Source organism: Streptomyces sp. CNT360 (assembly GCF_000424785.1).
Genome location: NZ_AUKO01000013.1, coordinates 1 through 115,343 on the forward strand (window position 1 = coordinate 1; position 115,343 = coordinate 115,343).

General features: G+C 71.9%; 93 protein-coding genes (1 of these 93 running past the window's edge). 51 read left to right on the forward strand and 42 right to left on the reverse strand.

The annotated features are described in order from the left end of the window. Together H297_RS0114505 and H297_RS44240 are read left to right on the forward strand one after the other, a co-directional pair. Positions 1-270: IS5 family transposase (locus H297_RS0114505; protein WP_027737646.1), on the forward strand; the 270-nt coding region annotated here is incomplete at its 5' end. 220 nt (positions 271-490) lie between these two features. Next, entirely contained in the window at positions 491-706 is a 216-nt protein-coding gene (locus H297_RS44240; RefSeq protein WP_486589520.1) for a tyrosine-type recombinase/integrase, read from the forward strand. 63 nt (positions 707-769) lie between these two features. On the opposite strand, the gene H297_RS0114520 is transcribed toward H297_RS44240, so the two are convergent. Continuing rightward, positions 770-1,147 (reverse strand): hypothetical protein, encoded by a 378-nt coding sequence (locus H297_RS0114520; RefSeq protein ID WP_027737648.1) that lies wholly within the window; start codon positions 1,145-1,147, stop codon positions 770-772. A 79-nt stretch (positions 1,148-1,226) separates the two neighbouring features. Here H297_RS0114520 and H297_RS0114525 point away from each other — a divergent pair, with 79 nt between their 5' ends. The 3 genes from H297_RS0114525 (at position 1,227) to H297_RS44245 (ending at position 2,685) form a co-directional block, all read left to right on the forward strand. Continuing rightward, positions 1,227-1,421, forward strand: a complete 195-nt coding sequence (locus tag H297_RS0114525; protein WP_027737649.1) for a ribbon-helix-helix protein, CopG family — start codon at positions 1,227-1,229, stop codon at positions 1,419-1,421. Further along, a complete protein-coding gene (locus H297_RS0114530; RefSeq protein ID WP_027737650.1) occupies positions 1,418-1,810 on the forward strand; it encodes a Fic family protein in 393 nt (130 codons plus the stop codon). Before H297_RS0114525 ends, H297_RS0114530 begins: the two co-directional genes overlap by 4 nt. Positions 1,811-2,334: 524 nt before the next feature. Further along, positions 2,335-2,685 (forward strand): hypothetical protein, encoded by a 351-nt coding sequence (locus tag H297_RS44245; RefSeq protein WP_027737651.1) that lies wholly within the window; start codon positions 2,335-2,337, stop codon positions 2,683-2,685. A 414-nt stretch (positions 2,686-3,099) separates the two neighbouring features. Here the strand turns inward: H297_RS44245 and H297_RS0114550 are convergent, their stop codons facing one another. The 3 genes from H297_RS0114550 to H297_RS43245 all read right to left on the reverse strand — a co-directional run bounded on the left by H297_RS0114550 (position 3,100) and on the right by H297_RS43245 (position 4,601). Continuing rightward, complete coding sequence (locus H297_RS0114550) at positions 3,100-3,375, reverse strand: helix-turn-helix domain-containing protein (RefSeq protein ID WP_027737652.1); 276 nt, start codon at positions 3,373-3,375, stop codon at positions 3,100-3,102. Continuing rightward, on the reverse strand, positions 3,372-4,139 hold the full coding sequence (locus H297_RS0114555; RefSeq protein WP_027737653.1) for a hypothetical protein: 768 nt from the start codon (positions 4,137-4,139) through the stop codon (positions 3,372-3,374). The genes H297_RS0114550 and H297_RS0114555 overlap by 4 nt, the downstream gene beginning before the upstream one ends. A 303-nt stretch (positions 4,140-4,442) precedes the next feature. Continuing rightward, entirely contained in the window at positions 4,443-4,601 is a 159-nt protein-coding gene (locus tag H297_RS43245) for a hypothetical protein (RefSeq protein ID WP_158693682.1), read from the reverse strand. A gap of 342 nt (positions 4,602-4,943) precedes the next feature. On the opposite strand from H297_RS43245, the gene H297_RS0114565 reads away from it, so the two are divergent. After that, positions 4,944-7,607 (forward strand): tetratricopeptide repeat protein, encoded by a 2,664-nt coding sequence (locus H297_RS0114565; protein ID WP_158693683.1) that lies wholly within the window; start codon positions 4,944-4,946, stop codon positions 7,605-7,607. Between the two features lie 30 nt (positions 7,608-7,637). Here H297_RS0114565 and H297_RS0114570 read toward each other — a convergent pair whose 3' ends face one another. Next, the gene (locus H297_RS0114570) at positions 7,638-8,540 is read right to left on the reverse strand and encodes a serine/threonine-protein kinase (protein ID WP_158693684.1); all 903 of its coding nucleotides are present in this window, start codon (positions 8,538-8,540) and stop codon (positions 7,638-7,640) included. 39 nt (positions 8,541-8,579) lie between these two features. On the opposite strand from H297_RS0114570, the gene H297_RS0114575 reads away from it, so the two are divergent. Genes H297_RS0114575 through H297_RS0114590 form a run of 4 tightly spaced genes read left to right on the forward strand, consistent with a single transcriptional unit; the run spans position 8,580 to position 17,583 of the window. Then, complete coding sequence (locus tag H297_RS0114575) at positions 8,580-10,142, forward strand: PD-(D/E)XK nuclease family protein (protein WP_027737656.1); 1,563 nt, start codon at positions 8,580-8,582, stop codon at positions 10,140-10,142. Next, on the forward strand, positions 10,139-11,284 hold the full coding sequence (locus tag H297_RS0114580; protein ID WP_027737657.1) for a pPIWI_RE_Y domain-containing protein: 1,146 nt from the start codon (positions 10,139-10,141) through the stop codon (positions 11,282-11,284). The genes H297_RS0114575 and H297_RS0114580 overlap by 4 nt, the downstream gene beginning before the upstream one ends. Beyond that, a complete protein-coding gene (locus H297_RS0114585) occupies positions 11,277-14,783 on the forward strand; it encodes a pPIWI_RE_Z domain-containing protein (protein ID WP_027737658.1) in 3,507 nt (1,168 codons plus the stop codon). The genes H297_RS0114580 and H297_RS0114585 overlap by 8 nt, the downstream gene beginning before the upstream one ends. A gap of 31 nt (positions 14,784-14,814) precedes the next feature. Continuing rightward, positions 14,815-17,583, forward strand: coding sequence for a pPIWI_RE module domain-containing protein (locus tag H297_RS0114590; protein WP_027737659.1), 2,769 nt, complete (start codon positions 14,815-14,817; stop codon positions 17,581-17,583). 754 nt (positions 17,584-18,337) lie between these two features. On the opposite strand, the gene H297_RS0114595 is transcribed toward H297_RS0114590, so the two are convergent. After that, positions 18,338-18,985 (reverse strand): LysE family transporter, encoded by a 648-nt coding sequence (locus tag H297_RS0114595; protein WP_027737660.1) that lies wholly within the window; start codon positions 18,983-18,985, stop codon positions 18,338-18,340. Between the two features lie 89 nt (positions 18,986-19,074). Here H297_RS0114595 and H297_RS0114600 point away from each other — a divergent pair, with 89 nt between their 5' ends. Then, complete coding sequence (locus H297_RS0114600; RefSeq protein ID WP_027737661.1) at positions 19,075-20,016, forward strand: LysR family transcriptional regulator; 942 nt, start codon at positions 19,075-19,077, stop codon at positions 20,014-20,016. Between the two features lie 323 nt (positions 20,017-20,339). Here H297_RS0114600 and H297_RS0114605 read toward each other — a convergent pair whose 3' ends face one another. From H297_RS0114605 to H297_RS0114630, 6 genes are all read right to left on the reverse strand, one after another. After that, positions 20,340-21,200, reverse strand: coding sequence for an ABC transporter ATP-binding protein (locus H297_RS0114605; RefSeq protein WP_027737662.1), 861 nt, complete (start codon positions 21,198-21,200; stop codon positions 20,340-20,342). A gap of 4 nt (positions 21,201-21,204) precedes the next feature. Further along, positions 21,205-22,338, reverse strand: a complete 1,134-nt coding sequence (locus H297_RS36385; protein WP_078514077.1) for an iron chelate uptake ABC transporter family permease subunit — start codon at positions 22,336-22,338, stop codon at positions 21,205-21,207. 1 nt (position 22,339) lies between these two features. Beyond that, a complete protein-coding gene (locus H297_RS0114615; protein WP_051351842.1) occupies positions 22,340-23,374 on the reverse strand; it encodes an iron ABC transporter permease in 1,035 nt (344 codons plus the stop codon). Continuing rightward, positions 23,371-24,450 carry an iron-siderophore ABC transporter substrate-binding protein gene (locus H297_RS0114620; protein WP_051351843.1) on the reverse strand — a complete coding sequence of 360 codons (1,080 nt, stop codon included), beginning with the start codon at positions 24,448-24,450 and terminating at the stop codon, positions 23,371-23,373. The genes H297_RS0114615 and H297_RS0114620 overlap by 4 nt, the downstream gene beginning before the upstream one ends. Before the next feature lie 70 nt (positions 24,451-24,520). After that, positions 24,521-26,479: an ABC transporter ATP-binding protein gene (locus H297_RS36390; RefSeq protein WP_078514079.1), complete on the reverse strand. Its 1,959-nt coding sequence runs from the start codon at positions 26,477-26,479 to the stop codon at positions 24,521-24,523. Continuing rightward, on the reverse strand, positions 26,476-28,287 hold the full coding sequence (locus tag H297_RS0114630; protein WP_027737665.1) for an ABC transporter ATP-binding protein: 1,812 nt from the start codon (positions 28,285-28,287) through the stop codon (positions 26,476-26,478). The genes H297_RS36390 and H297_RS0114630 overlap by 4 nt, the downstream gene beginning before the upstream one ends. A 421-nt stretch (positions 28,288-28,708) precedes the next feature. On the opposite strand from H297_RS0114630, the gene H297_RS36395 reads away from it, so the two are divergent. Next, a complete protein-coding gene (locus H297_RS36395) occupies positions 28,709-29,038 on the forward strand; it encodes a hypothetical protein (RefSeq protein WP_158693685.1) in 330 nt (109 codons plus the stop codon). A 174-nt stretch (positions 29,039-29,212) separates the two neighbouring features. Here H297_RS36395 and H297_RS0114640 read toward each other — a convergent pair whose 3' ends face one another. Continuing rightward, entirely contained in the window at positions 29,213-30,643 is a 1,431-nt protein-coding gene (locus H297_RS0114640; protein WP_027737666.1) for an MDR family MFS transporter, read from the reverse strand. Positions 30,644-30,721: 78 nt separating this feature from the next. Between H297_RS0114640 and H297_RS36400 the strand changes: the two genes are divergently transcribed. Next, complete coding sequence (locus H297_RS36400; protein WP_158693686.1) at positions 30,722-31,192, forward strand: MarR family transcriptional regulator; 471 nt, start codon at positions 30,722-30,724, stop codon at positions 31,190-31,192. Between the two features lie 254 nt (positions 31,193-31,446). Here the strand turns inward: H297_RS36400 and H297_RS0114650 are convergent, their stop codons facing one another. The 4 genes from H297_RS0114650 to H297_RS0114665 form a co-directional block, all read right to left on the reverse strand. Further along, positions 31,447-32,142 (reverse strand): cupin domain-containing protein, encoded by a 696-nt coding sequence (locus tag H297_RS0114650; RefSeq protein ID WP_158693687.1) that lies wholly within the window; start codon positions 32,140-32,142, stop codon positions 31,447-31,449. A gap of 74 nt (positions 32,143-32,216) precedes the next feature. Further along, positions 32,217-33,032, reverse strand: coding sequence for a SagB/ThcOx family dehydrogenase (locus H297_RS40245; protein ID WP_051351846.1), 816 nt, complete (start codon positions 33,030-33,032; stop codon positions 32,217-32,219). Between the two features lie 26 nt (positions 33,033-33,058). After that, complete coding sequence (locus H297_RS0114660; RefSeq protein WP_027737668.1) at positions 33,059-34,381, reverse strand: YcaO-like family protein; 1,323 nt, start codon at positions 34,379-34,381, stop codon at positions 33,059-33,061. Beyond that, positions 34,368-35,297 carry a TOMM precursor leader peptide-binding protein gene (locus H297_RS0114665; protein ID WP_027737669.1) on the reverse strand — a complete coding sequence of 310 codons (930 nt, stop codon included), beginning with the start codon at positions 35,295-35,297 and terminating at the stop codon, positions 34,368-34,370. The genes H297_RS0114660 and H297_RS0114665 overlap by 14 nt, the downstream gene beginning before the upstream one ends. 242 nt (positions 35,298-35,539) lie before the next feature. Here H297_RS0114665 and H297_RS0114670 point away from each other — a divergent pair, with 242 nt between their 5' ends. From H297_RS0114670 to H297_RS0114680, 3 genes are all read left to right on the forward strand, one after another. After that, positions 35,540-35,725: a hypothetical protein gene (locus tag H297_RS0114670; protein ID WP_027737670.1), complete on the forward strand. Its 186-nt coding sequence runs from the start codon at positions 35,540-35,542 to the stop codon at positions 35,723-35,725. 280 nt (positions 35,726-36,005) lie between these two features. Beyond that, a complete protein-coding gene (locus tag H297_RS0114675; protein ID WP_158693688.1) occupies positions 36,006-38,132 on the forward strand; it encodes a YcaO-like family protein in 2,127 nt (708 codons plus the stop codon). Between the two features lie 26 nt (positions 38,133-38,158). After that, positions 38,159-39,331: a hypothetical protein gene (locus H297_RS0114680; RefSeq protein ID WP_027737672.1), complete on the forward strand. Its 1,173-nt coding sequence runs from the start codon at positions 38,159-38,161 to the stop codon at positions 39,329-39,331. Between the two features lie 1,122 nt (positions 39,332-40,453). Here H297_RS0114680 and H297_RS36410 read toward each other — a convergent pair. Further along, on the reverse strand, positions 40,454-40,930 hold the full coding sequence (locus H297_RS36410) for a MerR family transcriptional regulator (protein WP_064744830.1): 477 nt from the start codon (positions 40,928-40,930) through the stop codon (positions 40,454-40,456). A 46-nt stretch (positions 40,931-40,976) separates the two neighbouring features. On the opposite strand from H297_RS36410, the gene H297_RS0114690 reads away from it, so the two are divergent. Together H297_RS0114690 and H297_RS41660 are read left to right on the forward strand one after the other, a co-directional pair. Further along, positions 40,977-42,638, forward strand: a complete 1,662-nt coding sequence (locus H297_RS0114690) for an FAD-dependent monooxygenase (RefSeq protein WP_027737673.1) — start codon at positions 40,977-40,979, stop codon at positions 42,636-42,638. 545 nt (positions 42,639-43,183) lie between these two features. Then, the gene (locus H297_RS41660) at positions 43,184-43,744 is read left to right on the forward strand and encodes a DUF4232 domain-containing protein (protein WP_158693689.1); all 561 of its coding nucleotides are present in this window, start codon (positions 43,184-43,186) and stop codon (positions 43,742-43,744) included. A gap of 358 nt (positions 43,745-44,102) precedes the next feature. Here the strand turns inward: H297_RS41660 and H297_RS0114700 are convergent, their stop codons facing one another. Further along, entirely contained in the window at positions 44,103-45,218 is a 1,116-nt protein-coding gene (locus tag H297_RS0114700; protein ID WP_027737675.1) for an XdhC/CoxI family protein, read from the reverse strand. 280 nt (positions 45,219-45,498) lie between these two features. Here H297_RS0114700 and H297_RS0114705 point away from each other — a divergent pair, with 280 nt between their 5' ends. The 7 genes from H297_RS0114705 to H297_RS0114735 all read left to right on the forward strand — a co-directional run bounded on the left by H297_RS0114705 (position 45,499) and on the right by H297_RS0114735 (position 53,656). Further along, complete coding sequence (locus H297_RS0114705) at positions 45,499-46,437, forward strand: FAD binding domain-containing protein (RefSeq protein ID WP_027737676.1); 939 nt, start codon at positions 45,499-45,501, stop codon at positions 46,435-46,437. A 2-nt stretch (positions 46,438-46,439) separates the two neighbouring features. Beyond that, the gene (locus tag H297_RS0114710; RefSeq protein ID WP_037794222.1) at positions 46,440-46,994 is read left to right on the forward strand and encodes a (2Fe-2S)-binding protein; all 555 of its coding nucleotides are present in this window, start codon (positions 46,440-46,442) and stop codon (positions 46,992-46,994) included. Beyond that, positions 46,991-49,432, forward strand: coding sequence for an aerobic carbon-monoxide dehydrogenase large subunit (locus tag H297_RS36420; RefSeq protein WP_486589521.1), 2,442 nt, complete (start codon positions 46,991-46,993; stop codon positions 49,430-49,432). The genes H297_RS0114710 and H297_RS36420 overlap by 4 nt, the downstream gene beginning before the upstream one ends. A gap of 87 nt (positions 49,433-49,519) precedes the next feature. Next, the gene (locus tag H297_RS0114720) at positions 49,520-50,473 is read left to right on the forward strand and encodes an XdhC family protein (RefSeq protein ID WP_486589522.1); all 954 of its coding nucleotides are present in this window, start codon (positions 49,520-49,522) and stop codon (positions 50,471-50,473) included. Positions 50,474-50,565: 92 nt separating this feature from the next. Beyond that, entirely contained in the window at positions 50,566-51,498 is a 933-nt protein-coding gene (locus H297_RS0114725; RefSeq protein WP_027737679.1) for an AAA family ATPase, read from the forward strand. Further along, positions 51,495-52,424, forward strand: a complete 930-nt coding sequence (locus tag H297_RS0114730) for an SRPBCC family protein (RefSeq protein WP_027737680.1) — start codon at positions 51,495-51,497, stop codon at positions 52,422-52,424. The genes H297_RS0114725 and H297_RS0114730 overlap by 4 nt, the downstream gene beginning before the upstream one ends. Next, entirely contained in the window at positions 52,421-53,656 is a 1,236-nt protein-coding gene (locus H297_RS0114735) for a VWA domain-containing protein (protein WP_027737681.1), read from the forward strand. The genes H297_RS0114730 and H297_RS0114735 overlap by 4 nt, the downstream gene beginning before the upstream one ends. A gap of 32 nt (positions 53,657-53,688) precedes the next feature. On the opposite strand, the gene H297_RS0114740 is transcribed toward H297_RS0114735, so the two are convergent. The 3 genes from H297_RS0114740 to H297_RS36425 form a co-directional block, all read right to left on the reverse strand. Next, entirely contained in the window at positions 53,689-54,648 is a 960-nt protein-coding gene (locus H297_RS0114740) for a LysR family transcriptional regulator (RefSeq protein WP_027737682.1), read from the reverse strand. Between the two features lie 324 nt (positions 54,649-54,972). Continuing rightward, the gene (locus H297_RS0114745) at positions 54,973-55,329 is read right to left on the reverse strand and encodes a DUF2335 domain-containing protein (RefSeq protein WP_027737683.1); all 357 of its coding nucleotides are present in this window, start codon (positions 55,327-55,329) and stop codon (positions 54,973-54,975) included. After that, positions 55,326-57,104 carry a hypothetical protein gene (locus H297_RS36425; RefSeq protein WP_051351849.1) on the reverse strand — a complete coding sequence of 593 codons (1,779 nt, stop codon included), beginning with the start codon at positions 57,102-57,104 and terminating at the stop codon, positions 55,326-55,328. The genes H297_RS0114745 and H297_RS36425 overlap by 4 nt, the downstream gene beginning before the upstream one ends. A gap of 390 nt (positions 57,105-57,494) precedes the next feature. On the opposite strand from H297_RS36425, the gene H297_RS0114755 reads away from it, so the two are divergent. The 3 genes from H297_RS0114755 to H297_RS0114765 all read left to right on the forward strand — a co-directional run bounded on the left by H297_RS0114755 (position 57,495) and on the right by H297_RS0114765 (position 59,938). Further along, positions 57,495-59,003: an FG-GAP repeat domain-containing protein gene (locus tag H297_RS0114755; RefSeq protein WP_027737684.1), complete on the forward strand. Its 1,509-nt coding sequence runs from the start codon at positions 57,495-57,497 to the stop codon at positions 59,001-59,003. Positions 59,004-59,171: 168 nt separating this feature from the next. After that, a complete protein-coding gene (locus H297_RS0114760; protein ID WP_027737685.1) occupies positions 59,172-59,636 on the forward strand; it encodes a hypothetical protein in 465 nt (154 codons plus the stop codon). Beyond that, positions 59,633-59,938 carry a transcriptional regulator gene (locus tag H297_RS0114765; protein WP_027737686.1) on the forward strand — a complete coding sequence of 102 codons (306 nt, stop codon included), beginning with the start codon at positions 59,633-59,635 and terminating at the stop codon, positions 59,936-59,938. Before H297_RS0114760 ends, H297_RS0114765 begins: the two co-directional genes overlap by 4 nt. Positions 59,939-59,969: 31 nt before the next feature. On the opposite strand, the gene H297_RS0114770 is transcribed toward H297_RS0114765, so the two are convergent. Both H297_RS0114770 and H297_RS0114775 read right to left on the reverse strand, forming a co-directional pair. Beyond that, positions 59,970-60,818, reverse strand: a complete 849-nt coding sequence (locus H297_RS0114770; RefSeq protein ID WP_027737687.1) for a class I SAM-dependent methyltransferase — start codon at positions 60,816-60,818, stop codon at positions 59,970-59,972. 135 nt (positions 60,819-60,953) lie between these two features. Beyond that, the gene (locus H297_RS0114775; protein ID WP_027737688.1) at positions 60,954-61,538 is read right to left on the reverse strand and encodes a helix-turn-helix transcriptional regulator; all 585 of its coding nucleotides are present in this window, start codon (positions 61,536-61,538) and stop codon (positions 60,954-60,956) included. A gap of 109 nt (positions 61,539-61,647) precedes the next feature. Between H297_RS0114775 and H297_RS0114780 the strand changes: the two genes are divergently transcribed. Next, positions 61,648-62,664 (forward strand): NAD(P)/FAD-dependent oxidoreductase, encoded by a 1,017-nt coding sequence (locus H297_RS0114780; RefSeq protein WP_027737689.1) that lies wholly within the window; start codon positions 61,648-61,650, stop codon positions 62,662-62,664. Between the two features lie 110 nt (positions 62,665-62,774). On the opposite strand, the gene H297_RS43250 is transcribed toward H297_RS0114780, so the two are convergent. From H297_RS43250 to H297_RS43255, 3 genes are all read right to left on the reverse strand, one after another. Continuing rightward, the gene (locus tag H297_RS43250) at positions 62,775-63,485 is read right to left on the reverse strand and encodes a hypothetical protein (RefSeq protein WP_158693690.1); all 711 of its coding nucleotides are present in this window, start codon (positions 63,483-63,485) and stop codon (positions 62,775-62,777) included. A 918-nt stretch (positions 63,486-64,403) separates the two neighbouring features. Continuing rightward, positions 64,404-65,105 (reverse strand): hypothetical protein, encoded by a 702-nt coding sequence (locus tag H297_RS0114790; RefSeq protein ID WP_027737690.1) that lies wholly within the window; start codon positions 65,103-65,105, stop codon positions 64,404-64,406. Then, the gene (locus tag H297_RS43255) at positions 65,102-66,136 is read right to left on the reverse strand and encodes an NlpC/P60 family protein (RefSeq protein ID WP_037794225.1); all 1,035 of its coding nucleotides are present in this window, start codon (positions 66,134-66,136) and stop codon (positions 65,102-65,104) included. The genes H297_RS0114790 and H297_RS43255 overlap by 4 nt, the downstream gene beginning before the upstream one ends. A gap of 129 nt (positions 66,137-66,265) precedes the next feature. Here H297_RS43255 and H297_RS43260 point away from each other — a divergent pair, with 129 nt between their 5' ends. The 7 genes from H297_RS43260 to H297_RS40265 all read left to right on the forward strand — a co-directional run bounded on the left by H297_RS43260 (position 66,266) and on the right by H297_RS40265 (position 74,705). After that, positions 66,266-66,877 carry a DUF6668 family protein gene (locus H297_RS43260; protein ID WP_158693691.1) on the forward strand — a complete coding sequence of 204 codons (612 nt, stop codon included), beginning with the start codon at positions 66,266-66,268 and terminating at the stop codon, positions 66,875-66,877. A gap of 12 nt (positions 66,878-66,889) precedes the next feature. Continuing rightward, entirely contained in the window at positions 66,890-67,213 is a 324-nt protein-coding gene (locus H297_RS0114805; protein WP_027737691.1) for a hypothetical protein, read from the forward strand. Positions 67,214-67,268: 55 nt separating this feature from the next. Next, on the forward strand, positions 67,269-68,087 hold the full coding sequence (locus H297_RS0114810; protein WP_027737692.1) for a DUF8175 domain-containg protein: 819 nt from the start codon (positions 67,269-67,271) through the stop codon (positions 68,085-68,087). Next, complete coding sequence (locus H297_RS41665) at positions 68,087-69,430, forward strand: hypothetical protein (RefSeq protein ID WP_051351852.1); 1,344 nt, start codon at positions 68,087-68,089, stop codon at positions 69,428-69,430. The genes H297_RS0114810 and H297_RS41665 overlap by 1 nt, the downstream gene beginning before the upstream one ends. Continuing rightward, a complete protein-coding gene (locus H297_RS0114825) occupies positions 69,423-70,916 on the forward strand; it encodes an SCO6880 family protein (protein ID WP_051351853.1) in 1,494 nt (497 codons plus the stop codon). Before H297_RS41665 ends, H297_RS0114825 begins: the two co-directional genes overlap by 8 nt. Before the next feature lie 226 nt (positions 70,917-71,142). Further along, the gene (locus H297_RS0114830) at positions 71,143-72,675 is read left to right on the forward strand and encodes an ATP-binding protein (RefSeq protein WP_027737694.1); all 1,533 of its coding nucleotides are present in this window, start codon (positions 71,143-71,145) and stop codon (positions 72,673-72,675) included. A 266-nt stretch (positions 72,676-72,941) separates the two neighbouring features. Continuing rightward, a complete protein-coding gene (locus H297_RS40265; protein ID WP_051351854.1) occupies positions 72,942-74,705 on the forward strand; it encodes an RICIN domain-containing protein in 1,764 nt (587 codons plus the stop codon). Between the two features lie 96 nt (positions 74,706-74,801). On the opposite strand, the gene H297_RS36455 is transcribed toward H297_RS40265, so the two are convergent. Further along, positions 74,802-75,233 (reverse strand): DUF4913 domain-containing protein, encoded by a 432-nt coding sequence (locus H297_RS36455; RefSeq protein WP_037794228.1) that lies wholly within the window; start codon positions 75,231-75,233, stop codon positions 74,802-74,804. A 176-nt stretch (positions 75,234-75,409) separates the two neighbouring features. On the opposite strand from H297_RS36455, the gene H297_RS43265 reads away from it, so the two are divergent. Further along, complete coding sequence (locus H297_RS43265; RefSeq protein WP_158693692.1) at positions 75,410-76,315, forward strand: hypothetical protein; 906 nt, start codon at positions 75,410-75,412, stop codon at positions 76,313-76,315. On the opposite strand, the gene H297_RS0114860 is transcribed toward H297_RS43265, so the two are convergent. After that, positions 76,316-79,183, reverse strand: a complete 2,868-nt coding sequence (locus H297_RS0114860; protein ID WP_027737698.1) for a BTAD domain-containing putative transcriptional regulator — start codon at positions 79,181-79,183, stop codon at positions 76,316-76,318. Between the two features lie 1,311 nt (positions 79,184-80,494). Here H297_RS0114860 and H297_RS36460 point away from each other — a divergent pair. Next, the gene (locus H297_RS36460) at positions 80,495-81,706 is read left to right on the forward strand and encodes a DUF418 domain-containing protein (protein ID WP_051351855.1); all 1,212 of its coding nucleotides are present in this window, start codon (positions 80,495-80,497) and stop codon (positions 81,704-81,706) included. A gap of 304 nt (positions 81,707-82,010) precedes the next feature. Here the strand turns inward: H297_RS36460 and H297_RS36465 are convergent, their stop codons facing one another. From H297_RS36465 to H297_RS44250, 8 genes are all read right to left on the reverse strand, one after another. Beyond that, a complete protein-coding gene (locus H297_RS36465) occupies positions 82,011-84,056 on the reverse strand; it encodes a type IV secretory system conjugative DNA transfer family protein (RefSeq protein WP_486589523.1) in 2,046 nt (681 codons plus the stop codon). After that, positions 84,053-85,690, reverse strand: coding sequence for an ATP/GTP-binding protein (locus H297_RS36470; protein ID WP_486589531.1), 1,638 nt, complete (start codon positions 85,688-85,690; stop codon positions 84,053-84,055). Before H297_RS36470 ends, H297_RS36465 begins: the two co-directional genes overlap by 4 nt. Positions 85,691-85,803: 113 nt before the next feature. After that, the gene (locus H297_RS0114885) at positions 85,804-87,297 is read right to left on the reverse strand and encodes an SCO6880 family protein (protein WP_027737699.1); all 1,494 of its coding nucleotides are present in this window, start codon (positions 87,295-87,297) and stop codon (positions 85,804-85,806) included. A 120-nt stretch (positions 87,298-87,417) separates the two neighbouring features. Further along, positions 87,418-88,683 carry a TrbL/VirB6 family protein gene (locus tag H297_RS0114890; protein ID WP_486589524.1) on the reverse strand — a complete coding sequence of 422 codons (1,266 nt, stop codon included), beginning with the start codon at positions 88,681-88,683 and terminating at the stop codon, positions 87,418-87,420. A 100-nt stretch (positions 88,684-88,783) separates the two neighbouring features. Then, the gene (locus H297_RS0114895) at positions 88,784-89,557 is read right to left on the reverse strand and encodes a DUF8175 domain-containg protein (protein ID WP_027737701.1); all 774 of its coding nucleotides are present in this window, start codon (positions 89,555-89,557) and stop codon (positions 88,784-88,786) included. A gap of 3 nt (positions 89,558-89,560) precedes the next feature. Beyond that, on the reverse strand, positions 89,561-89,869 hold the full coding sequence (locus H297_RS0114900) for a hypothetical protein (protein WP_027737702.1): 309 nt from the start codon (positions 89,867-89,869) through the stop codon (positions 89,561-89,563). A 61-nt stretch (positions 89,870-89,930) separates the two neighbouring features. Continuing rightward, positions 89,931-90,242, reverse strand: a complete 312-nt coding sequence (locus H297_RS36475) for a hypothetical protein (protein WP_486589525.1) — start codon at positions 90,240-90,242, stop codon at positions 89,931-89,933. Further along, a complete protein-coding gene (locus H297_RS44250) occupies positions 90,239-91,291 on the reverse strand; it encodes a DUF6668 family protein (protein WP_486589526.1) in 1,053 nt (350 codons plus the stop codon). Before H297_RS44250 ends, H297_RS36475 begins: the two co-directional genes overlap by 4 nt. A 920-nt stretch (positions 91,292-92,211) precedes the next feature. Here H297_RS44250 and H297_RS36485 point away from each other — a divergent pair. From H297_RS36485 to H297_RS36490, 4 genes are all read left to right on the forward strand, one after another. After that, positions 92,212-93,033 carry a lytic transglycosylase domain-containing protein gene (locus tag H297_RS36485; protein WP_051351856.1) on the forward strand — a complete coding sequence of 274 codons (822 nt, stop codon included), beginning with the start codon at positions 92,212-92,214 and terminating at the stop codon, positions 93,031-93,033. Positions 93,034-93,040: 7 nt separating this feature from the next. Next, a complete protein-coding gene (locus H297_RS42735; protein ID WP_027737704.1) occupies positions 93,041-94,258 on the forward strand; it encodes a hypothetical protein in 1,218 nt (405 codons plus the stop codon). Between the two features lie 348 nt (positions 94,259-94,606). Then, positions 94,607-95,158, forward strand: a complete 552-nt coding sequence (locus tag H297_RS0114930) for a sigma-70 family RNA polymerase sigma factor (RefSeq protein ID WP_027737705.1) — start codon at positions 94,607-94,609, stop codon at positions 95,156-95,158. A 222-nt stretch (positions 95,159-95,380) separates the two neighbouring features. Continuing rightward, positions 95,381-97,000: a glycosyl hydrolase gene (locus H297_RS36490; RefSeq protein ID WP_051351880.1), complete on the forward strand. Its 1,620-nt coding sequence runs from the start codon at positions 95,381-95,383 to the stop codon at positions 96,998-97,000. 370 nt (positions 97,001-97,370) lie between these two features. Here the strand turns inward: H297_RS36490 and H297_RS36495 are convergent, their stop codons facing one another. From H297_RS36495 to H297_RS0114965, 5 genes are all read right to left on the reverse strand, one after another. Beyond that, positions 97,371-98,174 carry a DUF1266 domain-containing protein gene (locus tag H297_RS36495; protein ID WP_078514091.1) on the reverse strand — a complete coding sequence of 268 codons (804 nt, stop codon included), beginning with the start codon at positions 98,172-98,174 and terminating at the stop codon, positions 97,371-97,373. A 132-nt stretch (positions 98,175-98,306) separates the two neighbouring features. Continuing rightward, entirely contained in the window at positions 98,307-99,821 is a 1,515-nt protein-coding gene (locus H297_RS0114950) for an amino acid permease (protein ID WP_027737706.1), read from the reverse strand. 249 nt (positions 99,822-100,070) lie between these two features. After that, positions 100,071-101,489 carry a diaminopimelate decarboxylase gene (locus H297_RS0114955; RefSeq protein WP_027737707.1) on the reverse strand — a complete coding sequence of 473 codons (1,419 nt, stop codon included), beginning with the start codon at positions 101,487-101,489 and terminating at the stop codon, positions 100,071-100,073. Positions 101,490-101,763: 274 nt separating this feature from the next. After that, positions 101,764-103,587, reverse strand: coding sequence for a helix-turn-helix domain-containing protein (locus tag H297_RS36500; protein ID WP_078514093.1), 1,824 nt, complete (start codon positions 103,585-103,587; stop codon positions 101,764-101,766). Positions 103,588-103,655: 68 nt separating this feature from the next. Continuing rightward, on the reverse strand, positions 103,656-106,499 hold the full coding sequence (locus H297_RS0114965; protein ID WP_051351858.1) for a SpoIIE family protein phosphatase/ATP-binding protein: 2,844 nt from the start codon (positions 106,497-106,499) through the stop codon (positions 103,656-103,658). A gap of 104 nt (positions 106,500-106,603) precedes the next feature. On the opposite strand from H297_RS0114965, the gene yhfZ reads away from it, so the two are divergent. From yhfZ to H297_RS0115010, 9 genes are all read left to right on the forward strand, one after another. Beyond that, on the forward strand, positions 106,604-107,548 hold the full coding sequence (yhfZ, locus tag H297_RS0114970) for a GntR family transcriptional regulator YhfZ (protein WP_027737709.1): 945 nt from the start codon (positions 106,604-106,606) through the stop codon (positions 107,546-107,548). Between the two features lie 114 nt (positions 107,549-107,662). Next, a complete protein-coding gene (locus H297_RS0114975; protein ID WP_027737710.1) occupies positions 107,663-108,037 on the forward strand; it encodes a PRD domain-containing protein in 375 nt (124 codons plus the stop codon). Positions 108,038-108,143: 106 nt separating this feature from the next. After that, positions 108,144-108,500, forward strand: coding sequence for a DUF2620 domain-containing protein (locus tag H297_RS0114980; protein ID WP_027737711.1), 357 nt, complete (start codon positions 108,144-108,146; stop codon positions 108,498-108,500). Between the two features lie 64 nt (positions 108,501-108,564). Continuing rightward, a complete protein-coding gene (locus tag H297_RS0114985) occupies positions 108,565-109,953 on the forward strand; it encodes a YhfT family protein (RefSeq protein WP_027737712.1) in 1,389 nt (462 codons plus the stop codon). Positions 109,954-109,983: 30 nt separating this feature from the next. Next, a complete protein-coding gene (locus tag H297_RS0114990) occupies positions 109,984-110,970 on the forward strand; it encodes a phosphotriesterase family protein (RefSeq protein ID WP_051351859.1) in 987 nt (328 codons plus the stop codon). Position 110,971: 1 nt separating this feature from the next. Continuing rightward, entirely contained in the window at positions 110,972-112,183 is a 1,212-nt protein-coding gene (locus H297_RS36505; protein WP_106959631.1) for an aminotransferase class V-fold PLP-dependent enzyme, read from the forward strand. Position 112,184: 1 nt separating this feature from the next. Further along, entirely contained in the window at positions 112,185-113,348 is a 1,164-nt protein-coding gene (locus tag H297_RS0115000) for a YhfX family PLP-dependent enzyme (protein ID WP_027737714.1), read from the forward strand. Then, entirely contained in the window at positions 113,345-114,640 is a 1,296-nt protein-coding gene (locus tag H297_RS0115005) for a phosphopentomutase (protein ID WP_078514094.1), read from the forward strand. Before H297_RS0115000 ends, H297_RS0115005 begins: the two co-directional genes overlap by 4 nt. Before the next feature lie 133 nt (positions 114,641-114,773). After that, positions 114,774-115,343, forward strand: the 5' portion of a protein-coding gene (locus H297_RS0115010) for an aldo/keto reductase (protein WP_037794311.1). 264 nt of this gene lie beyond the right edge of the window; only the first 570 of its 834 coding nucleotides appear in the window; the start codon lies at positions 114,774-114,776; the stop codon falls past the right edge of the window.

Genomic DNA, 115,343 nt, shown 5'->3' on the forward strand with positions numbered 1-115,343 from the left:
CGGCGGCTGTTCGCCGACCGCGGCTACGACTACGACAAGTACCGTCGGCTCCTCCGCGCTCGCGGCATCACGCCGAAGATCGCACGCAAGGGCGCCGCCCACGGATCCGGTCTGGGCAGAACCAGGTGGGTTGTCGAGCGCACCTTCGCCTGGCTCCACCAGTTCAAACGCCTGCGGATCCGCTACGAGATACGAGCCGACCTCCACCTCGGACTGCTCCAACTCGCCTGCAGCCTCATCTGCTTGCGAAGACTCCGAACCTCATTCTGAAATGATCAGTAAGAGTTCCAGGAGCCGCCGGGAGGTCCCGCTCCCGCCCCACGCCCTGGAGGCCCTCGAACGTCACATCCACCGGCTCGACTGCGACGCAGTGGTCTTCACGACCATCACCAATGGCCGCTCCGGGCGCCTCCTCACCGATAGCAACTGGCGTCAGCAGACCTGGTGGCCTGCTGTCGAGGCTGCCTAACATTTCGGCGACGACGGCGAGTTGCAGCTCGTCCCGCACTACCCGCCGCACTCCATGCGTCACACCTGCGCTTCGTGGTTGGTCCAGAGGGGAGTCTCGCTCTACGAGGTCCAGCACCTTCTCGGCCACGAGAGCTTCCAGACCACTCAGCGCTACGCCCACCTCCAGCCGGATGCCCACAAGGCCGTGCTGGGAGCATGGGAACGCATGGAAACCTCGTTCACCATCGTCGCATGAGCGTTCCTTCGCCCTGTCCTCCACGGATAGGGCGAATTCGTTTCCCGGTTGGACAGGGCTGGGTCACGTTCGCGGGCCGGTTGGCCGGTCGTCGGGAAGCGCCCAGCGGCCGTCGGCGTCGAGCGGCCACGGATAGGCGTAGGCATCGATTCTCGCCAGCTCACGCAGCACTTCCCGCGCGGCCGGCGGATCCACAGAAGTGCCCAAGGGTTCCTGCAGGGGATCGAGTTGCACCGCGTACGCCTCGGCCCATTCCAGCCAGTACGCCTCGTCCGCCGCATTCGGTGCGTCGCCGGCTCGGGTGCGGGCTGCCTGGCAGAAGGCGCGGATCTCGTCGGCCTGCCGCCAGGCCCGAATCTGTTCGTTAAGAACCGTCGCCCGGTGCTGCTCGATCTGCTGCTCGCGAGCCTCGGAACCGAGACCGTGGCCCGACCGGGCCACGAAGGACGGCGTCGTGGTCCGAGGTCTTGAGTGGCTGGTATCACCTCGCACTCAGATACCAGCCCGGTATCATTCCTGTATGGCGATGACACTCCGACTCCCCGAAGATCTTGACGCGAAGCTCACCGAGCGGGCTCGTCGGGAGGGTCGCAGCAAGCAGGAACTTGCCATCGAGGCCATCCGTGACGCCCAGCACCGGGCTGAGCTGAAGGTCGATGACCTCCTGGCCGAGCTGATGGACAGCGATGCGGAGATCCTGGACTACCTGAAGTGACCCAAGTGCGCTACATCCATATCGACGAGATCCTGGCCATCGCTCGCACGGTCAACGACACCGAGCACAGCGTGCGTGACATGGGACTTTTGGTGTCAGCGATCGAACGGCCCCGGACGAACGTGTTCGGGGCGGAGCTGTATCCCACGCTGCACGAGAAGGCGGCGGCACTGCTGCACTCCGTCGCTCGCAATCGCGCGCTGATCGACGGCAACAAGCGCACCGCCTGGCTTGCCATGCGTGTCTTCCTGCGGTTCAACGGCGTCAGCGCCAGTACCGCCCCGCCACCCGTTTCCGTGGCTGGCCCGTTCGTCGAGGAAGTCGCGCAGGACAAGATCGATGTACTGGCTATTGCCAAGTGCCTGTCGGCATGGTTCCCCGTTTCCTGACGTTCGACGTCGTGGGTACGGGACGGAATGAGGTTGGTTCTGAGAGCGGTGCTGGCTTCTGGCGGTCCACCGGGGGACTGACCCGTTCGTTCAGCGGGTGGATTCGTATGCATTCGCGAGATGGGGCAGCGGGTCCGCTCGGCGCGAGAATGGCGTCCCACGCGCCTTCCTGTTTGGGCGGCAGGCCAGGTCCAAATTGGCTACGGCGGTCTCTTCCCAACCATCACCCGCCCCTGCTTTCCAAGCGGTCACGGAATGCGCTGTGCCCCTCGCGCGCTGAGCCGGTCCTCTCGCCTCCGGCAAGCTGTGTCAGCGGTATCCACCGTCCACGTCCACAGCTTGGAGGGGGGACAAGGTGCCGGAGGAATAGATACGGGCTCTCGTGGCGAACTTTTGGATCCGAGTGCAGGGAGCGTCTGCGGGCAGCGACACGGAGGTGTCCATCAGCCTGCCGGTGGCGAAGCTGGTAAAAAACATGCGGGGCGCGCTGGAAGCTGAGTCCTCGCCTTCGTCCTGAGTATCCCTTGCCCGAGGCCCGGGTGCGTCCGGACTACGCGGTGGAGACATCGCGGTGCATCACCGGCTTCCTGGAACTGAAAGCGCCAGGGCACGACGTCACGCCCGACGGCGGCTTCACGAAGCGGGACCGGGAGCAGTGGGAGCTGATGCGCGGACCGCGGTGGCCCGGTACCAGTCCGGTTCCTGCGGGCACAACGGGCGCGCAGGTGCGCCCGGACCCGGGCTCGTGCGGCGGTGACGCGGTCGGGGTTCTCGTCGGTGCCCTCGGCAGCGTCGAAGACCGGGATGCCGCCCAGCCCGTGCTCCGCGTGTCGAAGTTGTCCAACCTGGTTTTCGGTGCCGGAGACGCCGTGTAGACGTCGCTTCCCCAGTCCTGCCGGACGGAGAAGATTGGGTGGGTGCCAGTCCTTCGTGCCCACGACGACGAGGACCTTCGGGGCCATCTCCTCGAAGGCGGTCGTGGCGAGCGGTGCGTAGGGCTGGGCCGCCGGGCCGTTCAGATCCGCGCCCCGACCGGGCGCGGCGATCATGACGCGGGTGCCGAAGCGTGCGTCGACGGCTCACCGGCAGGTTCGGGGCCGACGGGTGTGCTCGCCGTAGCTCGGGTCGGTGATCGCCGGCGAGTTCACGAACTGGCCGACGCGCGCGGGCTGTCGGCCGCCGAACCGCTCGGCGAAAAAGGAGGGCATCCCTTCGCCCTCCGATTGCCGCACCTGTGGGGAACCGTGCGGCTCCGTGGCCGATGCCACGGAGCCGCACGGTGGTTACCTTCAGAAGCCGACGCTCGGATCGTCCGTGTCCTCTTCCGGGTCCACGCTGTACAGCGGGCGGTCCTCGATCCCCAGGGCGCGCATCAGCTCGTTGGTCGGAATCCTGTACCTACGTCCGATGCGGAAAACGGGGCAGGGGAACTCGTGCTCGCGGATCAGTCGGTACGCGGTCGTCGAGCCGATTCCGAGTGCTCGGGCCGCCGTGCGCAGGTCCACTGCGACGGGCAGGTCGAACATCTCCGTGAAACTGAGGCGGCCCTCTGCCGGGTCCTTCACCTCCGCCTCCCCGCACGGCGGACCGGCCGGGCGTCCGCGCGGCGCCCGGGCCGTCGCCTCCTCCCGGGGCTGTGACCCGCCGAACGGCCCTGCGACCCGTCGTCGGTGTCGATGAAGATTCCCTGTCGGCGCAGATGCTCCGCGCGCACCCGGAAACGCAGCGGTGCGCACAGCCCGTCCGGGTCGTCCGGACGGGCGACCCGTACGTCCAGGCTCTCCGCCGCCGGAGCGTCCGCCTCCTCGCCGGACGCAGTGAGAGCGTGCTCCTCGGTGATGTGTTCGATCTGGGTGGAGGGAAGCTCCCGCAGCCCTTCCCGGGCGAGATGCCACGCCCTGGCGCGCGCCGCGTGCAGCAGGGAGGAGTCGGTGAGACAGCTCGCACCGTCCCGATCCGCCAGCTTCTCCAGGAGAGCCAGGACCATCTCGGCCTCCACGTCCGACCGGTCGGCCCGAAGGCGCGTGCAGACCCGGTGGACCGTCCCGGTCAAACGGGGCAGGGCCAGCCAGATCGCCAGGAGTTTCCCCGTGCTGTCTGGAGTCAGGTCGCTCTGCGCCGTGCGGATGACCTCCTTCCAGACCGCGGTGGCGAACTGCGGGTCGGAGCGGGGGCCGTACAAGGCCTCGTGCGTCTCGGCGGCGGTCAGCCGGACCGGATCAGCCTCGTCGGCGTCCGTGGGGACGAGCACGAAGACCGCGTCACTGGTCCGGGGATCGTCGAAGTGCCGCCTCACCGAGGCGAACGCACTGCTGTGCGGTGGATACATCAAGAAATGTCCTCTCTTCAGACTACGGAACCTGAGTCCGGAGGTGCTGGAGATACCGAGATGCTGGACGAGGTGGGTCCTGTGGTGGGGACGTACCGCCTCATATCCACGTCAAGCGGTGACAAGTCCCACCAGCCTCACTTTGATGCGTGAGCATGCGGTAGTGGTCTTCTCGACCAGGTAGCGCCGCCTTTGACCACGAGCGTGTAACAAGCGCGGCAGCCAGGCCGCGAGTTCGCCAGTGACGAAATTCGCGAGGCTGGTGGGTGCCCGCACAGAACGGGCACCCACGAACTGTTGCGCTCAGGCGGTCTCGGAGGACGAGGTGTCCGGCGCCTCGGTGGGCGGGGTCGCCGGGGTGGTGTCCTCGGTCCGGACGGCCGCCCGCCGGCGGTGACTCGGCGGCCAGTCGGGGGACTTGCGCAGACGGGCTGCCCGGCGGTTGCGCTGACGACTGTTCATCGGGTTCGCGGTTCCTCTCTGATGAGTCGATGGATGACTAAGCCGCCGTTTCGTGCTTCTGCGAGCGGCTGGTGCCATCGTGCCCGGGGGTGAAGCGGGGCCGCAGAGCGAAAACTGAGGGATAACTGAGTCCCCGGGGGGGCGTGAAGAAGCAAGCGTGTGTGAAGCGGCACAGCGCGGCGCACAGATGAAGGAGCGTCGGCGAGGGGCCGGGTCACTGACTGCGGCGCGGTGAGGGGGAGGGCGATGGAGGGGTACGTGCTGGGCCCGGTGCGAGCCGAAGGGGATGGCGGCAGGAGGGTGGTTGAAGGGTCGAAGGTAGCGGCCCTGTTCGCGCTCCTGGTGACCTCGCCAGACTGTCGATGTCAGAGAGAGGACATCGCCGAAGTCCTCTGGGAGGGCGTCGAGGACGTCGGCGATCTGGTTAACCGCGTCGTCGCCGACCTGCGGAAGCGGCTGGGCCGGGAGTCGGTGCCCCATAGCGGCAAGTCTGGTTACTGCACGCTCCGCGTGCCGGTGGGAGACGTCGACCTGCTCCGTTTTCGCGAAAAGGTGAAGCAGGCTGAGGGACTGACCTGCAAGGCGCAGTTCGAGCTGCTCGGCGCGGCCTTGGAGGAGTGGGACGGCGAGGACGAACCGCTGCACGGACTGTCCGAGACCGGCTTCCACTTGCGGCGGGAGGTGCTACGGGCCGAGTTGATGGCTGCCGTGTACGCGCGGCTGGACGCAGCCTACAAGTCCAGGGAGGTCAAATGGCTGCGCGAGGAGACGGAGAAATGGTTCGAGCGTGCGCCGGAACTGCCCCAGATCTTCCGGTTCTACCTGCTCGCCCACGCAGACCTGCCGGAGTCCCAACGTGAGCGGCTCATCAACAAGTGGGAGAAGCGCAACGGAAAAGCGGATGTTGATGTACAGAGCGCCATTGACCAGGTCCGGGGCGAGGGCCGCCGACCGGGCGGGGCGCTCCTACCCCCCGTTCCCGACCAGTTGCCCGGCGGCAGGCGCAAGCCGATCGGGCAGGACGAGCTGATCGGCGATCTCTTCGAGGCCGTGTGCGGGGAACAGGACGCCGGCAATCTGGCGCTGGTCCTGATCAGCGGCATGGCGGGCGTCGGGAAGACCACGGTGGCCGAGAACCTCGCCGGTCGGCTGCGGGAGCGGTTTCCCGACGGGGTGCTGCGCGGCGAACTGAACGGATTCGCCGACGGAGACGTGCGGCCCGCCGAACCGGACGAGATCCTGGACGGCTTTCTGGCCGCGCTGCCGCCCTACACCACGGTGACCGGAACGGAGAGCAAGAGCAACGCGCTGCGGTCGGCGCTGGCCCACCGGTCGGTGCTCATCGTCCTCGATGACGCGCTCAGCGCCCAGCAGGTGTTGCCGCTGCTTCCCGGAGACGGTACCTGCGCCGTGATCGTCACCAGTCGTAACGACCTCTTGCGGCTGCAGTCCGAGAGAAAGGTGCTGTTCCGCAAGATGGAGCCGCTGCACGAGGCGGACGCCTTGGAGGTACTCCAGGAGAAAGTGTCGGCCGAGGACCGGGCCAAGCACGCCGTGCCCTTCAGCAGGCTGGTCCACCTCTGCGGTCGGCTGCCGTTGGCCCTCGTGGTGGTGGCCCGACTCCTGGAGGTCGGTGCGCGTCCGCTGCACACCCTCCCTGCCCTGGTGCGGGAGATGGAGAAGGAGCTGGAGCGGGCGAAGCTGGACACCCTGGACCTGCCCGAGCACGAACTGTCGGTCCGCGCCGCGCTCAACTGCTCCGTGCGCGTGCTGAATGAGGAAGCCCGGCTGCTGCTGTGGCAGCTCGCCGTCCACCCCGGGCCCAGCGCTTCCTGGGAGGCGGTGATGGATCTGGGACGGGCAATGGACGAAGGGACGCGTACCGACCGGGCCCTGGTCGACCTCGTGGCGGCGAACCTGGTGGAACATCACGGCGACCGCTACGGGCTGCACGACCTCGTGCGGGCCTTCGCCCTTCGGCACGTGCGGCCGGTACCGGACGGAGAGAACGCGGAGATCGAGCGGGCGACCGTACGACAGGTGCTGGAACACCAGCTGCACAACGTCCGAGCCTGCGACCGGGTGCTCGACCGCGAACGCACCCTGCCCACCGGCGAGCCCGGAGCGGTCAGGGTCACCGACCCCGCGGACCTCGCGGAGGCGATGGCATTCCTGGACGAGGAGTACGCCACCGTCCAGCGAGGCATTCACTTGGCGATCAATCGGCGTATCGACCGGTACGTATGGCTGCTTCCGATGGCCCTGGTCATCTACCAGTGGCGCCGCCGCCTGCTCAATGATGCGCGGCAGAACCTCCGGTACGCCGCCGAGGCGGCGGAAACCGTCGCCGGCCCGGTCGATCGCGCCATGGTCCACCGGTCGCTGGCAGGGACCCACTGGCGGCTCCGTGAGTACGACTTGGCTGTGGGCAACCTGCGCAGGGCCGTCCGGCTCAGCGAGGAGGACCGCAGCGCGGAAGGCCGGCTGAGTCTGGCCCGTACGCTGCACCGGCTCGGGCTCACCCTGCGCAAGCAGGACGACCTGACGGGAGCGGAGGAAGCGCTCGGCCGCGCACTGGAGTTGTGCCGGGAGGTGTTCGACCGGGTCGGGGAGGCGGCTGTTCTGAACGTCCTCGGCGCGATCGACCTCGACCGGGGCGAGCACGAGCAGGCGCTCCGTCGGTGCGCCGACGCCCTGGGCATGGTGGAGCGCACGACGGAGCGCAGCGGCCTGGCCGATGTGCTGTTCACCCTGGCCAAGGTGCACCTGGCCCGTTCCGAACGGGACGAGGCGATCACCCTGTACCAGCAGGCCTCCGACATCTACCGCGAACAGGAGAACTGGCCCAACGAGGACAAGGTACGGATGCTCTTCGCTGATGTCCTGGTGTCCGCCGGCGACACCGACGGGGCGGTGCGGGAGCTGGAGAGACTCATCGTGCTGCGTGAGCTGATGGACGGTGAGGGGGCGCGCGAGGTCCGGGAGCGGCTGGAAGGGCTGAGGTGACCCGCCCGGTCGGTGGTCGTCGGCTCACCGTCATAGCCGGGGCGGATGCGTGCGGTAGTACTCGGTCGGGTCCGGGCGCAGGCGTTTCGGTGGCCGTCGCGAGCCGAGCCGGGGCAGATGCGGCCGGAGCCGGTCAAACACCTCACGGACGTCCGCCGGGCGCTCCGCCGCCTCCCACCGGACCATCCACAGCGCCAGGGAGGCGAACTCCGGGGGTAGTTTGGCGAGCCGGTCGGCCGGCAGCACCGGGGTGCCCTCTTCCGCCCGCTCGTCCTGTCCACCGTAGGGCAAGCGCATCACGGTCATCTCCAGCAGGATGCAGCCGAGTGCGAAGATGTCCGCTTGCCGCGTCAGACCTGACGGGCACGCGTCGGACTGCTCGGGGGAGGCCCAGCCGCGCGTGCCGCGTGCGTATTCCGTCTCTCGATTTGCCACGACCGCGTGGCCCATGTCAATGAGCCGGAGGCTGCCGTCCGGCTGCACGATGACGTTCTCGGGCTTGAGATCGCAGTGCACAAGATTCCGGTCGTGGACTTCTGCAAGAATCTCGCACAGTTGGCCGATGATGGCCGCAACGATCCCAGGATCCTTAACGGGCAGGGCCTCCGACAGGACCTTCTGCAGTTGGTGCCCTTCGACAAATTCCATGACCAGGCACCGGCGTCGCCGGTGTGTCCCCGTGGCGATGACTTCGGGAATCGCCTGGATTCTCGTCAGCATCATCATGCGTGATCCCTCTTTGAGGAGCTCATCGCCGGCCCAGTGGAAATCGCTCTCGGGGCCGAGGTCCCGGGCCTTCTGCAGCTTCAACGCCACTTTCTGCCCGCTGCTGCGGTCACGCCCGAGGAAAAGGTCGCCTTGGCCGCCGTCACCGACCATGTCCAGCACTTCGTAGCGCCTCTCCACATTGCCGATCTCCTCGATCTCCCTCACGGCCATCCACCTTTCCTCCGCACGGAAATGGAGCACGAAATGTCACAGCCATGGTTGCCCCCCGACGGGGTGACCCGCACCTCCGAAGTCATCACGGTATCCGCCGGAATGTTCAAGGGGGGAGAATTCCGATGCCCCGCCGCTGACGCTCTCAAGACCCGCGGCTACCACATCACCGACCCCGTACCGCGCCGCCGTGAGGGCTTGGAGCACTTCGCTCTGGGCCCCTTCATGGCTGCCTGCGACATCCGTTCGGGGCCTGCCGGCCGCCCGCCCCGGACACGTACCGGTCTTCTGCACGACGGTCTGCGGACCTGGTCGGAGCACGGCGTGAAGATGTACGAGGCGGCCTTCCCCCTCGACCCGGAACGCCCTCTGCACGAGGTGCCCGAGCCGTGGACGTACCGCTACCGGCCGTCCGGTCCCGACCCGCGCGACGCCCAGGAGTACCGCCTCACCGTGTGGGGCCGCTGCCTGTCCTCCCCGGACGGTGCCTACCGCGAGCTTCGTCTGCCCGTGCACCGCCTGCGGGACCTGCCGCCCGAGGGGTTCACCGCGGCCGTGGCCCTGGTGCTCGCCGAGGGCGCCCCCGGACCCCCGCCGGAGCACGTACGGATCGTGGAGTTCGCGCTCTTCGACGGCAGTTCGCGGGAACTCTTCGCGGGCAGCAGGGAGGAGGCGCGCGCCCGGTACCGCGAACACGGCCCCGCCGCCCTGGCCGGCGTACTGGACGGACGGGAGTACCGCCCGGGGTCCGCCTGTGGCGGATGCCCTTACCTGTCGGTGTGCCCGGCCTTGCGCACAGCGCCCGGACTGCTGGGCATCGAGGCGCACGACCGGCCCCGCCGCACTTGGTCGGTCACCAACGGGCGGGCCTACCGAGCCTGCCCGGCGCGTGACCACATGCGCCGGCTGCACTTGCCCACGGCGGACTCCGTCGAACGCGAGGTGACGGCTGAGCGCGGCCGTGCCCTGCACGCCTACCTCGCCGAACGGCACGCCCACGGATCGCCTCGGCCCTGCACGGTGGAGGTCCCCGAGGAGTGGGTACCGGAAGGATTCGACCTGCCCGCCCACGAACGGGCACTCGGCGCCCTGCTGTTGCGGCGGCATGCCGCGGTCTGCCCGCTGCGGTACGTCGGGGACGGCACGGATGTGCGGACCGAGCCCCGGGTGGTGCGGCACGACACCGCCGCCGACGTGGTGGTCCTGGCCGCGCCCGACCTGCTCTACCGGGATGCCGGGTCATGGGTGTGGCGCGAGACCAAGACGTCCGTCACCGATCGGCGGTCCGGCCGCCCCCTGTTGGAGCGCTATCCGCAGTTGGCCCTGGCCGTCGTGCTGATCGCCCGCGGTGACCTGGGCGGTGATCCGTTCCGCGCTCGGGCCGAGCTGGAGGTGCTGCGTCCCGGCGGCGCCGACCTGGAGATCATCGATCCCTTCGCCCCGGCCAATCGGGTCACCGCCGAGAAGGTACTGCGGGCGATGGTGGCCGACTGGCACGAGGACGACCAGTACGCGGCCCGGCCCGGACGCTCCTGCGAGCGGTGCGAAGTGGCCCGCTGGTGCACGGCGTCGTCCGTCAGCGAGGCCGCAGCATGAGGGTAGGGTCGGCCGGCCGGGCCGATCGGCCGGGCGACGACGAGGCGCCCGAGGGCGTGGGCAGCGACCTCTTCGGCGAACTCGCCCGCATGGTGGCGGCTCTCTCCGAGGTCCATGGGCTCCGCTCCTTCACCCTGCCCTATCCCGGACTCGCCCAGCGGGCGCTGGATCACACGGTGATGCGCTGCCTCGATGCGGGGGACGCGCCGCCGAGGAGTCTTCCGGAGCTGTGGGAGTGGTGCCGGACCAAGCCGTCCGACGACCCACTCTTCGCCGTCCCCTCCTCCCTGGTCTCGCCGGGCACCACGCTGGTGCACCGGGTCGGCCGGATGCCGACCCGGTCGTGTCTCGAGGTGGCCTCGCACGGACCGGACGGAGGCGTGGCGGGACACGCCCGCGCGCTCCTCGGGGACCTGCACGCGCGGAGTGGAACGGAGGAGCGCTACCGGCAGTGCAGGGCGTTCCTGGCGTGTCACCCGGTCGTCCACCAGCAGGACCGCTTCGCGCCGGGTTGGAACAGGGCGGTCTGGAGCCGGGTCAAGAACCTCTACGGTCCGTTGCCCGAGTACCTGCTCGTCGACGGAGACTTCCTGTACTGCCCCTCGTGCAGGCTCCCCGCGCTGCCCCGGGACAGTGCCGTGCCCGTACCCGGACCGTCCGGAACCGGCGCGGAAGTCTGGTGCGAGGGGGAGGACTGCCCGCGCGACGCTCCTCTGCGGCTCATTCGTGAGCCGGACCAGGCGTGGATCCTGCAGCGCTCGCTGCGGTGGTACCTCGTACTGCCGCACCGCACGGACGAAGCTGCCCGGGAGGCACTGGAGCGCGCCGGAGTCGCGTACGAGACCCTGCCCGGTCTTCTGCCCGCCGAGCGGCTCAGGGACACCGGCCCCCGCATCGTGGACATCCAGGTGTACGACCGCCTGCAGCCGGCGCTCCTCGCGGCCCATCTCACCGACCACATACCCCTCGCGGACCGCACCTTCGTCGTGGTCCCCGACGCGCTCGCCGGACGGGACGGCTACCGGCAGACCTTCACCGACGCCCTTCCCGCGCTCCTGCGGGACCGGCTGGTGCTCACCACCCCCATGGACCTCGTGCCCGACCTGGGACAGGCCCGGCGAGAGGAGAAGGACGATGCGTAGCATCACCCCGCCCTTGACCGAAGTGCTCAACGCGCTCAAAGCCTTTCTGGGGCCCTCCGTGCCCCAGCCCGCGCTGGAAGCCCTCTGCCAGGTCGAACTCGGTCTGTACCTCCAGCAGAAGATGATGCCGGGCAGCCCCGCGGGCAGCGCCTGGGTGCTGTTCAGCGGGTACGGGTTCGCCGAGGCGCACCGGGCACCGCTGCCATCCGATGGGGCGAAGACCCTGCGTATCGCCAGGTACTCGCTGTGGACGCTGCGCCGGAGCCGTACCTGGCTCGAGGCGCTGGACACCTACCAGACGTTCGACCCCAGGGTGCGCGCCTACGACGTACCGGACGCCGAGGCACCCGCTGCCCGCCGCGACCTCTCCGTCGCCGGCGACCGCTTCTCCGCCTACGAACAGCTGCTGCGTGCCGCACCGCCGCTGGCGGGCAGGCGCCTGCCGGTCGCAGCTCAGGGCCCGCACGCTTTCCCCGTCAGTCGCACCATGGCCGTCGTCGACCTGTCGCCGGTCCCCAGCATCCCCCTCGTTGCCCACGACATGGACCTGGAACCGGCCGGCGGCGGCGAGCCCTTGATCTTCACCAGGGAGAGCCTGGAGCGCACGGCGGCGAAGATGGACGCGCAGCACGCTCGCTGCGGCAAGGGCCGGGCACCACGGTGGCTGGAGCGGCTACGGTCGTTCGACCTGTCCACGAAGTCGAACGGAATCTTCCGCAAGGCGAGGAAGGACGAGGACTTCGCCTTCACGGTCGACGGCATCCAGCACCTGCTCGGCATCGTCGGCGCCGGCAAGAGCACACTGCGCGACATCATCGCCGTCCATCTCGCCAAGCTGGGCAAGCGCACCACCATCGTCGTCACTGATGTCGCGGAGGTGCTGAAACTCGTCCGGCTCTACGACCTCTACACCGACGGCACCGCCGCACCCGTGCTCGGCTCCTCCGGCCGTGAGCGGCACGCCCAGCGGCTGCACCGCCGGCTGGCGGGCCGGGGCGAGCACCGACTGCTAGCCCACGACGACCCTGCCTTCGCCTACCTCGGCACGTCCTGCCTGCTCAACGTCAAACGGCAGGGCGCCACGTCGACGACCCAACCACTCGCCTACGGCGAGGCACCCTGCTCCCGGCTCCGGCCCCCCTCGGTCCTGCGGCGTGACCCGAGCGACGGACGACACTCCCCGTGGCAGAAGACGGTGACGAGCTGCCCGTACTGGTCCGCCTGCCCCCGTCACCACGGAGCTCGCACCCTGGTCGGCGCCCTGATCTGGGTAACCACGCCGGCCGGGCTGATCGACGCTTCGCCGCCCCGCCCTCAGAATGGCGAGCGCATCCGTTTTCTCGAACTCGCCTGCCGCCGTAGTGACCTCGTGATCATCGACGAAGCCGACCGTGTCCAGATGCAGCTCGACCGGACTTTCGCACCCGCCGTGGTCCTCGCCAGCGACGAGGACAAGGGCCTCATCGACCAGCTGAGTCGGCACAAGATCCGGGAACTCGCGGCTGGCGGACGCACCCAGCTCTCCGAACGGGACGTCGAGACCTTCGCCGCCGCCCTCAACACCGCAGGCGCGGCCACCGACCGGCTGTACGCGATGCTCGTCGCCGGGTACGAGCTGCGCAAGTGGGTGCGGACGGGCTACTTCAGCGCCTGGACGCTCCAGCTGGGGCTCCTCGACGAACGCTACGAACTCCCCGACGACAGCGGTCGGGACCACCCTCATCACGCCCCCCGCGAGGCTCTCGGGAAACTGCTCGACGCGTTCCGGGACAACCCCTTCGGTGACCGTCACCGTAGGACGGAGGAGGACTTCAGCCGGCTGACCGCCCTCCTCAACGAACTGCTCCACACCGGCAACCCGGAGAACACCCGGCGCCGCCTCACCGAGGTCATGGACGAGGTCTTCGCCATCGACCCGAAGTACATGGCTGCCCGGCAGCGGAAGTACCAAGAGGTGTACGACGAGTGGCGGCGCGAGGAGGCGGAACAGGAGAAGAAGCGCGGACGTCGCAGGAAGCCCAAGCCTCCGCCCCAGACTCCCGAGGAATGGCGGAAGCAACTCGCGGAGCGCTTCGAGTTCACACTGTTGCTCAGCGCCCTGGAACCACGGCTCGCCATGATCAACGCCATGTGGCCCCGCGTCGAGGCCGCCCTCAGCCTGGGCTTCAACACGATGTACCGCCGGCCGCTCGACTACGGCCCGATGGTGCCCGAGGCCCCGATGGGCAATGTGCTCGGCTTCCAGTTCCGGGTCCCGGGTGAGGACAAGGGCGGAGTCCGCAGTGGCGAACTGACCTTCTTCCGGTGCAGCGGCGTCGGACGTGAGCTGCTGCGCGCCATCCCCGACCTCACCTCCGTCGACGGCAGGCCCGGTGCCCAATTGCTGCTCATGTCGGGCAGCAGCTGGGCGGGCGCGTCCAGCCGCTACCACGTCTGCGTCTCGGTCGGTGTGGTCATCGAACCGCCGGCCGAGGTGACCGAACGCATCGCCAACGAGAGCTCCATGCGCTTCGAGTTCATCGACGACGGCGACGAGAATCTGCGCTTGTCGGGAACCCATCCGGACGACCGCCCGGAGAAGTTGCGCCGCATCGCGTGCCATCTAGGTGAGGGCGGAGACGAGTACGTCACTGAAGGTGGTCCGCTCCAGCAGGAGTTGCTTTCTCTCCCTCCAGGGCGCGACCAGATCCTTCTGCTGGTCGGCAGCTATGCCGAGGCACGTGTGGTGGCCGACACACTGCACAACCTCAACGTTCGCTGGCGCAACAAGGTGCTGTGCCTGGTGTCGGACGACGAGGAGATCACCGCGGAGGACGAGACGCCGTCCGCCTACCACGCCCGATCACTGCGCCGCGGCGACGTCGAGCATCTGAAGGACCTCGAGGCGGACATCCTGGTGGCGCCCCTGCTCGCGCTGGAACGCGGCCACAACATCCTCAACAAGGACGACGAGGCGGCCATCGGCACGGTCTACTTCCTGGCACGGCCCCATCCGCACCCAGAGGACCTCCACCTGGCCGTCAATGCCGTCAACGACTGGGTCGTCCGCGCCGTCACCGGCGGAGACTTCGCCACCCTGGTACAGGGAAAACCCACCGTCGAGGAAGGAGCGGAGGAGTTCCGCCGCCTCGCCCGTTCGTACTGGTACCAGGTACTCGCCCGTTCGATGGCGTGGAGCCGCCTCGACGACGATGTACGGGAACAGGTCACCTGGGACATGCTGGTCCTGTTGTGGCAAGTGATCGGGCGACTGGTACGCGGTGGCGTACCGGCCCGGGTGGTCTTCGTCGATGCCGCCTTCGCCCCCAACCGCGGCGCCGTACCGGCGCGGCCCGACACCCCCGAATCCAGTCTGCTGCACAGCGTCCTCTCCGTCCTGGACCCGTATTTCGACGGCGGCACGACGACCGCGGAGGAGCAGTTCATCGTCCGCGCCCTGTACGCGCCACTGCGCAGCATGCTCACCCGCCTGCTCGCCGCCGTACCCAGCCACCCGTAAGCGCCAAACCGCTGTCCCAGGAGGTAATTCCGTGTACCACCACATTCGCGTCGCGGCCTACGAACCCGACCCGCTCCACGGGCCCTGGTGGGAGGAGATGAAAGTGCTGCGGCTCGGCGAGGACCTGCACGCCGAGCTCACCGGGATGCATGCCGAGGCGGACAAGAACTCCGTCCACCCCTACCGGCTCCCTGTGCGCAGGCTCAACTCCCTGCTCCAGGCGATGGCACCAGGCGTCATCGCGACCGGCCGCAACGCCGGGACGGATGGCCGTCTGCCGTGGCTCTACGCGCGGGAAGCCGTCCCGCCGGACGTGCTGGCCCCGGTGGTAGGAGCTTGGGCGGCGGGCATGCACCGGGAGGACGACGACTCGGAGGGCACCGATCTCGAGGAGAGGCTCCGCTCCGGTGGTCCGGCTGAGACGGTAAGTCTGCCCCACTGGGAGACGGAACCGGTCGACCTCGCCGAGAGCGTGCTCTCGGCCGGCGGAACCGCCGAACCCGCCGCGCGGCTCTACAGCCTGCTGCCCGAGTGGATCGCCTTCCGGCTGGCCGCCCGGACGTTCCGCACGGGCGGCACCACACTCCACTTCCGCGTCGAGAGCTCGGGTGACGGCGCGCGACTTGTCTCCTGGCCGCCCCAGCGATACGAGCGCCGAGGGCAGACCTGGTACTACTCGGCCTGCCTCACCATCACCGTCCACACCGTGCCGTTCGCCCCGCGGTTCCGCGTCCATGTGTCCACCCAGGTACGCCGGTGGGCCACCCGACTGGACGTACGCCCCCACCAGCTCGGCAGTACGACTGTCCTGCTCGACGCTCCACTGCCGTGGCCGGAAGGGCCGGGCCGGGGCCACCGACTGATGGTGAACACGCTGGGTTACGACCGGCGGTCGAAGGAACTGGCCTGGCGCCGGCACAGCCCCGCACCGCTCGTGCCCGAGCTGGACATCGTGCGCAACTATCCCCGGCCCGAAGAGCTCTTCTACGACCCCGAACGCTGGATCAACGGTTCCGGGGACGTGGCCGCCGGCATCGTCTACCACCCGTCGATCGGCCTGCACGAGGTCGGACCCGGGCTGATGCCACGGGAGCGGGCGGATCTGGACGCCTGGGTCGAGGAAGGGCTGCGCCCCCTGCTGACCCGGGTCCCCGACCTCACGCGTGTCTCTCGGAGCAACACACCCTCCCTGCTGCCCCGTTCCGGCGCCGGACGCGTCCCGGGCGTCCGCGACGCCCAGCTGGCTCTGCAACGGCGGGCGGCGCTGACACGCGCACTGAACGGCCGCCCCCTGGAGATCGACGTCTTCTGGCAGTCCCCGGAAACCCGTGCGGCGCTGCTCGCCGAGCTGCCCAAGCTCATTGGTCTTCCCGCCGGGCAGCAAGTGCCGTCGGCCGACGGGGAGACCTGGCAGTGGCAGTGCGAGGGGGTCGACATCCGTGTCCGGGCCCGGCCTGCGGGACCCTTGGCCGACGCCCTGCCGACCACCCGAGCCCGCGGGCGCCTCAGGGCCGTCCGGCTGGCCGAGGCCATCGAAGGGCGCTGCGGGCTCGTGGCGGACCGGGCGGACCCGCTCCTCGGCGGGGCCGGAGTCGTGATCACGGAGATCGCCGGTAAGGAGCGCTTCGCCGCCGTCCCGGACTCCGACCCCAAGCACGCGCTGCGCATCGCCTGGGCACGGCAGGGACGGCTGACCCAGTTCGTGAACTCGCCCGACGACACCGACAGCGCTCTGGAACACCGGGCCAGGTGGACCTGGCTGGACGCCTTCCGGCAGCTGGGTGCGATCAGCCCGCCCGCCCATCGGGTGGGAGCCGGCATTCCGGGCGACCTTCAGTACGCGGCGCTCTGGCTCGTACGCCACACCAGGAAGGGGCCCACGCGATGCCCCGTCCACCGGCTGGTGGCGGTGCGGGTGCGCCCCGGGGACGGACCGGGCGTCATCGAGGGGTGGGACGCAGAACGAGCCGAATGGGTGCCGTATCCGAAGCTGTTGCTGCTGCTCTCCCAGGCACGGGAACCGGCGGCGAGCGGCGGGAAGGAGACCGGCACGGGGAAGCTCGTCGATGACTGGGCAGCCCCGGGAGGATCCCGGCCCGCTGCCCGCCCGGGTGTGGAGCAGAACAGGCAGCGGGAGACCGAGCGGCAGATCCGGGCACTGCTCTTCCAGCTCCGCGACCGCCCGACGCTGCTGCTGGCGGACGCTGGCAATCTGCGCCAGTGCTGGCCTGGCCTGCGCAACGGCGCACTGGACCGCGACACGCTCGGCTTCGGGGCCGAACCCGCCCAGCGGCACACGCTCTACGGCCACGACCTGCGGGTGCTGCTCGTACGGGACGCCAACGCCCGGGGTGAAGTGGCGGAGTGGTACGCCCACGACACCGAGGACGGGGTCGGATTCGCCGAGGGTGTGTGGGGGACGGCGGATACGGAGGGCCGTGTCTTCGCGAGTACGGCCTCGAAGCCGCACACGGTGGCCAAACTGCCGAAGGGGCTCATGAAGCTGGTGCCCACGGCACAGGGCCGGACAGCGCCCGGGAAGACCGCTTGGAACCCCGGGCAACTGGAGATCACCGTGCTCGGCTGTCTGTCGGAGAAGGCACTGACGGACTCGGGGCGGGCTGGTGACCCGCCCGACCGGCCGGCGGAGTGGGCGACGCTCACGCACCAGCTGCGTTACCACGACGACTACCCGCCGCTCGCCCGGCCTCTCCCGCTGCACTGGGCGCGTCTCGCCGGTGAGTACGTGCTTCCGGTGGCCGGAACGACGTCAGCGGAGGGTACGTCGTCCGCTTCCTGAGCGAGGTGCCGCCTGCATGGGGAGTCCCAAACGATCGACGCTGATAAGGATCAATGCTTCCCTCATGTGAGCGCCGGAGCCTGAACCTGACCACGGGTACGGGGTCTGGTGCACTCCTTGCTGGGATCACTGGGCATCCGCCGTGACGCTCGTTTGACGCTCTTCGCACCTGGTGGCCCCAAGACAGAGACGAGGGACGGACCTGACCTGCGGTTTTCTGTGAGTTCACCCGGGTGACATGCTTCCGATGACGCATCACATGGAGTGCGTGGCGGTGTTGGAGCCGGTGGGGAAGGGTCCTGAACTGCGGCTTGTTGAGGTGCATCGTGGGCGGTGTGGGTATTGCGGGCGACAGCTTGACGTTGGAATGACGCGCGTGACGCCCGTGCGACACTCGTTGCTCATGGTCTGAGTGGTCTGTGAGCGAGCGCGCGAATGGCGTGCACGGCCTGAATGTTGTGGACTGTGCGACTCGTTGAGCCCGAGGTGCTGGTTTCCGGATGCTCCGGTGGACACTGCGCAGGCTTCCGGGCGGGGCCCTCGGGTGCTGCGCCGTTCGGCGGGAACTGCTCCACCGGGTGGGACACAGAAGTGGTGCTCCTGCCCCTGCTCGGCAGGGCCCCCGTCGTGGCGGGCCTCGTCGGTCGGCCCGGGTACCCCCTCGACGCCCGCCTCGCCGACCGCGGTGACGGCCACGACAAGGACCGGCGGCTGCTGTGGGCCCGCGGCATCCTTCGCCAGGGCCTTGAGGGGATCATGGCGTGGCCGCCAGGCTCACCGCGAGCGTCCCGAGCACGGCGCTCGACACCAGTGCGGTGACGAGCCGCCCCCGCGGGCCGGTCAGTGCCCGGCCCAGTACGGCTCCACCCGTGGCCAGGAGCAGCTGCCAGCTCGCGGAGGCGGCGACGACGGCCGCGACGAACGCGGCGCGGGCTGGTCCGCCGGCGTCCGCGCCCGCGGGCCCGGCCAGTATGAGGGCCGAGAAGTAGACGATGGTCCAGGGGTTGAGCAGGGTCAGGCCGAGGAAGCCGAGACAGGCCCGTCCCGGCCGGCCCAGGGCGGACGGCTGGGACGCCGCGTCCGGGGTGCTGCCGCGCTCCCGTACGGCCGTCAGTGCGGTGCGGGCAGCCAGGCCCAGCAGGACCGCGGCGGCGACCCAGCGCAGCGGGACCGTGACGGGCTGGACGGCCCGGGAGAGGACCGCCCCGCCGAGCACGGCGAGCGTCGCATAGAGACCGTCGGCGGTGGCCACTCCGAGCGCCGCCGAGGCGCCCACTCTCAGCGAGGTCCGCGCGGTCAGGCTCACCAGGAGGACGGCGAGCGCGCCGATCGGCACGGCGAGGGCGTACCCGGCCCACAGACCCGGCAGGAAGGCATCGGTGAAAAGTGCGGAGGCGGTCATGCAGGCAGTCTCCGGGGCCGCGAGTGTACGCGTCCATCGAATGTTTCCGCCCATGACCATGCGGCCAGACCGAATGGTTGGATGGCCGCATGATCGATCCCCGGCTCCAGACCCTGCGGGTCCTGCACCAGCAGGGCACGGTCACCGCGACCGCCCGCGCGCTGCACCTCACCCCCTCCACCGTCTCCCAGCAGCTGCGGCAACTCGCAGCCCAGGTGGGCGTCGAGCTGCTGGAACCGGACGGGCGGCGGGTCCGCCTCACGCCCGCCGCGCTGGCCCTGATCCGGCACGCCGATGCGCTGTTCGCACGCTGGGAGCAGGCGAGCGCCGAGCTGGCGGCCTACGGGAAGGAGCGGGCAGGGCGGTTGCGGATCACCGGGGCTGCCACGGCCGTCGCGGCAGTGATAGCGCCCGCCGTCCGGCGCCTCCTTGACGAACATCCGCGGATGACGGTGGAGATCGGCGAGGACCACGCCGAGAACCGGTACGACCTGCTGCTCACGGAGCGCGCCGACATCGCGGTGGTGATCCCGGCGCCTGGCGGCCCGCCGCGTGGCCGTGCACGCTTCACTCGACTCCCGCTGCTGGAGGAGCCCCTCGACGTACTGGTGCCGCCCGGGCACCGCTTCGCGGCCCGCACGGACGGCATCGACCTGGCGGAGGCCGCCGAGGAGACCTGGATCAAGGCCGGGGATCCGCTCGATCAGGAGCAACTGCTGACGGCGGCGGGCGCAGCGGCGGGGTTCACGCCGCAGACGGCGCATGCCGCGGTGGACTGGTACGCGGTGGCCGCGCTGGTGGCACACGACTTCGGCATCGCACTGGTACCGCGCCTGGCACCGGTTCCGCGACAGCCGGAGTTGGTGCGGGTGCCCCTGCGTGGCGCCGCCGCGCCGGTGCGCCGGTTCGTCGCCTGCGTGCGCCGCGGCAGCGAGGAACTCCCCGCGGTCGCCCGCGGGCTCGCGGCACTGTGCGCGGCCGCGGCCGACCAGGACCGGCAGACGGGCGTCAGCTCCTGTCGGAGCCGGTAAGCAGAGCGTCCGCAGTGCTGTCGTCTGCGCTCGTGCAGCGTGCAGTTGTCACTGTGTGCCTGCAACCGATCCGCCGGGCAATCAGCGTCGCGTCTGCATCATCCACCGAGCCGCGGGGCTGACCTGTTGAGCTCGCAGCTCGCGAGTCCCTCGGGGCCGGACAGCGAGAGCGCCCCCGCGAGGGCAGTTGCGTGTCCAGCCGCGCTTGAGGGGAGGCGTGGAGCGGGTCGTGGTCGGCGTTGCTGTGCGGGTCGGCTTCTGCCGGACCCCTCGCGTGAACGAGACGGCCTGCGACCCGCCACCCTTGAACAGCGCGCGGACGACTATCCGTTCGCCGGCGCGCACTGCCCGTCGTCGGCCACGGCTTCCGGGGTGCCGTGGTGGCGTCCCTTGGGGATGACCAGGGGGGTGCGGCTCACCGGGTCGGTGGTGACCTCGCAACTGAGGCCGAAGATGTGCTCGACGGCGGATGCCGTGATCACGTCTCGCGGGGGTCCCTCGCCGACGATCTCGCCGTCCTTTAGTGCGACGAGATGGTCGGCGTACCGGCACGCCTGGTTGAGGTCGTGCAGCACCATGACGACCGTACGCCGCTCGGTCCGGTTGAGATCGACGACGAGGTCGAGCACGTCGATCTGGTGGGCGAGGTCGAGGTACGTGGTCGGCTCGTCCAGCAGCAGGACGGGGGTGCCCTGGGCCACCGCCATCGCGATCCAGGCGCGCTGCCGCTGACCGCCGGACAACTCGTCGACCGCGCGCTCTGCCAGGTCGGCGGTGCCGGTGGCGGCGAGCGCGTCGTGCACGGCCTGCTCGTCCGAGGCCGACCACTGCCGCCACCACGTCTGATGCGGCGAACGGCCCCGTGTGACCAGGTCCTTGACCGTGAGGCCCTCGGGGGCGACGGGGGACTGCGGCAGGATGCCGAGCCGTTGCGCGAGGCGGCGCGTGGGGATCGAGCGGATGTCCTCGCCGTTCAGCCGTACACTGCCGCCGCGTGGCGCGAGCAGCCGTGCCAGGGCGTGCAGCAGTGTGGACTTGCCGCACGCGTTGGGGCCGACGATCGCGGTGATCTGCCCGTCGGGCACGGCCAGATCGAGACCGGACACCACGGGGCGGTCGCCGTAGGCCAGGTGCAGTGCCTCGGCACGCAGGCCGGAGGCTGTGGGCGGCGTGAGGGGTGACATGTGTTCAGCCTCCTGAGCCCGCACGGTTCGTGCGGATGAGCAGCCAGAGCAGCACGGGGGCACCGAGCACTCCGGAGACGATCCCGACGGGCAGCTCCGTGTCCGGGACGAGGACGCGCGCGATGACGTCGGAGACCAGTACCACCACGGAGCCGGTCAGCCCCGCCGCCAGCGGCGGGGGCGCTGACGTGCGCGCGAGACGCTGCGCGATCTGCGGCGCCGCGAGGGCCACGAACGCGACCGGCCCCGCTGCGGCCGTCGCGAAGGCGACGAGCCCCACGCCGGTCACCAGGATCGCCAGCCGCACGGTCTGCACGCGGGTGCCGAGTCCGGCGGCCACCTCGTCGCCGAGCTGGAGGGTCCGCATCAGCCGCCCGAGGAGCAGTGCGGCGGGCAGCAGTACGACGAGCGCGGCAGCGAGGGGGCCCGCCTGTTGCCAGTCACGGCCGTTGAGGTTGCCGACGAGCCAGCCGACGGCGGACTGCGCCTGGCGCTGCCCCGCTCGGGCGAGCAGGTAGTCGGTGGCGCTCATGCACACCCACGAGACGCCGATGCCGACCAGGATGATGCGGTAACCGGTCGTGCCGCGCCGCCAGGACAGGACGTACACGAGCAGCGCGCTCGCCAGCGCACCCAGCAGGCCGAGGGGCTGCGGGCCCAGGCCGCCGTCCCAGCCGAAGACGGCGCCCGCGGCGACGGCGGTCCCCGCGCCCTGGGTGAGACCGATCATGTCGGGACTGGCCAGGGGGTTGCGGGTCATCGTCTGGAAGAGCGCCCCCGACACCCCGAAGGCGAGGCCCGCCAGCAGGCCGGCCATGGCGCGGGGGAGCCGGAGTCCGGTGACGACCAGCCGGGTTCCCTCGTCCCCTGAACCGGACAGCGCGCGCAGCACGTCGGGCATCGGGACGTCGAACTCGCCGACGGAGATGTGCCAGATCGCAGCCGCCAGCGCGGCGACGGCGAGCAGGAGGGTCACCACGACGAGCCGGGGCCGCAGCACGCCGGACACCGGGGGGAGCGCGAGGCGGAAGGTGCGGGGCGCAAGGGCTCCCGGGAGCCGTGCCGGACCCGGACGCCGCCCGTCGGTGCGGGCCTTGGCGCGGGCCCCGGGCGGGGCGGCGGCAGGTGTCCTGGGCATCTCACACCTCCGAGAGCTTGCGTCGGCGGACCAGGGCGATGAAGAACGGCCCGCCGACGAACGCCACGACGATGCCTGCCTGGACCTCCGTGGGCCGGGCCACCAGCCGTCCCAGCACATCCGCGGCGAGCAGCAGGCAGGCGGCCAGGACCGCGCACAGCGGTACCAGCCTGCGGTGGTCGGGCCCGTAACCGGCGTACTGCGCCAGGACCCTGGCGGCGTGCGGCACCACGAGGCCGAGGAAGACCACGGGGCCGATGGCGGCGACGGCGGCACCGGTCAGCAGGGTGACGGCGGCGACCCCCTGCAACCGGACGAGGCCCAGCCTGCGGCCGAGCGAGGCCGCCACGTCGTCGCCGAGCGAGAGGCTGTTGAGCGCGGGCGCCGCGGTCAGCGCCAGCAGCGCGCCGAGCGCCAGGAACGGCAGTACCCGCAGCACCGTCCCGCCGTCCTGGTCGGCCAGCGAGCCCGCCGACCAGAAGCGGTAGCGGTCCAGGGCCTCGTCGCTGACCAGCACGACCGCGCTCGTCAGTGAGGAGAGGACGGCGGTGACGGAGACCCCGGCGAGCGCCAGCTTGACCGGCGTCGAACCCGAACGCCCCAGGCGGCCGAGGGCGTACACGGTGACGGAGGCGATCAGCGCGCCCGCGAAGCCGAACCAGATGTAGCCGAGGAGCGAGCCGATCCCGGCGACCCCGGCCGCCAGCACGATCGCGAACGAGGCGCCCGCGCTGACCCCGAGGATGCCCGGGTCGGCCAGCGGGTTGCGCGTGAGGGCCTGCATCACCGAGCCGGACATGCCGAGCGCAGCACCCGCCGCCAGCGCCAGGTCGGTGCGGGGTACGCGCACGGTCCACACCACGTCCTCGACCCGGGCCGAGCTCGCGTGCCCGGCCAGGGCGCCGAGCACCCGCGTGGGCGGGATGTTCAGCGCGCCGAGACCGAGCGAGAGCAGGAGGAGAGCCACCAGGAGCCCCGCGAGCCCGGCCAGGAGCAGGACGCGCCGCGCACGCGTCTCTCGGGCCGGTCCCGTCACTTGTCCGCAGCGGGGGTACGCACCTTCGTGGACGGCTTGCCGTCCACGGCCGCGGCGAGCTGCGGCACGATCCGCTCCAGGGTGTACGGGAGCGACAGGACGGAGACGAAGGAGACGGCGTTGCCGTAGTCGCTCCTCTCCTTCACGAAGACCTCGCGGCCCTGCTTGACGACCTTGAGGCCGCCGTACAGGTCGTTCTCGTGGAGCTTGTCCGCGTCCTTGCCGGGCGCGGTCATGATCCAGACCGTCGCGTCGTTGTCGAGCAGATCGGTGCGCTCCTTGCTGATGTTCGCGCCGAACTCGTCCTTGCCGACGGCTTTGGACAACCCCTTTGGCTGTGTGAACCCGAGGTCGGACATCAGCCGGGTGCGGTTGTCCTGCGGCCCGTAGACGTACAGACCCTGGTACGGGGTGGCCATGACGCCGGTCGCGCCCTTGAACTCCGGGTGCTTGTCAGCGGCTTCGGCGATCTTCCGCTCCACCCCGGCCACCAGCTTCTTCGCCTTCCCCGGCTGCCCCAGCGCCTTGCCGACCGACTCCGTCTGCTCCTGCCAGGAGATGCCGTAGTCGGGCATCCCGCCGGGCTGCGCCACCACGGGGGCGATCTTCGACAGGGTGCGGTACTGCTCCTTGGTCAGCCCTCCGTACAGGGCGAGGATCACATCGGGCTGCAACGCCGCGATCCTCTCCACCTGCGGACCTGTGCCGGTGTCCTTGAGCACGGTCGGCGCCTTGTCCGAGCCCAGTTTGTCCCGGGCCCACGGACCGATGGCGCCCTTGTAGCCACCCATCCACTCGGTCGTGCCCACCGGTGTCCTGCCGAGTGCGAGCGCCGCGTCCTGGTCGGAGAGGCCGACGGTCACGATGCGTTCCGGCTCGGACTTGACGGTGGTGCTGCCGTACTTGTGCTCGATGGTGGCGGGGAACGCGCCCTTCTCCGCCTTGGCGGTGGCCGATGTGGAGCCGCCCTCGCCGTCGTCGTCGGAGCCGGAGCCGCAGGCGGCGGTGGCACCCAGGAGCAGGGCGAGGCCCGCCGCGGCCACGGTACGTCCGGTGCGCTTGAGGAGGGTCGTCATGTGCGTGGTCCTTCGGATCAATTTCCAAGGGGAATGTGCTCGGGGGCGGGGGAGAGGGGCGGGGCCCGGATCAGGGGTGGGGGCCGGCGCGTTCGCCGGACCAGGCGGCCCAGAGCGCCGCGTACGGGCCGTCCGCCTCCTTGAGGTGCGCGTGCGGGCCGCTCTCCACGACCCGGCCCGCTTCGAGTACGACGACCCGGTCGGCGGTGACCGCCTGGGTGAGCCGGTGCGCGACGATCAGCGCGGTACGCCCGCGCAGCGCCCGCCGTGCCGCCTGCTCCAGCACCCGGGCACCGGAGCTGCCCGCCTCGGCCGTCGCCTCGTCGAGCACGGCCACGGGCGGGTCGGCCAGTACCAACCGGGCCAGAGCGAGTTGCTGTGCCTTGGCGGCGTCGAGGGTGTGCGCGCCCTCACCGACGACGGTGTCCAGCCCCGCGGGCAGCGCCTCGGCCCAGCCGAGCGCGTCGACGGTCGCCAGCGCCTCGCGCAGCTCGGCCTCGCCGGCGTCGGGGCGGGCCAGCCGAAGGTCGTCGGCGAGCGTTCCGGAGAAGATGTGCAGCTCCTGGGAGACGAGCACCGCCGGCGGGCCGGACGGGGTGCGGGGCACTGGGGTGGTGACCTCGCCCCGGGTGGGCGGCTGCACGCCCGCGAGGATCCGCGCGAGAGTGCTCTTGCCCGCGCCGCTGGTGCCGACGAGGGCGACGTGCTCGCCCGCGCGGAGGTCGAGGTCGACGTCGTGCAGTACGGGGACACCGGCGCCGTACGCATGGCTGACGCCCCTGACGGAGACGGCGGCGGCGTCGGCTCCCGTCTCCTCGGGCCCACCGGCCCCGTCACCCTCGCGGTCCCCGCTCTTGCTGGTCAGGTCCGTCACGCCGACCAACCGGGCGAGTCCGGCGGTGGCCGACTGGGCGTCGTCCAGCAGCACGAGCGCGGCGTTGACGGGGCCGAACAGGCTGTGGAAGTAGAGCGCCGCGGCGGTCGCCGTGCCGATGGAGACCGCGTCGCCCCGCACGAGCAGGAACCCGGCGCACAGCACGGCCACCAGCCCGATGTACTCGGCCACGTGCAGCCGGCCGTAGAACCCGAGAACGAGGCGCACGCCGCGCATCCGGAGAGCAACGGCCTCCCGCGACCTGGCTGCCACACGGGCGCTGTGCTGTTCCTCCAGCAGGAATGCGCGCACGGTGTCGGCGCCCCCGATGACCTCCAGAAGCTGCTGTTGCTGCAGTCCGGTCGCCACCCGCTGGCGGGCGTACAGCGGCACGGCCCTGCGCACGTACCAGCGGGCCGTCAGCGCCTGGACGGGTACGGCCAGCAGCGCGGCCAGCAGGAAGCGGAGGTCGAGCAGCGCGAGCGCGCCCAGGGTCAGCACGATCGTCAGCGCGGAGCGGGTGAGTTCGGGCAGGGCCGAGCGTACCGATTCGGACACCCGGGCCACGTCGTCGGTGACCCGGGCCGTGAGGTCGCCCGCGCCCGCGCGTTCCAGCCGGTCGGCGGGCAGGGCCAGCGCCCGTTCGACGAAGCGTTCCCGCAGCCGCGCGAGCACCGATTCGCCGACCCGTGCCACGGCCCCCATGCCGAGCGCCGTGGCGCCGCCCTGGACGAGCGCGACGACGGCGAGGGCGGCGACCGGCGCGGTCAGCGCGCTCGCGGCACGGCCCTGAGCGACGAGGTCCACGATCCGGCCCAGCAGCGGTTGCGTCAGCAGCCCGACGGCCGTCGCGGCGACCAGCAGCAGCCCGGCGCCTACTGCCTTGCCCCGGTCGGCGCGCAGGAGTTCGAGCGCCGCAGCACGCGTGCGGCGTCCGGTGGCGACGGGCAGCAGCTCCCGCGGTGCCTTGTCGGGCGTACCGTCCCCGTGCGGCGCGAGCGCTCCCGCGGATGCCTCGTGCGCGGCCCCGGGCCCGGAGTCCCGGGGCGGCGCTGCACGCCCGGCGGCACGTGCCGCCGGGACCTGCGGCGTCTCCGGGGCGTCGGCCTGGCCGGGGCGTATCGCACTGTCGTCGGAGCGCGGTGCCGAACTCATGAGAAGACCGCCGTCCGGTAACGGGAACTGCGGCGCACCAGGTCCTCGTGCGGCGCGGCTTCGGCCAGACGGCCGCCGTCGAGAAGAGCGACGCGGTCGGTGACGGCCAGCAGCACGGGGCTGCTGGTGACGAGCACGGTGGTGCGCCCCCGCCGTACGTCCCGCAGCCCGGTGGCGATACGGGCCTCCGTCGCCGCGTCGACGGCCGTCGTCGGATCGTGCACGACGAGCACGTCGCGGTCGGCGGCCAGGGCGCGGGCGAGCGCGACCCGTTGGCGCTGGCCGCCGGAGAGCGCGCGGCCCCGCTCGCCGACGGGCGCGTCCAGGCCCCCTTCGAGAGAGGCGGCGACCTCGTCGGCACCCGCGGCGGCCAGCGCCGTCGCGACGGTGGACGCGGCGGTGCCCTCGTGGTCCCGGCCCGCTCCGGGGGCGCTGCGGTCCGGCGTGGGGCCGTGCACCGCGGTCACGTTCTCGCGCAGGGAACCCGTGAAGAGTGCGGCCCCGTGTTCCGCTACCAGCACGGTCGCGCGCAAGGTGCGCGGATCCAGCGCGCCCAGCGGCACGCCGTCGAGTTCGACACTGCCGGACACCGGGTCGGCACGCCGGGCCAGGCACGCCAGCAGAGCCTCCCCGTGCGCCGGTTCGGTGACGACGACGCCGAGCAGTTCCCCCGGCGCGACTTCCAGATCGATGCCGTCGAGGCCGCCGTGGGTGAGGCCGCGCAGGCGGAGGGCGGCGGTCCGCGGGGTGCGCGCGTGGGCCTGCGCGGTGCGGTCGCCGTCGTCGCCGATGCGGGCACTGTGGCCGTCGGCCGCGCCGCCCTGGTCGGTGCGGACGTCGCCCGGTGTGTCCAGCACTTCCGCGATCCGGGCGGCCGAGGCGCGGGCGCGGGCGAAGTCGGCGGTGACCCAGGCGATCACCTGGAGGGGCCCGGGCAGGAACAGCGCCAGTCCCACGGCGGCGACCAGTTCGCCGAGCCCGATGCCGCCGCTGAGGACGAGACGGCCGCCGACGAGGGCGACGCAGGCGATGAACAGCCCTGTCAGCGTCTGCATCAGCCCGGTCTGGAGAGCCTCGGCCCTGGCCGCGCGCACCGTCGCTTCCAGCGAGGCACGGCTGGTTTTGCGGTAGCGCGCGGAGGCGGCGCGCTGTGCCCGTAGCCCCTGCAACACCCGGACGCCCGCGACGAGGTCGGCGGCGACGCCCGAGGCGTGCGCCGCGCGCTCCTGCTCGGCGTGGCTGCGGTGCTCCAGGGGGCGTGCGAGCAGCTGTCCGAGCGCCATCAGCACGGGGGTGCCGAGCAGGATGAGCAGCCCGAGCGGGACCGAGGCGCTGAGCAGCAGCACGGCGCCGGCGGTCAGCCCGACGACGGCGGGGAAGGCGAGGGTCAGCGCCATGGTGACGGCGCCCGCGCGCCGGGCGTCCTCGGTGGCGACGGTGACGAGGGCGCCGGGCGGGCGCCCCGTGTCGGCACCGCCGAGCGGGGCGAGTACGCGTGCCACCAGCCGCATCCGCAGGGCGTGCCCGGCGCGTTCCGAAGCGCGTTCGCCCGCGCGGGCACCGAGCTGGAAGCCGCCGGAGAGGAAGACGTAGACGACAGCGAGCACGAGTGCCCAACGGGCGAGGGAGGCACCGTCGGGATGGACGATCGCGCGGTCGACGATGAAGCCGATCAGCACGGGCACGAGGGCCTCGCCGATCTGATGGCAGGCACCGAGCCCGCAGCCGACGACGACGTCGCGCCGCTGCCCCGCGAGCACCTGCCGCAGGACGGGCAGGGCGGCTGGCCCGCTGCGCTGCACCCCCATGACCGCTCTCTTCTCTCCCAGCCCACAAAGAAAGGCAAGGCTTACCTTAGCGGTGCAGGAAAGCGCAAGCGGCGGGCCCCGGGCGGTCGGTCGGTGCCCGGCGCCCGCAGGCGTGCGACGGCGTACGAGCGGGAGCGGAGCCTCAGCAGACGGAGGAGCGCCGCGCTCTCAGATCCTCCATGCCGCACCACGGGGTGTGACTGAGAGCGACGAGGACGGTAACCCCGTCCAAGGGCACCCGATCGTTCTCGACCTTGTGGACCCGGTTCTCCGCGCTGCCACCGCCGTTCTACGCTGTGACCTGCGGCCATCGTCTGATCTTGTGCCTTCACGCACCGATGACCATCGGTTGTCGCACCCGTGGTGGTAACCAGCTCCGGGCGGCAAGGCGATGCGGACCGGAGCACGAATTCTGGAGTCGATGCGGTCTATGGACATGTCGTCCCGGGAGATCCGCATTCCCCTCGGCGAGGTCGTCGCGGTCCTGCGGGACCTGAACGAGTTCGTGGTGTCCCTCGACCGACTCGGGTCCCGCCAGGCGTCCGGAACCGCCGACGACCGGACCGTCGGAGCGTTCATCGCCGACTGGGATGTCGCCCGACGGCTGGCCCGCGCCCGGCACGTCATCAGTGGTGCTCTGGGTGCGCAACTGAGCGAAGAGGACAACGCCGAGATCGACGCCCTGTGCGAACAGGGCCGCTTCTACGGCACAGACAACGCCCCACCACCCTCCACCGGCCACTCCAGCTGAGACCACAAGCGCACCGGAGCGGACCGGTCGAGACGGAAGCCGGTGCGTCCGGGACCTGGCACCCGACCGGCACCGTCACGATCCACGGCTGGAGTGCTGGACGGCTCCACCACGGCCGAGGTCTCCGCCATGGCCAGGACGCACAGGAGTCAACAGCGCTCGTGCTCGATACACCTACTGCTTGACCGTACGGCGGTCTTGACGACGCTCCATGGTGGTGGAGGCGTCAGCGTCGCGAATGGCGAGAGCGACCGTGACGGCGAGCGCGGCTGCTGCGGCGGCGGCGAGGAAGGCGTCGTGGTAGGCGGTCAGGTGGACGTCGAGACGGCCGGCATTCTCCTGGGCCGGGTCCACGGCGGCGAGCACGGTGCTGAGGAGTGCGACGCCGATGGCGCCTCCGAGTTGCTTGCCGGCGTTGAAGAGGGAGGACGCCCGTCCGGTCTGCGCTGCGGTGATGGTGGCCATCGATGCGGCCTGGCTGGGGATGAACACGAGAGCCACGCCGAGTCCGAGGCCGAACATGATCAGCCGCACCAGCCACGGGCCGGTGCCGGCGTCCACCTGGGCCATCGAGAGCAGTGCTGCCGCGATGACCAGCAGTCCGGCTGCGACGATCCGGCGGGGCCCGAGGCGCGGGTAGAGCGCGCGGGTCACGATCTGCCCGCCAGTCATGACACCGATCGCAGAAGGGAAGATGGCCAGCCCCGACTGCACTGCGGAGAGGCCGAGTCCGTCTTGAAAGAACAGAGTGACCAGGAAGAGCGCGCCGAGGTAAGCGAGCGAGCCGAGTCCGTACAGGCTCGTCGCGCAGGCGAACATACGGTTGCTGAGCAGGCGCAGATCGACCAGCGGGTCGGCTGCCCGTAGCTCGACGGCGACCATCAGACCAAGCAGCACTGCACCGATGCCGAGCGTGGCCAGCACCGGGACGGCCGACCACCCCTGGGACGGGCCCTCGGAGACGCCGTACATGACCGAACCCAGCCCCAGGCCGGACAGCAGCAGGCCACTCACGTCCAGACGGCCGGGGCGTGCGGGGAGGTGGTCGGTCAGTGCCACGGCACCGAACACGAACGTCGCCGCGCCGATCGGCACGTTGACCAGGAACACCAGTCGCCACGACAGGCAGGTCGTGAACACGCCTCCGAGGACCGGTCCGAGCGCCGGGGCCAGCGCGGTGGCCAGCGCCAGGACGCTGGAGATCCGGACCCGCTCGGCCGGCGGGTGGACCCGGAACAGCATCGCCAGCCCGACCGGCGTCATCACCGCGCCGCCTACACCTTGCAACACCCGGAAGGCGACCAGCTCGCCGAGGCTGGTGGCTGTGCCGCACAGCGCCGAGGCGATCGTGAACACGCCTACCGCGCCCAGGAGTGCTCGCCGCCCGCCGATCCGGTCGCCGAGCCAGCCCGAGGCCGGGATGAACACCGCCAGGCTCACCAGATAGGCGATCGGGACCAGGCCGACGCTGTCGGCGCGGGCGTGGAAATCCCGGCCCAGGGTCGGTAGGGCGACGTTGACGATGGTGGTGTCCATGACAGCCATGAACATCGCGGCGACATACACCACCGCCACGACCAGCTTCTGATCCAGGCGAGACTCCATGGCTCGGACAGTAACATTATCGTTGACAGTGTCAATCATTGATAGTGGCAGTCATTGGTGAGAGGTAGCATCGATGACGTGACTACGGCCTCAGAGCTTCCCGCCCCGGGTGTGGGCGACCGGCAGAACGACCCGGCCGCCGAGGTTTGGCAACGCATCCGCGCCATCAGCCACAACCCGACCGCGATGGCCGCCTTCCACCAGATCGTCCAGGAGACCGGACTGCCACTCGCCCCCCTGCGGGCGCTGCTCGTCCTCCCCTTGGACGAACCGATCCCGATGCGGCAGCTCGCAAAGCGGCTCGGATGCGACAACTCCTACGTGACGTCGCTGGTCGACGCCCTCGAACAACGCGGTCTCGCCTCGCGCCGGCAGCACCCGACCGATCGCCGGATCAAGGTCATCGTGCTGACCGACCGCGGGCGAGAGCTGACCGAGCGGGCGCAGCTTGCCGACAACACACCGCCGGACTCTTTCGCCGACCTCAGCTCCACCGAGATCACCACCCTCCGGGACCTCTTGCGGAAGCTGGGTCCGGCCCAGACCTGACGACGCCACGAACCACTTGTACCGTGCCGGCTGTCAGGCCCCCGTCCGCTCGGTCCGGGCCGTCTCGCTCACTGCACCGGCCCGCACACACCGCGCCGCTCGACCTGACACAGAGATCCAGGTCCCTGGAGCTGACGGCTCCTCCGCGCAGGTGCCCGTCCCGGCTGCCGCCAGGCGTCGGCGTCGTGGATCGGCTGAGGCCGACGGCAGCGGCGACTGCGCGGGCAGCCACTGGGCCTGAACAGCCCGCCGGGTCACCTGGCGACGGGCTCGTGGAGGAAGAGGACCGTGCAGCCCGTCCTGCTGAACGACTGATGCTCGATGGGGTACGGGTAGTCGACGAAGTCGCCTCGCGTTCGATGGGCGGTGTGCCGCGTTCCGTCCGGGAACACCAACTCGTCGTCGGCCTCACCCTCGACGAACAGGAACCGGTGCGCGGTTCGATGCGGGTGCCGCGGCGCGGCCGAGCCCGGTTCGAAGTGCGCGAGTCCGACGACGCGTTCGTCGAAGTTCTCGTCGAACTCGACATCGAGGAGCAGCTTGAACCACTGGCCGGGACTCGACTCCTGCCAGCCGTCGGGACCGAACACGTCGTCCGCCGGATCACCCAGCCGCTCGCCCGTCAGCATGAGGGCCAGGCACCGGGACGGGCTCGACAGGACAGCGGTTTCGCCGGCGGGTAGAGCACAGTACGCACCGCTGAGGTGGCGTCGCGCCTGCTCCCGCTCGTCGCCAGCCGTGATGGCGAGTTCGCCGTCCAGCACCAGGATCCGGTCGACCGCGCGGCCGGACAGCTCGAACCTTGTCCCGTGGTTGATGCGGAGCAAGGTGAACGAGTCGCCGTCGGCGGGCCTCAGCAGTTCTTTGGTCCAGACACCCTGCACCCGCTCACCGCCCTGCGCGGCAGGCACCCATCCGATCGGCGTGAAAGTTGCGTCGCGACTCGTCATTGATCAAGAGTCCCATCGGACACGCGTCCGGCGCCACCGGCACGGCGGTGTACTCCTTGCACAGGGGCAGCACGTCAGGCACCCCTTCCACGGCGACCCGAACGGCTCTCGTCGGGGGCCCCGCCCAGAACGATGGAGTGCACCACGCTCTCCGCCTGGCTGTCGAGTTGCAGGAGTTCGTCGACTTCGTGGTCGTAGAAGCCGGACAGGCACAGTGTGCTCGTGGAGAGGCTTTCGGCGGCCAGGCAGATTCCTTGTCCGATGTGACCGGCTTCCAGCAGGACGAAGCGGTAGCCGCGCTCTGCGTACTTGGATGTCGTACGGGAGAAGACGCCCGTGAGCAGGACCACGGCTCTGGCGCCGTGGTGGTTCTCGGGCTGCATGCAGGAGGTGTGGAGTGCCTCTGTCGGGTCTGCCGGGTCGATGCAGCGCAGTTCGCGGGCTCCGGGCGCGTAGTGGTAGATGCCGGGCGCGAGCCCGCTGACGTCCGTGACGGCGACATAGCACTCGACCGGGTAGCGGCCGCCGGCCGAGGGGGCGGGTCGGTGCTGTTCGGTGGTGCCTACGGCCGTTGCCAGGATCGTCGCCAGTGCGCGTCGGGTCAAAGGTGTCTCACCGCTCCAGCCTCCCACCTGGCTGCGGCGGCGGGCGGCAAGTTCTCCGAGGGGGGCCAGAGGCAGCGGCTCGTCGTCGAGGGGGATGGTGAGTGCGCCCTGGAAGCGGTCCCGGCCGGCCCGCATCGCGTTCAACTCCGACTCGAAGTACTGGACGGACTCCGAGTAGTTGATCTGGCGGTCACGTGTGAACTTGGAGTTCTCGTGGAAGCTCGCCGCCAGGGGTGCGAAGGCGCCTGGGTCGGGCATCGGTGACCCGTCCGGTTGTTCCGGCATCGTGGGGGAGGATCCTTCCGGTCCGGTTACGCGAAGAAGTGCGGCGAGGGGTTGAGTTCGGACTCCTGTGCCGGCTTCGGCCTGTGCCCGAGCTCGACCGGAAGGTCGTACAGCCGCCGCCCCTGAAGGCACCGCAGCCGGCCGAAGTCCAGCGGCTGTGCGCCGGGCACGAGCACCTTGCGGACATGCCAGCCGATCTCGCGCAGGTCGGGCGGGGTGAGGTCGATGCTGATGACGCGCATCCCGCGCCGGGCCACGTCGGCCACCGCCGAGGACAGTGTCGTGCGGTCAGGGTCCGAGGCCGGCAGTGCGGGCTTCCACTCGGCGTGCTGGTCGAGCAGCCAGTCGAGGGTGTCGCGGTAGCCCGGCAGGCAGCTGACCCGGATGTGGTCCTCGGGCTCCGCCAGGGGTTCCAGGGGCCCCGGCGTCGCTGCCCGGGGATAGCCGCGGCGGGTCATCACCGCGAGGATCTGGAAGGCCTCCAGCACGGCCTTGCGCAGCGCGGTCGGGTAGTCGCCTCGGCATGCGGCGCCGAAGCAGAAGGGCGGAAGGCTCCCGGTCTGCGGCAGCACTCCTGCCAGTACCACGGGCTGGCCGAGGTCGAGTGTCAGATCCCATGCCCGCACGGTCAGGGGGTGCCACCGCGGTGCGGAGGCCAGGAAGCCTGCGACATCGTCGGACAACCGGGTGAGAGGCATCTCCGGCGGTGTCCAGCGGTTCAGGTGGCGGATCGTGAACGCGTCCCGCTCGTGGATCTCGCGCAGTCCGGACAGTACCGCTGCCGAGGCGTCCGTGTGGGCGGCCAGTCCTGTGGTCGTCCACGGGGCGAGTTCCTCGCCCTGGAACCTGGACCGGTAGGTGTAGGCCGGGAGCGCGAGCTGCGCGGGCACCAGTACGCGCCGGTCGTGTGTCAGGTCGTGGCCTTCGACCCAACCGCGCGGGGCCTTCTCGTCGAAGGGTGCGGCAGAACCTTCCCCCGGTGTGGGCAGTACGAACTCCTCCGCGTGCACGGCGTCGTCCTGGAACTCCACGTAGGTCCCGTACTCGACCTGGACGTGCGCGGCCCCCACCAGGGATCCGTAGCGCTCTATGGTCTCGCCCACGGCGGCGGACCGTGCCTCCGCCTCGGTGGTGCCGATGCCGAATCCGGTGACCCCGTAGTCCTTGGGCACGTTGGGCAGCAGGTCGGGGCGTGAGGCCGGGGCCAGCCTGGCCACCGTCGAGCGCGGCAGCAGCTCGGAGACGAACGGAACGACGCTGCGGACGATGCCGGTGCGCGCCGAGACGACGGCCGACGTGTCGATCCCGGCGCCCGCTACCAGGGCCTCCCTCATGTCACTGCCCGCCATGGCCGCAGCTTTCGCACATCGGCACCCGCAGGACCGGGTGGCGGGTGAGTTTCAGGGTGGTGAAACTGAGCTGGAGCAGGGTGGGGGCTGGTGCCTCGTTGGTCCGTCCGGCGAAGACGTTGACCGCCCGGAGGGCCGCCATGTTGGCCAGCAGGCCGTCGGCGGCGGGCAGCCGCCCGGTCGGGGCGGCTGCCAGCGCGGCGTGCCCGGGTGTCTGCGGGGTCTCCTCCTTGCCGGAGCCGTGCGCGGCCGCGCGCTCGCGTACGCACAGGCACTCGTAGCAAGCCGTGCGCAGGGGGACGACCACGTGCGTCACCACGGCGGTGACGCCTTCGAACCAGCCCGCGAGGTACGGCACGCGGGCACGGCGTGCCCAGCGGTCGAGAAGCCGCAGATGCTCCTCGTCGCGCTCACGCCTCAGTGAGACGGCGAGGGAGGGGAGGGGCCGGCTCAGTGCGGGCGCGTCCGCCTCGTCGAGCACAGGCCTGGGCGACACCCGGGCGCGGATGCTTCCGCTGGTCAACTGCGCGAAGTGGTCCCCGAGTTCCTCGTCGCCGAGGCAGACGACGTCCGCCTCGTCGTCGGCGCCCAGGGTGCACAGCGCCTCGTCGGGGAAGAGGCGGAGGACCGTGTTGGCTGCCCGGTCCGCACCGGGACCGCGGTCGAGTGCGGCCACGGTGGTGACCAGCCCCTGCGGTTCCATCTGCGCCAGGACGCGCGCGACCACTGCCGCCGACGCGCCGGCTTCCTTCGCCACCTCCTCGACGGTCTTCGGCTGCTCGACGGTGCACAGAATTCGCCGGGCCAGTTCGGCTGTTCTGCCCCGCAGTGCGACTTCTCCGTCCACGAGCCGCACGGTGAGTGTCGAATCGTCGCTGAAAGCTATCGACGCACCGGGGCTGAGAACGTACGTCATTTCCACCTCGACCGCCGCCGATCCACGTGCCCGCTCTCGTCATTCCGCATAAGGGCGATGCCTACACGGTCGACTATGAGATCGTCAATTTCACACAAGCGGAACGGCTTGCTCCGAGGTGGATTGCACAACGCTGCGCCTCCGAGGTGGACGCCTTCGCTTGACCGGAAGTCGCGATCCTGGCTAGCGTCCGCTGAATCGATTCGAGAGATCGATTTCCACACCACCTGGAGGAGGAATACATGGCACGTGAAGACAACTCCGCCGCCATCCCGGAAACCGGCCTGGAGGGCGCGGAACTGGAAGCGATCGACCTGACGATCGAAAAGCTCACGCCCCGTCTCGCGCTCGACAGCACCGAGGGCGGCAGCAGCGCCGTCACGGGCAGTTGCACGCTCAGCGGCACGATGTGCGGCGGCCGGGGCTGAAAGGAGCGCGCAGCGCCCCTTCACCGTTTCACCGTGATTGCGTGACCACGTGACCCCCATGCCCCCACTCCGCCCCGCCGTCGTCACGTCGGCCGAAGGTGTGCAACTGCTCCCCAGGTCGGAAGACCGCGTTGTGGTCCGCGGGTGGGGCCACGGGTCCGTGCTGGCCGGCGAGCACGCGCGGCTCGCCGGCCAGATCCTCCGCGAAGCGCGGGAAGGCCGGACGCCTGAGCAGCTGGCCGGATGTACTCGTGCTCCCCTGTCCACCGTCCGGGCCCTGGTGAAACGGCTCGTGGAACGAGGGCTGCTGGAGTGGAGGCCCGCATCCCGGCCTGCCCTGCTGCCGCCCGCGGAACCGGTTGGGCGCTCCGTCCTTCAGGCCGTGGTCGCCGACCCCGCCGACCCCACCGTCCCCGCAGCCTGCCTCGCGGCCGCAGCCGAAGGGCCCGAGCGGCTGCTGGTGACCGACGACGTGGGTGACGTCCTGCGACGGGCGGCCGGGGGGCCCGCGCATGTCGTTCTGCCCCGGCGCCTTGCTGCGGATCGCGAGAACACCGCCGTACGCGATCTCCTGGCGGCCGGTGGACGGTGGGCCTGCTACTGGCGCGAGCACGGGCGCACCGTCGTCACCACGGATCTTTCCGCTGCCTCGGGACTGTGCCTGGCATGCCTGGCGTCGCGTGAGCGGGCCGGCGGTCCACCAGCGCCCACGCACCGGGAGTCCGCTTCCGGCGACGCGCGTTCCACTGCGCTGCTTCTGGCACATGTCCTGGCCGGCCTGCGTGCGGGGCACCCGCACGCGCCCGGGGAGCCGGTTGTCTACGAGCTCCTCCACGACCGAGTGGTCTTCTCGCCCGTGCGTGGACTGCCGGTATGCCCCTCCTGCACCCCGCACGCGAGCGGGGGCCCGCTGCTCACCTCGTCCACGGCGACGGCTGCACAGGACCCGGACGACGGCTCCGCCCCGGACCCCCCGCCCGCCGCCGCAGCCGAGGGAGCCTTCTCCCTCGATGAGCTCGTCGACCGCTGCCGGCACTCGAACGATCTGCCTCCGGCCGAGCTGACCGCCCTGTTCGACGACATCAGACACCTGGCCGGTGACCGGGCGACGGTGATGAGAACCGTCCGGCCCGAGACACCGGCGCTCGCCGCCGACTGCTTCCACGCTGTCGCGGCCGACCTCGCGGACCTGCGGCGCATCAGCGCGTCCAACGGACAACCGCAGGCCTACGACGCCTTCGGCAGCGCGTGGACCATGGCCGGGGCCCTCCAGCGCTGCCTCGGCGAGGCGGTCGAACGGTACTGCGCCCTGGTGCACGGGGCCGCGCACCGGGTCGTATGGGGAACCGGGAGCGAACTGTCCGAGGCCGTGCCGGTCGAGCGGTTCGCGACGCTGTCGCCTGCGGAGATCCGGGAGAGCGGCCAGGAACTGCGTACCGCGACACCGGCATCCCGCCTCGGCTGGGTGGCCGGCCGCAGCCTCCTCAGCGGGGAGCAGGTGCTGGTGCCCGCGCAGCTGAGCTTCCTGGCGTACACCGCCGCAGCCTTCGAGGACGTGGTACAGCCCAGTTCCAACAAGGGTCTGGCCGCCGGGCGCAGTACCGACCGGTGCCTGCTCCACGGGCTGTGCGAACTCATCGAGGCGGACGCTCTGCTCATCCACTTCCTCAACCGCTCCCCGGTGCCCGAACTCGACCTGGCGGGCAGCACCGGCGCCGGTCCGCGCCTCTCCCGGGTCGGCCGCGCCCACCGGGCCGTCCAGGCCGCGGGAGGACGGCTGCGAGCCTGGGACTTCGGTACGGACCTTCCCGTGCCCACCGTCCTGGTGATGGTCGAGCGGTACGACGAGGCCGGGCCCCTGGCCACGTTCGGCATGGCCACACGGCCCGATCCCGCCGACGCACTGGAAAAGGCGGTCCTCGAAGCGCTGCACGGCACATGCTGGCTGGATGCCCGGATGGCTGAGACGGCCAGGGCCTTCGCCGCAGTCCCCGCTCCGGACTGGGTCACCACCCGGGAACACGCCAAAAGTCTGGGCGCCTCGTCCGCGTACCTGGCCGAACTCGGCTGGCTGCTGGACAGGGAGACGCGACTGCCGCTCGGCGACTACCTCGCGGCCCACCCCCGCGGCTCCACGGACCCGGCTGCGCAGCTGCGCCGCCTGGTGAACACGCTGGCGGCCAACGGCCTCGACCCCCTCGCGGTGGACCTGACCACCCCCGACGTCCACGCGGCGACGGGCCTGGAGGTGTGGCGCACCATCGTGCCGGGCCTTCAGCCCTTCTCCATCGGAAGACTTCAGGCGCGGGCAAACGACCGGCTCTTCTCCGTGCCCGTGCGCATGGGCCACCGCACTGCACCCGCGACCGAGTCCGGCCTCAACCCATTGCCCCACCCCTGCCCGTGAGGAGAGCACCGTGAGAGGGAGCCCGAGTGCCTACTAGCTGCGCAACCACCCCCGAGCGCCCGAAGCTGGCAGAACCCGTCGAAGCCACCGTCGACGGCGGGCAGGCGTACGTGCGGATCGGCTCTCCGCCGTCGTACATCAGGCTCGGCACCCGTGCGTGGTCCATCGCCCGCCTGCTCGACGGCTCGCGGACGGTACAGCAGGCTGCGGCAGAGGCGGGGTGCGCCGAGGAGCAGGTGCGGCGCCTCGCCGACCAGCTCGGCGACGGCGGCCTTCTGCAGGGCCCGGACGCTCCGCGGCAGGAACGGCACGGCAGCGACGTGCACCGGCAGTCGCTGTTCTTCCTCAAGTTCACCTGGCACGACCCGCGTGCCCTCGGGACGCTGTACGCATTCGTGCAGCGCTGGATCCCGCCCCGGTGGCTCCTCGCGCTGGCTGCCCTGGGGGCTGTCCTGGGGGCCGCGACGTGCATCGCTTCCTGGACGGACATGATGGGACAGGCGCGGGGCGCCCTCAGATGGTCGCAGGCGTGGCAGGTCTGGCCGGCGATTCTCCTGCGCGCGGTCGTGCACGAGCTCGGTCACGCCTTCGCCTGCCTGTCCTTCGGCCGATACGTCGCCGCCCTGGGCTGCGGCCTCTACTACTTCCAGCCGGTCGCCTTCACCGACGTGAGCGACATCTGGCTGCTGCGCAGCCGCCGGCAGCGCATCCTGGTGCACCTCGGCGGACCGATCGTCGACGTCGCCCTCCTGATCCTCTCGGGCGTCACCGTCCTGGCCGCCCCCGACGGCATGACGCAGACATTCGCCGCCTACATGCTCCTGTCGACCCTCGTGGGCGCCGCCTCCGGACTCAACCCGCTGCTGCGCAGCGACGGCTACTTCGTCCTCACGGAACTCCTCGGTGAGGACAACCTCCGCGACCGCGCGCTGGCTCTGCTGGCCACCACCGCTCCCTGGCGGATCAAGCTGCGCGACCGCACCCTTGCCGTCCTGGTCACCTACGGCGCGGTCTCCTTCGTCTACACGCTCGTCGTCATCGGTATCGCCGCGCACATGGCGTCGCAGTGGTTGGTCGACACCGTCCTCGGCCTGTCCGACGCCGTGCCGCAGGCACTCACATGGGCCGCGGGTGCGGTGATCGCTCTCGGGCTGTGGACCGCGATGCTCCGGCGTGCCCGCAACCAGACACTGGCCTGACGCCGCCTCGGCAGTGCGGTCGTCCCGGCCCGGGGACGGATACCCCCGGGCGCAGCGGCCGCCAGGGAGAGACCGGGGGTGAGGGTGGGCCATCGCCGACCTGCGGCGGGGATGCCGCGCTGGGGGACACCTGACTGCACGGCCAAGGCCGTCGACTCGCCGTCTGCCTGATATCGCGCCGCATGAAGCGCCCCTACGCACAAGTGCGTATGGCGAGCGCCTCGGCCGACCGGCAGTCTGGGGAACCGAGGCGGCGAAAGTCCGGCGGCTCTCTTCTCTCCTTCGAATGGGAAAGCAACGCCTGAGTCGGGGAATCCGGTCGCGTGTCGGCGAGGAGGACAAGCGCTCTCGTATTCCACTTGGTCGTGTTCCTGCGCGAGGGAGACCGCGAACGCGGAGAAGTAATTCCCATCGCCCGGTACTGGTGACTCCGATCGCGGATGTACCGACAAGCCGGCCCGTCTTTTGCGGGGGCGGTCGGAGAATGCAGCGTACCCCTGGCCTATTTCACTCTGAGAGCGCTGTCGCTCATTTGCGCCCTGCATCGTGGCCGGTCGGATACGGCGACACGGCGGCGCCGGATGCATCTTCCCCATGTCTCTCCCTCGGAAGACCAGGAATCTGCTCACGACGCGGCCGTCGCCCCCTTTTGAACCGCCTACCGGCCGCTGACGAGATGCGCGACGACTCCGGCCACGTCGTACGCGCGAGACGTGGGCGCGCACGGCAGCCACCCCGATACCCGCACCTGCCCACGAAGGCCCCTTCGCTGAGGGGCGGCAGCGTTCGCGGCGCGCGGGAGCGACTGCTCCAGAGCAGGTGCGGCCGCAGCGGGTGCGGCGGGCGAGACCGACGGGGATGTCTGTGTCGGCTCCACCATCGTTGTCCGTGCGTCTCGGCACAGCGGTGCCCGCACCGCTATGCCGCCGGTCCCTGCTGCGCAGAGGGCCGAACTGGTCGAGTACCAGGGCGAAACGCCGTGGCAGAGACCGGCCGTCCGCCTGGCGGGGGTGGTGCCGGATGCGAGGTTCCGGGGCGCTCGCGGGGCGGACCCTTCCCTGGAGAACCGTTCACTCCCCGGGCGGGGCGCCGCGAAGGACCCGGTTCGCCGTGCAGCCGCGGTCAGTCCGGATCAGGGAGGTCCACGCCGACTTCGGTGACAGATGCGTGGCCGGTCTTCCCGGCCAGTGCCTCGCTCACGTAGGCGTCCAGCGTCTCGCGCAGGTACGGGCATGCGCGCACAGGATCCGGGTCGGGGCAGCGCAGCAGGTGGCGGACGATGTCGTGGGCCCGTTGGAGATGCTGGATCCGTTCGCCGAGGTCGTCGGCGGTCTTCTCCAACACCTCGTGCCACGCCGGGAAGTCGCCGCGAGCGGGCTCCGCTGTCAACTTCTCGGTGTTTACGAGGCTGACGAGGCCCTGGTGGTGCAGGAGTCGGATGAGGCCCAGCGTACGGAGCTCCTCCGGACCGTAGTAGCGCACGCCACCCCGCCGCTCCACCGGGGTCAGCAGACCCGTCCGGTGGTAGTACCGCAGTGCGGAGACGCGCAGACCGAAGGCGTCCGCGACGCGACTGATCGAATAGCGCTCCTCTTCCATGAGCACCATTGAACTGAAGTCGGCTTCAGCGTCGACACTCGGGCCCATGACTGAGCAACATCACCCCCGCGTGGTCGTCGCCGGAGCCGGTCCCGTGGGGCTGTCCACGGCCTTCTTCCTGGCCTGCCGCGGAATCCGCCCGATCGTGCTGGAACAACGGCAGACGACCGGCCTGCACCCGCGCGCGAACACCAGCCCCCGCACGGTCGAGCTCTTCCGGGCGGCCGGGCTCGGCGACGCGCTGGAGGAGTCGGGCTGGCACCCGACCCACCCCTACGGGGTCGTCTACCGGCGCAGCGCGGTCGGCCCTGCGATCAGCCGCGGCCGGCCGCCGGCACCCGCCCTGCACCGGCTGCTGACCTGCAGTCCCGCCCCGCGCACCATGGTGACCAGCGACAAGCTGGAGCGGCTGCTGCTGGAGGAGGTGCGCGCCCGTGGGGGCGAGATACGTTTCGGCCTGCGCCTGACGCAGGTGAGCGAGGAGAGGGAAGGCGTTCGCGTCACCGCTGAAGACACCTCCACGGGTGAGCGGATCCCGATCGAGGCCGCCTACCTGGTCGGCGCGGACGGTGCGCACAGCACGGTGCGCGGGGAACTCGGGCTGGCCATGCCGGACATCGAGAAGGTCGGCGCCGTACACACCGCATTCTGCCGCGCGGACCTCGGAGACCGGCGCGACCGCGAGGCCCGGTTCACCTTCGTACGCAATGACACGGTGTACGCCGCACTCGGTGCGCTCGACGGCGAGGATCTGTGGGTCTGCCACATCATGGACTATCCGGGCAAGCCCGACGAGCCTGTCCACCTGCCACCGGACAGAACACGCGAACTCTTGCAGGCGGCCATCGGCGATCCCGGCGTCCCCGTGGAGCTTCTCGCCGCCAACCCGTGGCAGGCGCACCTGGGGCTGGCCTCGGCCTTCCGGTCCGGCCGCGTCTTCCTCGCGGGCGACGCCGCGCACGTGCAGACATCCGCAGGCGGTCTGGGCATGAACACGGGCATCCAGGACGGGCACAACCTCGCCTGGAAGCTGGCAGCCGTACTCGACGGGCAGGCCGCCCCGACCCTGCTGGACTCCTACGAGCCCGAGCGTCGGGCAGCCGCCCGCCTGTCCGTCGAGTACTCGCGGGCGATGTCCCGGAGCGTGGGCATCGGTGCGTCGCAGGGAGAAGAGCCCGAGTACGTCCGCGACAATCGCGCGCACGACCTGCTACGGGCCATGATGTTCTACGGGTACGACTCGGACGCCGTCGTCCTCGACGAGGACGATCCGCTGCCGGCGGAGGCCGATCCGTTCGAGGACGTGGCCCGGCCCGGGTACCGGTTTCCCCACTACTGGCTGACCTCGGGCGAACGCTGCGTGTCCACGGCGGAGTTGACGGGATACGACTGGCTGCTGCTGACCGGAGCGAAGGGACAGCCCTGGCTGACCGCAGCCGCCTCACTCGATGTCCCAGCGGTGCGGGCGCACCGTGTCGTGGGCGCTGAGGAGAACCGCGTTGCGGAAGGCTCCGCGACCCTTGGCGACCCCGAGGGCTCCTTCCCGTCCGTCGCCGGTGTCGAGCCGGACGGCGCCGTGCTCGTCCGCCCCGACGGGTTCGTCTGCTGGCGCTCCTCCTCCCTCGGCGACGCATCCGCAGAGAAGGCGCTGCTCCGCGTGTTCCGGCGCGTGCTGCGCTGCGGGGCGGACGTGTCCCGACGGCGGTGAGCGCCTCTCGGCTGCGCGGCTCCGAGGCCGTGCCTGCTCTTGCTCGCGCTGGAGCGTTTGCCACGGTCCGCACCCGTCATCGGACGTCCACGGCTTCGACCGGGCCATCGCGCGGCTTCGTGGTTGCTGACGGTCCTGGTGCCCACTGTCCTTGTGCTGTCCGCACGTTTGCCGCGGTAGCCGGGGCGGGTGAGGGGCCGGGTGGCTGCTCGTGCGGATCCGGGGCAAGGGCAGTGGCTGTTTCATGAACCTTTCTGCTGCCTCGGCCATCTGACTGTGCAAGAGGGCGGGGAGGGCCGGGAGGGAGTACGGCGCCCTGGAGCGTGTCGGTGAGAGAGGGTGACCGGAAGGTGACAGTGGTGGGAGAACAGCGTCTGGGGGAGGGCGTGGACGGGCGGTCCGGACGGGTCGGGACTGTCCGGCGGCGGTCCGGCACGCGGAGGTGTGTCGCGGTGGTCTTCGGTGCGGGTCTGGCTGCGGCTTTGCTGACCGGTTGTGGTGCTGAGGCCGATGCTCCCAAGAAGGTGCCTGGCGGGGCGGCGCCCGTGCCGGGCGACTCTGCGGGGAGCGCGTCGGACAAGGAGAGTGCCTCCCCTTCGTCGCCGCAGGCGGGGGGCAGTGGCGGGGGGTCGGCCCACTCCTCCGGTGGGTCGCAGTCGTCGTCCGGGAGCGGCGCGCACGCCTCCCCGGGGCCCTCGAAGTCCTCGGCGTGCCGCACCTCGGATCTGCGCATCTCGGCGCAGAACCAGGGTGCGGCCCGCGAGGGGGTGGGCTCGATCCTCATCACGTTTGCGAACACCGGCGGTGACTGCCGGATGTCGGGGTTCCCGGGCGTGGACATGAAGACGAACTACGGCACCCAGTCGGTGGACCGCAACAAGCAGGAGGTGGGGGTTCCGTTCACCCTGCAAGCGGGGAAGACGGCGACTGCGAACGTCGTCTATCCGATCAACGACAGCGGCGGTTCGGGTGTCCAGGGCACCGCGCTCGTGGTGACCCCTCCGAACGAGACCCAGCCCGCCACCGTCCCTGTCGTGGTCAGTCTGCCGGTGACCGACAAAGCCGAGGGGGGCCTGGAAGTGACCCCGGTCTTCGAAGAGCACTGACAGCCGGAGCAGGACCCAGGTCCCCTGGGCGCTGCGTACCTGCGCGGGGGGTACCTGGCTGCGCGGAGCCGAGCCGACGCCCCGGTCCCGCACCGTGAGCAGCGCGCGAGCGCCCGAAGCGGCCGACGGCGTGACGCCCCTTCGGTGCACGCGCATCCGCTACAGATGGCGTGCAGGGGCAGCGGTATCGAAGCGAACCGTCTCCCGCCCAGGACGACCGCTCGGTTCGGCCGCTCCCGTAGCAAGATCGCGCACCGCCCTGTCCGGAGCAGGACCATGCCCCAGGCCGTCCGAGCCACGACCTCCCGCTCGTCCACCGGCTCTCCCGACCCCGCCGAAGGCGTCTGTCGGAGTCGTCTCAGCGGTGGATGGGGAGCGGGGAGGTGGCGGTGAGGCGTCGGCCCGATCCGCCCTGTCTGAGTGCGATGATCTCGGCCATGATCGCGACGGCTGTCTCCTCCGGAGTGTGGCCGCCGAGGTCCAGGCCGATGGGGGAAGCCAGCCGCTCCAGTGCCGCCTCGTCGACGCCCGCGTCCCGCAGCCGCCGGAGCCGGTCTTCGTGGGTGCGGCGGCTGCCCATGGCGCCGATGTAGCGGGCGGGGGTGAGCAGGGCCCGCTCCAGCAGCGGGATGTCGAACTTCGGGTCGTGGGTCAGGACGCAGATCACGGTGTCGGTGTCGACGGTGGTCCGGTCGAGATAGCGGTGCGGCCAGGATACGACCACCTCGTCGGCCTCCGGGAAGCGTCGGCGGGTGGCGAAGACGGGCCGGGCGTCGCAGACGGTCACGTGGTATCCGAGGAACTTCCCGATCCGGGCGACCGCTCCGGCGAAGTCGATGGCGCCGAAGACCAGTAGCCGTGGTGGAGGGGCGAAGGACTGTACGAAGACGGCGAGGTCGTCCTCGTGCCGCGCCCCGTGCCTGCCCAGGTGCAGCACGGACGTGCTGCCCCGGCTGAGCATTTCGCGGGCCCTTACGGTCACCGCGGCGTCCAGACCCGCGTCGCCGAGGGTGCCGGTCGCCGTATCGGGGGTGACGAGGAGATCGCGCTCCGGGGCGGGAGCTGCCGGAGCGGCGGAGTCGTCCGGCAGCAGTGACGCGACTGCCAGCGGGCGCCGTGCGGCGAGGGCGTCGAGTACGGCCGGCAGGCCGGTGAACCGCCCGGGGCCCGCGGGGCGCACGAAGACGTCGAGGATGCCGCCGCAGGTCAGTCCGGCTTCCAGCGCGTCGTCGTCGCTGACCCCGTAGGTCGTCAGTGCCGGAAGGCCGTTCGTGATCACTTCGGTGGCCAGCTGGTAGACGGCTCCCTCGACGCATCCCCCCGAGACGCTGCCGAGCACCTCACCGTCTTCGGAGACCGCCATCGTTGCTCCCGGGCGGCGAGGAGCGGAGCGCCAGGTGTCGACGACCGTGGCCACGGCGAAACGGGTTCCTGCCGCCTGCCAGGCGCAGAGACCCTCGGCAATGTCCCGCACGTGCCCTCCCTCGCACCCGGACGGTGTCCCCGGCAACCTGAGAATGCGGAGGCCGGAAGCGGGTGTCAACGGCCGGTTAATCGTTCGCTTAGGTCGTCGGGCCGGGGAAGCGGGGAGCCCGGGGGGTGGAGTTAAGCATTCGCTGAAGTCCGTGTTGACGCAGCCGCCTGTCGGGAGCCAAATGTGCCGGGACGCGTTGGGCCGGGGTCTCCGGCTGAACGCCGCAGGCCGTGAGCGGCGGTCTCACGGACGACGGTTCACAGCGGAGGGAGAGTGCCGTATGCAGGTTCCCGCGCCGTTCGAGTACCAGCGCGTGAGCAGCGTCGGCCAGGCGATCGGGCTGCTGGACAGCCTCGGGGACACGGCGCGGCTGGTGGCCGGCGGACACAGTCTCATCCCCATGATGAAGCTGCGCCTGGCCAACTTCGAGTACCTGATCGACATCAACGATCTGCACGGCGAGCTCGGCTACGTGGTACGCGAGCCGGACCGCATCAGGATCGGTGCGATGACCCGTCACCGGGAGCTGCTGGAGTCCGCGGAACTGGCGGAGGTCTTCCCGGTGTTCCGGGACGCGGAGAGTGTGATCGCCGACCCGGTGGTGCGCAATCGCGGCACGCTCGGCGGCTCCCTGTGCCAGGCGGACCCGTCGGAGGACCTGTCGGCCGTGTGCACCACCCTCGACGCGTCGTGTGTGATCCAGGGCCGGGACGGCGAACGCGTGGTGTCGATGGAGGACTTCCACTGCGGGCCGTACGAAACGGCGGTCGGGGATGCCGAGATGCTCACCGAGATCCGCTTCCCCGTCCGAGCGCGCGGGTCGAGCGCATACGAGAAGGTGGAGCGCCGCGCCGGGGACTGGGCGGTCGTCTCCGCCGGAGCGGCGGTCCGGCTGGACGCGGAGGGCGCCGTCGCGGATGCCCGGGTCGGGCTGGCCGCGGTCGGGCCCAACACGGCGGGCATCCCCGGCATCGCGGAGGCGATGCGGGGCGAGCGGCCCTCCGAAGAACTGTTCGCCCGGGCGGGCGGAATCGCGGCCGAGGCGTGCGACCCGGTCACCGACCGCAGGGGCAGCGCCGAGTACAAGCGCCACCTGGCACGGGAGCTGACCGTGCGGGCGCTACGCACGTCGGTGGCCCGGATCGGCGGGCCGGACGGCGGCCCCGGAACGGTCCACGGGGGCGGCGCGGTGCGCGGAACCGGCGAAGTGGAGGGTTGAGCATGCAGGTCACCATGACCGTCAACGGCGAAGAGGTCACCCGGGAGATCGAGGGGCGGCTGCTGCTGGTCCATTTCCTGCGCGACCACCTCGCGCTGACCGGCACCCACTGGGGGTGCGACACCAGCAACTGCGGCACGTGTGTGGTCCGGATGGACGGCGAGCCGGTCAAGTCCTGTACGGTGCTCGCCGCGATGGCGGGCGGGCACGACATCACCACGGTCGAGGGCCTGGAGCAGGGCGGTGAACTCGACCCCGTGCAGCGGGGGTTCATGGAGTGCCACGGCCTCCAGTGCGGCTTCTGCACGCCCGGAATGATGATGACCTCCCGCGCGCTGCTGGACCGCAACCCCGACCCGTCCGAGCCGGAGATCCGCGAGGCGCTGTCCGGGCAGATCTGCCGCTGCACCGGGTACGCGACCATCGTGCGGTCCGTGCGCTGGGCGGCGGCCGAGGAGGCCGGGACCCGTACGACCGCGGCAGCCGAGCCGCAGTCGCCCCCGGGCGCCCAGGTGGCCGATGCCGGCGCGGGCACGGCCACGGGGGGTGCCGCATGACGACGACTGCCGGCACGGACTTCCCCGCCCCTGCGTCCCCCGACGGAACGGCGCCCGGCCCGGGCGCGGCCACCGCCTTCGAGGACAACGACAAGAAGCCCTGCGGCCACGGCCGGATGCTGCGTAAGGAGGACCCGCGCTTCGTGCGCGGCAAGGGCCGTTACGTGGACGACGTGCAGTTGCCCGGCATGCTGCATCTGGCGATCCTGCGGGCACCGATGGCGCACGCGAAGATCGTTTCCGTCGACACGAGCCTGGCGGAGGCCCACCCGAAGGTGAAGCTGGTCGTCACCGGCGCGATGCTGGCGGACAAGGGTCTGGCGTGGATGCCGACGCTCTCCAACGACGTGCAGGCCGTCCTCGCCACCGACAAGGTCCGCTTCCAGGGGCAGGAGGTCGCCTTCGTCGTCGCCGAGGACCGCTACGCGGCGCGCGACGCGCTGGAGTTGATCGACGTGGAGTACGCGCCGCTCGACCCGGTGGTGGACGTGCGGACGGCGCTCGCGGCGGATGCCCCGGTCATCCGGGACGACATCGAGGGCAAGAGCGACAACCACTGCTTCGACTGGGAGACAGGCGACGCGGAGGCCACCGATGCGGTGTTCGCCCGTGCCGACGTGGTCGTCAAGGAGGACATCGTCTACCCGCGGGTGCATCCCGCGCCGATGGAGACCTGCGGCTCGGTCGCAGACTTCGACGCGGTCGACGGCCGTCTCACCCTGTGGTCCACCACGCAGGCCCCGCACGCGCACCGCACGCTGTATGCGATCGTCGCCGGACTGCCGGAGCACAAGATCCGGGTGATCTCCCCCGACATCGGCGGCGGCTTCGGCAACAAGGTGCCGATCTACCCGGGCTATGTGTGCTCCATCGTCGGCTCGCTGCTCACCGGCAAGCCGGTGAAGTGGATGGAGGACCGGACGGAGAACCTGGTCAGCACCGGCTTCGCGCGGGACTACGTGATGCGCGGGGAGATCGCCGCGACCTCGGAGGGGAAGATCCTCGCCATCCGTACCCATGTTCTCGCCGACCACGGCGCGTTCAACGGCACGGCGGCTCCGGTGAAGTATCCGGCGGGCTTCTTCGGGGTGTTCACCGGCAGCTACGACATCGAGGCCGCGCACTGCAGGATGACAGCCGTTCACACCAACAAGGCTCCCGGCGGTGTCGCGTACGCCTGCTCGTTCCGCATCACCGAGGCCGTGTACCTGGTGGAGCGGCTGGTGGACTGCCTGGCCTACGAGCTGTCCGCGGACCCGGTCGCGCTGCGCCGGAGCAACTTCATCCAGCCCGAGCAGTTCCCCTACACGACCAAGACCGGATGGGTCTACGACTCGGGCGACTACGAGCCCACCATGGCGCTGGCGCAGCGGCTGGCCGGCTACGACGAGCTGCGCGCCGAGCAGGAGGAGAAGCGGGCGCGCGGCGAACTCATGGGCATCGGGGTCTCGTTCTTCACCGAGGCGGTGGGTGCCGGGCCGCGTAAGGACATGGACATCCTCGGCCTGGGCATGGCCGACGGCTGCGAGCTGCGGGTGCACCCCACCGGCAAGGCAGTGGTGCGGCTGTCGGTGCAGAGCCAGGGGCAGGGGCACGAGACGACGTTCGCGCAGATCGTCGCGGAGGAGCTCGGGATCCCGCCGCAGGACATCGACGTGGTGCACGGCGACACCGACCAGACGCCGTTCGGCCTCGGCACCTACGGCAGCCGCTCGACCCCGGTCTCCGGTGCCGCCGCGGCGCTCGTCGCCCGCAAGGTACGGGACAAGGCGCAGCTCATCGCTTCCGGGATGCTGGAGGTGTCCGTGGCCGACGTGGAGTGGGAGAAGGGCTCCTTCCATGTGGCGGGCGACCCCTCGGCGGCTGTCACCATTCAGGACATCGCGATGGCCGCGCACGGTGCCGGCGACCTGCCGGACGGCGTCGAGGGCGGGCTGGAGGCGCAGATCTGCTACAACCCCGAGAACCTCACCTACCCGCACGGCGCGTACATCTGCGTGGTCGATGTCGACCCGGGAACCGCGCAGGTGAAGGTGCGTCGGTTCGTCGCGGTGGACGACTGCGGCACCCGGATCAACCCGATGATCATCGAGGGGCAGGTGCACGGCGGGCTGACCGACGGGGTCGGGATGGCGCTGATGGAGATGATCTCCTTCGACGAGGACGGCAACTGCCTCAGCGGTTCGCTGATGGACTACCTCATCCCCACGGCGCTGGAGGTGCCGGACTGGGAGACAGGGTTCACCGTCACGCCCTCGCCGCACCATCCCATCGGCGCCAAAGGTGTGGGGGAGTCCGCGACGGTCGGCTCGCCGCCCGCCGTGGTCAACGCGGTGGTGGACGCGCTCAAGCCGTTCGGCGTCCGGCACGCCGACATGCCGCTGACCCCCTCCCGGGTGTGGGAGGCGATGCAGGGGCAGGCGGCCCCGCCGATCTGACCGGGCCCGGCCCCGCGGGCCGGCGCGGATCGACGCGCCGGCAGCGGCCCCGGTGTTCGCGGAGGTCCTACGTCCGAAGGTGCTCATGTGGGGGAGGTGTCCAGCGTGGTGAAGGTGGCCGACCGTGCGCGTGAACTCGTCGACCAGCGGCGCTCTTTCGTGCGCGCGACGGTCGTGCGGGCGCAGCCGCCGGCCTCGGCACGTCCGGGAGACGAGGCGATCGTCTGCGAGGACGGGTCGATCGACGGCTTCGTGGGCGGGGTCTGCGCCGAGGGCGCGGTCCGTACGGCGGCGCTCGGCAGCCTGCGGGACGGCAGTCCTGTGCTGCTGCGGGTGCTGCCGGAGGGCGAGGTGACCTTCCCGGAGTCGCCGGGCGCCCGGGTGGTGGTGAACCCCTGCCTGTCCGGCGGGGCCCTGGAGATCTTCCTCGAACCCCGGCTGCCGCCGCCGCTGGTCGTCGTGGTGGGGCGTACGCCGGTCGCCGACGCGGCCGTCGCGTTCGTCCAGCAGCTCGGCTACGCGACCACGCGGGCGGCGCCGGGCGAGCTGACCGAGCGCGCGGACTCGGTGATCGTCGCCAGCCACGGGCGCGACGAGGAAGCCTCGCTGCGCGCCGCCCTCGATGCGGGCGTGGGACACATCGCGCTGGTGGCCAGCCCCCGCAGGGGAAGGGCTGTGCTGGACGAACTGGGCCTCGACGAGGCGGAACGCGCCCGGATCAGCACCCCGGCCGGGTTCGACCTCGGCGCCCGTACGGCCGCGGAGATCGCGCTGTCCATCGTGGCGGAGCTGGTCGCCGCCGTCCGGTCCCAAGACACCGGCCGCGCAGCCGCCACGGCTCCGCTCGTGGGTGGGAGCAGCGTGTCCTCGGCGGGAGGCGCGCCATCCGGCGGGGACGGGCCGTTCGAGGTGACCGATCCGGTGTGCGGAATGACCGTCACCGTCGTGGCGGACACACCGCATCTAAAGGTGGCCGGCGCTGACGTCTGGTTCTGCGGCACCGGCTGCCGGGACCGCTACAGGGAAGGGGCGGTGGGCTAGTCGGTGTCCAGTACCCGGATCCCGCGTGACGGGAACGGCCCCCACAGGCGCGGAGCGTTCCCCTCCTGCGGCACAGCAGCGGGAGTCGGCCGGTGAGCGCGCTGTTCGACGACGCGGACGACGTACGCCGTCGGCTCGACGCGGCCGGCCACCTGGTGGACGAGGGCACCGCGACCGCGCTCTACCTGGCCACCGTCCTGGACCGGCCGCTGCTGTTCGAGGGCGAGCCCGGTGTGGGCAAGACCAGTGCTGCCAAGGCGCTCGCCGCGGCCTTGGACACACCGCTCATCCGGTTGCAGTGCTATGAGGGCCTCACTGCCGGTGAGGCACTGTACGAGTGGAACCATCAGCGGCAGTTGCTGGCCATCCGGCTCACCGAGGCGCGGAGCGGGCAGCTGAGCGACGCAGACCTGTTCACCGAGCAGTTCCTCCAGGACAGGCCGCTGCTGCGGGCGATCCGGCACACCGGGCCGGTGCCGCCGGTGCTGCTGATCGACGAGATCGACCGCGCGGACGACGAGTTCGAGGCACTGCTCTTCGAGGTCCTCGGCGAATCCGCCGTCACCGTTCCCGAACTGGGCACCTTCACCGCCGCGCGCCCGCCGGTCGTGGTCCTCACCTCCAACCGCAGCCGTGAACTGCACGACGCGCTGCGCCGCCGCTGCCTCTACCACTGGATCGATTTTCCCGGCCCCGAGCGGGTCGTGGAGATCATGCGCCGCTCGGTGCCCGGGGCCCAGGAGCCGCTGATCGCTTCGGCGGCCGAGTTCGTCGGACGGGCCCGGGCGCTCGACCTCGACAAGGCGCCCGGCATGGCGGAGGCCATCGACTGGGTGGGTGCGCTCTCCGCGCTCCAGGTGACCCGGCTGGTGCGGGACGACGTGCTGCGCACGCTCAGTGCGCTGGCCAAGAGCCCCGACGACCACGTCACCCTCACCGCTGCGCTCACCGAGCTCGGCTGCCCGCCCGCATCGGAAGGTCATGCGGCAGCCGCACCGTACAGAGAGGATGCGAGCGATCCATGAAGATCGACAACGAGTTCACCGTCGGCGCTCCCGTGGAGCGCGCCTGGACGGCCCTCACCGACCTCGAAAGGCTTGCGCCATGCCTGCCCGGTGCCCAGCTCACGGGCGTCGAGCCGGGACCCGACGGCGAGGTCTACAGCGGTAAGGTGAAGGTCAAGGTCGGCCCGGTGATCAGTCAGTTCGCCGGCACCGCCCGGTTCGTGGAGTGCGTGGAGGACGACCGGCACGCCGTGGTCGGTGCCAAGGGCAAGGACGCACGGGGTGGCGGCAGCGCCTCGGCCGTCATCGACATGCGGCTTCGCCCCGACGGGGACGAGCGCACCGCCGTTTCCGTCCACACCGACCTCAGCATCACCGGCAGGCTCGCGCAGTTCGGCAGCGGAATGATCAAGGAGATCTCCGAGAAGCTGCTCCAGCAGTTCGTACGCAACCTGGAGGAGGAGCTGGGCGCCCGTGAGGAGCCGGAACCGACGCCGGAGCGCGAGCCCGCCCCGGCCCCGGCAGCCGCGGGGGCGGCGGACGCGGAGGTGACGGCTCATCCGGAGTCCGCGCCTTCGCCGGTACCCGAGCCTCCGCCCACGGCGGCGCCCGAACCACCGTCAGCGCAGCAGGAAGGGACGACGGGAGCGGTGAGGGGACCGGTGGAGGGGACACCGGCGGGACCGGTGGCCGCGCGCCCCGGCTCGGCGGAAGCAGATCCCGTACCCGCGTCCCCCGCGTCCGCGGAGGCCGCGGCGTCCTCGTCACGGACCGCGCCGCCCGGGCCGCGGACCGGGACGCGCACCGGTGCCCGGACCGACGGCGAGGAGGCCGAGGCGCTCGACCTGATGGGGCTCGCGGGCGCCTCGGTCTACAAACGGCTCATCCCGGTGGCCGTCGGCGTCCTGGTGATCATTGCGGTGATCATTCTCGTCGTCGCCCTGTGAGCCGGAACGGCGCGGCGCTGCTGCCCGCCGTCGACCGGGCCGCGTTCGCTGTGGCGCTGGGGGAGCGGCTGCGGGCGCGGGGGCTGCCGGTGGGGCTCACGCTGGTGCACGACTTCGTGCGGGCCCTGTGCCGGACGGCTCCCGGGTCGCGCAGCGAGCTGTACTGGACAGCGCGGATCTGCCTCGTCCGGCGGCGTGACGACCTGGCCGATTTCGACGCCGTGTTCGAGGCGGTCTTCGGAGGCTCCGGCCTCCGCGCCGATCCCCACGCCCGGCGCGAGGGACCGGAGCGCGTGCCGCGCACGGACGAGGACGGCAACCACCCCCGGGCGCCCGCGAGTCCGCGCCAGGAGGCCGACGACGGCGGTCTCCCCTGGGTGACGCGTCCGACCACGGTGGCTGCTGGCGACAGCTCCGCGGACCACACGCTGACGCTGCCCGAGCGGCTGCCCAGCGAGGCGGCGGCGTACGCGGACACGCCGTTCGAACTGCTGGGCCCCGACCAGACGAGGCTGCTCGGGAAGTGGCTGGAGTCGGTGCTGCGCACCTGGCCCACCCGCCGGTCGCGGCGGTTCGCCGTGCGGTCCCGGGGCCCGCGGGTCGCGGTGCGCGCCACCGTCGTACGGTCTCGTCGCACCGGCTGGGAGCCGGCGGTGCTGATGCGCAGCGCCCCGGTGGCACGGCCGCGCCGGGTCGTCATGCTGTGCGACGTCAGTCGGTCCATGCAGCCGCAGGCGGTCGCCTACCTGCATTTGATGCGGGCGCTCGTTCTCACCACCGAAGCCGAGGTCTTCGCGTTCGCGACCTCGTTGACCCGGCTCACCACCGTCCTGGCTCGCCGCTCCGCCGAGGCGGCGGTCGAGGAGGCGTCGCGCCGGGTCGTCGACCGGTTCGGCGGCACCAGCATCGCGGGCAGCTTCCGCACCCTCCTCGACTCGTACCGCGGCGGGCTGCTGCGCGGGGCGATCGTCGTCGTCGGCTCCGACGGCTGGGACGGTGACCCGCCGGAGCGGCTGGCCGCCGAGATGGCGCGGCTGCACCGGCGCGCGCACCGGGTGATCTGGCTCAACCCCCGCGCCGGTGCGCCCGGTTTCGCCCCGCGGACCACGACCATGGCTGCGGCGTTGCCCTACTGCGACGCGCTGCTGCCGGGCGACACCTTCGCCTCGCTGCGGGACCTGACGGTGGAGATCACCCGCTGTGCGGTCCGCAGGACGCGTTCCCTGAAATGAGGTCCCGTCGGCCGCACGACGCACGCGTCCGATCAGCTCCAGAGGGTCACATGCACGGCCGGACGGAAACGTCCGGCCGTGACGCCTGCCCCGCGCAACATCGCCTGGGTGGCACGCGGTGTGGTGACGAACCGCTTCAGCTCGGCCGCTGCCGGTGGGGCGTTGTGCTCGGTGAGGGAGAGGACGTTCCAGGACCCGCGGGCCGGCGGGAAGGCCGCGTCGAGCCGCTTGAGGTCTCCGGCGGCCAGATCCTTCGTCACGGAGAAGGCGACCGCAAAGGCCAGCCCCTTCCCGTGCTTGGCCTCCTCGACCGCTGCGGCGTGACTCTGGAAGATGCGCTGACGGTGGTCGGGCACGTTGAGCCTGCGCAGGCTCAACGGCACCATGCCCAGCCGGCCGACCGCCGACGGTCCCAGCAGCCAGGTCTGCTCCCGCAGTTCGGCGGCCCCCACGCGGGAGGCCGTGGCCAGTGGATGGTCGGCGCCTGCGACGGCCAGCACCTGGTAGTTGAGGAAGGGCACACAGGACATCGACGCGTCCACCGTCGCCGGCCGCGGCCCGATCGCCACGTCGACCGCGCGGCTTCGCAGCAGGGCCTCGAACTTCTCCGGACTGTGCACGCTCAACTCGACGTCCAGGTCGTCGGCCCGCCCCGCGAACAGCTCGATGAGTCCGGGTGCGGCATGCTCGGCGAACAGGCTCGACGCCGCCACACGCAGCATCCGCCGCCCGGAACCGGCCTGGCTCACTTCGAGGACCGTTCGGTCCTGCAGGCCGAGCATCTCCGCCGCGCGGCTCGCCAGCCGGAGCCCACCGGGAGTGAAGGCCAGCCCTGAACTCGTCCTGACGAACAGCTTGTCGCCCAACTCCTTGCGCAGGTGCGCCACATGCATCGAGACCGCCGCCTCGGTGACTCCCAGGTCTGCGGCGGCCGCCTTCACGGACCCCAGCTGCACGGTCGCGGCGAAGGCGCGTAGTTGCGAAGGAGTCAACTGTCGCCTCCCGCGACCGCATCGGGATCACTGAGCCTCCAAACTATCCGCCGCAGCCTGCGGAGGCTACGGTCCGTCGCCGACTTGAAGACCATCGCCGCGGGTGAGTCGAAGGGTGCGCCTTGAGGCCGCCGCACGTCCCTAACGCACGGCCGTACGTCCTCAGCGCGATCACCGACCGCCCCGGCGCGGTCGGTGCGAAGCCGCACCGGGCCCCACGGCGCCTCTCACCTGGTCCTCACCGTGACGCCCACGCGACGCCGGGCGCACTCGGCCAAGGAGGTGGGAGGCGGCCTGCGGAGTACGACGGCGTGAGGGCACCGGCTACTTCTCGCGGACCCGCTTGGCGACGAGTACGCCGGTGAGTGCGACGATGCCGCTGCCCAGGAGGCTGGCTCCGGCCAGAGCCTGGCCGTGGTCGACCACGTATTTCGCCACCCAGAGGATGCCGGCGAGCCCCGCTCCGGCCACGGACATGCCGGCCACACGGAACCACACATCGATGCGGTCCATGGCGCGTGAGTGCTCGTAGTTGCGCTCCACCTGTTGAAGAATCCGCTCGGCGCTGCCGGGCAGCAGCCGCTCCCACTCGGCCACCTGCTCAGGGAGGGGCATCTCCTGCCAGCCCTGTGCCGGCGCGGTGCCCGTCTGTGCGGGGGCGGGGGGTTCGGTGTCGCTCATGGAGCACCGCCGTCTTCTGGGCAGGGGTGTTGTCTCGGAGGTCGTGCGCCGCTGTTGCCATGGTGCGGTGGAGGAGTGGCGGGGGGTGATCCGAGGCGTGCGTAGGCGTCGCGGAGGGCGTCCTCGACGCCCGGACGCCGCAGCCGACGGGCCTCGGCCGCCGCCCAGGCAAAGGTCAGCGGGGTCAGGAAGCCCTCCCAGAAGGCGTGCCCGCGCCGTGCTGCGGCGCTGCCCGCACGTCCCGCGCGGGCAGCGCCGAGGTGCTGTCTCGTGTGGGCGATCCCACCGAAGGTGGCCACGAGCCACAGCAGGGCCAGAATGAAGAACAGCCACCGACTGCTCACCGGGAGCACCACAAGCGCGGCGGCGGCCAGCAGGGCGAACAGGACGGCTCGGGCCGGCTGGTAGCCGTAGGCCGCCACCCCGTCCTGGAGGTATCCCCACAGCTTGCCCGGGAGCGGCAGCGTTCCTCGCCGTCGGCGTTGCTTCTCCAGCAGGACAGCGCGGGCGTTGGTGTCCTCACCGCTGTTCCGGTACATCGCGGCGAGCTGCTCGTAGGGCTCGGGGGAGTACTCGGGTGTCGCATCGGCGATCCACCGGAGGCGCTCCTGCACGCTGAAGGCGCCCGTCCTGGGGACGGCGCGCCGGTAGGTGAAGTCGGGCATCCACAGACGCCGGCCGCGCGGCCAGCTCGCCACCCGGTCCGTGAGTTGCCCGACGCTGGCGCCTGAGAGCACCACCCGGCCGCGCTCGGGTGCCTGCGGGGTGAAGACCAGCTCCGGGGTGACGACGCGGCGCAGCGAGAGCTCCTGGTCGTGGGCCAGCTCGAAGCGCGCACTGTCGATGGCCAGCGAGGTGCCGAAGCTGCCGTCGTCGAGCACCACACCGCCGGTGCTCTCGAAGTGCTCGGCTTCTGTGTGTGGGGCGCTCGTGGCGGCGAGTGCCGGCTTCTTGACGCCGTCGGCCTGCGGGGCTCGCGAGGGTTGCGGGCGTCGCGTGCGCGGGGCGTCCGTGAGGCAGGCGTCGTGGCCGACCGTCAGGTGCGGGGCGTGCAGTGCGAAGCGTCCGTGCCGGTTGCGCAAGCCGGCTCCGCACAGCCGCAGCGAGCCGGAGATCCGGGCGTCCCGCAGACTCACCTCGCCGTCGGTGGTCAGAAGGTCGGCGACCAGGTCGCCGGAGACCCTGATGCCGTCGGCACAGATCGCCTTGCCCCGACGGTCACCACCGACGACCGCCTCGTGCAGCAGCAGGTCGCCGCCTACCGTCGCACCGGTGAGCCCGATGCCGCCGGGCACCGAGCACCGTGGCAGGCCCAGGTCGCCTGCGGCGGTCAGCCCGGCGGCATCCAGCCGGGGCAGGAAGCAGTCGACGAGGCGCACGGTGGACACCTGCCCCTGCGGCATCCGCAGCTCCTCCTCGAAACGGCAGTGCCGCAGTTCGACGTACGGGTGGACCGTGCCGCCGGACAGGTCCAGCGAACCGGTGATGCGGGCACCTGTGAGACGCAGCGAGGCGACCCGGCCGGGCAGGGAGGGAGGACTGTCCAGCAGGAGCAACGCGAGCACCCTGGCCCGGATGCGGCGATCCGGCCCCCACGCAGGGCCGCCCTCCGGCTCGTCCCGGTCGTCCCGCTCGTCCGGCCCGGACGCGCCGACGCGCACGTCGTGTACGGAGCCGCTGCGGAACGCTTCCCACAGGCTCCGCTCCGCGGGCGTCAGGTCGATGGCTGTCCGGTCGCCCGTCTCCCCGGGGCTGCTCTCCGACGGCGTACTCACGGTTCCGCGCCTCCCGCAGGGTCAGGCCCAGAGACTTCGTCGAGCATGACCGCCGATCCTCCCTCGTCCGCAGCGAGTTGGCTCCACCTTGGCACAGAGCGCTCGCGCAGGGGAGGCGATGCATGGGCCGGGCGTGTGTCCCGGGCGACGGGTCGGCGGTGAGGTGCACCGATGCGCCGGGGTGCCGGCTTCGGCTCGTCCCCGCTGCCAAGTACCGGCAGAATCACGTGAACTTATTGCGGCCGAGCGTCATCTCAACTGATGTAGCAGACCAGCAGTCTGGGTCGGCCGTGCCCTCGACGAGAGGGCCGGCCCAGCTCAAGGCATGGCCCTTGAGACCTTCGACCGCATTCGACACGTGACCGTTCCGGCATTCGAAGGAAGCAGCGCATGAGTCATGTAAGACGCCTGACCGAGCGTGGTGGAGCCCGACACCGCAGAGTCTCGGCCACCCGCCTCACGACCGCCGGGGCCGCCCTGGTGGTGGCGACCGTCGGTGGTTTGGCCACCGGGGTGTTCTCCCACCCGCAGCAGGCCAGTGCCACGGCGGAGCAGGGCAAGCCGGCCGCGAAGAAGGCCGACGTGGCGGACGACTTCAACGGGGACGGCTACGCGGACCTGGTGAGCGGCGCCCCCGGGGGCACCGTCAGCGGTAAGGCGAAGGCCGGCTACGTGGCCGTCACGTACGGCTCTGCCAAGGGCCTCGATACCTCGAACAAGCGGCTGGTGAGCCGTTCGACGAGCGGCGTGCCCGGTTCGGCCACCGCCAAGCAGGAGTTCGGGCAGTCCTTCAGCAAGGGCGACCTGGACGGCGACGGTTACGCCGACCTGATCATCGGCTCCGCGGACGCCTCGGCGGGCAGCGTCATCCTGTGGGGTTCGTCCGAGGGACTCACCGGCGGCACCGCCATACCCGGGTACGGAACGACTCCGCAGATCGGCGACTTCGACGGCGACAAGAAGGCCGACCTCGCCCTGCTGGGAGACCCCGGGTCGAGCGGCGACGATCCGGTCAAGCAGCCCGCGGCCCTGTGGAAGGGCCCGCTGACCCGGTCCGGGACCCCGGCCAAGAAGCTCGACTTCCTGGACAAGTCCGAGTGGGACGACGAGAACAACAGCGCCACCTCGATCAGCGGTCCCTCGACGGCCCGCGGCGTGGCCGATGTCAACGGCGACGGCCGCCAGGACCTCACCTTCCGCCGCTACGAGGGCGACGGCGTGTACAGCAGTGACGCCCTCCTCGGCGGCCCCTCCGGCTTCACGGTGTCCACCGGACCGGACGACGGCGGTGGGGACATGGACGCGGGCGACGTGGACGGCGACGGCTACGACGACCTCGTGGTGAGCGGTGGCAGCGACCTGTTCGACGAGGTCACGGTCGTCTTCGGCACGAAGGACGGCCTGTCCGCCGACCGTCGGCAGAAGTTCGACCAGAGCCTCGAAGGCTTCCCCGGCGAGGCACCCTCGGACGGCGAGATGCTCGGCTCCTGCGTCTCGGTCGCGGACGTGACCGGCGACGGCCGCGCCGAGGTCGCCCTCGGTATCAGCTGGAAGGACAGCGGAGACAAGAACGACGCGGGCGCGGTCGCCCTGCTGCACGGCTCCAAGGAGGGGGTCACCGGCGAAGGCAGCCAGCTGCTGGACCAGGACTCCCCGGGCGTGCCCGGAGTCGCGGAGGAGAAGGACGAGTTCGGCGCGGCCTGCGCCCTCGTCGATGTCGACGGTGACGGACACCGCGACCTCAACGTCTCCTCGACTCAGGAGAACGACTCCTCCGGCGCCGTGTGGTCGATCCGTGGCACCGACTCGGGTCTCACGACGGACGACGCCACCTCCTTCGGGCCGAGCGACCTGGGAGCGCCCGTGCCCGGGGCACAGCTGGGAAGCTCGATCCGCTGAACCGGTTGCGCCGGGCTGAGCCGCCCGGCGCACCGCGTGCAGGCGGCACGGAGTGCGCCCTGCCCCTTGCCGTACGGCCGTCGGATCCTGTCCGGCGGCCGTACTCCTTGACTTTCCTGCCGGGAAAGTGGGACTCTCACTTTCCCGGCAGGAAAGTGAGGACTCGTCATGGACGACATCGCTCCGCAGCAGGCCCGCACCGCCCTTGATGTGGCCGACCGTGCCCGACGCCAGGTGGCCGAGGAGGTCGGCCTTCCGCGGATCTACTGGTGGGCGATGGCGGCGGGCTGGCTCGTGCTGGGTGTGCTCGGCAGTGTGCTTCCGGCATGGCTGGCGGGGGCCGCGACCGCGGGCTTCGGCATCGGACACGGGGTGCTCGCCTCCCGCCTGCTCGACGGGCGCCGGCGCACGGACCGGCTGCGCGTGAGCGCGGCGGTCGCCGGCCGCCGCACGCCGCTGGTGGTGGTCGGCATGCTGTTCGTCCTCGTCGGGGTCACCCTCGTCGCGGCGCTGGCGCTCGACGCCTCCGGCGCCGACCATGCCGGCATCTGGGCGGCCGGCGTGGTCGCGGTGCTCATCGGGTTCGGCGGGCCGGACATCCTGCGTGTGCTGCGGCGTTGGGCGCGCGCGTGACGACGGCCGAATTCGACGAGCTGATCCATCCCAGCACCCGCCTCTCGCTGGTGGCGACCCTGGCAGCCGCCGACTGGGCCGAGTTCGCCTTCCTCAAGGAACGGCTCGAACTGTCCGACTCGGCGCTGTCCAAGCAACTGGCGACCCTCGAAGAAGCCGGGTACGTCGCCACCGAACGACGCCTCAGCGGCAGCCGCCGGAAGGTGCGGGCCCGGCTCACCGGCACCGGCCGCGACGCCTTCCACGGTCACATCGCGGCGCTTCAGGAGATCGTCGCCGACGCTGCGGCAAGCCGCCGGTGAACAGGCCGGTCACCACCCGCCCGCGGGTGGTTCAGCCGGCAGGGTGTGCGGTCCACAAGGTGCGCTGCGTGCGTACCGTCAGGTCGTCGCGGCGCTGGACGCTGTCCGGGCTGTCGGCGTCGAGCAGACGGTCGAGTGCGGCCAGGTCCTCGGTGGGAAGTGCGGCGGCAACGGCGGTGCGGAGGCGATGCAGGCTGCCGCGGGCGTAACGGCGGACCGCCTCGCTGGGGGAGCCCTCCAGGCGGACGGTCAGGGTGCGCTCGCCCTCGACGTCGAACCCCGCGGCGGTCAGCTTCGGCCCCCAGTCGGCGCCGCGGTGGGGCACGTGCTCGGCGTGGAAGCGGTCGCTCGCGCGGTGGCAGCGCTCTTCCAGTCCCGGCCGGTCGTCCGGGGCGTCCTCGGGCAGGAACCGGGGGAAGCCGGACAGCTCGACGACGGCGAACAGGCCGCCCGCACCGAGCATGTCGCAGGTCTTGCGCAGCGCGCGGTCAGGGGCGGCCATGTGGTGCATGGACGCCGAGGCCCACACCAGGTCCGGGACGCCGAGGTCCGGCCAGTCCGCGTCGAGGTCGGCGGGGACCGTGCGCACGCGCTCGGCCACACCCGCGGCGCGGGCCTTGTCCCGCAGGCGCTCCAGATGCGCTGCCGAGGAGTCGACCGCGGTGACCTGTGCTGCGGGGAAGCGGTCGAGGAGGGCGAAGGTGCCGGCGCCCGTCCCGCACCCCAGGTCCACGATCTGCCGCAAGTCCGTCGCGACGGGCAGCCACGCCGTGAGGGTGTCGAGCTGATCCGCGAGGACCTCCGCGTCCAGGTCGAGGAGTTCCGCCTGGTCGTCGGCGGCGTGCTGGGGGGAGGGGGAGGACTGGTGGGAGTGGGTCATGCCTGCACGCTAGGAGGCGCATGCGCGCGGGGCACGACTTCTTCCGGATCGCGCAAGGCGATGGGGGTCCGGGCTGCCGTCCGCGCAAGGGAGCTCCCCACGGGACCGTACGGCGGCGCGCGGGTCGTGCCGTTCTCAGGCGTTGCCGTCGCTTCCGTCGCCGTCCCGTTGGTGGCCGCGGCGGGCGTCGCGGTCGAAGATGCCGAGGATCTCGCAGGGGCCGCCCGCGGTACCGATCGCGTGCGGCAGCATCGTGGGGAACTCCGCCGCCTGGTTGGTCTCGACGCGGAGGCGGCGGTGGCCGAGCATGAGCAGCGCGGTACCCGACAGGACGACGAGCCACTCGCGGCCCGGGTGGGCGCGCATGCGTGACGGGTTGTCGGGAGGCGGCTCGGTCATGCGCTGGCGTACCACGGTCATGCCGGGGTCGTACTTTATGGGCCAGCGCATCAGCCCGTGGGCACTGTCGATCATCGGGCTGGTGACGATGTCGTCGGAAGCGGTCTCGACGAGCTGGTCGAGCGTGGTGTCCAGCGCGCGGGCGAGCGTGACCAGGCTGTCCAGCGCCAGGCGTCGCTGTCCGTTCTCGATCCGGCTGAGCGTGGACTGACTGAGCCGGGCACGGGCTGCCAGCTCCTCCAGGGACCAGCCCTGCGCCACCCGCAGGGCGCGGATGCGCTTGCGTACAAGGCTGTCCAGATCGCCATCGTCTTGCGTCATGAGCAAGATTGTATGCCCTCACTGCAAGGCGCGGTTAACGTCGTGAGTGGAGGGCCCGGACCGGCCGGTGCCCCGCACGGGGGACTGCGAGGGAGAGGAAGACGAGGACATGGATGTCACGACTGCCGCTTGCACGACCGGCGCGGTGCCGGACGGGACCGTCGACGCCGTGGTGATCGGCGGCGGTGCCGCGGGCCTCAACGGCGCGCTGATGCTCGCACGCTCCCGCCGCTCTGTCGTCGTCATCGACGGCGGCACTCCCCGCAACGCCCCCGCCGAGGGCGTGCACGGTCTGCTCGGCCTGGACGGTACCCCGCCCGCCGAACTGCTGGAGCGGGGCCGCGAGGAAATACGCCGCTACGGCGGCCTGGTCCTTCCCGGCGAGGTGGTCTCGGCCGAGCCGGCTGCTCCGGGCCCCGACGGGGACCTGCGCTTCACGGTGGCGACGGCCGACGGCCGCGCCCTGACGGCTCGCCGTCTGCTGGTGGCCACCGGGCTGCGGGATGTGCTGCCCGACGTGCCGGGGCTGGCGCAGCACTGGGGAGACGGTGTGGTGCACTGCCCCTACTGCCACGGCTGGGAGGTGCGCGACGAGCCCATCGGCATCCTCGCGGTCGGCCCCGTATCGGTCCACCAGGCGCTGCTGTTCCGCCAACTGACCGAGGACCTCGTCTACTTCACCCACGGAACCGAGCTCGACGAGGAGACCCGCGCGCGCTTCGCTGCCCGGGCCGTCCGCGTCGTCGACACCCCGGTGCGCGAGGTCGTCGACGCCGACGGCGGCGGCATCGCGGGCGTGCGGCTGGCCGACGGCCGGGTCGAGGCCCGTCGCGTCCTCGCGGTCGCCACCACCATGCAGGTACGCGCCGAGGGGCTGGAGGGCCTGGGGCTGCCCGTCGAGGAGCTGCCCGGCGGCATGGGGCGCCGTTTCACCTCCGGCCCGGCCGGTACCACCGACGTACCGGGCGTGTGGGTGGCCGGCAACGCCACGGACCCGACGGCCCAGGTGGGCGCCTCGGCGGCGGTGGGCGCCCTGGCCGGCGCCCACCTCAACGCCCACCTGGCCACAGCCGACACCGACGCGGCACTCGCCGCCGCCGGTGCGGGCGCCACGGTCCCCGCCTGACGTCCGGGTGCCTGCGGATCCGCTGCTCGGGTCCGTACCGTGTGCCCCCGCCCGCAGGGCGGGGCACGGACGGCCCGTAGACGTACGGACGCCGGTGAAGCCGTGCTCCGTCAGACGCTCGCCCGCGGCCCGAAGAGTGCCATGCGCGCGCCGGGCGACAACGCGGCGACGGCGGACGGAGCGTTCTGAGCGGGGGCCGGCTCGGCCTGCGGGACGCGGCGGGCGTGCCGGGAGTTCACGGCTCGCGCGGCAGCCTCCTTGGCGGCCTCCAGCCGCGCCTGATGCTCCAGGGTGGCGGTGAAACCGCTGCCCGCGTCGCCGGGGATCTGGTTGCGCATGCGGACCATGTCGACTCCGGCGTGGATCGCGGCGTCCAGATCCGGGATCTCCAGCCAGAGCGCGTAGGCGCGGTCGGCCACCGCCTCGGCCTGTTCGACGGCTCCTTGGTAGAGCCAGCGTTCGGCGACGTCGCGGTAGAGGCGTACGGCACCGCTGGGGTCCCCCGCCAGGGCGATGACGCGGGCGCGGGCTTCGCGGATGCGCAGGGCGTCGGAGTGGGACAGCCCGAGACTGTCGGCGGCGTGGTCGTCGAGCCGTGCGGCGAGAGCGACGGCCTGCTCCATCCGGCCCGCCGCCGCGTGGGCGTCGAGATGGTGGATCGCGTCGGTGAGGGAGCCGGGCGTCACCGGCAGCTCGTCGGACGGTACGGACGCGGCTGCGGCTGCCGGCTCCGGGGAGGGCGTGGGCGTCTCGGTGAGGGGGGACGCCGAGGCGGGAGCGCCCACCAGGTGCGGCGCCGGAGCACTCGCCGCCTCCGCCACCGGAGCGGCGACCGCGGCGGGGGGCGGAGCGGCGGCAACTACGGCTGGGCCCGGAGCCGGTGCGGGGGCCGTGGTGGCGGCCGGTTCCGGTGCGGCCGCCGGTTCCTGCGCGGCGACAACTGCTGCCGGTGCCGGAGTCGGTGCCGGTGCCGGTGCTGCTGCCGGTGCCGGTGCCGGGGTCGATGCGGGAGCCGGGGCCGCAACCGACCCCGGCGCCGTGGCTGTTCCCGGCGCCGGGGTACCGGTCGGCGCGGGTGCCGCCGCTGGTGCCGGAGCCTGCTGGGGTGCCTGGGCCGGTGCGGTTTCCGCGACCGGTGCCGAAGCAGGTGCGGGCGCCGGTGCAGGTGCTGTGCCCACGGTCGGCGTCGCAGCAGTGGCGGGCACCGGTGCCGGTACGGGCGCCGCGACCGGTGCCGGTGTCGGCGCGGGTGCTGCGACCGGTGCCTGGGCCGGTGCGGGTGCCGCGACCGGTGCCGAGCCCACCGCCGGTGCCGGTGCCGGTGCCGGGCTCGGGGTCGGAAGGGGCGCCGGAGTCGTTGTGCGCGGGGGCCCGGAGGCGGTGGCTCGGGAGGGGGCGCCGCGCCGCTTGGCTGCCCGGCCGCGCGGGGCCTCGCCGGAGAGTTCGCCCACCGCTCCGTCCGGCGAGATGACCAGGTGCCATACGGCGCCGTCCGGCTCGGTGGCCTCGGCCCGCACCGGTCGGCCGAGGCCGGCGGCCGCCGTGGCGACCGCGTCGACGGCCGAGCCGCGGGAGGGGTGTTCGGCGGCGGGCAGGAGCGGACCGGAGACGGTCACCCGGCCGCTGTCGTGCACGACGAAGGCGTACGCCGGCCAGGCGGGTACTTCGGCGGGCTCGTACGTGGTGGGCATGAAGCTCCTTTCGGGCGGGGCCCGTTGTGATCCCCGGGGTGCTCGGCGTCAGCGCACGGTGACGCCGTTGACGCGCCACACCCCTGTGGCCGCCTTCCGGACGAGGTGGACGTAGGCCACGGAGGAGGTGGGCTTCTGCGTCCAGCCGTCACGGCCGTGCGGGGTGGTCGTGAGGGTCCACTGCCGCCAGGCCACGGTGTCGGTGTCCTCCGGTTTCGCCGCGTCCTCCGTCTTCGCCAACTTCACGGCGGTCCAGGCCCGGTGGTCCTCCCACTCCTGCCACTGGGCGTCGGGGGCGGCCTGGGGCCGGTGGGCGAGGAGCTGCCGCTCGTACGACGGGGTGAGCCAGCCCGCTTCGGCGGTACGGGCCCCCGCGTCCTGCGGACCGTCGTCGACAGTGGTGTCGTACGTCCACATCGCGGTGAGCGCGCCCTTGCCGACCGCGTCGGCGTTCTTCTGGTCGACCTCCTCGGGTCGCGGGACACCTCCCTTGGGCGTGCCCTTCCCCGGGGAGGACGCGGACTCGGTGGGGGAGGGGGTGGCGGAGTCGGACGGGGACGTTCCGGCCTGGGGCGAGCCGGTTCCGCCCGGGGACCGGGAGGGAGCGCCGGTCCCTGCCTGCTCCTTGCTGTGGGCGCCGCCCTGGCCGTCACCGTCGTCGGCGCTGCACGCCGTGGCGGCGAGTCCGAGCGCGGCGGTGAGCGTGAGTGCCGCCACGGCGACGGTGGCGCGGGAACCGAGGGGCGTCATCCGAAGCGCCTCACCTTCTGGGGTATGTGGTCGTAGTAGCTGTCGTCGAGGTCGCTGATCTTCACCACGTCACCGGTCTTCGGCGCGTGGATGAACTGCCCGTGGCCGAGGTAGATGCCGATGTGGTCGTAGCTGCCGTGCAGGGCGAACCCGATCACGTCGCCCGGCCGCATCTCGTCGCGTGCCACCGCCCGGCCCTCGGTGACCTGCACCTGCGAGGTGCGGGGCAGCATCGTGCGGCCCTTGCTCGCCTGGTAGACGGCGTACTGCACCAGGCTGGAGCAGTCGAACCCGACCGTGTCCGCGCCCTGGGCGAACCCCTGGCCGGGACCCTCGGGCCCGCCACCGCCCCACGCATAGGGGGTGCCGAGCCACTTCTTGGCGTAGGCCACCACCTGGTTGCCGAACGTGCCGCCGTCCTCGACCGTCGTGTCTCCGGAGTAGTCGGCCATCAGCGTGATGATCTTCGAGACGTAGTTCTGCGTCTCCGGGTAGGGCGGTACGCCGCCGAACTGCTCGACGGCGCCGGGCCCGGCGTTGTAGGCGGCGAACAGCAGCCGCGTCGGATCGCCGGGCACATCCATCGCCTTGACCTTGCCGGCGAGCCAGCAGTCGTAGCGGGCCTGCGTCATGATGGCGTCGCCCGGCGTGAACGGGTCGGCGGTCCCGTCCGGTTCGGAGCCGCCGTCCTTTCCGGCCGCGTCCACCCCCCAGGTCTTCCAGGTGCCGGGCACGAACTGGCTGAGCCCCTCGGCCCCGGCACCGCTCCTGGCGTCGGGGTCCCAGCGGGACTCCGCCGAGATCTGCGCGGCGATCAACGGGGCGCTGACCGCCTCGCACTCCTTGCCGGCACGCTCGACCCACTCCCGGTACTCCGCCGGCACGCTCTTGGCATCGAGCGTGGTGGCGAGCCCCCGTGGAGCACCGGCTGCCTCCTCCTCGTCGGCGGCCGCCACCACGGACAGGCCGACCACCATGGCGAACAGCCCCGCGGCGAGTCCCCCCACCCATCTCACCGTGGTCGTGGTCATCTCCACCTCCTCTTGAACCGGTTCGATCGACAGTCCGTATGTGGGCCCGAAGTCGAAAGCAGCGCGTGGAACGGCTCGCCGGTCCGTGCAGTGCGCCGCGGCGCTGCGTCCGTGTCGAAGGGAGATGCCATGGCTGGGGATGCGCCGGTTACCAACCCCTGGCTGTCGCCGGCCCGCCCTTCGGAGGGCAACAACGGAGAGCCGCAGCGATCGGTTCAGGCCGCGCCGGAGGCGCTGACAGGCCCGGCGGCACCGCAGGGAGCCGGTGTCCCGCGCCCCGCCCACGTGCTGCCCGTCGCCGCTCCGCAGGCGGCCGTGGCCCCCGCGTGGTGGTGGCTGGGCGTCCACGGCGGCGCCGGGGTCAGCACGTTGGAGCAGGCCGTGCCCGGCGGCCGGGACGCGGGCCGCGCCTGGCCCGGTGCCGAGGTGCCGCAGCCGGTGGTGCTCGTCGCTCGCTCCGGCGCGGGCGGGCTGAGGGCGGCGCAGAACGCGGCGCGGCAGTGGGCCTCGCAGATGGTCACCGGTGTCGAACTGCTCGGTCTGGTCGTCGTCGCCGACGCCCCGGGCCGTCGCCCCCGGGCCCTGCGCGACCTGGTGCGTCTCGTCTCCGGTGCCGTGCCCAGGCTCTGGGAGATCCCGTGGGTGGAGCCATGGCGGTTGGGTGAGCCGGCCACTGCCCATGTGCCCGGGGAGTGCGCGGCGTTGGCACGTGACCTGTCCCGACTCGCCCGAAGCCTGTAAGGGGAATCCCGCATGTCCACTCTGTTGGCCGCCGTCTCGGCCGTCTCGACCGCCTCCCAGCACCTCGTCCCCCTTGCCGACCCCGCCCCCTCCGGGGTGCCGGACGTCGGCGGCGGCGCTGCGCCACCCGGGGCCGACGGTCTGGTGACCGTCCTCAAGTGGGTGGCGTGGTCCGTCACCGCGCTGTGCGTCGCGGGCATCTTCGGCGTCGCCGCCCGGATGGCCGTGGACCACTCACGGGGCGGCGGCCGTGAACACGTGCGGGGCCTCGGCTTCGTGCTGGGCGCCTGCGTCCTGGTCGGCTCCGCCTCGGGCGTCGTCGGCGCCCTGGTGTGACGGCACGTCGGAGGCTGCGGGAGCGCACATGCCGAACGTAAGGAGGGGGAGGGACATGGCAGAGTCCGGCAACCGGGCCGGCAAGGAGGAGCAGTCCGGTCCGTGGCTGCGCACGGGCTTCGTGCTGGCGGCCGCGTTCATCGGGTTCGTGGCCGTCATCGGGGCGGTGGTCGTGTTCTCCGCCGACTCCTCCGCGAAGGACGGCGGCGCCGACGCGGCCTCCTCGGCCCCGCCGTCGTCCGCGCGGCCGGGCGGCCGTGCCACCGCGGACGGCGAGGCGCCGGGCACGGCCACGGACGGCAACGACGGAAACGAGCACGTGGACGAGGACGCACCGTGCCCGCGGCTGAGGGACACGGGCAAGGACGTGCTCACCGCGGCCCCCGAGGGCGTGACGTGGCAGCTCTTCCGTACGGTCGCCCTGCCCGCCTCGAAGGCCGCCGGACCGGCCGTGGCCGGCGGGGACGTGGCACGCTGCTACGCGCACACCCCGCTCGGCGCACTGCTGGCGACGAGTCAGATCAGCGTGCGGTACCTGGCCGCCGACGACTGGCTGAAGGTGACCCGGGCCCAGGTACGCGGCGCGGGCCGGGAGTCCTACATCACCGAGCGGACCAAGGCGGAGCGCAAGGGCGGAGACGACGGCGGGGACGGCGCCGCCCAGGGGCAGATCGCGGGCTTCAAGTTCGTCACCTACACCGGTGACTCCGCGGTGCTCCAGACCGTGTGGCGGTTCTCCGACGGCCGGATGCAGGCGGCCACCACGACGGTGCTGTGGCAAGGCGGGGACTGGCGGCTGGAGTACCCGGCGGACCCGCCCGCGCCCACCCCGGTCGACTCCCTTGCCGGTTACGTCTCGTGGGGTGGTGTGTGATGGCGGGCTGCGATTTCGGCTGGGTACGTCCCACGGTCGGTGGCTACTGCGTGGGGGACGGCGAGGGCACGGCCCCCAAGGACCTCGGCGACAGCGCGTTCGACAACATCGTCGACAGCGCGGCGAAGGCGGCGGCCTCCACCGTCAAGGGACTGGGCAGCGCGTGGACGCAGATCGAGAGCCCCAAGCTCAGTTACGACGGGGGCCCCGCGGCCTTCCTGCACGGCTCCACCTTGTGGTTCACCTCCTTCACCGCCGTCCTGTGCCTGGTCGTCGCGGCCGGGCACCTCGCCTGGCAGCGGCGCAGCGAACCCGGCAAGCAGGCACTCCAGGGGCTGCTCAACCTCGTCGTCGTCTCCTCGGCCGGGGTGGCCGCCGTCAACCTGCTGACGGTGGCGGGCGACAGGTTCAGCGTCTGGATCATCGACAGGTCCACCGGCTGCCGCCAGATCAGTGCCAGCGGTGAGCCGGTCAAGCAGTGTGTGACCGAGTTCGACGACCGCGTCTCGGCGATGCTCGCCCTCGGCGGCACGGACTCCTCCTTCCTCGTCCTGATCATGGCCCTGCTGGTGATCGTCGGCAGCCTGGTGCAGATCGCCCTCATGATCGTCAGGGTGGCCATGCTGGTGATCCTGACCGGCACCCTCCCGCTGTCCGCCGCGGCCAGCTCGACCCCCGCCGGGCGCGCCTGGTTCCGCAAGTCGCTGAGCTGGCTGCTGGCGTTCGTGCTCTACAAGCCGACCGCGGCCGTCGTCTACGCGGCGGCGTTCTCGATGACCGGTACGGCCCCCGACGGCGAGGGCAACGAGATCATCTCCATGGTCTCCGGCGTCGTCCTGCTGGTGCTGGCCTGCTGCACCCTGCCCGCGCTGCTGAAGCTCGCGGCGCCCGCCGTCCAGGCGACGGCCTCCGGGCTCGGCCGCGGCGCAGCGTCCGGGCGGACCGGCGGCGGCCGGGCGGTGGCCACCGGGGCGCAGGCGGTACCGCCGCTGCGCGGGCCCGCCCAGGGGCGCTCGGTCGCCGGGGCGACGGCAGGCCCGGAACGCTCCGAGGCCACCGGCGCGAGCAGCACCGGCCGGACGGCGGGCGGCGCACGGCTCCCGCAGGGCGCACGCGGCACCCAGACGCCACCGGGCGCGGCCTCCGCCCCCGGCTCGGAGGGCCGCACGGAACGGTCCCTGGAAGCCGCGGGCAAGCAGCACGCGTCCTCGGCGGCATCCACGGGCCCCACCGGCCCGGCCGACCCCGCCGACTCGACCGAGGGGGAACCGCCTGCCCCCGCGCTGTCGACGGCCTCTCGATTCCACGACGACCAGCAGGGGGAAACCCGTGGCAGTGACTGAAGCAACCGGCCCGCGCACCTACGGGAACTTCCGCAAGCCGCGCGCCTCCGGACTGCGGGGCCTGTCCCTGGGCGCGACCCTGATGCTGTTCGGCGGCCTGATCGCCGTCGTCCTCGCGACGCTGTTCTCCCTGTGGGCCGCGCTGGCGATGGCCGTCCTCCTGGCTCTCGCCATGGCCCCGCTCGCCCTGCGCGACCGGCACGGCCGCACCATGATGCAGCGGGGCGCCGTCCGCCTGGCCTGGTGGCGCACCACCTCCTCCGGCGGCAACCTCTACCGCTCCGGTCCGCTGGGCCCGGCCGGGAACGGGAGCTGCCGACTGCCGGGCCTGGCGGCGCAGTCGACGCTGAGCGAGGCGCAGGACGGCTACGGGCGCCCGTTCGCCGTGGTCACCGTCCCGGCGACCAACCACCACACCGTCGTGGTCTCCTGCGACGCGGACGGAGCGGCACTGGTCGACGAACGGCAGATCGACATCTGGGTGGCCCACTGGGGTCAGTGGCTCTCCGCGCTGGGCACCGAACCCGGTCTCGTCGCCGCCGCTGTCACCGTGGAGACCGCACCCGATCCGGGCGTCCGCCTCCAGCAGGAGATCGACGCCAACGCGGTCGAGGACGCACCCGAGTTGGCCCGCACGATGCTGCGCGACGTGGTCGCCGCCTACCCCAGCGGCTCGGCGCAGATCAGTACCCGGATCGCCCTCACCTACTCCGGTGCCGCCCGCCCCGGCGCCCCCCGCCGCAACGCCGCGGAGATGGCGGTGCACATCGGCACCCGGCTGCCCGGCCTGACCGCCGGGCTGTCCATGACCGGTGCGGGAACGGCCGTGCCCATGATGGCCACGGAACTCACCGAGGCGGTACGCGTCGCCTACGACCCGACCATCGCGCAGCTGGTGGAGCAGGCACGGGCGGCCGGCGGCACCGGCCTGACCTGGGACCAGGCGGGCCCGATCGCCGCCCAGGAAGCCTGGGACCACTACCGGCACGACGGGGTGCACAGCGTCACCTGGGCCATGACGGAGGCTCCCCAGGGCGAGGTGTTCGCCAACGTGCTGACCGGCCTGGTGCAGCCCAGCCGCGACATCGCCCGCAAGCGGGTCACCCTGCTCTACCGCCCGCACAGCCGCGCCGAGAGCGCCCGTGTCGTGCAACAGGACTACAAGAACGCCCTGTTCACCGCGCAGCAGTCGCCGCTCGGCAAGGCGAGCGACGACGCCGAGGTGGTGGCCGCGCGGAAGGCGGCCGAGGAACAGGCCCAGGGGCACGGGCTGGTCCAGTTCGGCATGCTCGTCACCGCGACGGTCGACTCCGCCGAGGAACTGCCCAGGGCGACCGCGGCGGTCGACAACCTGGCGCCCGCCGCCCGGATCGCTCTTCGGCCGGTCTACGGCTCCCAGGCCGCGGCCTTCGCGGCCGCACTGCCACTGGGCCTGGTGCTGCCGCTGCACACCGCGCTGCCGCAGACCGTGCGGGACGCGATGTAGCGGCACCCGTGCTCGCGGCGCAGCCCACCTTCGCCGGTGCCTGCCCGCGTCGGAGGCGGTGACCGGGCTGCGGCGTCCGTGCTCTCCGGCCCGGCCCGTGTCGCCGGTGCAGTCGTGCCGGTCGGCTGCCGGCGGTGTGCGGCCTCGCCACCGACATGTCCAGGGCCGGCCGCCCGCAGCCGATGCGCCCACCAACAGCCGACGCTCACCAGCACAGGAGGAATCGATGGCAGTCAAAACGAGCGGCCGGGCCGGGGCGCGCCGGGCCGCTGACGGCGGCGTCGGCGACAGCACCGCGGACCGCCCGAGCGGACCCCGTCCGGTGCAGCCCACGGCGCGCGGCTGGCCCGGCCGCGGCGGCGGCATGGTCGGCTACGTCGACCCTGCGCCCGAGTGGCGGGGCACCACCGTCCAGGTCTGCGGCATGTGGCCGTTCGGCGCCGGGGCGGGGACACCGATGGTCGGGGTGCCGCTCGGACGCGACCTGGACTTCGGGGCCACGGTGTGCTGCGACCCGGTGAGCTGGTTCATGCGGACGGGTCTGCTGGCCAACCCCTCGATGTTCGTGCTCGGTCGCCCGGGGCTGGGCAAGTCCACCGTCGTGCGCCGCATGGCACTGGGCCTGTCCGGGTACGGCGTGCACCCGCTCGTGTTCGGCGACCTCAAGCCGGACTACGTCGACCTCATCCGGGCGATCGGCGGGCAGGTCATCAGCCTCGGCCGGGGCCGCGGGCACCTCAACGTGCTGGACCCGGGCGAGTCCACCGCAGCCGCGGCCCGCCTCACCGGCTCCGCGCGCCGCCAACTCCTGGCCGCCACCCACAGCCGGCGGCTGAACATGGTCTCGGCGCTGCTGACGATCCTGCGCTCCGAGCCGCCCGGCGACCGTGAGGAGACCATTCTCTCCGCCGCGCTGGACGTCCTCGACGACCGGCACGGCCCGGGCAGCACCCCGGTCCTCGCCGACCTGGTGCAGGTCATCAAGGACGCCCCCGAATCGGTGCGTGCCGTCGCCCTCGACCGCGGCGACCTCAACCGGTACCGGGACATCACCGAGAACCTGGAGGCCTCGCTGACCGCGCTGCTCGGGGACGGCCTGCTCGGTGACTCCTTCGCCCGCCCGACCACCGAGCCGATGAAGCTCGACCGCCCCGTGTGCTTCGACGTCAGCCACATCGACGACAGCGAGACCACCCTCCAGGCCGCCGCCCTGCTGTCCTGCTGGTCCTACGGTTTCGGCGCGGTCTCCGCCGCGCACGCTCTCGCGGACGCCGGACTGGAGCCGCGCCGCAACCACTTCCTCGTCATGGACGAACTGTGGCGGGTGCTCCAGGCCGGCCGGGGCCTGGTCGACCGGGTCAACGCCCTCACCCGCCTGGACCGGCAGCGCGGTGTCGGACTCGCCATGGTCACCCACACCATCGGCGACCTGCTGGCCCTGCCCACGGAGGAGGACCGCATCAAGGCCAAGGGCTTCGTGGAACGCGCCGGCATGGTGGTGTGCGCCGGGCTGCCTCCGGCCGAGATGCCGCAACTGGGCCAGGTGGTGCACCTGACGGAGGTCGAGAAGCGACTGCTGGCCGACTGGTCGACGCCTCCCGCGTGGGACAGCTCCCGCAACCGGCAGGCCGACCCGCCCGGTCTCGGCAACTTCCTCATCAAGGTCGGCAGCCGGCCCGGCATCCCCGTCCACGTCGACCTGACGCCGGGAGAGCTGGCGGTCAACAACACCAACAAGCGGTGGAACAAGCAGAGGTGACGGGGCTGCGGTCCGCGGTGCGGGCATGCCGGGGCGGCGGCCGGGCGAGGTGAACCGCTGCGGCCCCCGCACCGTGGAGACGGACGGAGAGCGGGTCACCACCTCGGTCTCCGCCCGAGCCGGGCCCGGCTCGCTCCCCGTTGGCGTCCCGGGCCCGGCCCGCTGCGACGAGCGCGGTCGTCTTCGGTGTGAACCGGTACACCCGATGTCCCGTTTCCACCCGTGAGTTCGTTCGTCGCAAGCTGAAACGTCAGGAAGTGGTTCACATGAGCGAGGACGGAGAAGCGGGGGCGCCCGGAGCGCCACCCGAGCAGCCCTTCGAAGTCGTCATCGACGCCGAGGGCGTCGCCTCGATCGACGGTGAACAGGTGCCGGTGATCGGCGACCAGCCGCTCGACACCGCGATACTCGACACGCTGCACGGGTACGCGCGGTTGCGCGGTGGGCCCGTCACGGCGTCCATCTCCAACCCGGCCACCGGGGCGACGGCCCACGTCGAGGTCGATCCCGACGGCTCCAGCCGACTCGCGGGCCCGGAACCCGACCCCTCACCGGGCGGCACCCCCGTCCCCGACAGCTCCTCGGCGGACGCGCCCGGCCCGGCCGGTGCGGCGACCGGCGGAGAGCCGCCGGCCGAGGGCGCCCCGGCAAGCACGGGCACCCCCGTCGCCACGGACGAGCCCCCCACTACGGGCGGCCCCACCACCGTGGACGGGCCACCAACCGTGGATGCGGCGCCGGTCGTCGGCGGTTCCGCCTCCATGGAAGAGCCCCCCGCGACGGGCGGCCCCGCCACCGCGGGTGAGCCGCCCGTCGCGGGGGGCCCGTCCGCAGGGCAGGCTCCGGTGCCGACGGCCGGTCCGGCCGTCGGCGGAAGCGTGCCGCCCGGGCACAGCCCGGTCGTCGGAGACGGTTCGCCGGTGCAGGGCAGCGCGGTCGGCAAAGAGGTCGGGGCCGTCGGCTCGGAGGGTGCTGTCGGAACGCCGGGACCGGCGGCCGGAGGGCCCGCCAAGGGGCGGTCCACGCTGTCGTCGATTCCGCGCCCGTCCCTGCCGTCGATCCCCCGCCCCGCGGTACTCGGCCGTTCGTCCGGTGGCGGAGGAGGGACGAGCGGCCCGAAGTCGGGCAAGGGCATCCGTGGATTGCGCGGCTCGGACGTGGAGTTCGTCCCCACCAGCCTGCTGAAGAAGCCCTGGGTGATGGCGAGTGTGGCGGTCACCGTGGTGGCCCTCGTCATCACGCCGCTCGCGGTGGTCGGGGCCAGCGGCCAGGAGGGGAAGGGCTCGGACGGGAAGACCCTGGCCGACGGGAAGAAGGACAAGGCCACGCGCGGGCCGTCCGGGACGGTCCGCCCCTCCCGGCCGTCGTTCCCCGGCGGCTCCCCCTCGCCCGGTGAGTCCGACGAGGACTCCACGGACGATCCGAAGCTGGGAGATTCCGACCCTGCGGACAAGGGCGACAAGGACGACAAGGGGGGCCGGGGTTCGTCCGACGACAAGCCCTCGGGCGACGACAAGGGCAACGACACGAATAAGGCCGCGGGCGGGCCGGTGATCCCGTCCGGGGTGACCATGATCCAGAACCGGCGGACCGGCCAGTGCCTGGACCTGCCCGGCAAGGGCAAGGGGAAGCCGGACGGCCCGGCCATGCAGGGCGCGTGCGACACCACCCACGCGGCGCTCGGCGGCAACCAGCGCTGGAAGCTGGACCTCAAGCAGAAGGACGGCGGTCCCGGCAGCGCCGATCTCTACCTGATCCGCAACGTCAAGGACAACCTCTGCCTGGACCTGGCCGGCTACGGCCCCGTCGCGGCCAGGGCGAAGGTGAGCGAGTACCACTGCCGAGCCAAGGGCGACAACCAGCTCTGGTGGTTCGACAAGCGGTCCAACGGCACGTACTGGATCCGCAACAAGGAGAGCGGGCACCTGTGCCTCGACGTGGCGGGCGCCGCCGTCAAGAAGCCGGCCAGGCTCCTGATCTTCGGCTGCGACGACGCCGACGACCACCAGTGGACCTTCCGGAAGCCGTGAGGCGGGCCCCGGGCCGGCACCGACGCGGGATGTCGGCGCCGGGATCCGGGAGCGACGGGCCGGACGGACGGAAAGGCGGACGGACGGCCTGGTCGGTCAGCCGAACATCTCGACCGGCGGGACCTCCTTCGCCCGGTGGGCGCCCGGCTTGCAACCGGCGAAGGGACCCATCGGATCCCGCAGGGTGCCCATGACCGGGCCCAGGAAGTCGCGGTGCCACATGGCCGGGCCCGTCATGTCGGAGTCCGGGCCGGTCAGAGCCGCCCAGGCCAGCCACAGGCCGTGCAGTTGCATGACGGCCTCCTGGTGCTCCCACCAGCGTGAGCACCAGGGGGCGGTGGAGGTCACCTCCCTGCCGTAGACGGGCAACAGGACGTGCTGCGTCCACTGCACGAGCTGGTACAGCGACTCCTGGTACTCGGCCCCGTCCTGGTACAGGATGAACTGGGGCGGCCCGGGGGGTGCGTCCTGCGAGGCGTCGTCGGGTTCCTGCTGCACGGCTGAGAGGTCGTCGCCGGTCACGGACATGCTGGTGCTCCCTGCGTGAGTCTTCCGCTGGTGGTCCTGCGGAGCATCACGTGTGCGCGGCGGCCCCGGTTCACCGGCTGCCGCGCGGAGCCGGTGAACCGGTCGCCCCGCGTATCCGTGGTGTGCGGTGGGCGCTGATCGCCCACTGTGCGGCTCACCACGAGGAGGACGGTTTCATGCCCGAGCCGGCCGATTCACCACCCGAACAGTTCGATGCCGAGGGACTGGCTCACGAACTGATCGTGGCGGACCTGCGCGAGTACGAACAGGAGCGCGTGGACCGCGAGCTGGCGTCGACTCTCGCCCGGAGGGAACATCTCGCCCGGGGGGCACAGCAGCGGCGCCCCTCCCGGGGGAGTGCCCCTCACCGTGGTGGGGGAGGCGGCTCGGGTGAGGATGTGGAGGGAGCTGTCCTTGATGCACTGCGCCGCACGGTGCGCAGGCTCTGGCAGAACCTGCGCAGCGCTGTAGGGCTGGCTTCCAGGCATCTCGAACACCCCGACCGTCAGCCGCCCGCGCCGCAGCAGGAACAGTTCCTGCAGCCCCACCACGGCCAGTTCCACAACCCGTACGAGAGCGCCCACCAGGCCCCGCCGCCGTACTTCTCCCAGGGCCCGCCCCCCGGCACCTGGCAGGGCATGCTCCACGCGCCGCCCCAGGTACCGGCTCCCACCGTGCAGGCGCAGGCGGTGCCGGATCCGCAACTGGCGCCCGACAGGCTCGCCTACGCCCGGTACGACAGTCTCGGTGAGACGAACAAGAGCGCGGTCGACAGCGCCCTGTGGCGGCTGATCAACGACGTACCCGCCTACTCGCACGCGTACGACCGGCAGATGCTGCCCCTGGCCGGGACGCTCGCCGGGAAGTCCCTCGTCGCGCAGCCGGAGCCGTCCGCCGAGGAGTCGCGGACCCGCCTCGCGACCTCGGCACGGGGCTCCCTCGCCCAGCTCAACAACGGCAGGGACAGCAACGCCAGGAGCCGCGACGAGCGGAGGCCGCGGGAGCAGACGCCCGCGCCGGCCGTGGCGCGCAACCCTGCGGAGCAGAGGCAGAGGCAGAGGCAGAGGAGGCGGAGTATGTGATCAGCCCTCGCCCAACCCCTGGAGTTTCTCGTGGATGCCCACCGCGTCGGGATGGTTGAACTCCTCCAGCAGTGCCAGGGCACGGCTCCAGTGCGCACGGGCGGCATCCGGGTCGCCGCCGGCCAGGAAGACGTCGCCGAGGTGATCGATGGTCTGGGCCTCACCCCACCGGTTGCCGACCTCCTGGTGTTTGGTGAGCGCCTGTCGGTAGTGGGCGATGGACTCGTCGTGATGATGGAGCTGATGGTGCACGGTGCCGAGGAAGTCCAGGGAGATGCCCTCGACCCAGGTGTTGTCGGTGGCGCGCTGGACGATCAGCGCCTCCTCCAGGTAGGCGCGTGCCTCGTCGAGGTGGCCGAGCCGCAGGTGGGCTTCGCCCATGTTGTTCAGACAGATGCCCTCGCCCCACCCGTGGCCGTGTGCGCGGTCGATCTCCAGCGCCTGCTGCAGGTGTTCCAGAGCATCGTCGTACCGGCCCGCGCGCAGACAGACATCTCCCAGGTTGCCCATGATCCGCGACACACCCACTTCGTTACCGAGCGCCTGCCAGCATGTCAGGGCTTGCTGGTAGGAGGCGATGGCTTCCTCCAGGCGTCCCGCATTGGTGAGGGCGTTGGCGACACCGGTGCAGCACTCGGCCTCGCCCTGTCGGTCGCCGGCCCGGCGTGCGGCCGACAGGCTCAGTTGGTTGCTGGAGAGCCAGTCGTTGGTGTGGCTGCGCAGGTAGAAGAAGCCCCACAGGACGGCGGTCAGCCGCCAGGCGATGCCGGCGTGGTGCGTGCCGGCGGCGTGGCTGATCGCGGCCACGAGGTTGGCGCGTTCGGTGGAACACCAGCTCAGTGCCTGGTCGTAGGTGGTGAACTGCAACGGTTCGCAGTCGGGGAGCAGTGGCAGGAGTGGTACGCGCTGGCGGTCCGGGGTGAGGAACCGGGAGGCGGCGTCGGCGGTGTGCAGATACCAGATGAGCACGCGTTCGACGGCCTGCTCGCGTTCCTGTGCCGTCTCCTCCCGGTCGGCCTGCTCGGCGGCGTAGATCCGCAGCAGGTCGTGGAAGACGTAGCGGCCGGGGAAGTGCTCGGTGAGCAGGTGGGCGTGGGTGAGTTCGGCGAGCAGAGCGCGGATGGCGCGGCGGTCGAGTCCTGCCAGTGCGGCCGCGGCGGGCGCCGAGATGTCCGGTCCCGGAGTGGCGGCCAGCAGCCGGAACAGCCGGGCGGCCGGCGCGGACAGCGCCTGGTACGACCAGGAGAACACCGCCCGCACATCGGTGCTCAGGTCCCCGCCGGTGAAGGCGTCGAGGCTGCCGTGGCTGTCGCGCAGTTCGTCGGCCACGGCGTGCAGCGGGAAGCTGGGATGGGTGGCGGCACGGGCGGCGACGATGGCCAGGGCCAGCGGGAGCCTGGCACAGCTGGTGATGATGGCGTCCGCGGCCTCGGGCTCCGCCGCCATCCGTGCCGCACCGATCCTGCGGGCCAAGAAGTCCCGCGCGTCGGCGAGGGGGAGAGGCGTCAGTGTCAGCGGGTGCGCCCCGTCGCTGGCTATCAGGCCGGTGAGCTGGTTCCGGCTGGTGACGATGGCCAGGCAACCGGGCCCGGTGGGCAGCAGGGGCCGCACCTGCTCGGTGTCCCGCGCATTGTCCAACAGCAGCAGGACCCGCCGTTCGGCGAGGAGGCTGCGGTAGAGCGCCGTACGTCCCTCGGGGCGGTCGGGCAGCTGTTCCGGTGGCACGCCGAGCGCGTCGAGGAAGGTGTGGGTGGCCTCGTCCGGTGGCATGGCGGTGCCGGACGGATCGAAGCCGCGCAGGTTGACGTAGAGCTGTCCGTCGGGGAAGCGGTGGGCGATCTCGTGCGCCCAGTGCACGGCCAGTGTGGTCTTGCCGACACCCGCCATGCCGCCGATCGCGCTGATCACCACGGCGTTGGGGAGCCGTCCGTCGGCCGGCAGCAGGGCATGCGTCTGGGCGAGTTCGCTGTCCCGGCCGGTGAACACCGGCAGGTCGGCGGGGAGTTGGGCCGGGCGGGTCGCGGCCGGGACCGAGGGCCCGGCCGGGGCGGGTGCCGGGCCGGTGGACTCCGCGGGTTCGGGGGCGCGCAGCGACGGGTCGGCGGACAGGATCCGGGCATGCAGGTCGACCAGGCCCTCACCGGGGTCGACACCGAGCTCGGTGGCGAGGGTCCGCTGTATGCCGTGGAAGGCCGCCAGTGCTTCGGCCTGACGGCCCGACCGGTACAGCGCCAGCATGAGCAGCTCGTGCGGCCGCTCCCGCAGCGGGTGCTGCGCCGCCAGCGCGGTCAGTTCGGCGATCAGGTCCTCGTGCCGGCCGAGCCGCAGGTCGATGTCCAGGCGGGTCTCCAGCGCGGCAAGCCACTGCTCGTCCAGCCGGTGCCGTTCCGACTCGGCGAGCGGACCGGGCACACCTGCCAACGGCCTGCCGTGCCGCAGCTCCAGCGCGGAGCCCAGCAGCTCCCGTGCCGCCGTGAGCTTGCCCGCGGTGCGTGTCTTCTTGGCTTCGGCCACCCGGCGCTCGAAGACGGCCACGTCCAGTGCGTCGGGCGCCACCCGCAGCAGGTAGCCGTCCGCGGCCGAGACGATGACCTGCGGGCCGGCCCCCGGGCCGCGTTCGGGCTCCAGCACCTTGCGCAGCCGGGACACGTAGGTACGCAGCACCGTCACCGCGCCCCTGGGGGGCTCGGTGCCCCACAGCGCGTCCACGAGTTCGCCGATCGTGGCAGGGCGTCCGCGCCGCAGCGCCAGTGTGGCCAGCACCGCTCGTTGCTGCGGCGACCCGAGCGCCACTTCCTGCTCCTCCCGCCAGGCGCGTACCGGCCCTAAAACGGTGATGTGCAGGGGTTTCGCTTGCGTCGCGTTCACCTGTGCGACTCTACCGAGCCCCTCCGCAAGCGGAAGCACCGCGTCGCGGTTTGCGTCCGGTTGTTCCCGATCGGACATGTGGATTTAACACAAGCGGAAGGAGAGCCACCGCGGCTGCCCGGCGTGCGGAGCCGTCCGGGCAGCCCGGCGTGGGTACCGTCCGAGGTGCGGAGTGCTCAGCCCCGCCCATGTCCCCGTCGACGGTTCTGGGAGCTCTGCTCCGAGGAACGTCCCGTGGTCGATGAATGGTGGTGTGACGAGTGGGACCCGGAGGATCGGTGACCCCTCCTGGATTCCTGTCCGTTCTCACTCTGAGAGGTCCTGGAGACGCTCTGCCTGGCGGTACTTGCCGAGGGATTGTTGTACAGGGGCAGGCCCGGTTCCTCGGGCGGCCGATTGCGGGTGAAGGGAGCCGCTCCCGCTCCGAGCCCGGCGACCACTGGTCCCACCCCCTGGCTGTAGTAGGACGCGGTGGGGCCGAGCCTGCCGGAGGCGCCGATGCCGTAACCGACGAATCCGGCCGCCGCCGACAGGCCCGCACCGAGATTGGGGTAGTTGATGTTGTTCCGTCGCATCAGCTCCCGCGCCACTTCGTTCGCCCCTACCAACGCTGCCAGGGCGACGCCGCTTCCGTAACCCGCCTGGGCCGGAGTCTGGGGGAGTTGGCTCGGACCGGCCGCCAGGATGCTCGCCCCTTGGATGATGGAGGTGGAAGCCCCCGTGACGGAGGCGACGATGTTGTCCCGGTTCTCCACCGCCCACCCCCACGTCCGCCGCGCCCTGTCGGGTACGGCGGTGAAGAGGGTGGATCCCATCCGGTAGTGCCAACTGTCGGTGTCGGAGGTGTACATCGGCTCGTGCTCCGGCAGGCTGCTCCGGCTGGAGACAGGTGAACGCTCCTCGCGTTCCCGACTGGACGGGCGCGACGGAGGAGTAGGGGGGAGTTGTGCGATGCGCTCGACGGCGTCCTCGTAGACGGAACTGCCGCTGCTGCTGTGCGACCCGGTGGGGGAGTTGCGGCGTGGCTCGCTGCCCGAGTGACTGCTGCGCTCTGATTCGGACACGTATTCGCCGGGGATTCTCGGCATGCAGGCCTCCAGGCTGTCCATCGTGGCTGAACAGCTCCCGCGGAGTGGGAGTCGTCCAGCAACTACGGGAAGCGTCACCGCACGGTTCATGATCGGTACGTCCTGTCATGTCCCCGTGCCCGAAAAAGATGAACTACTGGCCCCGGCCCTCCGTGGTGGCCGTCGAAGTGCGTGCGCCGGACAGCCGTCGGGGCACGAGCAACTGTGGGGAGACAGGGGCCGCATGTCCGTGAGTGAGAGGCCCGGCACGGCGGCCGGGGCCGGTGCGGGGTGGGCCCCGGCGCGGATCCGGGACATCGACACCCTGCGGGGCTTCGCGCTGCTGGGCATCCTGCTGGCCAACGCCCGCAGCATGGCGGGCCCCTACGACGGTGGCGGGCTGCACACGTCGGTGCCGGACATGGTGGTCGCCTGGCTCCTGACGGCCCTGGTGAGCACCAAGTTCTACCTGCTCTTCTCCTTCCTGTTCGGCTACAGCTTCACCCTGCAGATGCGTTCGGCACAGCACGCAGGGGCCGGGTTCGCAGGCCGGCACCTGCGGCGCCTGCTGGGTCTGTGGTGCATCGGGCTCGCGCACGCGGTACTGCTGTTCCCGGGCGACATCTTGACGACGTACGCGGTGTTGGGGCTCTTCCTGTTCGCCGCGCGGAACATGGCGCCGCGCACGGCGCTGCTGATCGGCGCCGGGCTGGTGGTGGCGCTGAGTGTGCTGCTGCTGGCGCGGGGGCTGCTCGTCTGGGCGGCCTCCGCACCGCAGGACAGCCCGCCGGTCGTGGGGGAGGCCCTGGCGGCCCACCGGGGCTCCGTGGCCTCCGTCGTGCACGCCAACCTTCATGAGTGGCGTGCCCGGCTGGCCGCCGATGTGCTGTACGCGCCGCACATGCTGGCGGCCTTCCTCACCGGCCTGGCCGCGGGCAAGCGCGGAGTGCTCGCCGAACCGGCCCGGTACCGTGTCCAGTTGCGGCGGTGCGTCGCCTGGGGCCTGCCCATCGGCCTGGCCGGGAGCGTGGCCATGGCGGCGTGCACCGAAGGTCCGGTGGAGCCGCGCTGGGCGGGTATCGGTGTCGCCGCGGGGGCGCTCACCGCACCGGCGCTGACCGCCGCCTACGCCGCTGGTCTGGTGCTGTGGCTGCGTACGCGGTCCGGCAGGCGGGTCGGCGCGGCGCTGGCACCGGCCGGGCGGACGACCCTCACCAACTACCTGGCACAGTCGCTGGCACTGGCGCTGGTGTTCACCGGCTACGGCCTCGCCCGGTACGGCCGTGTCGGCACGGCCGCGGTAGTGGCCGGTTGTCTGGTCCTGTACGCGGTGCAGCTCGCGCTCAGCGCCCGACTGCTGCGCCGCAGGCGGTACGGCCCCGCCGAATGGCTCCTGCGCAGCCTCACCCGCGCCCGCTCCGGACACCCGCATGCCGCCGGAGCCTCCCGCCGCTGAGCCGCCCGCTCGCGTGCCGACGGGCCCTCGTCGCTGTGCCGACCTGCATGTCGCGGAGCACGCATCGACGTTGTGCGGGCCGCCCGCATGCCGCCGACCGAACCCCGTTGTCCCGTCGTCCCGTTGCCCGTCCTGCCGCTCGCGTGCCACCGGGCGCCCCAGCCGCAGGGACCGCATGGGCGGCAGGAAGCGCGGGCCGACAGGGAGGGCAGAAGGGCACGGCTGCTAGGGAGCTCAGCGCCGCAAGGGGGCCGACGCGACCGGCCGATGACGGTTGCGTCGGCCCCTCTTCGGAGCGGTACGGCTAACGGGCCTCCGGCCACGGGAAGGGGGCCGGGGCCGGTGGCGCCTGCTCCGTGTACAGCAACGGGGCAGGTTGTGCCTGCTCCGGGTACGGGCCGGGTGCCGGGGGAGCCTGTTCCACGTACGATCCGGGGGGCGGCGGCGCTTGTTCCGCGTACGGACCGGGAGCGAGCGGCGCCTGTTCCGCGTACGCGCCGGAGGCCGGTGGCGCCTGCTCCACATACGCGCCGGAGGCCGGTGGCGCCTGCTCCTTGTGGAGCTGGACCACGTTGTCGGGGGCCGGTGCGGCACCGGCCCACGCCCGTGCTGCCCGTTCGGTGATCGCCTCCGTCTCCGCCTTGGCCGCGGCCGAGACGGCAGCCGCGTCGGGCTCCTTGAACCAGGGGCGGAGCCGGATGAGTGCCGGCCGGACACCGGTGGCCAGCAGCAGCGCCGTGCCCTTGGGCAGCGCGCGAATCTTGTCCGGCGGCAGGATCGGGTCCAGCCGGTAGGAGACCGAACGGGACCCGCCGTCCCGGCTCTTGGAGAACGAGGCGGTCTTCACGTCCTGCTGCCCGACGAGCTTGGAGACCTTGTCGACGAAGTCCGCGTCGTCGAGCCCCGCGCCGAGCAGCTTGACGGTGGCGGCGCTCCACAGGGCGTCCATCCCGGCCTCGCCCCACACCCGCGCCCCCTGCCGGTAGCTCTGCAGCAGGGTGACGACGTTGATCCCGCGGGAGCCGAGATGGCTGTAGAGGTCGGGCAGGTCGGAGATGCGGCAGACGTTGGCGGCCTCGTCCAGTACGGCGGTCATCGGGGGGTCGAGCCGCCCGCCCATACGCTCGGCGGCGATCACACCCGCGCGCAGTGTCGCGTCGGCGAGACCGGCGATGACGCCGGCCGCGGAGCCGCCGCCGTCCTTGGAGAGCAGGTAGAGGGTGTCGCGGCCGAGGACGTGGTCGTGCGGCCGGAACTCGGGCAGGGAGGGGTCGGGCGTGACCCAGGCGGCGATCTCCGGGTCCAGCAGGCAGGCCACGCACTGCCGGGCGGTCTCGTAGATGCCGTCGCGGGTCTCGACCGCGCCCCGCACCGTGCCCTGGAGCTGGTCGGCCATGGCGACCATGTCGGCGTCCCGCAGCAGGTCGACCGGGGTGCGGTCGGCGGGGTCGGCGAGCCAGCCGAGGAGTTCGGTGACCGAGGCGCCGCCCCGTGCCGCGGCGAGGAACAGCGCCGTGATGGTGTTCTGCGCCGCCGAGATCCAGAAGTCCTTCTTCGAGGCGTCGTCGTTGACGGAGGCGACGAAGTGTCCGGCCAGCCGGCGGGCGCCCTCGATGCTGTCGCAGTCGGCCAGCATGTTCCACCACATGCGGCGCGGGGTGTGCGCGATGCCCTGCGGGTCGAACGTCCACACCACTCCGGTCTGCTCGCGCGCGGCCCGGGTGACGGCGTAGACGTCGGACTTGTTGGAGGTCAGCAGCACCGCGCCGCGGGCCCGCAGCACCCGGGGGACGGCGATGCCGGTGGACTTGCCGGCCCGCGGGGCCATCAGGTCGAGCTCCACGTCCTCGAAGGAGGAGCGCAGCTCCGGCCCGTTCGGCTCCAGGTCGCCCAGGAGGTTGCCGGTCTCGTCGGGGTGCAGGTTGGCGACTCCCTTGAGGGAGGGCCGCAGCTCGCGGGCGCGCGCCGTGATGCCCGCGGGGCACATGGCGGCCAACTCCCGCCGCCCTGCCAGCCCCTTCGTCTTGCCACCGGCAGCGGTTCCGCGCAGGATCTTCCGTACGACGAGGATCAGCAGGACGACGAACGCGCCGAAGACCGTGAGGATGCCGGCCCACACCGCAAGCGGTGACGCGTCCGGCCACAGCCGTGCCGGGCCGGACGTGAGCAGCGTCGCGAGCAGCGTGATGCCGAACGACGGGGGGTGCCAGCCGGCGCCGCTCAGCAGCGCGGCGCCCAGGGTCCCGCCGAGCCAGACGCCGCCGGACGTCATCAGGGCCAGCACCATCACGGCCACGATGGCCCAGGGCCACAGCTCGTTGCCGTGCATTCCACCGCCCTTGGCGCTCACGCGATCCTCCTGTCCGCGCCGGGACCGCCGGCCGGGGGACCGGCGGGAGGCGCCGCCGCGGGGTCGGGCACCGCTTCGACCGCTTCGGCAGCCGGCACGGCTTGCGCAGCCGACGTGGCGTGGGCCGGCATGCCTTGGGCGGTCGGCATCGCCTCGACACCGGTTCCGGCGCCCGCGTCCGCACCGGGCGTCTGATCCGCGGCGACATCGTTCTGCACCCAGCGGACGTTGGTGTCGTGCAGCCGCCGTTCGGTGTCCGTGATGCTGACCCTGATGGGGAGGCCGGGCCGACCGCCCACCTTGATCAGGAACCGGCCGCGCCCGGGCGGTTCCTCCGCGTCCCCGGTCACGGCCCAGCCCGGTGGCGAGGACCAGGAGGAGACCAGTTCGATCTCCCGCTGGGACAGCCCGACGATCTTGCCGAGCTCCTCCATCTCGGCCCGCGGCAGGCCCGCGCACACCACCATGCCCGCGCGCTCGACGAAGCCGCGCGCCTTGGCCTTGTCGGCTTCCGTGCCCAGGGACTCCGCGTCCTTGAGCGTGTGCGTGATCTTGGCGTCGCCCAGCCCGAGCGTCCGGTTGAGGCGGGTGAGCGCGTCGATGCGGTCGACGATTCCCGTGGCGGCGCGCAGCGGCCGCCACAACTCGTCGAGCACGGTGAAGAACCAGCGCCGCGGGGTGAGTCCCGCGTCGGCTAGGGCGTGGGACGCGGCAACCGAGCCGAGCCCGTCGGACCAGGCCGCCAGCATGGCCGCGGCGGTCAGCTGGGTGTCGGCCTCCCCGATCCGCGAGATGTCGATGCACACGGCGGGCGCGTGCAGGTCCACGCGGGTCGAGGTCTCCGAGGCGAAGGTGTCGCCGAGCGGGCCGTCGAGGATGCCCAGCAGCGAGCGGTGCAGCGGGTCGACCGCGTCGCGGTACCGGCCCTCGTCGCCCCGGTCGAGCGTCACGGCACGGACCCGGTCCGGACCCTCGTCCAGCACCCTCAGCACGTCCGGCAGCACCGGTGCCTTGCCGGGCGGTGTCCGCTCCCGCAAGTGGTGCAGCACGCCGGACAGCACGGCCTGTTCGTGGTCGTCCATCGGCCGGCCGCGCACGATGGTGATCAGAGCCGCGACCATGTTCAGCACGCGTCCGTGTGCCTCGGCCATCAGCGCCTGCCCGGCCTTGCCGCCGATCCGGGCGGCGACCGCGCCCATCGCCCCCGGGTCCAGCAGGTTGATGCCGCCGGTGCCCCGGCCGATGGAGATCACCTGGCCGCCCAGCGCCCGCACGGTGTCCGCGTAGTCCGGCTTGAGGTCGCCCAGCACCAGCGGCACCACCCCGGTCGCGGACAGGCCGATCAGCATCCGGTTGACCAGCGTGGACTTGCCCAGCCCCGGCATTCCCAGCATGAACAGGGACGGGTTGGAGATGTAGCGGGCCCGGGTGAACCAGGAGAGCGGATCGCCGCACACCGTCGCTCCGGTGTGCAGGTGCTGCCCCAGCGGGACGCCGGACATCGGCGCGCCGGAGCCGGCCGCGAACGGCCACAGTCCGCACGCCTGCACCGTGGTGGCCCGCCACATGCTGGGCGGGTCCATGCCGCCGACCTGCCCGCCGCCGGGGCCCGGCCAGCCGCGCGACGGCGGCATGCGTTCCCGGGGTGCCTTCGGCTGCGCCCGGTTCCTGCCGCCCTTGCTGCCCTTGCCGCCCCTGCCGGCCGCGTCGAGCGCGGCTCCGGGGCGCTGGTTTCCCGCTCGCGGACTCACAGCGCCTCCCGCAGGTCGCGCGGAACAAGAGTGAGCTCCCACGGCAGGATGCCGGTGGGAAGGGTGCAGCTGAAGGCCGCTGCCTGCATCCGGTCGGCCGGACGCATCGCCAGCCGTGCGGCTCCCTGGAGGTTCCGCATGGCCGCGCTGGCGTCCGCCAGTTGGTCCTCGTGGTCGACGGTGACGGTGAGCATGAGGGAGAACTCCACCAGGCCCGCTCCGGTCGCCTCCTCCTGGGCCGTCTGCTCGGCCGCCCGCATCTCGGTGGCTGCCCGCGCCTGGACCATGCCCCTCCCGGAAGTGGCCATGAACTGGGCCGCGCGCCGGTCGGCCTCCACGATGCGCGCCGAGGTGGCGGGATCGATGGGCCGGTACAGGAGCGCCACCCGCTTGCGGCGGGTGATGGGGGAGGGCTCCAGCAGTCCGCGCAGTACGTTGGCGCGTACCGTGCCGCGCGGTGCGAGGGTGAGCATCCAGGTGCGGGACACGCCCGAGTCGTGCTGGTAGGAGGTGACGTCCTCGACGCAGGCGGCGGGGCCGGCGTCGTCCCACTCCAGCCCGGTACCGCCGTGCTGGGCACGGATGTCGAGGACTTCGCCCGCGACGGCGGGATCGTAGGCCACGCGGACGACCTCGGCGATGCGCTCGGCCGACAGCGGGTAGGCGACGCCGCCGCCCGCCCCGACCAGCCCCGACAGCAGCCCCGGGATACGGGTGGCGATGTCGGTGATCAGGTCGTCGGGCTTGACCTTCTGACCGGCCGGGACGCCGTAGGTGAGGGTGATGTAGGTGTGCATCTCGGAGGAGGCCTGCGGGTACCGCTCGACGACCTCCTCCATCACCGCGCGGGCGGCGGGCGGGGCGTCGGGGGCCAGGCGGGGCAGCACCTCGTTCGCGAGCCGGGTGCCGGAGTCGGGCGCCGTCTCGACGATGACGGAGGCGCCGCGCAGACCCGTCTCGTGGGACAGCCGGGACAGCCAGCCGCCCCATGCGGCCACCCAGTTGTCCACCTGGTCGGGGTCGACGAGGGAACCGCCGTCCGGTTCGCAGGCCAGGACGATGGTGTAGAAGTTGCGGCTGCGGTGGAAGAGCACGCCGAAGTCGCGGTCGTAGGCGTCCCTGCCCTCCCGCATCTGCATCCGGCCCAGCAGGCCCGGAGGTTGGAAGCGCCCGGCCGAACGCCGCGACAGCGGCCCGGAGACGTAGGTGGTCGACCCCTTCGACTTGCGGCGCATCCAGCCGATCCGCAGGGCGATCAGCTGGTAGGCGTTGCGCCCGTCCTGGGTCCGGAGGACCAGCGGGACGATCACGATGGCCAGCGGCACCAGCACGACCGCCGCGGCCGCCAGTGAGGCCAGGGAGGCCAGCAGCGTGACGATGAGCCCCCCGAAGAGGCCGGCGGTACCGATCATGCCGAAGGGGCCGAGCCCCGGCCTTCTGGGCCGGCGCCAGTTCCCGTACGTCGGGCTCGACGCGGCGTGGGTTGACATGCGTTGCTTCCTTCCGTGTCCCTGGGTCCGTGTCCCGGGGAGGGGAGAAGACCCCCGGTTGCTGGTGGGGTGCGGGCCGCCGGTGCGCTCCGGACCGGCGGCCCGCACCCCGGGCGGGACCTACTGGTTGTGGCCGTGGTCCCCGTTGGCGTCGTTCACCGCGCCGGTGGTGAGGTCCTTGGCGCCCTTGGCGACGCCCTTGACCGCCTCCGCGGCCCCCGCCGCGACGGCGACCGGTCCCGCGGCTGCGCCCGCGCCCCGTACGGCACCGCTCGGGCCGCCGCCGGCGCCCCTGCCGCCGCCACCGGAGCCGCCTGAGCCCCCGCTGCCGCCGCCCGAGCCGCCGCCCCCGCGGCCGTTGCGGCTTCCGGAGGGGCCGCCTCCGTCGCCACCGCCGCCGCCTCCGCCGGAGGCGGCCCCGGCCATCGCAGCAGGCGAGGCTCTGCCCGCGGGGCCGGCCCGGCCTCCGGCCCCGGACTGTCCGCCGCCGCCCGAGGACCCGGAAGGACCGGACCGGCCCCCGGATCCCTCACCGCCCTTGCTGGAGAGCCCGGCGCCGACGATGGACTTCGCCCCGGAGGCGATGCCGCCCCCGGCGGCCGTGACCGCCCCGGTGTAGGAGCTGCCACCGCCCAGCGCGGCCGTCGCGGGCACGATCAGCTTCAGCAGCGCGGGCATGGCGATGGCCGACAGCAGCATCACGCAGATGCCGGCGATCTTCGTGTGGACCGTCTCGTCGGCGCCGGACTCGCTGGGCCGGTCCACCGGTACGTTGCCGCTGAGCAGTTCCGTGCCCGCGTAGATGATCAGCGCGGCCGCCGGTTTGTAGAGCAGCCAGGCGATCATCCAGCCGATGTGCTTGCGCCACCAGCCGCCGCCCCAGTTGCTCATGGAGGCCGCGGCGGCGATCGGCAGGGTTCCGAACAGCACGATCATCACGGCGAGTCGGACGTACAGCAGGATGCCGTGGATGATCGCGGCGATGAGCATGAGGAACGCGAGGATCACGTACAGGAAGGACGGGATGTCGTCCGAGGAACCGCACATCGACTTCTGGATGTGGTCGTCGATGGCCTCCGAGTACAGGTGGGAGGCGAAACCGTCCCCGACGGCGGCTGCGGCGCCGATGATCGCCGTCCCGCCGCCGGCCACCACGATGAGCCGCACCATGCCTTTCAGTGCGGTCTGCCCCGGTTCCGCCTGTCGCTCCGCCGCCATTCTGATGCAGGCGAAGAGGAGCGAGCCGATGGCCGTGTAGACGACGAGCCAGTTCAACTGACTCTGCACCGGGTTCGAGGCGGTCGGCACGAAGGAGGGGATGTTGCTCGTCAGCGCCTTGAAAGCCCTGAGAGCCGCGTCCATGACGAGGTCTCCGATGCCTCGCATGATGGTTCCGACGGGGTCTCCCAGGAACTTGAAGAACCCCACAAGGGCGTCGAGGAGCGGATTTCCGGAACCGCTGCAGATATCGGATGCACTGGACATGTCAGGCCGCCCCCCACCTGATGAAGCCGCCGCTGTTCACGCTCGAGTCCGACGAGGTGAACAGAGCCCCGTTCGACTGCGGCTCCACCTTCCAGTCGCCGCCGCTCCACCGCATGGCGACCGAGGTCGCCCCCAGCCCTCCGCCGGTGCCCTTGATGAGCAGACGCACCTGCACCTTCTCCTTCGTGTAGGAACCGACGAAGAACCCCGAGTAGACCCCTGCATCGTCCGTCGTCAGGTCCGACTGCCCGAGCCGGGACCGCTGGGAGATGAAGGTGTCGCGTCCCTCCCCGGCGACGATCTGCTGCTCCGCGACCGTGCGCCAGTCGGGGGTGCTCATGTGCGAGAGGATGCTGTGCGCCGCCATGACGGCGCCCATGGGGTTGTGGGCGTAGCACCACCACACCGGTCCGCTGTACCGGGTGGGCCCGGCCGACGGCGAGGTGGGCAGGTGGACGCCGCCCAGGCTCTTCCACGCCACGTCCTTCGGTGCGGAGGTCGGCCGGGAGGCGTCCTTGTCCTCCTCGGTACGACAACCCTTCGGCCGTTCCCCCGCCTTCAGGCCGCCGTTCTTGCCGTCGTCCGTGGACAGCGGTCCTCGCGAGGCGTTCTTGGCGGGGGGAGTGGCGTCGGCCTGGCCGTCGCCACCCCCCATGGCGAGCGAGAGGAGTGAGATGACCAGCGCGGCTCCCAGGAACACGGCCGAGGAGACCCAACTACGTTGTCGGTAGAAGGGCGTGTCGTCCTGCACGTCCTTCCGCTTGCCGCCAAGCATCGGTCAGTTTCCCTCGCCCTCGCCGCCGCCCCCGAAGATCCAGCTCGCGAAGGGGCCCGCGGCGGCGATGAGGCAGCATCCCGCCAGCACCATGCCGAGCCGGCTCATGTGTTCGGAGCTTTCACCGCGCTTGAGGCTGAGTCCCATCATCGCCCCGGTGATCACGATGCCCAGCACACCGGCGGCGGTGCCTACCCACGCCGCCATACCGAGCATCTGATTGACCTTCGGCCCGAGCCCGCCGGGAACCTTCCTCTCCGGCTGGGGGACGCCCGCGCCGGCCAGGTAGTAATAGACCATCGATGCCTTCATGGATCTTCCTTCGTGTCGTTGTCCGAGGACAGGGATCGCGCCGGGCGTCAGCCGGCGGGTTTCAGGTGGTGAACGGCCCGAACCACTGCACGAGCGGGGCCGCGGCGGTGGCGAGGACCGAAGCCACCAGCACGATGAAGAGGCCTCGGAAGTACGTTGCGCCCTCGCCCATGTCCCCGCGGCGCAACTGGAGGGTCAACTGGGTGCCCACGATGATGAGGCCGAGCACGCCGGCCGCCGAGGCACCCCAGGCCAGCCAACTGAGGATCTTCTGCGCGTTCTCCACCGCGTCCGCCTTTCCAGGCGAGACGGCGGCCAGGTGCGTCAGTTCAGCCAACGGTGCCGGCTGGAGTGCGGCACTCAGTACGTTCATCTCTTCCCCTCCCGCCTTCCGGGGCGGTGGATCGGGCTCTCCGCCAGTGCGGCGAGGGAGCGGACGGCCTTGGGCAGTGCGCCGGTGCGTTTCTCCCCGCGCCATGCGGGGATCCAGGGGACCCGGTGCACTTCTGCGACCGACCGCAGGACGCGGACCCGCTGCAACAAGTGGAGGGGCAGCCGCCCGGGCGCATCGGCCACGAGCACCACGGCGAGCAGTTCCACCCCTGCCGGGTGCTGTCCGGTGTGCAGGGCCTCCAGCGCACGGGACGCCGCACGCAGCCCCGTCGCGTGGGTACGCGCCACCAGCAGCACCTGGCCGGGCTCGCCCTGCGCGGGGTCGGGCCAGTGACGTCCCAGGTCCCTGCCGCCCACCGCCTCGGCGAGGGTGCTCACGCCTGCACCGCCGTGCGCACCGACCCAGCTCACCAGGCCACCGCCGGGCGCCGGGCCGCGTCCGCGTTCGGCGCCCTCCGCGCCGAGGGGACCCGGCGACGGCGCGGCCGGGACCCGCGGCAGCGGCGCCGTCGGAGCAACCTCTTCCACGGGCTGGGCCACGGCGGGCTGTTGCGCGACCGGCGCGGCCGGGACGCGAGGCAGCGGCGCCGTCGGCGCGGCCTGGTTCACGGGCTGCGCCGCGGGATGTTGCACGGGCGCCGTCACGGACTGCTGCTGCACCGGCACCGCTGCGGGCTGCTGTTGCTGCGGCACCGCCACCGGGGGCTGCTGCACCGGGGCTGCGACAGCCTGTTGCTGCTCCGGCGTTGCGACAGCCTGCTGTTCCGGCGCTGCCGCAGCCTGTTGCTGTATCGGCGGCGCGGCGGCCTGCTGCTGCACCGGGTCCGTGAGGGCCTGCTGCTGCACCGGCGCTTGAGCGGACTGCTGTTGGCCCGGTGTTGCGACAGCCTGCTGTTCCGGCGCTGCCGCAGCCTGTTGCTGTATCGGCGGCGCGGTGGCCTGCTGCTGCACCGGGTCCGTGAGGGCCTGTTGCTGCACCGGCGCCTGTGGGGACTGCTGCACCGGTGCGGCGGCAGTCTGCTGTTGCACCGGAACTGTTACCGCGGGCTGCTGCACCGAGGGCGGTGCGGCCTGCTGCGTGGGCGTTGCCGCGGCCTCCTGTTGCCGCGGGGGTGCCGCAGCCTGCTGCTGTACCGGTTGGGGCACCGCCTGCTGTTCCGCCCCGGGCGGTGCAACGGCCTGCTGGTGGCCCGGGGTTGCGACAGCCCGCTGCTCCGTCGGCGCTGCCGCAGCGTGTTGCTGGACCGGCGTCACGAGGCCCTGCTGTCCCATTTCCGCTGTCACGGCAGGTTGCTGCACCGGCGGTGTCGCCGCCTGCGGTTGCACCGGCTGCGCCACTGCGGGCTGCTGCACGGGCGCTCCCGCACCGGGGTGCGCTGGCGCAGGGGCAGCCGTCGCGGCCTGGCCGGGCACGGTTCCCGTCGGGGTGGCGGGTGCCGGTTGCGGCGTCGCAGCGGTGGCTCCCTGCCCGGCAGCCGGGGCGGCCGGGGGCGCCGTCGGGTCCCCGGCACCGGGGGATGCGGAGGCCGGCTCCGCGGTGCCCTGCGGCTCCGCGCCCGTACCGGGCGACGGCTCGGCCGTCGCGGCACGGTCGGTGGCCTCCTCGGCGGGCCGCGGTGAGGTGGGCCCGCGTACCCACATGTGCGGGCCGGCGGACGCCGGTGAGGGGACGCTCATCGCGTGTCCAGCCTCCTTCCCTCGACTCGGTGCGCCCCTGTGCCGCCGTGGTCCTGTGGCCGGTCCTGTCCGGTCTGACGGACTGGGCCGGTGGGGCTGATGTGAAGACGGATTGAACTGATTCGTCCTCGCGCCCGTTCCGGTTGTCGAGCGCGTTGTGCTCCGTCGGAGAGCCACAACGGGACGTCGGCGGAAGTGGTTCACCGTTCCGGTCAGTTCGTGGGCGCGCGGGCCGCGGTGGTTGCGAGAGGGAAGGGCGGAGGGGGGCATGCATGAGTGAGGGCGAAGGGACGTCGTCGTCCGGGAAGGCTGTCGCGGTCGGCCTCGCGAGCCTCGGCTGCGGATGTCTGACGCTGCCTGTGGTGGCGGCCGGCCTCGTCGTCGTGCTGATCATCTTCGGCGGTCTCGGTGTCCTCTTCGCGCCGATCATCGCCCTCATCCTGTTGTTCGGCGGCGGTGGCGGAGGGCACGACGATCCGGCCGCGGACGTCGACAGCGACGAGGTCGCCGAGTCGGTGAAGGGCGACGGGAAAGGGGACCTCGACGAGGAAACAGTCCCCGAGGACCTGGCGGACGTCATCGAGAAGGCCGGCGGGGTCTGCGACGTCATCGGTCCCGTCGTCATCGCGGCGCAGATCGAGCACGAGTCGTCCTTCAACAAGGACATGCTGGGGCCGAACGGCGAGAAGGGCATCTCGCAGTTGCCGCCGGACGTGTTCGAGGAGTACGGCGAGGACGAGGACGACAACGACGAGACCTCGGCGACCGACCCCGAGGACTCGATCATGGCCCAGGGCCGCTACATGTGCGCGCTCGCCGAGAAGGTCAAGCCGATCGTCGACAGCGGTGAGGCCCCGGAGGACGAGGGCGTCCTCGATCTGACGCTTGCGGCGTACGGCGTGGGGCTGGACGCCGTCCAGGAGGCCAAGGCCGTCCCCGCCACCGGTGAGGCTCAGCAGTACGTGGTCAGCGTCCGGTCCCTCTTCCCCCGGTTCGAGGGGATCGGCGGCTCGCTGCCGCCCGACGAGTACCCCGACCCCGATGTGTCCGCCTCCCCGGACCCCTCGTCCGACAACGACAAGAACGGAGAGTGAGCACGGCATGTCCGAATCCCCCGGGGAGCGCCTGGAGTTCCTCATCTCGCCGAGCGGGGCCGTGTCGCTGAACGGCACGCGCATCTCCGTCGGGGAGAAGGAGGTGCACGTCGCCGTGCTGGACGCCGTGCACAGTGCCGCCCAGGAGCGGGGCGAGCCGGTCGACGCGACGGTGCTCGACCTGCGGGGTGGCGGTTACGCGACCTACATCAGGGTCGCTCCGGACGGCTCCAGCCAACTGGTGGAGCCCGACGCCGCGCCCCCGCGTTCCTCCACCGGGGAGGACGGGACGACCCCGCCCGGCGAGGGGACCGGACCGACCGCCCTCACTGCGGAAGCCGAACCGCCGGCGTCCGCCGAACGAGCAGAACCACAGGCGCCCACGACGAAGCCCGCACCGGCCGCGTCCGCGGGTGAAGCCGAACCGGCCGCGTCCGTAGGAGAGTTCGTACCGGCCCCCGCCGCGGGTGAAGCTGTACCGGTCGCGTCCTCCGCAGAGGCCGAACCGGCGGCGTCCGTGGGAGGGTTCGTACCGGCCCCCTCCGCGGGCGGAGCCGCACCGTTCCCGTCCTCCGCAGAGGCCGAACCGGTCGCGTCCGCCGGGGAGTCTGCACCGGCCGCGTCCGCCGGAGGGAGCGAACCGGCCGCGTCCGCTGAGGAAGTCGCCTCGCCCGCATCCGCCGGGGGGACGGGGGCGGACGCCGGGACCGGGCCGGGGATGCCCGCCCCGGAGGAAGGGGCCGGGCCGGCGGTCCCCGCGGAGTTGCGGGACGCCGTGGTGCACATCAACCGGGCCGCCGCCGGTGGCGAACCGCAGCGGGCCATGGTGCTGGCGTTCCGGTTGCGTGAGCACGCCGTGCGCAGGTACGGGGAGGAGCACCCCTACACGGTGGAGGCCCGTGACCTGGAGGCCTATGTCGCCCGCCTGGCCGGCGACCACGCGAACTCCATCGCCATCTACTGCCACCTCGCCCGGCTCTGCCACCGGCTCGGCGACCCCCGCGCGTACGGGTACCTCGAACGCGCCATCGGCAACTGGCGGAGGCTCACCGAGCCGCAGGAACTGCGCACCCACGGCAAGGAGCTGGTCGAGACCTGGGCCGTGCTCGCCCCGGAATCCGGACCGCCCGGAACCGGTGCGACGGTGCCCGGACACCTCCCGCAGGGGTTGGACGCACTCGTCGGCGCCGCAGGCACCGCCGGCTTCGAGGGAGGCGTCGCCTGACGAACCAGGCCGCTGACCAGCGGCATCTATAACGGATTGACGTCGGACCCCAGGAAGCGGTGAACCAGTTCGGGGTGACCGGCATCACACCACGTGGCGGCATTCGCAGTGAACTTCCCTCACAGGCCGTGCATCTAAATCTCTGTAAACCGCTTAAGTGCTGGTTTTTACGGGATGCGGCTTGTTGTGCCCTTTTGCGCAATGCTGTCGCGCGCAGCCGTATGGCAAACAGCCGTCAACGGCTTGTGGATCTCTCCTCACCACACTCCTGCCTCGTGAGGGGGCCCGCCGCGCGAGTCCCGAGGCCAGGCCGCCCTTGCCGGCGGTTCGAAACGAGGGGATACATCCGTGAGTTGGATCGTCTTGGGTTCGGTCGGCGCAACCAGTGCGCAGGAACGGGCCACTCGCTCGCTGTACGAACAGCACGCACGCCCGTTACAGGGTTATGTGCTCCAGCTTCTCGGCGGCGATGTGCAACGTGCCGAGGACGTCGTGCAGGAGACGCTGCTGCGCTGCTGGCGCAATCAGCAACTGCTGGGGGAGCGTGGCCAGGACCTGCGTCCATGGCTGTTCAGAGTGGCGCGCAACCTCGTCATCGACGACTACCGTCTGCGCAGCGCGCGCCCCAAGGAGGTGGACGGCACCGCCTGGCTGGAGAACGTGCTGGCCGACACGGACGACGTCGATCGCGTGCTCTCCTCGCTGGTGCTCGTGAAGGCGTTCCAGACGCTGTCCCCGGCCCACCGGGAAGTGCTCTACGAGACGTACTACACCGGCAGGTCGACGCGAGAGGTCTCCCGCGTGCTCGGGATACCGCCTGGGACGGTCAAATCGCGCCTCTACCACGCGGTGCGCAACCTGCGGCAGGCGCTCGGCGTGCCCGCGGCCGGCGTCAAATGAGGCCGTTAGGCAAGACCGTGCCGGCATGCAGTCCCCGCCCCGGTCCGCCCGCCCGTCCGTCGTACCGGCAGTGTCGGGCCGGGGCCGGGGCCGGGGCCGGGGCACTCCACGGGTGAACTGCCCGTCCACGGGCGCGCCCTGCGCACCTGGGTGAACCGTCCACTGCGCGTATCCGTCGTGCGTGCGCAGACGATTCCGACCCGAGAGGTGTGATCTGTGCGCGTGAGACCACTTGAATCACTTCGGTCATTTCGACCGCTCCTGCTCGCTCTACTGCTGGTCGTCGCCGCGATCGCGGCGGTGACCTCGGCCCAGATGCGAGGATCCTCCGACGAGGACCACGTCTCCCGGGCGGCCGCCGCCGGTGACGCCGAGCACACGGTCACCTTCCGCAACGAGACGGGCCACCGTGTCTGGGTGGGGTCCGCGGTGAACGCCGACGGCTCCGCTCCGCTCACCGACCTGCCGGTGCTGGACCCGGGAAAGACAGCCACCCTCACCGTCCCGGAACGTACGGGAGCCGGGCACTGGCGCGGCAAGTTCTTCGCCCGTCAGGGCTGCACCGGCGAGGACGGCAGCTCCTTCCACTGTGCTGTGGGGGACTGCGGGCCGTACGCCGACCACTGCTCCACGGGCGAGCAGCCCGTCAGCCTGGCGGAGTTCAACTTCGACCCCAAGGACGGGGCGGCCCCCTGGTACAACGTCAGTTACGTCAACGCCGTATCGGACCCGATCACCATCTCCCCTGACGGGGTGCCCCCGCCCGAGAACGGCGGGGAGTGCGCCTCGGTGGGCTGCCCCAAGGACCTGCTGGCCGACTGCCCGCCCGAGAACCTCACCAAGGAGAAGGGCTCGGGCAAGCCGCAGGTGTGCGTCAACCCGAACCGGGACGCGAAGACGGCCTACAGCGAGGCCCTCAAGAAGCAGTGCCCCACGGCGTACGCCTGGTCCAAGCAGGACGCCGAGGAGGGCAATCAGGTCATGCGCCAGTGCAGCAAGTGCAAGGGCCTGACCGTCACCTTCCACGGCACCGGTTCCTCCGGCGAGCCCACCCCCTCGCCCGAGCCGAAGCCCGGCAACGGCGACAAGCCCGGCAACGGGGGCGACCACGCGCCGGCGGACCGCAAGGGCGTGGCGCTCAACCCGGTCGAGGGTGCCGGTCAGGCGCTCCGCGACTCCGGCGCGTCCTGGTACCACAACTGGACCTCGTCGAGCGCCGGGATGGACAAGCCCGAGGGCGTCGAGTACGTGCCGACCATCTGGGGGGCCGGGTCGGTCAACGACACCGAGCTGAACAAGGCCAAGAAGGAGGGCAGGTCGCTGCTCACCTTCAACGAGCCCGATCTGCCCCAGCAGGCGAACATGACCCCGGAACAGGCTCTCGACCTGTGGCCCCAGTTGGAGAAGACCGGTCTGAGGCTCGGTGCACCGGCTGTCGCCGGGGACGGTGACAAGCCCGGGAAGTGGCTGGACCGCTTCATGAAGGGGGCCGAGGAGCGCCATCTGCGGGTCGACTTCATTCCCGTGCACTGGTACGGCTCCGACTTCGGGCCGGAAGCCACCGACCATCTCGCCGGCTATTTGCAGCGCATCCACGACCGGTACAAGAAGCCGGTGTGGGTGACCGAGTACGCCCTCACCGACTTCACCAAGTCGCCCACCCGTTACCCGAACGAACAGGAGCAGACCGCCTTCATCAAGTCCTCGACCAAGATGCTGGAGAGCCTCGACTTCGTGAAGCGCTACGCGTGGTTCGCTCTCTCGACCAAGACGAGCCCGACCGGCCTGTACGACGGCGCCAACGCGAACGCGGGAGGCAAGGCCTACCGCGACGCCGACTGACCCGGCCCGCCGGACCCCGACTCGCCGTGCCCTGTGCGGGTACGGCGAGTTGCCGGGCCGTACGCCGGTCGCTCCGCCGTCGCCGCTCCGCCCCCCCGTCACGCCACGACGGCCGGTGGGCACGATCAGGAGCCACCGTGGCGCCACTGTCCCTGCTGATCCGCGAGACCACCGCACCGCAGCAGCACCCGGAGACCGCCCCGGGGCCGACGGGCTCCGCGGGGACGTCGGGTCTGCGGACCTGAGACCGCTCCCGGCGGGCGAACGGGTTCAGGTGGCCACCGCGGGAAGCCTGGTGCAGCCATGAAATCCCCCGGCCCGCCGCCTCACCGGTGACCGGCGCCGGACGCGCTGCCCCGGCGGCTGCGGCTCAGCTGTGCAGCTCCACCATGGCCCACGGGCTCTCCGGCCGGCTCGTCAGCAGGCGGTGGGAGTCGCGGACCTCCCGGTACCAGTTGCCGAAGAGGTCCTCGTCGAAGTGGAGGCAGCGGCCGAGGACGTAGCCGAGGGAGAAATCGGCCCAGGTGGCGTACTCCTCCGCCGCGGACTCGCCGATCACGCGGAGAGCCTGACGGGCCTCGTCCGGGGCGCCGAAGCCGGCGTTGACGCCCCAGCAGCACATGTTGGCGGCGCGGCCGAGGTCCCATGCCAGGGTGCGGCGGACATGGGCACCGGGGGCCAGGATGCCGTCCTCGCGGAAGCGGGCCTCGTACCGCGGGACACGGACGATCACTTCCTGCAAGGCCGTGCTCGCGTCGCGGAGTCCGGGGTGGTGGGGGCCGAGCCGGTCCACCAGCCAGGTGCCGGCCGCCTCGCTCCACGCCCGCTCTGTCACCGGCGCACCCTCGGCGCGGGCGAGGAGGGCGGCGCGGGCGCCCATGGCCGCGTCCCACATGGGTGTGGAAACCTGCCCGTCGAGGAGTTCCTGCACCATGTGGTGCCACTCGTCCGCGCTGGTGACACCCCAGGAGTCCGTCAACCGGAGGCGCTCCAACTCGGGCGCGGGGCGGGGGTCGACGACGACGTTCCACCGGTCGCCGTTGGAGTAGATCAGATGCGCTCCGCAGGCGAGACCGCGCAGGATCGCCGGGTCCGTCTCACCTCCGGTCCGCGCCGCGCGCAGCTTGTTGCCCACCCAGGGCAGTACGGGAGAACCCCGAAGAAACCGAAACATGTGCAACCCCCGTGCGATGGATCCAGCAAGTCGGGCTCTTCGAGGCGCAGCGGCCCCAAGACCCCGGGAGGAACACGCGGGACCCTATCCCGGGCGCTGTCCGGACGATCAACCGCCCAACCCTCCGGGCGCTCAGCCCGCCGGGGCGTCCTGCGCGGCCCCGCCGGCGGGCTCCGCCTCCCCGCGGCGGGCCGCCATCGCCGTCACCCGGCCCCGCACGGCATACCAACCCGCCCACAGGGCCAGCGCGATCAGCGGCACGCAGGCCACCGTCCAGGTCCCGATGTCACCGTCGCAGGCCATGAGGACGACGACCAGCAGGAGGAAGGCGAGCGTCAGATACGAGGTGAAGGGGGCGCCCGGCAGGTGGAAGCCGCCGTCCTCGGCGCGGCCCTCGCGGACGCGGCGGCGGAGTGCGAGCTGGCAGAAGACGATCATCGCCCAGGTGGCGATCATGGTGATCGCGGAGAAGTTGAGCACGATCGAGAAGGCGCGCTCGGGAACGATGTAGTTGAGGACGATGCCGAGCAGGTAGAACGACGCCGTCAGCAGGATGCCGCCGAAGGGCACGTGGCGGCGGTTCATCTTCGTCGTGAAGTGCGGTGCGGAACCGGCCAGTCCCATCGAGCGCAGGGTGCGGCCGGTCGAGTACAGGCCCGAGTTGCAGCTGGAGAGGGCTGCGGTCAGCACCACGAAGTTCATGATCTGGTCGGCGCCGGGGATGCCGACGCGGCTCATCAGCGTCACGAACGGCGACTCGTCGCCGCTGTAGGCGGTCCACGGCAGCAGCAGGACGAGCACCAGCACCGAGCCGACGTAGAAGACGACGATGCGCCAGGAGACGGAGTTGATCGCCTTGGGGATGACCTTGCGGGGGTTCTTCGTCTCGCCCGCCGTGATGCCCACCATCTCGATCGCCGCGTAGGAGAAGACGACTCCCTGGACGATGATCAGGGCCGCCAAAAATCCGTGCGGCAGCAGGCCACCGTGGTCGGTGATCAGCTGCGGGCCGCCCGCCTGGCCGCCCTGTACGGGGTGGCGGCTGGCGAGCAGCCAGCATCCGACGGCCAGGAACGCGACGATCGCGGCGACCTTGATCAGGGCGAACCAGAACTCGAACTCTCCGAACCACCGTACGGAGATCAGATTCGCCCCCAGTACCACCAGCAGCGCGAACAGGGCGAGCGTCCACTGGGGGATGTCCCGTAGCGCGCTCCAGTAGTGCAGGTAGACGGCGACCGCCGTGATCTCCGCGATACCGCTGCATATCCAGTGCAGGAAGTAGACCCAGCCGGCCACGAAAGCGGCCTTCTCCCCGCCCAGCAGCTCCCGCGAGTAGGAGACGAACGAGCCGGACGTGGGCCGGTGCATCACCAGTTCGCCCATGGCGCGGGCGATGAAGAAGGCGAACAGCCCGGTGATCGCGAACACGAGCACCAGGGACGGCCCCGCGGAGTGCAGCCGTTCACCGGCTCCCAGGAACAGGCCGGTGCCGATCGCGCCGCCCACGGCGATCATCTGGACCTGGCGGTTGCGCAGGCCCGACGCATAGCCGTCCTCGCGCACCAGGGTGCTGTCGGTGGGAGCGGGACGCGCGGGAGACTCGGTGGTCACCCCGCCTTCGCGGGGCTCGGCTGCGTTCGCCATACGTCTTGGTTCTCCGTGATCGGGGCACACCGGTCTCCCGGCACGCCGGACGGCGCACCGGGGTGTGCCTGCTGTACAGGGCTGCTGCCCTGACGAGCAGGGCGAGGTGCCCTGCCGGGGGCAGGGCTGAGTGCCCTGCACGGCGTGCAGGGCACGGGGGCCGCCCTGGCGCGCAGGAGCGGGCACCGGTCCGGACGGAGCCGAACCGGCCGTCCCGAGAAAGCTCAGGGCCTCGGGAACCCGAAGGGGTCAGGTGCCGGACGAGGACAGGAACCGGTGTGGCTCACCGGCCCGGCCGGCCGAGACGCCCGCAGGGTCGCTCGGCCCGTCGGTCAGCGCGCCGCTCTGCGCGACGCCGCTGTCCGCCAGCACTTCCTCGATCCGCTGCGCCGGCCGCACCAGCGAGAAGCGGACGCGTCCGGCGCTGTCCCGCCCGAAGCCGTGCACAGCCGGGCGGGGCAAGCTGTTGTACTGGAACGGCGTGGAGAAGTAGTAGGCACCTGTGTCCCACAGCGCCACCACGTCTCCCGGCTCCAGCTCGGGCAGTGCCCTCTCGCGCGCCACCAGGTCACCCGCGAAGCAGCACGGCCCCGCTACATCCTGCACCATCTCCGATGCGCGCTTGGGCGCACCCTTGGCGTCGAAGGCGCCCACCCGCAGCGGCCACGCCTCCGGCGCGAACGCCGTACGGGTCGCCACGTGCGCGCCCGCGTGCGTGACGGCGATCCGGCGGCCGCCCGCGCTCTTGGTGTACTCCACCAGCGCGGCGATGAACCCCTGCTTGGCGAGCAGGGACCGACCGAACTCCGTGACGATCGTATAGCGCCCGTCGAACAGCCCGGGCACCGTGTGCCGCAGCAGGTCGGCGTAATCGGCGAAGGACGGCTCCGTCTCGTCGCCCGCGAAGTTCACCGGGAGGCCGCCGCCGATGTCGAGGGTGTCGATCTGTTGCCGCCCCGCCTGCCGGTTGATGCGCTCGGCCAGTTCGAAGACGACCCGCACCGACTGGGCCATCAGCTCCAGCGGCACCCCTTGGGAGCCGGTGTGGGTGTGCAGCCGGGTGAGCCACGGGCGGGCCAGACAGGCGTCGACGACCCACTGCTCGGCGCCCTCGTCCCGCAGCGCCACTCCGAACTTCGAGGTGGCGGTCGCTGTGCTCATCGCGCCGATGGAGCCGGTGCCCACCTGTGGGTTGATCCGCATGCCCAGCGGGGCGGCGGGGTGCCGACCGTCGGTACCGGCGGGCGTGCGCTCGGCGACCAGCGCGTCCAGCCGCGCGAGCTCCTGCGGGTTGTCGGCGTTGACGGCGACTCCGTGGTCCAGCGCGTCGCCCAGTTCGGCGACGGTCTTGGCGGGGGAGTCGAAGACGGTGCGGTCCGCCGGGACGCCCGCGGCGCGGGCCAGTGCCAGCTCGCCGGGGCTGGCCACCTCGCAGCCGACGCCCTCGGCGTTCAGCAGTTCCAGGACGGGCACCAGCGAGGCCGCCTTCACGGCGAAGGTGTGCAGCACGGGGGAGGGGCCGGCGAACGCGGCGTGCAGCTCCCTGACGGTCCGGCGGATCTCCTCGACGTCCAGCAGGGCGACCACCGGTGCCTCGGGGCCCAGCAGCCCCTCGCGGACCGCCGCGGCGATCGCGTCCTGTCTCCGTGCCACGGACTCCAGCACCACGCGCGGGTCTCCTTTCTCGTACCGGTCGGAATCCCGTCCACTCTGCGCCGCCGCGCGGGCCGCTGTCTGCGGTGGATGGGCCGAAGCTGGGGCCGGTCGGCTGTGCACGGCCACAACGCGGGCGACGCGTGGGAGGAAGCGTTGTCGGGGTGCACCACGGGAGGGCACTTCCATTGTGCCGTCCCACCATGTGAGCGCCGCTGCGTGCCATGTGTACCGCCGGACCACGGGGTTGCGGGGTTGCGTTGCGACTCGCAGCCTGTCGGGCCGGGTCCTACGGTCCGGGGGAGCCCGGCGGCGGTGCGAGGGGACCTCGCACCGGGTACCGCCCTTCGGCGCGCAGTTCCAGCTCGGCCAGCAGGCGGACGTCCGGGTCCGTCAGGTCGAGGGAGAAGTGGGTGCGCAGTCTGCGCAGGCGGTAGCGCAGCGTGTTCGGATGGATGCCGAGCAGCCGGGCGGTGCCGGCCACGTCGCCGAACCGGCTTAGATAGGCCGCGAGAGTCGGCGCCAGGTCGGTACGGTGCTCCGCGTCGTGCGCCAGCAGGTCCCGCACCGGACCGCCCACCGGCGGAGCCAGCTCCGCCACGGCATGGACGGCCCGCAGCGCGTCCAGGGCGGCCCGTACGTCCGCGGAGTCGGCGATCTCCGGGCCGCCCGTGGCGGACCGGTCCCGCAGCACCTGGAGGACGAGGCGGGCACTCTCGCGCGAGGCGGTCACCTGGGTCAGGCCGGGCCCGACCTCGCCGATCGCCACCAGAGGCCGGACGCCGGCCTCGCGTACGGCCGTGGCGAGCTGGCACGCCAACCGCCGCGCCCGTACGTCGCTGCCCTGCGCACGGTCCTCGAAGGAGTGCCCTGGGGTGACGCGGGAGGGTGCGGGAGGGGCGGTCTCCCCGGGGTGCTCCGTCGGTTCGTCGAGGAGGGGCAGCAGGACGTCCAGCCGGCCCTCCGAGCGCAGCGCGTAACCGGCCGGCCGGTGTGCGGTCACCTGGAGCGAGGCCAGCCGCAGCGCCCTCTCGTGTGCCGCACTGTCGTCCGTGGCGACGGACAGGACCACGCACGGGGTGCGCAGGGCGAGCCCGAGCGTCGCGGCGGCCGAGCGGGTGTCCCCGGTGCCGTCCAGGAGCGCCCGTACCGCCTCCCGGCGACGGGTCGACCCGGTCCGGGTACGCAGCCGGTGGTGCAGCAGGTGCGGGGCGGCTGTACGGGCCGCCTCCCGCAGCGCCTGCCGGGCGCCGGACGGCAACGGGTTGCCGTCGGCGGCCGCCCATATGGAGCCCAGTACCTCTTCACCGGCCCGCACCGCGATCGCCAGCCGCTCGGAGAAGCGCTCCTCGGCAGGCCGGTGCACCACGTCGTCCGTCGACCACAGGGTGCGCAGAAACCCGCTGGCGGCCAGTTCTGCCAGCCGCCACCGGGGCACCTGCTGGCCGAGAATGGTGAGCCTGCGCAGCGGGTCGGCGCCGTGCTCCGTGGGGGAGAAGGCCAGCACCCGCGAATCGGGGTCCTCGATGGTGACGGCCCCGCCGACCAGCTCGGCGAGGGCGCGGGCCAGTGCCGAGAGGTCACCGAGGGGTACGTCGGTGGCGGGCTCGGCGCCCGAGGGACCGCCGCCGTGCGCGAGCCCGGCGCGCAGCATGCCGATCAGTTCGGTCCACTCGATCCACGGCGCTCTGGTCAGCAGCGCCGTGGCCGTCTCGTCGGCGACCTCCAGCAGACGCCGTGTCGGTCCGCTGGCCCCGCGCCGCGTCACGACGGCCACGGCACCTGCCCGCGCCGCATTCTGCAAGACCAGCGGGGCGACGTCGGAGGAATCGTCCACTCCGGGCGCCACCAGCACATTTCCCCGTGCCGCGAACGTCTCGCCGGAGTCGAACACGCCCACTCCGCGCACCGGCACCCGCGTCCCCCGTGGCGCCCGCACCAGCTCCAGGGCCTCGCCCGCACCGGTTGTCAGCAGGCTTGCGAGGGTGGGCACGGCCGGATGCTGTTCGCCCTCCGCCTCGGTCGCGCCTTCCGAGGCCACCGGGTCGGCGGGGTCCGAGGGCGGCGGTTCCTCGGGAGCGTGCCGGCTGTGCGAGGGGGTGGTGCTGGGCATGGGCCAAGTGTCGCGCACCGGACACGAGAGCGCGGGACAGCATCCTCACGGAGCACCCGGGAGAGCTTTCACAGCCCCTGGTCGTCCCACTGCTCCAGGAGGCTTTCCTCGTCCTCCGCGTCGGCGGCCACCTCGTGGTGCAGGCTCTGCTCGGTCCACATCACCTTGCCTTGCGTGGTGTACCGGGTGCCCCAGCGCTCGGCGAGCTGGGCGACGAGGAAGAGGCCGCGCCCGCCCTCCTCGGTGGCGGCCGCGCGGCGCAGGTGCGGGGAGGTGCTGTTGCCGTCGGAGACCTCGCAGGTGAGGAAACGTCCGTACAGCAGCCGGGCCCGGATGGGCTCGCTGCCGTAGCGGATGGCGTTGGTGACCAGCTCGCTGAGGATCAGCTCGGTGGTGAAAGAGATCTCCTCCAGCCCCCACTCGGCCAGCTTCTGCGTCACCTCGGCCCGCAGCGGCGCGACGGCGTCCGAGTCGGCGCGGACGTCCCACTGGGCGACCCGCTCCGGAGGCAGCACCCTTGTGCGGGCCACCAGGAGGGCCACGTCGTCGCTCGGGTCGGTGGGCAACAGCGTGTCGAGCACCGCCTGGCAGATCTCCTCGGGGGACCGGCCCGGATGCCGTGCCAGGGTGTCGTGCAGTTGGACCAGACCGTCGTCGATGTCCCGGTCACGGTCCTCGACCAGCCCGTCGGTGTAGAGCACGAGCCGGCTGTCCTCCGCCAGGGAGAGCTCCGCTGTCTCGAAGGGCGCTCCGCCCAGCCCGAGGGGGAGTCCGACAGGAATGTCCGGGAACTGCACGGTGCCGTCGGGCAGCACCACGGCGGGTCCCAGATGGCCGGCCCGGGCCATGGTGCAGCGGCCTGAGACGGAGTCGTAGATCGCGTACAGGCAGGTGGCGCCCGTGACGGCCTCCCCGTTGCCGGCGGCGGACTGGTCCTGGTCGATGCGGTCGACCAGCTCGTCCAGGTGGGCCAGCAGCTCCTCGGGGGCCAGATCCAGGGAGGAGAAGTTGAGCACGGCGGTCCGCAGCCGGCCCATCGTCGCGGCGGCGTGCAGACCGTGGCCCACCACGTCGCCGACCACCAGGGCGACGCGGCCTCCGGGCAGGGGGATGACGTCGAACCAGTCGCCGCCCACCCCGGCCCGTGTGGGGCGGTACCGGGTCGCCACCTCCAGAGCATCCTGTTCGGGCAGCCCCCGCGGCAGCAGACTGCGCTGCAAGGTGACGGCCATGGCGTTCTCGCGGGTGTAGCGCCGGGCGTTGTCGATGCTGACGGCGGCCCGGGCGGCCAGCTCCTCCGCGAACGCGAGGTCCTCCTCACCGTAGGGCTCGCTCTCCGCCGTCCGCCAGAAGTCGGCCGCTCCCAGCACCATGCCGCGGGCCCGCAGCGGGACGCTGATCAGGCGACGGATGCCGTCCTCCAGGGCGCGTCGGGCGCGCTCGGGGTTCTGCGCCTGCCACTCGGGCGCCTCGCGCAGATCGGGCACCAGGACGGCGTGCCCGCCCTCGTCCTCGGGCCGGAGCGATGCACTGTCCTGGGGGGCGCCTTCGCCCTGCCGTGTGGCGTGCGACTGCTGTACCGTCTCTGCCGTCCTGGTGACCTCGCCCACCGAGTACAGCGGTGTCTCCGCCTGCACGCCGTTGACCGCGATCCGGCGCATCGCGGTCCTGGCGCCGGTCGGCTCCTCCCCCTGCGTCACGGGGTCCAGCAGCTCGACGGTCGCGTAGTCGGCGAACTCGGGTACGACGACCTCGGTCAGCTCCTCCGCCGTCCGCACCACGTCCAGGGTCGTGCCGACCCGCATCCCTGCCTCGTACAGCAGCCGCAGCCGCTCCCGTGCCATCTCTGCCCGGCCTTCGAGCGCGTGCAGCTCGGTGGTGTCCCGCAGTGTCGCGACCCGGCCCACGGCGTTCTCGTCGCTCTGTGCGGCCCGCACGTTGACCGCCAGCAGCCTGCCGCCGGCCAGGTGCACCTCGTCGGAGGCGGTACGGCCCGAGGACAGCAGCCCCGCCATGTCCGGGTCGAGTCCGAGCTGGTCGGCGCGGCGCCCCTCCGCATCCTCGGGCAGCTCCAGCAGCCGCCGCGCCTCGCTGTTGGCCAGCATCAGCCGGCTGTCGGTGTCGAGGATGAGAACGCCCTCGCGCACGGAGTGCAGCACCGCGTCGTGGTGCTCGTACATGCGGGTCATCTCGGTGGGGCCCAGGCCGCGCGTCTGTCGCCGCAGGCGCTTGCTGACCAGCGCGGAGCTGCCCGAGGCGAGGACCAGTGCGCCGACGGCGGACATCAGCAGCACGGGCAGTTGATTCTTCACCCCCTGGTTCACCCGGGAGACCGTCACCCCTGCCGACACCAGGCCCGCGAGGGAGCCGTCCGGACGGGTGACGGGTACGGCGGAGTTGACCGTCTCGCCGCCCGTGGCCGCATCGATGGTCATGGTGGAGGAGTGCCCTTGCCGGGCACGCCGCACGATGTCCTTGAAGGGGTGGACGACGGGCTTGCCGATCAGGTCCGGGTGCCCTGCCGTGACCCTGATTCCGTTCGGCTTCCAGACGGTCACGTAGGACACGTCGGCGGCCTTGCGGACCGCGTCGGCGCGCGGCTGCAGCGTCGCGCTCGGGTCCTCGCTGTCGAGCCCTTCCCGCACTCCGGGGGACAGGGCGAAGGTGTTGGCGACGGCGAGGGACTCCTCCTCCGCGTGCCGGGTGCTGTCCCAGCGCGCGTGCAGCAGGAAGGCCACGACGACGGCGGCCATCAGCAGCACGATGACGGCCACCTGCAGCAGAAAGACCTCGCCGGCGACGGTGCGCGCGCCGAACGGCAGGCGGGAGGTGTTTCCGGAGCGCGCGGCAGCGGGCGGCACCCGGCGGGGGTGATCGCGCCGAGCCGTACGGCGCCCGAAAAGACCGCGCATGCCCTTTTTCTACCAGCTCGCGGCTGTATCGGCCCTTGGTGAGGCGGAGAAGAGGGAGTCGGGGGGTCTTGTCAAGAATCCAGGATTCTGTTTACTGTTTCCTCGTGAACGGATACGACGAGCGGTTCCTGACCCGCAACGGCCTGGCGGCCCGCCAGCTCGCGCTCCTCCTGCTGGGGTACGAGCCGGAGACCCGCCTGCCCCGCGTGCGGGACTTCGCCGAGGAGCTGGGGTGCGGCAACGGCACCGTCCAGGCCGCACTGCGGCTGCTGGAAGAGTCCGGCGCCATCGAGACCGCCGCCCGGGGGCACCTGGGCACCTTCCTCGTCAGCTCCGACCGCTCCGTGCTGTGGCGGCTGTCCGGCCTCGGCACGCTGCTCGCCGCGATGCCCCTGCCCTACTCCCGCCGCTACGAGGGCCTGGCCACCGGACTGCGCGCGGCGTTCGACGACGCCGGGACGCCCTTCGCCATCACCTTCATGCGCGGCGCGGGCAGCCGGGCGACGGCGCTGCTGGAGGGCAAGACCGACCTGGTCGTGCTCTCCCGTTACGCCGCGGACCGCCTCATCGAGGAACACCCGGACGATCTGGCGCTGGTGGTCGACCTGGGGCCTGCCACCTACGTCGGAGCCCACGGGGTGCTGCTGCGCGAGGGCGGCTCGCTGGACGTCCCCCACCTCCGCGTCGCGGTCGACCACGCGTCGGAGGACCAGCGGATGCTGGCCGAGCTCACCTTCGGCGGGCGGCACGACGTCGAGTGGGTCGAGTGCTCCTACATGCAGCTCCACGACGTGCTCGTGCACGACGAGGCGGACGCCACCGTCTGGAACCTGGACGAGATGCAGGGCCGCCTCGGCGAAGGGGTGGACGTACTCCCGCTGGGCGACGAGATCACGCGTGACCTGGCGCGCCGGAACTCCAGCGCGGCGGTCATCGGCAGAGCCGAGAGCGTGGCCGCCCTGCACGCCATACGGGAGGCCATCGACCCCGCGCGCATCGCCGAGCTCCAGTCCGAGGTCGTACGAGGAGATCGCATGCCGTCGTACTGATGAGTCCCCCGCACCGTCCGGCCGTCACGCGCGATCCTGGGCCGGGCACGGGAGCGGCGGGAGAATCCAGAATCCGGAGTTCTGTGGCGATTGAAAGGCAGAGGAGCAACCACCGTGGACGAGCAGCTCGCACTCCGCATCCAGCTCTTCCGGGAAGGCGGTCAGGTCCGGCCCGAGGTGGCCGACTTCGTGACGGCCGAACTGGCCGCCCTCGCGGACGAGGGCGCGCCGGTGACCGAGGAGACGGCCGGCATGCTGACCAGCCATCTGATGATGGCGCTGACCCGGCTGCTCGACGGAGAGCCCATCGAGGAGTTCCTCACCGATGAACAGGTCGCCGCCGAGCTGGCCGCCCATCCCGCGGCCGTCGAGCGGGCCCGCCAGGTGGCCGAGCGGGCCGAGGGCCGGCTGTGCGCCGCCCTGCCCACCTCGGAGGTCAACTTCCTGGCCCTGCACCTGGCCGTCCTCGCCCAGCGCGTGACCGGTTGACCGACCCGAGCCGGCCGCCCACCCCTCCGGACCCCTCCGACAAGCACCCTCAGCACCTCCGGCCCCGACCGCGGGGCCGCGCACGACAGATGAGAGGCACGCAGCCATGACGAAGATCCTCACCGGCGGAGTCGGCAAGAAAGAGGTTGCCGACGCGGTCGCAGCGCTCGGACTCGACGGCGTGGAGGCCGTCGTCTCCAGCGACATGGATGCCGCGATGAAGCTCCGCTCCGGGCAGGCCGACTACTTCTTCGGGACCTGCCACACCGGCGCCGGCGCCTCTCTCGGCGTGCTGGTCGGCCTGATGGGGCAGCCCGCCTGCCACACCTTCGGCCGGTCCGTGCCCACCGAGGACGAGGTCACCGCGCTGCTCGCCGAGGGCAAGAAGGTCTTCGGCTTCTCCATGGACCAGATCGACGCCCTCGTCCCGCTGCTCGCACGCGCGGTCGCCGCGCGGGCCTGACCGGGGCTGGGAACCGACTTCCCGGGCGTGAAGGAGCGACCCCGTGAGTGATCTCGCAAGCACGGTGGGCACCACCGGCACCCAACTGGCCGCGGGCACCGGCCTCGACCTCTCGCTGCCGCAGCAGTTGACCGTCATCGTCCTGTGCGCGCTGACCGCGTTCGTCTCGCACCAGGCACTGGCCGTCTTCAACGACGGTGTGCGCCCCTTCATGCTGGACTTCATCCAGAAGCGGACGACCCGTTCGGCCACCACGGCCGTCTCCTTCGGCCTCTCCGCCGGGTTCATCTTCGGGCTCGGCGCGCCCATGGCGCTCTCCTCGGGCGTGCTCAATCCGTGGCTGGTCTTCCTGCCCACGGACGTGCTGGGCCTGCTGTCGCCCAAGAAGTGGCTCGCGCCGCTGCTGGGCGCGGGCTGGGGCGCCGTCGTCGTCTTCGGACTCAACGGCGCCAACAAGGTGGCGCACGACCTGCCCGTGGACTTCCTGACCGCGATGCAGCAGATGTCCACACCGATCCTCTTCCTGTTCACCCTCTTCCCGGTGCTGGCCATCACCAAGCAGTTCGGACGCACGTGGGGCGGCGTGGCCGGCGTCGTCGAACTGGCCCTCGTCGTCATGACGATGAAGCTGTGGCCGGACATGTTCGCCGGGGCGATCGCCATGGCCGTCGGCGTGCTCCTGCTGATCGGCCTCGCCGTCAGGCGGGACCTGGTGCAGCGCAGGACCGAGCGCGAGGCCGAGCGTGCGGCCGCCGCCGAGCGCGGGCAGTCCGACCCCGAAACGGCGGAGGCGGACGGGGAGGCCGAAGAAGACCCGATGGCCTCGCTCTTCAGCGCCAGCGCGGCCCGACTGCGGCGCCACCTGCCGCTGTTCATGCTGCTGGGCGCGGGAGTCTGCCTGCTGGCACAGATGCACATATTCGGCGGCGGAGAGGCCACCAGCTTCCTCATCGCCAAGGGGCACTTCTCCGAGGCGGCGCAGGTCGACTTCTACCGCGTCTTCGGCTTCATCCCCCTGATCGCGACGACAGCGCTGGCCTCCGGTGCCTACGGCATCGCCGGATTCACGCTCGTCTACCCGATCGGCTACATGCTGCCGAACCCGATCCTCGCGGTGATCGTCGGAGCCGGCGTCTTCGCCCTCGAAATCCTGGCCCTGTCCTCCATCGGCAAGGTCCTCGGCAAGCTGCCCAGCGTCCGCGACTCCTCCGAGCACCTGCGCAATGCGATCTCCGACAGCCTCCACCTGGCCATCCTGTTCGGCTCCCTGATGGCGGCCAACGCGATGGGCGGCGGCCTGGGCATTCTCGTCGTCGGCGGGCTCTACCTGCTCAATGAGGCGATGGGCCGTCCCGTCGTCCGCATGGCGGCTGCCCCCGCCGCGGTCATCGTCGGCGGCGTCCTGCTCAACATCCTCTACTGGCTCGACCTGTTCACCCCCGTCAAGGGCTGAGGGACGCGCACCACCTGGAAGGCCCGCACCATGACCACCACGTCCGCAACCGTCTCCGCAGACACCGCCGCAGACAGGCTTCTGCACACCGTTGCAGGTCCGCTCCCCGCCGCGTCGGTCCGCGGGCCCGTCCTCGCCCACGAACACCTGGCTGTGGATCTGGACCGCAGAGGCGACGGGGCAGCGGTCCTCGACCCGCGTGATCACGGCCCGGCTATCAGCAGCGAGCTGACCGCGCTCCGGAAGGAGTTCCGCCTCTCCCTTGTCGTCGAGCAGACGTGCCGGGGCATGGGCCCCGACCCGGAGGCCCTGGTGCGCATCATGGAGGAGACCGGCGTCGCCGTGGTCGCCGCCACCGGGTGGTACTACGAGCCTTTCCACCCGGCTGCGGACCTGGCGGGGGCCTCAATCGAGCAGCTCACCGAGACGCTCGTGCGGGACGTCGAGCAGGGCCTGGGCGCCACCGGCGTGCGGCCCGGGGTGCTCGGTGAGGTGGGCAGCCACGGAGAGACGCCGAGCGGGCCGGAGGCCCGGTCGCTGCGGGCCGCCGCACGCGCGGCCACGGCGACCGGCCTGTCGGTGGCCACCCACGCCCAGTTGGGGCGCGGCGGGCTCGCCCAGCTCGACCTGCTGACCGCGGAGGGTCTCGCCCCGCACCGGATCTGCGTGGGCCACCAGGATCTGCTCGACGATCCTGTGGTGCACCGCCGCCTCGCCGGGGCGGGGGCCTACGTCGCGTTCGACACGGTCGGCAAGGAGAGCTACCAGCCCGACGGGGTGCGGCTGCGCCTCCTCCTCGCCCTGCTGGAGGCGGGTTACGCCGACCGGGCCCTGCTGAGCTGCGACATCTCGCGCCATGGCTACCTGCTGAGCGAGGGCGGACAGGGCTACGGCCATCTGTTCCGTTCCTTCCTGCCGGCCCTGCGGTCCGCCGGCGTCGACGACGACCTGATCGACCTGATGACGCGGCGCAACCCGCTGCGCTTTCTGACCGGCACGAGGCCGGAGGAGGACTGACATGCCACCAGCGGAGACCCCCGTGCCACCCACCACCCAGGGCGCCACCTCGCCGGCCTCCCGACCGCCCGCGCTCCCGCAGACCTACCCGCTGCCCACCGTCTCCGTGGAGGAGGCTGTCACACGGCAGTTCCGGCTGCTGGAGGCCACCGCGGAGCACTTCGCGGGACAGGAGCTGTTCGCCGCGGACACCGGTGTGGTACCGGGTCTGGGCAGGCCGCGGTCGACCGCGCAGGTCGAGGCGGTGCTGGCCGACTTCTTCGGGGCGCCGGCCGCGGCACTCGTCCAGGGCGCCGGCACCGGCGCCATCCGGGCCGCACTGAGCGCGGTCGTGGGCCCCGGCGAACCGCTGCTCATCCACCGTGCGCCCGTCTACCGCACCACGGCCGTGACGCTGCGGGGGCTGCGGGTCGAGACGGTCGAGGCCGACTTCAACGATCCGGCGGCGCTGCGCGCGGCGCTCGGCTCCGGCCGGTTCCGGTGGGCATACGTCCAGCACACCCGGCAGCGCCTCGCCGACTCCTACGAGCCGGGTCAGGTGCTGGCGGCGTGCCGTGCGGCGGGGGTGCGCACCCTCGTCGACGACAACTACGCGGCCTTCCGGGTCCCGGCCGCCGGGGTGGAGCTGGGCGCCGACGCCTCGTGCTTCTCCCTGTTCAAGCTGCACGGGCCGGAGGGTGTCGGAGTCGTCGTGGGCGCCCGCGACCTGGTGGACCGGGTGCACACCGACAACTACTCGGGCGGCGGCCAGGTGCAGGGCCACCAGGCGCTCGACGCGCTGCGTGCCCTCACCCATGTGCCGGTGATGTGGGCGGTGCAGTCCCGGGTCGGCGCGGAGGTCGCGGCACGCCTGGCCGCGGGCGAGGTACCCGGCGTCATCGGTGTCCGGCTGGCCAACGCGCAGGACAGATGCCTGATCGTCCAGCTCGACGCGCCGGTGGCCGGGCGGCTGCCCGATGTGGCCGCCCGGTTCGGTGCCGCGCCCTACCCGGTCGGCTCCAACTCGCGGTACGAGATCGCGCCGCTGTTCTACCGGATGTCCAGCTCCAGCCTGGACGACGCCCCCGAGCTGGCCGACTGGGCGGTCCGCGTCAACCCCATGCGGGCGGGCGCCGATCTCGTCCTCACCGTGCTCCGCCGGAGCCTGCAGGAGCTTCGGCCGGCACTGTTCGCCGGCGCTGCCGCATCACCCGCGTATCCCGCAAAGGACTGACGTGTTCCTCGACAGCCTTCTCACCCGCAATCCGGGTCTCGCCGACGCCGCGGCCGACCTGCACCGGCGCGGTGAGATCCCGCCCGACACCTACGTCATGGACCTGGACGCCGTCGAGGAGAACGCCGGCCTGTTGGCGGACGAGGCCGAACGGCTCGGCCTGAACCTGTGGTTCGTCGTCAAGCAGTTCGGCAGGAACCCCGAGCTGATCCGTGCGGTGGCGCGGTCCCTTCCCCGGTTCGCCGCCATCGACGTGGACGAGGCCCGCACCCTGCACGCCACGGGCGCCCGCCCCGGCAACCTCGGGCACCTGGTGCAGATCCCGCAGCGGGCGCTTCCCGAGGTGCTGGCCTGGCGGCCGGAGGCGCTCACCGTCTACGACCTGGCCAACGCGCGCGCCGTCTCCGAACAGGCCCAGCGCCTAGGTCTCGTGCAGGACGTCTTGGTGCGGCTGGAAGGCGCGCCCGGCTCCGTCTACCCGGGTCAGGAGGGCGGTGTTCCGCCGGCGGCCCTGGACACGTTCGCGGAGGCGGCGGAGCGGCTGCCCGGTATCCGTCTCGCCGGGGTGACCGCGTTCCCGTGCGTCCTGTGCGACCCGGCCACCGGAGTTCCGGCCCCCACGCCCAACTTCGACCTCGCGGTCCGCGCCCGGGAACTGCTGGCCGCCCGCGGCCACGAGAACCTCAAGCTCAGTGCGCCGAGCGCCACCTGTGTCGCCAGCCTGCCGCTGCTCGCCCGGCTCGGCGCCACCCATGGAGAGCCCGGCCATGCGCTGACCGGCACGACGCCGCTGCACGCCCGCGACGCCACCCAACCGGAGCGGCCCGCGTACGTGTACGTCACCGAGGTCGCCCACACCCTGGCGGACGGCCGACCGGCGGTGTTCGGCGGCGGCTTCTATCCGCGCTCGCACATCGACGCGGCGCTGCTGCCCCGTCCCGGTCTGCGGCTGCCCGTGCAGGGTGCGCCGGCCGAGAACATCGACTACTACCGCCTGTTGCGGGCCCCCGATTCCGGAGCGGACGTGCGAGTCGGCGACACGGCGCTGCTGGCTTTCCGTACGCAGATCTTCGTGACCCGCTCCCGGGTCGCCGTGGTGGCGGGGCTCTCGACGGGGGCGCCGCGGCTGACCGGACTCTACGACGCGTTGGGGAGGCCCCTGTGAACCCCGCCGGACGAACCCCCACGGCCACGGACCGCACGGGCCGTGCGGACGGCCCCCGTGGTGCGGGCCGTACCGTCGTCGTCGTCATCGACGGTTTCGGCATCGGTGCCATGCCGGATGCGGGTGCGCTGCGTCCGGGGGACGCGCAGGCCGACACCTGCGGGCACGTTCTCGACCACGCGCGGGAGGCGCTCGGACGCCCCCTGCGGCTGCCCACGCTGGGGGCGCTGGGGCTCGGTCTGGTGCACCCGCACCCCGACCTGGCCCGCCGCACCCGGCTGCCGGTCGCGGCGGGCCGGGCCGCGCTGGGGTACCCGGGGGCCGACACGTTCGCCGGGCACCAGACGATGATGGGCGCCGACTTCAGCCGGGTGACGGTCGCCCGGCTCGCCGATCACCTGGAGGAGGTCGGCGCCGCGCTGCGGGCGGCGGGACACCGGGTGGAGCTTCTCGACGGGCAGCCGCTGCTGCTCGTGGACGGCAGCGTGCTCGTGCACGACAACCTGGAGGCGGACCCCGGTATCAACTGGAACGCTTCCGCGCGGCTGGACGACCTGGCCTTCGACGGCATCCTCGCCGTGGCCCGCGCCGTGCGCGCCGTCGCGCCTGTCGCCCGGGTCATCGCGGTGGGCGGGCACGCGGACGGCCCGCTGCCGGAGTTCGTCCGCGAGGGGGACGGCGGCACCGTCGGCCTCGACACCCCGGCGAGCGGCTTCTACCGCAACGGGGGCCTCCAGGTGCAGCACCTGGGGGCGCGGCTCGACCACACCCGGCAGCTCCCGGAGCTGGCCGCACGCGCGGGCCTCGCGGTGACGCTGGTCGGCAAGGCCGCGGACATCCTGGCGTGCGAAGCGGCGGTGCGGCGGCCCGCCGTCCCGACCGCGGACGTCCTCGGGCACACCCTGGAGGCGGTCCGCGCGCCCGGCGGCGGGCTGGTCGTCGCCAATGTGCAGGAGAGCGATCTGGCGGGCCACCAGCGGGACCCGGAGCGGTACGCCAGGATCCTCGAACAGGTGGACGCGGGCCTGGCGGCTCTGGTCGCACTGCTGGACGAGCCCGGCGACCGCCTCGTCGTGACGGGTGACCACGGCAACGATCCCACCATCGGTCACGCCTACCACACACGCGAGTACGTGCCGGTGCTCATCCACCGGCCCGGGGCCGCGGGGGTGGAGCTGCTGCCGGATGCGGGCACCTTGGCGGACGTGGGCGCGAGCGCCGCGGCCGCCCTCGGCCTCGACCCTGCGGGCCTGGCCAACGGCGCCCGGATACCGGAGCACGACGTGGCGTGAGCCCCCTTCGCGCGGGGCGGCCGGGTGCGCCGGGGTGCACGGGGGCAGGGCAGGGGTACCCCGGCGAGCGGCGGGGGAGCGGAGCAGCGATCATGGGAGGACCCCTCAGCACCGCCGCAAGGAGAGGAACACGATCCACGTGATTCGTACAGTGACCCTTCCCTCCGGTGCGCGGGTCCCCGCTCTCGGGCAGGGCACCTGGCACATGGGGGACGACCCGGCACGGCGCGCCGAGGAACTGGAGGCGCTGCGTACGGGCCTGGACCTGGGCATGACGCTCATCGACACGGCCGAGATGTACGGCAGCGGCGCCAGCGAGGAGCTGGTCGGGGAGGCCATCAGGGGGCGCAGGGAGGAGGTGTTCCTGGTCAGTAAGGTGCTGCCCTCGAACGCCGACCGGCGTGGCACGGTCGAGGCCTGCCGGGCGAGCCTGCGCCGCCTGGGGACGGAACGTATCGACCTGTATCTGCTGCACTGGCGCGGCGGCGTCCCGCTGGCGGAGACGGTCGAGGCGCTGGAAGGGCTGGTGCGGGAGGGCAGTATCGGCGCCTGGGGAGTGAGCAACCTCGACACCGACGATCTCGCCGACCTCCCCGAGGGCGCGGTGCCCGCCACCGACCAGATCCTCTACAACCTCACCCGGCGCGGCCCCGAGTTCGATCTGCTGCCGCGCTGCCGGGAGTTGTCGGTGCCCGTGATGGCC

What these genes read in the sequence shown, in the direction of transcription:
- H297_RS0114525 (WP_027737649.1), top strand. Translation starts at nt 1,227, where the DNA reads ATGGCGATGACACTCCGACTCCCCGAAGATCTTGACGCGAAGCTCACC.
- H297_RS0114555 (WP_027737653.1), bottom strand. Translation starts at nt 4,139, where the DNA reads ATGTATCCACCGCACAGCAGTGCGTTCGCCTCGGTGAGGCGGCACTTC.
- H297_RS43245 (WP_158693682.1), bottom strand. Translation starts at nt 4,601, where the DNA reads ATGAACAGTCGTCAGCGCAACCGCCGGGCAGCCCGTCTGCGCAAGTCC.
- H297_RS0114575 (WP_027737656.1), top strand. Translation starts at nt 8,580, where the DNA reads ATGTCACAGCCATGGTTGCCCCCCGACGGGGTGACCCGCACCTCCGAA.
- H297_RS0114580 (WP_027737657.1), top strand. Translation starts at nt 10,139, where the DNA reads ATGAGGGTAGGGTCGGCCGGCCGGGCCGATCGGCCGGGCGACGACGAG.
- H297_RS0114585 (WP_027737658.1), top strand. Translation starts at nt 11,277, where the DNA reads ATGCGTAGCATCACCCCGCCCTTGACCGAAGTGCTCAACGCGCTCAAA.
- H297_RS0114595 (WP_027737660.1), bottom strand. Translation starts at nt 18,985, where the DNA reads ATGACCGCCTCCGCACTTTTCACCGATGCCTTCCTGCCGGGTCTGTGG.
- H297_RS0114600 (WP_027737661.1), top strand. Translation starts at nt 19,075, where the DNA reads ATGATCGATCCCCGGCTCCAGACCCTGCGGGTCCTGCACCAGCAGGGC.
- H297_RS0114605 (WP_027737662.1), bottom strand. Translation starts at nt 21,200, where the DNA reads ATGTCACCCCTCACGCCGCCCACAGCCTCCGGCCTGCGTGCCGAGGCA.
- H297_RS36385 (WP_078514077.1), bottom strand. Translation starts at nt 22,338, where the DNA reads ATGCCCAGGACACCTGCCGCCGCCCCGCCCGGGGCCCGCGCCAAGGCC.
- H297_RS0114620 (WP_051351843.1), bottom strand. Translation starts at nt 24,450, where the DNA reads ATGACGACCCTCCTCAAGCGCACCGGACGTACCGTGGCCGCGGCGGGC.
- H297_RS36390 (WP_078514079.1), bottom strand. Translation starts at nt 26,479, where the DNA reads ATGAGTTCGGCACCGCGCTCCGACGACAGTGCGATACGCCCCGGCCAG.
- H297_RS0114630 (WP_027737665.1), bottom strand. Translation starts at nt 28,287, where the DNA reads ATGGGGGTGCAGCGCAGCGGGCCAGCCGCCCTGCCCGTCCTGCGGCAG.
- H297_RS36395 (WP_158693685.1), top strand. Translation starts at nt 28,709, where the DNA reads ATGCGGTCTATGGACATGTCGTCCCGGGAGATCCGCATTCCCCTCGGC.
- H297_RS0114640 (WP_027737666.1), bottom strand. Translation starts at nt 30,643, where the DNA reads ATGGAGTCTCGCCTGGATCAGAAGCTGGTCGTGGCGGTGGTGTATGTC.
- H297_RS0114650 (WP_158693687.1), bottom strand. Translation starts at nt 32,142, where the DNA reads ATGACGAGTCGCGACGCAACTTTCACGCCGATCGGATGGGTGCCTGCC.
- H297_RS40245 (WP_051351846.1), bottom strand. Translation starts at nt 33,032, where the DNA reads ATGCCGGAACAACCGGACGGGTCACCGATGCCCGACCCAGGCGCCTTC.
- H297_RS0114660 (WP_027737668.1), bottom strand. Translation starts at nt 34,381, where the DNA reads ATGGCGGGCAGTGACATGAGGGAGGCCCTGGTAGCGGGCGCCGGGATC.
- H297_RS0114665 (WP_027737669.1), bottom strand. Translation starts at nt 35,297, where the DNA reads ATGACGTACGTTCTCAGCCCCGGTGCGTCGATAGCTTTCAGCGACGAT.
- H297_RS0114670 (WP_027737670.1), top strand. Translation starts at nt 35,540, where the DNA reads ATGGCACGTGAAGACAACTCCGCCGCCATCCCGGAAACCGGCCTGGAG.
- H297_RS36410 (WP_064744830.1), bottom strand. Translation starts at nt 40,930, where the DNA reads ATGGAAGAGGAGCGCTATTCGATCAGTCGCGTCGCGGACGCCTTCGGT.
- H297_RS0114690 (WP_027737673.1), top strand. Translation starts at nt 40,977, where the DNA reads ATGACTGAGCAACATCACCCCCGCGTGGTCGTCGCCGGAGCCGGTCCC.
- H297_RS0114705 (WP_027737676.1), top strand. Translation starts at nt 45,499, where the DNA reads ATGCAGGTTCCCGCGCCGTTCGAGTACCAGCGCGTGAGCAGCGTCGGC.
- H297_RS0114710 (WP_037794222.1), top strand. Translation starts at nt 46,440, where the DNA reads ATGCAGGTCACCATGACCGTCAACGGCGAAGAGGTCACCCGGGAGATC.
- H297_RS36420 (WP_486589521.1), top strand. Translation starts at nt 46,991, where the DNA reads ATGACGACGACTGCCGGCACGGACTTCCCCGCCCCTGCGTCCCCCGAC.
- H297_RS0114730 (WP_027737680.1), top strand. Translation starts at nt 51,495, where the DNA reads ATGAAGATCGACAACGAGTTCACCGTCGGCGCTCCCGTGGAGCGCGCC.
- H297_RS0114745 (WP_027737683.1), bottom strand. Translation starts at nt 55,329, where the DNA reads ATGAGCGACACCGAACCCCCCGCCCCCGCACAGACGGGCACCGCGCCG.
- H297_RS0114755 (WP_027737684.1), top strand. Translation starts at nt 57,495, where the DNA reads ATGAGTCATGTAAGACGCCTGACCGAGCGTGGTGGAGCCCGACACCGC.
- H297_RS0114760 (WP_027737685.1), top strand. Translation starts at nt 59,172, where the DNA reads ATGGACGACATCGCTCCGCAGCAGGCCCGCACCGCCCTTGATGTGGCC.
- H297_RS0114770 (WP_027737687.1), bottom strand. Translation starts at nt 60,818, where the DNA reads ATGACCCACTCCCACCAGTCCTCCCCCTCCCCCCAGCACGCCGCCGAC.
- H297_RS0114775 (WP_027737688.1), bottom strand. Translation starts at nt 61,538, where the DNA reads ATGACGCAAGACGATGGCGATCTGGACAGCCTTGTACGCAAGCGCATC.
- H297_RS0114780 (WP_027737689.1), top strand. Translation starts at nt 61,648, where the DNA reads ATGGATGTCACGACTGCCGCTTGCACGACCGGCGCGGTGCCGGACGGG.
- H297_RS0114790 (WP_027737690.1), bottom strand. Translation starts at nt 65,105, where the DNA reads ATGACGCCCCTCGGTTCCCGCGCCACCGTCGCCGTGGCGGCACTCACG.
- H297_RS43255 (WP_037794225.1), bottom strand. Translation starts at nt 66,136, where the DNA reads ATGACCACGACCACGGTGAGATGGGTGGGGGGACTCGCCGCGGGGCTG.
- H297_RS43260 (WP_158693691.1), top strand. Translation starts at nt 66,266, where the DNA reads ATGGCTGGGGATGCGCCGGTTACCAACCCCTGGCTGTCGCCGGCCCGC.
- H297_RS0114805 (WP_027737691.1), top strand. Translation starts at nt 66,890, where the DNA reads ATGTCCACTCTGTTGGCCGCCGTCTCGGCCGTCTCGACCGCCTCCCAG.
- H297_RS0114810 (WP_027737692.1), top strand. Translation starts at nt 67,269, where the DNA reads ATGGCAGAGTCCGGCAACCGGGCCGGCAAGGAGGAGCAGTCCGGTCCG.
- H297_RS41665 (WP_051351852.1), top strand. Translation starts at nt 68,087, where the DNA reads ATGGCGGGCTGCGATTTCGGCTGGGTACGTCCCACGGTCGGTGGCTAC.
- H297_RS0114830 (WP_027737694.1), top strand. Translation starts at nt 71,143, where the DNA reads ATGGCAGTCAAAACGAGCGGCCGGGCCGGGGCGCGCCGGGCCGCTGAC.
- H297_RS40265 (WP_051351854.1), top strand. Translation starts at nt 72,942, where the DNA reads ATGAGCGAGGACGGAGAAGCGGGGGCGCCCGGAGCGCCACCCGAGCAG.
- H297_RS36455 (WP_037794228.1), bottom strand. Translation starts at nt 75,233, where the DNA reads ATGTCCGTGACCGGCGACGACCTCTCAGCCGTGCAGCAGGAACCCGAC.
- H297_RS43265 (WP_158693692.1), top strand. Translation starts at nt 75,410, where the DNA reads ATGCCCGAGCCGGCCGATTCACCACCCGAACAGTTCGATGCCGAGGGA.
- H297_RS36460 (WP_051351855.1), top strand. Translation starts at nt 80,495, where the DNA reads ATGTCCGTGAGTGAGAGGCCCGGCACGGCGGCCGGGGCCGGTGCGGGG.
- H297_RS36470 (WP_486589531.1), bottom strand. Translation starts at nt 85,690, where the DNA reads ATGCCGCCGTCGCGCGGCTGGCCGGGCCCCGGCGGCGGGCAGGTCGGC.
- H297_RS0114885 (WP_027737699.1), bottom strand. Translation starts at nt 87,297, where the DNA reads ATGTCAACCCACGCCGCGTCGAGCCCGACGTACGGGAACTGGCGCCGG.
- H297_RS0114890 (WP_486589524.1), bottom strand. Translation starts at nt 88,683, where the DNA reads ATGCGAGGCATCGGAGACCTCGTCATGGACGCGGCTCTCAGGGCTTTC.
- H297_RS0114895 (WP_027737701.1), bottom strand. Translation starts at nt 89,557, where the DNA reads ATGCTTGGCGGCAAGCGGAAGGACGTGCAGGACGACACGCCCTTCTAC.
- H297_RS0114900 (WP_027737702.1), bottom strand. Translation starts at nt 89,869, where the DNA reads ATGAAGGCATCGATGGTCTATTACTACCTGGCCGGCGCGGGCGTCCCC.
- H297_RS36475 (WP_486589525.1), bottom strand. Translation starts at nt 90,242, where the DNA reads ATGAACGTACTGAGTGCCGCACTCCAGCCGGCACCGTTGGCTGAACTG.
- H297_RS36485 (WP_051351856.1), top strand. Translation starts at nt 92,212, where the DNA reads ATGAGTGAGGGCGAAGGGACGTCGTCGTCCGGGAAGGCTGTCGCGGTC.
- H297_RS42735 (WP_027737704.1), top strand. Translation starts at nt 93,041, where the DNA reads ATGTCCGAATCCCCCGGGGAGCGCCTGGAGTTCCTCATCTCGCCGAGC.
- H297_RS36495 (WP_078514091.1), bottom strand. Translation starts at nt 98,174, where the DNA reads ATGTTTCGGTTTCTTCGGGGTTCTCCCGTACTGCCCTGGGTGGGCAAC.
- H297_RS0114950 (WP_027737706.1), bottom strand. Translation starts at nt 99,821, where the DNA reads ATGGCGAACGCAGCCGAGCCCCGCGAAGGCGGGGTGACCACCGAGTCT.
- H297_RS36500 (WP_078514093.1), bottom strand. Translation starts at nt 103,587, where the DNA reads ATGCCCAGCACCACCCCCTCGCACAGCCGGCACGCTCCCGAGGAACCG.
- H297_RS0114965 (WP_051351858.1), bottom strand. Translation starts at nt 106,499, where the DNA reads ATGCGCGGTCTTTTCGGGCGCCGTACGGCTCGGCGCGATCACCCCCGC.
- H297_RS0114980 (WP_027737711.1), top strand. Translation starts at nt 108,144, where the DNA reads ATGACGAAGATCCTCACCGGCGGAGTCGGCAAGAAAGAGGTTGCCGAC.
- H297_RS0114990 (WP_051351859.1), top strand. Translation starts at nt 109,984, where the DNA reads ATGACCACCACGTCCGCAACCGTCTCCGCAGACACCGCCGCAGACAGG.
- H297_RS36505 (WP_106959631.1), top strand. Translation starts at nt 110,972, where the DNA reads ATGCCACCAGCGGAGACCCCCGTGCCACCCACCACCCAGGGCGCCACC.